Source organism: Paenibacillus sp. XP01, from assembly GCF_057364885.1.
The window spans coordinates 5,703,015-5,818,357 of record NZ_CP139481.1; the positions used below are offsets into that span (position 1 = coordinate 5,703,015).

The window sequence follows — 115,343 nt, forward strand, 5'->3', positions numbered from 1 at the left end:
CAAAGCCGCTCCTGCGCATACCTTTGTCACCAACATCGCGCAAGGCGGAAAAGTCATGAAGCTCGGAGACGTGCTGGACAGCGATTCAACCACTCTGGCCCGCGCCGAGCTCGAAGACTCGATTTGTTCCATTGCGCTCCAGGTGGCCTATACCCTTTCGGCGAACCTGCCGCATTTGGCCGACCTTGGATTGGACATGGGCGTGACTGAACAGGGAAGGATCTATTTTATCGAATGCAACGGAAGAGACCAACGATACGGCTTTCGCAAAGCCGGGATGAATGAACACTGGATGGCCAGTTATCGGGAACCGATGGCCTACGGCCGTCTGCTGCTTGAACAAAACGCCCGCATTTCCCGCCAAACCCAAACGTATCATAGGGGCCTGTATTGATTTCGCTTGCATTCTGTGTCAATATTATGCAGAATGGTTGGCCATTGCCGATCCTGATGTTTTGCATTAATTAAGGGGGATATTCATGGCAAAAACGCTGTTACGGTTAATGACCGAGCTTTCTTCTCGCAAATGGATCTCTCAAACCGTAGGGGGATTTTCCAAGAGCAGGATAAGCAAGGCCTTTATCCCTTATTTTGTTCGAACATACGACATCCCTTTGCATGAAGCCGAAATGGACTGGAAGGACTATCGTTCACTGAATGATTTCTTCACGCGGAAATTAAAGCCTGGCATGCGCCCGCTTGATCTTTCGGAGCATGCTCTGATCAGTCCGGTCGATGCCAAAATCACGGCCTCCGGACCCATCTCTTCGGGCACGCTCCTTAACGTGAAGGGACAAAATTATACACTTGCCGAGCTGTTGAACCATTCTCCCCACCAGGAGAAGTACAAACATGGTTATGCCTTTGTCCTTTACCTCAGCCCTCGCGACTATCACCGCATTCATGCACCCGTAAGCGGCCACAAAATCGAGACGGAGCACGTTAAAGGCAAGGTTTACCCCGTGAACGATTTCGGACTCACCCATATGCGAGCGGTGTTAAGCCGGAATGAACGGCTGATTACCTACATTGCTCACGATTTTGGCGAAGTGGCCGTCGTCAAGGTCGGCGCCATGAACGTAAGCAGCATCCAATACGCCGATGAAACAACAAGTGCCTGGGCACAAGGCGATGATTTGGCTTATTTCGAGTTCGGTTCAACCGTCGTCCTGTTAACGCAAAGCGGGACATTTGAACCTCGAACGGACTTGCAGCCTGGAGATACCGTCAAAATGGGAACACTTCTTGGACGGTTTAAACGGGTCAATCCATAACGACTGAACGCAGGCAAAAAAGGCACAGCCCCTGAACCAGGTACTGTGCCTTTTTTGGTTTGATCGGAAAACCCGTCCGCCGCATTTCTCCCATTACGTGGTGTTGAGATTGTAAACTGTCATTAACTTAACGGATCTCGGATGGGCTTTTGCCGGTGTATTGCTTGAATTGACGACTGAAGAAAAAAATGTCGCGATACCCGAGCGCATCGGCCACCTCGGTAACGTTCATGCCTGTATGCACGAGCAGATGCTCAGCACGCTCAATGCGCATGCGGATAATGTACGATTGCACGGAGGAACCGACAAGTTCCTTGAATTTGATGGAAAAATATCGCGGGGATAATCCCGCACGAGCTGCCAGATCCTCCACGCGATGGGTTATTCCGGGATGCTGCCGGACATAATTGGCGACTTCCTGGATCACATCGGAGAGCTGGTTGCTTACTTTCCGTTCGGCAGGCGGTTCCGTATCGGCCCGCAGCAGATGAATCATAAGCTGTTTCAGAATCAGCTTGCTCTCCTCTTCCCGTCCGTACACATCGGACAAAAACAGCCTCACATATCGGGCAAGCAGATGCTCAAACTCCACCGTTTCCTGTACCGTACGGTAGGGCTGCGGAGTTTCCGTAACATGCCCTTCCACATCAAAATGAATGTACGTGAGCACAAGCGGCTTTTGCCGATTATGAGTCGCACTGGTATGGTCGCCCGGCCGAAACAGGAAACAACTGCCCTTGCCCACCTCATACGGCTGATCATTGAGGACAACCGTACCTTCACCGCTCCATACATAAAACAAATCGTAATTCTGCATCGGTTTTTCCCGCTTCTGCCACTTCCAGCCCGGCTCGCAGACAATTTTGGCGACTGCGGGCAAAATAACAAAAGATGACGGCGATGCCTGCAGCATGTCGCCACTCCCCCTTGAATGTTGATCTCTCTTCATGCGTGCCATACTGTTCGTCCAACATAAAACGACGCACGGCACGCTCATCTATGGATGTCAGCTCCCTCCGGAGCATAAAACCATACAACCTTATCCTATTATACAGCGGAATTCACCGAAACGAAAATATGCACTTCTCCCACGCACGCCGCATGATGGCGATGCCTTCGGCCAATGCCTTCTCGTCGAGATGGGCAAATCCAAAGCAAACGGCAGAAGAGAACGGCTTCAAGTGATACCGGGCCGCATCACGAAATCGAACGCCTTCCTGCGCAGCCAACCGTTTGAACCGTTCAAAGGATTCGGAACTGCCGTTCCATGTCGCATAAACGTGCAAGCCTGCATCTCCCGGCTGCACCGTAAAAGCTTCCGGCAGCTGCCGCTCCAGCTCGTTCACGAAAAAATCATGCCGCTCCCCGTACAGGCGCGTCAACCTTCTCACATGCCGCAAATAACAGCCCCGGGCCATGAATCGGGCCAATGCACGCTGCTCCAGCAATGCGGGGGAAACGGGTTCATACAACGTTTTTGCCGCCAAAACCGGACCTACGAGGCTTTGCGGCAAAACGGCATACCCCAGCCGAACCGCCGCCGGCATCGTCTGCGAGAACGAGCCGATATAGATCACTCGCTGTTCGCGATCAAGTACTTTGAGCGGTTCAATCGGCCTGCCTCCCCACCGGAATTCGCTATCATAGTCATCCTCAATAATGACGGCATTCCGCTCCGAAGCCCAGGTCAGCAGTTTTTTCCGACGCTCCAGGCCCAGCACCGCCCCTGTAGGATATTGCCTGGTCGGCGTAACGAACAACACGCCTGCTTCCCACGCTTGGGGAATGATTCCGCCCGCATCCACGGGAGCCGGCAGGAGACGGCCGCCTCCCGCCTTTACAGCTTGGGCAATGCCCGGATAACCTGGATTTTCCAGCACAACGGAGTCTCCTTCGGAAACGAGCAGCTGGGTCAGCAGCGTTATTCCCTGCATCGACCCGCTGAACAGCACAATCTGCGAAGGCTCGGCGTGTATTCCTCTCGTCCATCTCACATGCGAGGCGATGGCCTCACGCAGTTCCAGATCCCCACCCACGCTGCTCTGCTTCCTCCAATCACTGCGCTGGGCAGCGGCAAGCGCACTTCTCCACTCGGCTTGCGGAAAATGCTCGGCAGGCATGCGCTGCATGTTGAAATCGATGACGGGCTGGCGGGCGGCGTCGATGGGCACATCCCCGTTCCCCATATGAAGGTTGGCTACCCTCTCCCCCCAAGGGGACAAGCTGATTTTGGCCTCGCGCCCAGTATACTCCTTTTCCGTCAGCGTGTCTGAAACATATGTCCCTTTCCCACGGTAGGCACGCACGTATCCGTCTGCAAGCAGCATGTCGTACACCTGGGCAACGGATCCGCGCGAAAGATTGTATTGGCGGGCCAGATCGCGCGTCGACGGCAGCCTCGTTCCGCTTGCGAGCGTTCCCGCATGGATGGCATCGCGGAGCGCGTGATACAATGCGGCATATTTGAAACGGTGCTGGCGTTCATAGCTTTCCATGGGGAGCCAAAACTCCATAACAACCATCACCTCCACGTTACCCGATTCAGATTGGCCTATAAAAATGAATGTAAATTGGATCTATTTTATTGTCAATATAGCTTATATCTTAGAAGTACGCTCTACGACGATTCAGGCCATACCAACCAAGGGGGATCTTGCAGATGAGAAGAAAAGAATTCAGCGTAAGTGAAGAACAGGAAATCGAAGCATTTTTGAACGAGGCTTCATTTGGTTTTCTGGGAACGATTGGCACGGACGGCTCGCCTCGGGTAACGCCGCTGAACTTTGTTTATATGGAGGGATGCTTCTATTTCCATGGCAGTCTGGCCGGAGAGAAGATGAAACAGATCAAACAGGATTCCTCCATCAGCTTTACGGTCGCCGAGGAGTTTTCCTTGATTCCTTCCTACTTCAGCGATCCCGAGCTCGCTTGCCCGGCAACCTCGTTTTTTAAAAGCGTCATGGCTTTCGGACAAGCCGAAGTCGTCTCCGACCTACACACCAAAGGGAAGGCGCTGCAACGATTCATGGAAAAGCTTCAACCGCAGGGCGGTTACGTTCCCATCGATGCGAATGATTCCCGTTATGCAGGCCGCCTCAAAGCGGTCGCGGTGGTCCGCATCGTTCCCGAACGCCTCAGCGCCAAATTCAAATTCGGGCAAAACCTGGCGGCAGACCGGTTCGAGCACATTAACGGCGAACTGCAGCGCCGAGACGAAGGCCGGGATGCCGAAACCGCCGAAATGATGCGAAAGTACTGTCCTTTTCACCAGAAGTGACCGTTCATTGTATGTGAAAACAGGGAGCGCTTTTTCGTCTTTCCAAGCCAATTCTCCTCCTGCAACAACGCGGTGAAGTGTAATAACTGTCATTATGCGTAATTTCCGTGACGGGTTGCATGCAAGGTGATATAATGTTAGGCAGTTGAATCCCAAAGACTTGGAAGGATGAAAATAATGAATCCACTGGCTGAACAGTTGAACGAAAGTATTCAGGCAGGCAGCAGTCACGTCTACTCCATGCTGTCGCAGCTCGGAAAGGAAATCTATTTCCCGAAAGAAGGCATTCTGAGTCAGTCTGCCGAAGCGGCAAGCCTGGCCAAAACCTATAACGCAACGATTGGTATTGCCCTTGAAGGCGGCGTACCGATGCATCTTCCTGTCATTCAGGAGAAGCTCTCCGCATATGAACCCAAGGATCTGTATCCTTACGCTCCGCCTGCGGGCAAGCCTGAGCTGCGGAAAGTTTGGAGAGAGAAGTTGCTGAAGGAAACGCCTTCCCTGGAAGGCAAAAGCTTCGGCAATCCGATTGTAACCAATGCATTGACGCACGGACTCAGCATCGTAGCCGACCTGTTTGCCGATGAAGGGGACGCTGTGATTTATCCGGATAAAAACTGGGAAAATTATGAGCTGACCTTCGGAATTCGCCGTCACAGCCAGTTGGTTCATTATCCCCTGTTTAACGAAGACTTGACGTTCAACAGCGAAGGTCTGCTGAATGCGCTTCTTGCACAGAAAGACAAGGGCAAAGCCATCGTGCTGCTTAACTTCCCGAACAATCCGACAGGTTACACGCCGGGTGCCGAAGAAGCAGACCTGATCGTGGATACGATTCGCCAGGCTGCGGAAGCAGGCGTCGATGTGGTTGCTGTTACGGATGATGCCTACTATGGCTTGTTCTTCGAAGATTCCATTCACGAGTCGTTGTTCGGTAAGCTGGCCGGCATTCACCCGCGCGTCCTTGCTGTCAAGATCGACGGCGCGACCAAGGAAGAATTTGTATGGGGCTTCCGCGTCGGTTTCATCACGTATGCCCACGAGGACGCCGGCGTTCTGAATGCGCTGGAGCAGAAGACGCTGGGCATTATCCGTGCCACGATTTCCAGCGGTCCGCATCCGTCTCAAACCTTTGTGCTGGATGCACTCAAGGCAGAAGGGTTCGAAGCCCAAAAACGGGAGAAGTTCGAAATTATGAAAGGCCGTGCCAACAAAGTAAAGGAACTGCTTGACAGCGGCAAATACGGCGATGCACTGCAATATTATCCGTTCAACTCCGGTTATTTCATGTGCCTGAAGCTTAAAGATGTCAGTGCGGAAGCACTCCGCAACCATCTGCTGCAGCAATACGGCGTAGGTACCATCGCATTGGGAGAAACGGATTTGCGCGTAGCCTTCTCCTGCATCGAGGAGTCCTCGCTTGAGGATCTGTTTGATACCATTCATCGCAGCGTTCTGGAACTGCAAGCCAATTAAATATAGGATAAAACGCCTATTCCATAAAAACGGAGACGGGGCTGCATTGCTCTCCTCATTCCGAACACCTCTCTTGAAACATGCCCGCATGCGACAAGGGAGGTGTTCTTGCGTTTACGGAAGTGCAATCCGGCGCCCAAACCTTCTTTTTCCTTTGGAAACGGGGCACTTGCCCAATCAACTTATACCCACGGCTCATAATATACGGTGTACGCAAAGGCGTGCCAACAACGAACCGAAAGGGGAATGACCATGTCTGGCGTTGAAGAAACAAGAGGCGGTTACGGATACTGTGGTGGTGGATTCACAAGTACAGGTGCTATTCTTGTACTGTTCATCCTGCTTGTGATCATTACGAAATCGTTCCTCTGTTGTTAGTACCATAACTCCGGCGCGGTATAAACGCTTCGGCCCGAACTAACGCAAAAACGGTTGACCCGGAACTTCCCCTGGATCAACCGTTTCTTCAACTCTAAGAACTGTCGCAAATGCCGTTAACCAAATAGCGAATGAGCTCTATATGTCCTCTTCTTCCTTCAACCATTTGTTTCTTTGGGATCTTCTCATCAGGTACGCAACCGCAACGCCAAGGACCAATGCTGCCCCGATGATCCCCAAACCGTCCATTCCCGCGGTGAGCATCGGCAGCCATAGCAGGAGTGCGAAACCCGCATGGAGGTGAAAAATAAAACCAAGCACCTGGGAACGACGGCTTTCTTCGGTAATCGGATAAATCATGATCCAGAACGATTCGGCATGGGCACGGCGCAACGACCCCAGCTGGACCCCGGCGATCAGCAGGAAGAACAAATACACGCCGAGGCCAAAGTAAGTGCCTGCCGTCCACCACGTCAATAACATGCCCAGCAAAATCAGACGCACCACGATCGGAAATACTTCGGTCCGAATAAACGTTTTGGTGATCAAATACCGGTAAGCCTTCTCGGGTTTCCAAGGCAAGCCGCTTCCCCACTTGCTCAACCAGCGGCGTGCGCTGACCTTCTGCCCTGAAGATGGGACATCCACAAACCATCCCAGCGTTTGCATGACTCTCGCGCTTTGGGATTGCTCCACTCGAATCAGGCGTTCCCAGGCTACCCGATGTTTATGCGGAATTCGCAATGCCACGAGGTAAAGCACGGCAAGCAGCAATTCGAACCAGATGCTTCGCTGCGGCGGATGCCACAACCAGGCGGCCACCGCCAGAATGACCACAGCCCAGCGCAGCAGCCGGTACCCTCGGGCTGCGCCGTATTGGACCATGCGGAGCTCCTGCCAAGCTCCATAGCTGGACAATCCTTTCCATGCGAGCAGCAGCAGCAAAAACCACCCGAACGGACGCGCATCCGCGTCGGCGCGCACATAGAGCGGCCATAACGTCACGTAAACGATCAGTAGTCCGATACACTTATAGATCACGCCGCGCGAGAAACTGTTTTTCAAATACTCTTGCATCCGATGCTCCTGCGGCCTGAGAAAAACGATGTCTGCCGGCTGTAAATACGTACGATATCCCGCAAAAATGGCCAGCGGGGCAAGCAAAAGCAACGCGACCCAGCGAATTGGAAAACCTGCAGGAATATGTTGTACGAAAGAGGTATACCAGGCGGAAAATGCAATGACCACAAACAGAAAGACCATGGCAACGCCGCTCTGGATCACGTAACCTATGTACGGAACGATGTTGTTCCAGAACCCTGTGCGTCTTTGCTTCCAAAGCTGTTTCAGATCCATGCCTAATCCCTGCCTTGCACGAGCGAATAGAACATTTGCTCCAGCGTGGCATCCGGCTGCCCGGACTGGTTCCGAAGCTCGCCCAGCGTGCCTTGGGCAATGACATGCCCGCGATGCAGCACCACGAAACGATCGCAGTAATTCTCGATGGTCGACAAAATGTGGGAACTCAGCAAAATGGATGATCCGGCCGCTTTCATCTCAAGCATAAAATCCAGCAGGGAACGTATCCCTAGCGGATCAAGCCCGAGGAAGGGTTCGTCAATGATATAGAGCGGCGGCCCGGCCACGAACGCACACATGATCATCACCTTCTGCCGCATGCCTTTGGACAGATGCGTGGACAAGCTGGCGCTCTTTTCGCGCATGCGGAACAAGTCCAGCAGCTTCTCCGTACGCTGCTTGAAATCGGCTTCCGATACGCCATAAGCCCGTGCCGTGAATTCCAAATGCTCCATGACGGTCATCTCATCATATAACTCCGGCGACTCGGGGACAAAAGCCATCGCAGACTGATAGATTTGCGCATCCTCTTCCCGCGTCTTGCCCATCACCCGCACATCGCCCTGCTGCGGGCTCATCAAACCCAAAATATGCTTCATGGTTGTGCTCTTGCCCGCGCCGTTCAGGCCAATCAGTCCAACCATCTCTCCGCGTCCGACCTGAAGGTCGATGCCATGCAATACAGGGCGCTTGGCACTGTAACCTCCGCTCAGGCCGCTGATTTGCAACACAGGTTCAGTGTTATTCATGCATCCATGCACCTCTTTCGTCAGCGATTATTGTTCGGAACGAGGCTTGTTCTCCTTGCTCCATTTCGGCGCTCCTTTGTTTTTTCGATCCTGTTCGCGCTCGGATCTGCCGCCGGCGGCTTTGCTGCCTCCGCGCTGGTTGGATATCGCTGCCCGCGCTCCGCTGCCACGGCTCGCCTGACCAGGTTTGCGCCCCTTGGAAAAGCCGGCAGCCCCTGCTGCTCCACGTTCGCCGCCTGAGCGTGCATCGGTATGCTTGTCGGATTCGATGACCTTGCCGCCGTATAGTGCACGTTCCTTGATGTCGATACCCAGTTCACGCGCAAATTTGCGCATGATAAACACCTGTTTCTCGTCCACGATCGACAGCACGATCCCGCTGCGTCCCATTCGCCCCGTTCGGCCCGCACGGTGGACATAATGTTCCGAATCGAAGGCCGGGTCATAGTTGATGACCATAGGCAAGCCTTCGATGTCCAGCCCTCTGGCCGCCACTTCGCTGGCGATCAGCAATTTGATTTTTCCGTTGCGGAAGCTGGACAGCACGTTGCTGCGCGTCACTTTGTCGGCATCCCCGTACAATGCGGCGGCGGACAAGCCGAGATGGTTCATTTTCGCTTCAACCTCGCCAATGTCCTCGGTTGCGTTGACAAAAACGATGGCCCGATCCGGATTATATTGTCTTACCAGACGACGCAGCAGGTCGATTTTATCCCGTTCCTCCCCGACGAAGTAATAATGCTCCAATCCTGAAGCCGTAGCTTGGTCCGGCGCAATCCCGATATGCACCGGTTCCTTCATTTCGCGTTTCGCCAGCGCCGACGTATGTTCGTCCATCGTGGCCGACAGGAAGACGAGTTGACGATCCCGCAGCGCGCTTCGCAGAATGAAATCCACGTCGCTGGCTCCGCCAAGCTGGAACACCTGATCCGCTTCATCGATCACGATCGTCGATACGTTGTGCATTTTCAGCTTTTTCATCGTAATCAATTCCTTGAGCCGTCCTGGCGTACCTACGACCAATTCCGGGTGTTCACGCAATTTCTCTACCTGACGTTTAACCGCTGCGCCTCCGATGAGTCCCAGCACGCCAATGCCGCGACCTTCTCCATACCGTTGTCCCTCCCGCACGATTTGCATGGCGAGCTCTTGAGTCGGGGCGATGACCAGCTTCTGCGTTCCTTTCACGTCGCTTTTGACCGTTTGCAGCAGCGGCAGCAAATATGCCAGCGTTTTGCCTGTTCCCGTTTGGGATTTGGCCACTACGTCGCGCCCTTCCAGCATGACCGGGATCGTCTGAGCCTGCACGGGGGAAGGCTGTGTAATGTCATGGCTGGCCAGTACCGCTTCCAGGTCCTGATCCACGCCAATTGAAGCAAATGTTTCATTCGTCATGATTGTCCATCCTTATTTAAAGTAATAGTTGCGCCAGTCTATCTTCACATTACCTTTCATTATATGCGAAAAAAGTCCACACACCAAATATCGGTTTGCAAAAAGTAGCATGTTCAAAAAAAATAAAGCCCCTCGCGGAGCTTTTTCGGATGTTCCATATGATAAAACGATGGGTGCGACCTTATTTCTGATTCATCATGCCGTGGGTCAGACGGTCGGCAAGACGTGGGAACAGCTGGTACAGGCGTATGCCCGCCGACGCCAGTCGGGGCAGATTCACTTCTTCCTTGCGTTTCTTCATCGCCCGGATCATGTGCGCGGCAACATCCTCCGGCTTCAGCATCATCCATCGCACATTGTTGACATAGTTACCGGACGGGTCGGCACGGTCGAAAAACGGCGTATCGATCGGTCCTGGATTAATCGTGGTCACCACCACGCCCGTTTTGCGCAACTCCTGGCGCAGCGCATTGCTAAAACCAAGAACGGCATGTTTCGTCGCCGTGTAGGAAGCCGACTTGGCTGTACCGATCTTTCCGGCCATAGAGGCCACATTGACGATCTGGCCCTTGCCACGTTTCAGCATTTGGGGCAGCACGGCTTTTGTACAGCGCACAATCCCCATGTAGTTGACATTCATCATCTCTTCGAACTCCTGCACCGTCATGTCTGCGATTGCCGCAAACCTGCCGTAGCCTGCATTGTTCACCAAAATGTCCACTTGGCCGTACTTCTTCATCACGCTGTCCACAGCTGCCTGAACCTGTGTATCATCGGTGACATCCAGCTCAAGCAATTCATGTCGTCCTGTTAACGAAGCTCCGATTCCTTCGAGCCTGTCCCGCGAACGGGCAGCCAAAACGGGAATGGCACCTTCTTCAATCAGCATTCGGGCACAGAGCTCGCCGATGCCGCTCGATGCGCCCGTAATGAAAACGATCTGGTCCTTCAACATATCCGAAATCCTCCCGTAATGAACGCTAATGCCCTTTCAGGCGTTTGGTTCCATTTTACGAGATCATGACTTGAATATCCATCTCACCGATACCGTCCATCATAAGCGGTATGCATAGTGCTTTCGAGGCATTGAACTCCGTCAGATGTTCCGACTTCATGACTTGTGGAGGCGTAATGTCTACAACTACGCCCTGGCTGGATAATATGGTGCTTGCATTCCCGCTGATCATGTTGCCAAGCTCCGAAATGGCGCTTTTGCTCATATCATCCATCTCCGTAATCACAAAACCGCCCATCATGGCAGAAACGATTTTGAGCGCAACCTGCTCCTGAATGCCAAATACGATGTTTCCGCTCAGCTGCCCTGTCATGCCGATCACGATCCAAACATGGTCAGCAATGTACTCCACGTTCTTCACGCCCAGATTCCCGGTGGAAGGTGAAACCTGAATGAGTTGCTCAAATACGTTTCGCGCGGATTCCAGGAAAGGATTAATCACTTCCGCTTTCACTGTTTAATGTCCCCCTTACACTGGGTTATGGGTCACACACCAAAAGTCCCATTTTCAATAATTTCATTATACTTTATCACGTCCAAGAATTCATCATGAATTCGGCAAGGCATGTGCTCTATAATTTATCGTCATTGATAGATCAAATGTTTATAGCTGTTATTGGCGAATTCTCACAGCTTTTCTCCCCTGCCGGGCAAGAATTGGCGATTCCAGGGGGTAGAACTTTGGTTTTAGGACTATTTTACCTATATTTCGATGAGCTTCGGCGGGGAAAGAGAAGAATCATGTCCAGTGATATATGTACCAACCCGTTGTACAGATTGTGCAAAAGTTGCTTCCATCTGCTTCATTGCCGTGCTGCCCCGTTTCCCATATAATTTAAAGTAACAGAACGATGACATGTTTGCGGGATTTTTTTTCTCCCCCCTATATAAGTTGAACTATATATTTACACAACAACGGAGAGGACAGAACAAATCTGGAGAAGCGAAGCGTTCGCTTAAAGCTTTCTGAAAGAAAGCTGCATCGGAAGCGTAGGCTTATCCCCGGATTTCCCTCTTTGAGACAAAATTCAAAAAAATCTGGGGATAACAGCGATCGGAAGATGGTTCTGACCGCGCAGTGGTCCCGTGTAAAATCTTTTATTCAACTTATATAGTTGACAAGTTGATCGCAAGGAGGCCAACCATGAATATCAGCCAACTGGAAACGCTGATTACGATTTCCAAAACGATGAGCTTCCGCAAGGCAGGCGAGCTTTTGAATCTGACTCAACCTGCCGTTTCCGCCCAGATCAAAAGTCTGGAGGACGAATTCAATACCGTGCTCGTGGATCGCAATCAGCCCGTTACCCTCACGGACCGGGGGAAAGTATTTTTGGAGCATGCAGAGCGCATGCTGGATATCGTGGATGAGCTGAAGCAGAAACTATCCGACCTGGATGAGACCCCTCAAGGACATATCGTATTAGGGACAACCACTTCCATTGCCATTCAGATTTTGCCGCGCGTGCTGTCCTATTTTCAGGATCAATTTCCCTTGATCAAGACGAGCATTCAATCCATGCCCTCCTCGCAAATTTATACGCTGGTGGAGAGCGGGTTAATCGATATCGGCATCGGGTATCTGACGGAGCGCAATCCAAACCTGAATACGTCCGTGTTGTATTATGATACGTTTGAACTCATTGTTTCTCCTGCCCATCCTTTGGCCAAACTAAAACATGCTTCAGTGGACGTGCTGCGCGATATCCCGCTGATCCTGCTGTCGCCGGACACGGTTGGCCGCAAGTTTACGGAAGGCATTCTCAAAAAACACGGCATCGAACCGAATGTGGTCATGGAGCTGTCCAGCAGCGAGGAAATCAAAAGGATGGTTGAAATCAACCTCGGAGCCTCGATCATTTCCAAGCAGTCGGTCGCGCATGAACTCCGGCAAGGGACGCTGAAAATGATCCCGCTCGGTGAGCTTGAAGTCAGCCATCCTGTGGGCGTCATTTACAAAGCAAGCCGTTATCTCAACTCGGCCATGCAGCAGTTTTTGAGCGACCTCAAAGGCATGCCTGAAACGCAGTTCATCAGTTCGGAATAAGAAATTTGCCCGAGAAAGGAAGAACAGTCATGAAATTCGATCTTCATACCCACCATTTTCGCTGCGGTCATGCAGACGGAAACATTCGCGATTACATCGAAGCAGGCATCCGTGCCGGACTGCAAGCGATCGGCATCTCCGATCATACGCCGTATTTCGGCAGCGAAGAAGAGCATGCATTCCCCCGAATTGCCATGGCTAAGTCGGAATTGCGTCATTACGTGGAAGAAGTGCTTGCATTGAAAACCGAATATGCAGGCAAAATCGACGTTCTGCTTGGCATCGAGTCCGACTTTTTCCCAGCCCATGCCGAGTTATACCGAAGCACGCTTGGTCAATATCCTTTTGATTATGTGATTGGTTCCGTCCACCATACCGAAGATGTCAGCATCTTCAACAAAACACGTTGGAAAGGACTAAGCGATGCAAGAAAGATCGAAGTCAAAGAAAAGTATTACGATTTGATCAGCCAATCTGCACGCAGCGGCATGTTCCAGATTCTCGGCCATATCGACGCCATGAAGGGCAACTATCCTCCTTTCTCGGAAATCAAGACGGATCAAGCGATCGATCATACGCTTAAAGTCATTGCCGAATGCAACGTGGCCATCGAAATCAACACTTCAGGCAAAACCAAACTGAGCGGCGGCTGGTATCCTTCGGATGCCATTTTGGAAAGAGCCCGTTTTTACGGGGTCAAAGTCACGTTCGGATCGGATGCCCACAAGCCTGCACGCGTAGGAGACGAACTGGAAGCGGTCCGCGACAGGCTGAAGCAGATCGGTTTTACCGACTGGGTATATTTCAAACAGAAGCAGATGCAGGTGGTGCCACTGTAACCATAACCCGTTGCCAAGAGCAGTGCTCTCTTCAGGCAATGGGTTTCTTTTTGTTCATGGAACCCTGATTCTGGAGGCAAAAAAAATGAACCCGTTCGCACGGGTCCCAACAGCATAATCTATTTATCAAAAAGGGGGTCATGAGATAAGTTTACCCCTTGTCTGTTAGAGTTCAATTGCAGCTATATTTCAATTGTGTAACAAATGATCGATGTTTGTTACATCCTGATGGCTAATATAAATTATGCGCTTCAGGTTTGCCGAATGCCACCGGTTGCAACGTATGCAGAAAATCTTGTTTTTGAGCGAATTCATGCTGTTCCTTGCAAATGCCGTAAATGTGCACGTCCAGCTCATGGCCTGGCACAGCTGCATCAGCCCGAGCCGGCCCGTATGACGCAATCGTCCGTTCCCGGCTCATCCCGAGTTTGCGCAGCACCTGAAGGGACATTTGGTTTGCTTCATAACAGCGTGCCTCCACTTTGGAGAGCTGCAATTCGCCAAAACCAAATTGCAGCAAACGGCGTACAGCTTCCGTCGCGACGCCTTTGCCCCACATCGACTTGTCCACAATGTACCCCACTTGCGCGGTTCGCCCATGTTCGTTCCAATTCTGAAAGGAAGCAAGGCCAATTACGCTTCCCGTCTCCCTCCAGCAAATGCCGTAATGAATCGAATCGAGATTGGCGCTGCTGCTGCGGATTTGATTCAGCAGTCTTCTCGCACGAATGGGCGCAGGCTGACTCCCCCTGTTCACGTACTGGATAACCTGCGGATCGGAAAGCAAATCGGCGATCATGCCGAAATCGCTCTGGCGCAATGTCCGCAAAACCAGACGCTCCGTCTGCAGCATGGGCAATCCTTCCATCAGCATGTCTCGCGTCAACATGATCATCGCTCCTTTTGCCTGTCGAATAAGGTTCCGATAAGACAAGCTTACCTCCCAAGAAATTCCGGCAGCAACCGTATGCATCGACGATCCAAATCAAAGTGTAGCTTTCCTTCAAACGCCCTTTTCTATACTGCGGCTCTATTGATCCTGCAAACCGCGATAAACGCCTGTTCGCAGCTCACGGATATAAAAATCCAGAAACGGCACATTGGCCTGCTCCGCCGCGCGCACCTCTTGTTCGATATCATAAGGGACACGCACGAATTGCAGATTAAAGGCACTTTTAACATCATTGCTGTTTTCGCCTTCGATAATGCAATAGGACGCTTGAGTCATATCCAGAGGATTGCCCACGCTTCCAACATTAAAAAGCATCTTGCCGTTCAGATGCTGCAAAAACGCATTGTGCACATCACCATACCCGACGATATCGGCTGTTCCGAATCCCGTCGCCTCTTCCGGAGCATCGAACATCGCCATTCTCTGCTCCAGCTCATCCCATGGCTGCACGCGATGATATACGCTCTTCGGCGAAGCATGCACCAGACGGATGGCACGCCCGCTAAGCCGAAGCTCATAGCTGAACGGAAGATTGGCCAAATAGGCCAGGCGGTTTGCTCCCAACCGTTCTGCCTGCCAGGTGAAATTTTCATTGTCCTTGTTCACGGCCACCAACTCGTCCCAATTGCCGCGGATCACCTGCTCGCAGGTTGTTCTCACGGAATCCACAGCCTCGGCAGGTGCCGGGCCTTTGCCCACGAGGTCGCCGAGACAAAATATGCGCGTGATTCCGCGATGACGAATATTATCCAGCACTGCATTCCACGCCGTCATGTTACCATGAATGTCCGAAACGATCGCTATTCTTTCCATCCGGCTGCCCTCCTTTGCCAAAGATCATATTTATATGTTCTCCAATGAAGCGGACGATCCTGCCGTTCTTTCAGGCATCCCTTTAAGTTGAAATACCGTTAACTCCGGCCTGCACAAAAACCGGATCGGCAGCTGTGTCATGCCAAACCCTCGGTTAACGTAGACCGGCATCCGCTGCTGCCCAACGTGATACAAGCCTTTAATATACTTGCGGGAACCCCGTGGTGTCGTCATCGCCCCAAGCAAAGGAAAACGCACCTGCCCTCCATGGCTGTGTCCGGATAGCTGCATTCCAAAGCCGAGGGGAGCGGCGAAATCTGCATAATCCGGCTCATGCATCAGCAGCAGCTTCCATATTCCGTCGTCCAAGCCCTGAACTGCCTTTTGTGGATCCGGATTGCCTGTGAGCCCATCATCCAGACCGACCAACGCAATCCGGGAATTACCGTTTTGCAGCACGGCATGACTATTGCATAACAAAATAAATCCGGCCTCCTGAAGCATGGCGGCTACTTGATTCTGCTCTTTGCCCCGATAATCATGGTTCCCCAACACTGCGAATTTACCATACTTCGCTTGCATGGAGCCCAGCACGGAAATATAGTCACGCATCGGAGCGGCTTCCCGTTCGACCATATCTCCGGTAAAACAAATCACATCCGGCTGCAGCTCCCCAATTGCGGAAGCGAGCTTCTGTACCTGCTTCAGATGGGTATGGAATCCGAGGTGCACGTCACTGAACTGGACGATGCGCAGCCCGTTCCATTCCTTGGGGAATCCCGGCAAACTCAGATCGACTTTCACCACATCGAGTAAGCGAGGCTCCCATAAGGCATACCCTCCAGAGAAAATAGCGGCTATGGCCAACATCAGCCTTTTTTTGAGCCGATCACCCCATCGGGAGGCGTCATGATTTTTCTCCTCTCCGGGGAATAACGGAGGGGCTGTGTGAAGATTCGGGATTCGAGACGACGGTTGGCTGTTTCTGTTTCCGTAGTTTCCCATTCCTGTCTCACCATCCGCTCATATTAATTCCATCAGTATATCATATTCTTTACCCATTCACGCTCCCCTTTTCTGTGTTACGGGTCGGGGGATGTATTTGTTATATTTATGCCGAATGCGTTCAAGCGAAACATGTTCAGTCGAGGAAAAAAAAGAAGCCGAATCCTCGGCTCCTTTGTTCGTGTTCGTGGTTTGTTCCTTTGGCAAAACGGAACTACATGCCCAACCAACGCTTGAACATGTGTTTCGTTGTTTGTTTGTTCATTTCTGCAATGGATGTCGTAAGCGGTATGCCTTTTGGACAGGAACGAACGCAGTTTTGCGAGTTTCCGCAACCTTCGATGCCCCCGGACTCCATGATGGCGTCCAGGCGCTCCTCCGCGTTCATTTCACCTGTCGGATGAGCATTGAACAACCGTACCTGCGACAGTGGCGCTGGTCCCATGAAGTTGGTCTTCTCATTGACGTTCGGGCAAGCTTCCAGACATACGCCGCAGGTCATGCATTTGGACAATTCGTACGCCCACTGGCGTTTTTTCTCGGGCATCCGTGGTCCTGGCCCAAGATCGTATGTGCCGTCGATCGGAATCCAGGCTTTGACCTTTTTGAGCGAGTTAAACATGCGGCTCCGGTCAATGACGAGGTCCCGTACGACCGGGAACGTTTTCATCGGCTCGATCCGGATCGGCTGTTCCAATTTGTCGATCAAAGCGGCACAAGCCTGACGCGGCTTACCGTTAATCACCATCGAACAGGCGCCGCAAACCTCTTCGAGACAGTTCGATTCCCAACATACAGGGGCAATCGACTCTCCCTTGTTATTGACGGGATTGCGCTGAATTTCCATCAGGGCGCTAATCACGTTCATGTTCGGGCGATAGGGAAGCTCGAATTCTTCATTGTACGGAGATGACTCCGGACTGTCTTGACGGGTAATGATAAACTTGACGGTTTTGCTGGCTGTTGCTGTTTCCGCCATATCGCTGTCCCCTCCTTGTGGTGACGATGATTGATCGTTGCTCGTTATTAGGATCGATAGTGTCAGCACACAGTCACTCCGCTGCAAAAGTTACTTCCGATCGCTGTTATCCCCGGATTTTCTGATTTCCTTTTTCCAAGGAAAAAATCCGGGGATAAAGGCGAACGCTTCGCTTCTTCAGTAATCTTTTGACGCTTCGTTTGATGTGCAATGCACTTAATCCTGCTAAACATCAACGTAAATAATCTTTGGGGTATATTCAGAGGAAGCTTCGCTTCTACAGGATATTGCCGCTTCCTCCGCTACGCCGTGCAGCACTGCAACGTTTTACTGAAATATTGCAATATTCATGCTGGAATATAGCATTTAAAAGCTTACTGTACGCTTCGCTTCTTCAGTAATCTTTTGACGCTTCGTTTGATGTGCAATCCATTTCATCCTGCTAAACATCAACGTAAATAATCTACTTAATCTTTAGAATAGTCCCGTACCCGCGGCGGGATCAAGGAAACGTCCACAGGCTCGTACGAGATTTGCGGGCCGTCGGCTGTCCATGTCGCGATCGTTGTTTTGAGGAACTCCTCGTCGTTGCGTTTCGCAAATTCAGGCTTGTAGTGTGCGCCGCGGCTCTCGTTTCTGAGCAGCGCGCCCAGCGTCATCGCTTCGGCCAATTCGAGCATGTTCCACAGCTGACGGGTAAATGCCGCTCCCGGGTTGTTCCAGCCGGATGTGTCGTACATGTTGATTTTCCGGTAACGCTCTTTCAGTTCCTTGATTTTGCCGATCGTTGCTTCGAGCTTGTCGTTGTAACGAACCACCGTCATGTTGGCGGTCATCCACTCGCCCAGCTCTTTATGGATCACGTAGGCATTTTCGTTGCCTTGCATTTTCAGGATGCCTTCGTATTTGTCGGTTTGGCGCTTCGTGTATCCGTCAAACACGCTGGAACTGATGTCTGCCGACGACTTTTTGAGTCCTTTGATGTATTCAACCGCTTTGGGGCCTGCGACCATGCCGCCGTAGATGGCGGACACGAGCGAGTTCGCGCCCAGACGGTTTGCGCCGTGGTATTGATATTCGCATTCTCCGGCAGCGAACAATCCCGGAATGTTGGTCATCTGATTGTAATCGACCCACATGCCGCCCATCGAGTAGTGGACCGCCGGGAAAATTTTCATCGGGATTTTGCGCGGATCGTCGCCCATGAATTTTTCGTAAATCTCGATGATGCCGCCCAGCTTGACGTCGAGTTCTTTCGGGTCTTTGTGGGACAGGTCCAGATAAACCATGTTTTCGCCGTTAACGCCCAGCCCCATGTCCACGCACACGCTGAAGATTTCGCGGGTTGCAATGTCGCGCGGGACCAGGTTACCGTAGGACGGATATTTTTCTTCAAGGAAGTACCATGGTTTTCCGTCTTTGTACGTCCAGATCCGTCCGCCTTCGCCGCGTGCCGATTCGGACATCAGGCGCAGCTTGTCATCCCCCGGGATGGCTGTCGGGTGAATCTGGATGAACTCACCGTTGGCATAGTTCACGCCTTGTTGATACACCGCGCTTGCAGCTGTGCCCGTGTTGATGACCGAGTTCGTCGTTTTGCCGAAAATGATGCCCGGCCCGCCGCTGGCGAGAATAACCGCTTCCGCAGGGAACGTCTGCACCTTCATCGTTTTCAGGTCCTGCGCTACGATGCCGCGGCAAATGCCTTCGTCGTCAATAACGGCCTGCAGGAACTCCCAGTTCTCGTATTTTGTGACGAGTCCGGCAGCTTCCCAGCGGCGCACCTGCTCATCGAGCGCATACAGCAGCTGTTGGCCTGTCGTTGCACCCGCAAATGCGGTGCGGTGATGCTTCGTTCCGCCGAAACGGCGGAAATCGAGCAATCCTTCCGGCGTGCGGTTAAACATAACGCCCATCCGGTCCATCAGGTGAATAATGCCCGGTGCTGCTTCACACATCGCTTTGACCGGAGGCTGATTGGCAAGAAAGTCGCCGCCGTACACCGTATCGTCAAAGTGTACCCACGGGGAATCGCCTTCCCCCTTGGTGTTTACCGCGCCGTTGATGCCGCCCTGGGCGCATACGGAGTGGGATCTTTTTACGGGTACCAGCGAAAATAAATGAACATGGACTCCGGCTTCAGCCGATTTGATCGTCGCCATCAAACCTGCGAGACCTCCGCCCACGATGATTACGTTAGATGATGCCATTTCTTTCACTCCCTTATATGTCGGCATTGAGCCCAATGCTTAGATGAAAACCGATTTGACTGCTTCGATCATTGAAGTGGTCGTTTGGAAATCCACGTTACGGAACGCGATCAGCGATGCGATGAACATGATCGACACGATGCCGAACAAGCTCATGCAAATGTAGGAGGATACGCGTTGAGCACGCGGCCCGACGGTAATGCCCCAGCTGACGAGGAACGACCACAGACCGTTCGCGAAGTGGTAGGAAGCCGCGATCACGCTGATCAGGTATAAAATGAACGTCACGGGATTCGTTACGACATCATGGATGATGCCTCCAAGTTCCTCATGCGTGACCTTGCCGAGCGCAACCTGTACCCGCGTCTCCCAAACGTGCCAGATGACGAATACAAAGGTAATGACGCCGCTGACCCGCTGAAGCGTATAACGCCAGTTGCGCTCATTGCCAAAGCGGCCAACGTTGGGCTTCGCCTGATAGGCTATATACAGTCCATACACGCCGTGATAGAATAGCGGCAACCAGATCAAGAGCGTTTCAAGTACGATCACGAGCGGCAGGCTGTTCAGAAAAGCAACAGCGCCGTTGAAGCCTTCTTTGCCGCCCTCTACCGCAGAGAAGTTTGTCACCAGATGCTCAATGAAAAACAAACTGAGCGGGATGACGCCAAGCAGGGAGTGCAGCTTTCTGGAGTAAAACCCTTTCATAAAATGTCGTTCCCCTTTCGAAATAACAACGTTTTCATAAATTCGTTCACACATCCGATGAGTTGATCTCCCCAATGGGGGGATTCAAACAAATTGTTCTGTTTTATTCAGGTGTGAACAACTTGTGTCACAATTCATGTTACTCTTTTTTTTCTTATAAGGGAATTGCAATATAATTATTAAAAGATATACCCTATATGCATAAGGGATAAACGCTGATGCATCTTTTCTTACCTTAAAGGAACGCCACCATCTATGACAATCATCACTCTCACTGGAAATGGGGTCTGCCGACATGTTCGAGGAATTAAACGCATTTGCCGCAGTTGTGGAGCAATCCAGCTTGAACCGCGCCTCCAAACTGTTGAATCTGTCTCAACCTGCTCTCTCGCGCAAAATTGCCAAACTGGAAGACGAGCTCGGGGTCACTCTCTTCCATCGCCGCGGCAAACGTCTGGAGCTGACCAGCGTGGGGCAGCTCGCTTACACCTTTGCCGTGGAGCAGCAGCAGCAGCAGCACAAATTTTTGACCATGCTGGCACAATATAAAGAAGAAGAACAGAGTTCAATCACGCTGGGAGCCAGTCTCACGACGCTCCAAACGACGCTTCCGCCGCTCGTAAACGCCTTCATGGAGAAACACCCCAATGCGGAAATCAAGCTGCTGACAGGCAAAACCCATGAGATCGTCTCCTTTGTCCGGGAAAGGAAGGCCGATGTCGGCATCGTTGCATCTTCCATCAATGAAGCGGGTCTGAACTGCATTCCGCTGTTCGATGACCATCTTGAGCTGGTTGTTCCGCGAACGCATTCGCTCGCAGGACAGGAGGCAGGCATGGAGCACCTGCAGGATTTGCCGATGATCATTTTTTCCAAAGGCACTTGGTACCGCAAGCTCACCGATGACCTGTTTCAGCGCTGCGGGGTCATGCCTGACATACGCATGGAGATCGACTCGTTCGAGGCCATCGTTCGGCTCCTTCCTACGGGAAAAGCGGCGGCACTGCTGCCCAAATCGTATCTTCGCCCCCAACTGCTAGCCGACAATGACTTGGTATCCGTTTATTTGCCCCAGCTTCAGCAAACCCGCCGCACCACAAGCATGATCTACGGCGGAAAGGAATTCCTGAGCGAAACGGCCAGGCAATGGGTCAAGGAGACGGCCGCTTTATTTACGACGAAAGCGCCGTTATCCTCCAGGAGGACAACGACGCCTACGTAAAATACACGGCGATGTAGATCGCCTAAGAAGCAATACATCAGCCTTCCTGACTGACGACCTGTTCTTCGAACCGTTCAATGTCGTCATTATTGCCGATGATGACCATAATGTCTCCCAATTGCAGCGTATCCAGCGCAGTCGGAGCAATGATGACCCCGGCTTCCTTCTGCAGCGCCACGATGCTGATATTGAAGCGGACGCGCGCATTCAGGGTGGACAAGGTCGTATTGTGCATGCAGGCAGGAACCTTCATCTCCACGATGCTGTAATTATTGGAAAGTTCAATGTAATCCATCAGGTTCGGAGTCACGAGCTGGTGTGCCACACGAATGCCCATGTCACGCTCGGGATAGACCACGCGATCGATGCCCAGTTTGTCCAGGGCGCGTCCGTGCAGCACGGAAATGGCCTTGGCCACAACGGTTTTCACGCCCAGTTCCTTCAACAGAATCGCCGTGAGAATGCTCGTTTGAATATCGTCACCGATCGCCACGATGCCGCAGTCGAAATTGCGGATGCCGAGGGAACGAAGCACTTCCTCATCCGTGGCATCCGCAACGACGGCATGCGTGACCAATTCGCTCATATCCTCCACAACCTCTTCGTTCTTATCGATGCCCAGCACCTCATAACCAAGCTCCATTAATTCCTGCGCCAAGCTTGAGCCGAAACGCCCGAGCCCGATGACCGCAAACTGCTGTGTTCTCATCGTTTTTCACGAACCCCTTATCCAATAATCATTTTGCCCTCAGGATACCTGTACAGTTCCTTACCCTTTTTCTGCGTAAGCGCATATGCCAGCGTGACCGGACCCAATCTTCCTACAAACATTGTCAGACAGATCATCACTTTGCCAAAGGTCGTCAGCTTCAACGTAAGCCCCATGGACAGACCTACCGTGCTGAATGCGGAAGTGGTTTCGAACAGGATCATCAGGAAGCTGCTGTCCTCCGTCGTACTGAGCACCATCGTCACGCCGATGATAAGCAGCAAGGCCAGCAGCGTGATCGTCAGCGCTTTGAAAATCCGTTCCTGCACCAGCCGGTAGCGAAAAAACACGATATCTTCCCGCCCGCGCATCATCGCGATGACGGCCCCGGCCATGATGAGAAACGTGGTTGTTTTAATGCCCCCACCCGTCGAGCCGGGGGAAGCCCCGATAAACATCAATATAATGATAAAAAATTGCGTGGCCTGCCTGAGGCCGGCAATATCCACCGTGTTGGCCCCTGCCGTACGCGGGGTAACCGATTGAAAGAACGATCCCAATATTTTGCCGCCCCAGTTCAGTCCGCCAAGCGTGCGTGGATTGTTGAATTCAAATATAAAAATGACAAGCGCGCCGAACACGATCAGCAGCCCGGTCATCATGAGCACCACTTTGGTATGAAGCGAAAGCTTGCGCGTTTTGCGATATTCCGCCAGATCGGACAACACGACGAACCCGATGCCGCCGGACACGATCAGGAACATCGCCGTAAAATTCACCATTGGATCATACACATACCCCGTCAGGCTGCGGAAATCCCCGAATAAGTCGAACCCTGCATTGTTGAACATCGAAATTGCATGCCAGTAGCCGTAATATGCCGCTTTTCCCAGCGGCATGTCGAACGCCCAACGTATGGCGAAAAGGGTCCCGCAAGCTGCTTCGAGAATAAGGGAGTATGCCACGACTTTGCGAATTAACCGGACGATGCCTTCCATCGTGCTCTGGTTCATCGCTTCCTGCAGGATCAACCGCTCGCGCAGCGAGATACGCCGTTTAAAGGCAATGGCCACAAGCGTTGACATCGTCATGAATCCCAGCCCGCCGATCTGGATCAGCACGGCAATGATCACCTGGCCGAACACCGAGAAATGCGTGCCTGTATCCACGACGACCAGTCCTGTGACACATACTGCGGAGGTTGCCGTGAACAGCGCATCGATAAACGGCAGGCTCTCCCCGTTTCTGCCGGATAGCGGTAGCATCAGAATGAACGTGCCGAGCAAGATAATGCCCGCAAAACCCAAAACGAGAATACGCGGCGGAGATTGCAGCAGCGATCGAAACATCGGTTTCACTTGGTTATCGACCCCCTTTGCCGAAATGAAAATGACTCCATCTGATGGAGTCCTGTCCGAAGTCACGCAAGGCATACCCATGGTGGATGCGCTAACAGGCGTCTATTCGGCTCATGATGAATATATCGTGTTTCTGTATCATTTCCCGTAACGCCGCATATAGTGCTTGGCGGGTTATTTTTATTCGTTCCCTTGTTTGGCCGAAGGCATGCGATTTATACGCATTGGCATCAAAAATTATAAGCGTTCCGCTTCTTGCAAACAAAACGGCTTTTCCCGGAAATAGCATCGAATTTCGCCGAATTGGGAAAAACTCTGATATGTGGATGAATGAAACCAACTGTTTCGATCGTTTTCATTCATTTTCAGGGATTTGCACCCGTTTTCGTTCCGGGATTGGCGCTCCATATCCACCCTATGATATCTTTACTGTTATAACACATGGTTAAAGGAGGAAACATATTCAATGAATCCCTTAGGGCAGCCTCTGCGGGTTAAGACCAATTTCAAGCGCTTGGGGTTGCTTGCGGCGATCGGTCTGATTTTATTTGCGGTGCTGCAGATTTTCCCTTCCACCTCAACACAAACGACGGATATCCAGTCTGCACCTATTATTACCAAGGCACAGGCGGTGCAATCTGCCCGATCCTTCGCGGCGTCCCTGCCAGACTATTCTCTTCCTGTCGACGTGGACGATGCGCTGGTCACGTACCAGACCCATTCCGATGTGTACGGGTATATGGCCAAGACCAAACAGCTGAACGATTACAACCGGAAATGGGAAGAACAATACCCTTATGACGTGTTTCGGGTCCGGCTGCCCGATGAAGTCAAAGGCGGTTATCTGCATGTTGACGTACATATGAGAACAGGTAAAGTTGTAGCTTTCAAACACGAGCTTCCTTCTTCATTATACGCATCCATCGAAGCGGAACCGGACAAGAGCAAAACCAACTCCGCCTTGCGGCTGGCTGAAGACAATATGACGTTGGAGCAAAAAGTGCAAAGCGCTGCAGGCATTGTAAAAGAGTTCGGATACGATGCTTCGCAATTGGAACTGGAAACCGGAGAAAACGACGGGGGGCTTGTATACTCCGATCCCACGAAACAAATTGGCGATTCCCGGCTTGAACTCCGCTTTACCTTCCAAAATGAAGAAGTCCGTTCGTTTGACGCCGTCTTCTCCGTACCTGACGCGCACAATGCATATGTAAACCAACAGACTCGTCAGGCCAACTGGATGACGTACGCCGGCTATGGATTTCTAACATTTGTCCTTGGCGTGCTCGCCATCATTTACAGCATCCTGACCCGGTCCCATACGTCGTTCAAACGGGGCTTTGTGCTGGCACTGGTGCACTTCGCCGCTTCCGTCATCGGCACGCTGAATATGATGCCGCTTTTCGAAGCCCAAGGATTGTCCAGCTTTATGCTTGTGTTTCTAATGGTCATTCAACTGGGCGTCAATCTGGTCATGAGCGCAACGATCTACTTGTCACTCGTGGCCGGCGACGGCATGTGGCGCAAAATCGGTTATAATCCTTGGCCTCGTGCCAAAGAACCCGGTTACGGAAAATACGTGCTGGACAGCATGGTTGTCGGTTATTTGTGGGCCTTCATTCTGCTCGGCGTGCAGTCCATTTTGTTTCTCGTTCTGGAAAACAGCATCGGGACCTGGTCAACCACCTCGGCAGACCAATCCACGTATAATATGACATACGCATGGGTTTTCCCGATCATGGCATGGATGGCAGGGATCGGCGAAGAAGCGGTATATCGCCTGTTCGGCATACGCATGATGCAAAAAATCGTGCGCAATACGTTTATCGCCTGCTTGATCCCTACGCTGATATGGGCGCTCGGACACACCCTGTATCCGATTTATCCCGTCATTACGCGTCCGATCGAACTGACGGTCATCGGTTTGTTGTTCAGTCTGATTATGCTGCGGCACGGTTTTATCGCGGTCGTATTCAGCCACGTCATTTTCGACAGCTTGTTGATGGGTCTTAGCCTGATATTCATGGGAGACGTACTGAACGTTTCTGCCGGGATATTCTGGATCGTGCTTCCAGCCATCGTAGGTTACGTGATCTATCGTTTCAATCCACGCAAAAAAGAGAAGCCGTATGTTACGACTCCTCATCACGAAGCGCTGCAATAATTTGTTTGGCGAGCTTGTCGCCGATCGAGAGAGGCCGGAAGTCTTCGACGCTGGCCTCTTTGATTTTGCGCAAAGACCCGAAATGCTTCAGCAGCAGCTTGCGCCGCTTCTCTCCAATACCCGGAATCGAATCGAGCTTGGAGGTAACCATCGATTTGCCGCGCTGCTCGCGGTGAAACGAAATGGCGAAGCGGTGAACCTCCTCCTGGATGCGCTGCAACAAGTAAAATTCCTGGCTGTCGCGCGGCAAAGCCACGACTTCCGGCGGATTGCCGATCATGAGCTGCGACGTTTTGTGCTTGGCATCCTTGACCAGGCCGCATACGGGAATGTACAGCCCGAGTTCATTTTCCAGCACGTCCACGGCTGCCGAAATTTGCCCTTTGCCGCCATCCACCACGATCAGGTCCGGCATGGTCAGGTTTTCTTTCAGCACGCGTTCATAACGCCGCCGGATAACCTCTCTCATCGTTTCGTAATCATCCGGTCCTTCGACCGAACGTATTTTGTACTTGCGGTATTCCTTTTTGTCCGGTTTGCCGTCGGTAAACACGATCATGGCCGAAACCGGGTTCGTGCCCTGAATGTTGGAGTTGTCGAACGCCTCGATCCGGCGCAGCTGGTCCAGACCGATCCAACGTCCCAAACCTTCCGACGCTTTGGATGTCCGTTCCTCGTTGCGTTCGATCAGCCTGAATTTTTCTTCAAGCGCAACCTTGGCATTGTCGACGGCCATTTTGATCATTTGCCGTTTCAGTCCGCGCTGCGGCACATAAACCTTGATGTCCAGCCATTCCTGCAATGCCGCGGCAGCCTGTGCCGGCTCTTCCAATCCCGACAACGGCTGGTCGGCCGGCTCCATTACCGATGCGGCAGACTCATCCTGCGGATGCATCGAAGGTTCGCCCGTTTCCCCGAGATCGCCGGACGACGCATAATCTTCTCTGGATTCGGCCACCAGCAGCTCTTGCCCGGCATCCGATTCACGGAAAAACGTTTCCGTTTCGACCGTTTCGGCCGTTACCGCAGCCGCCGTGTCGCTATCCGTTTCCCCGGCCTCTACATCGTTCAGTTCGAGCAATTCCTGCGGCATCTCCGGCAAAAGGATTTCTTGAGGCAATGCAGGGTTGTCGCTGTAGTACTGCGTCACGTAAGTCATGAAGTCGCTGTACGCATCGCCATAAAACGGGAACGTCGACACATGGCGTTCGATCATTTTGCCTTGGCGGACGTACAAAATTTGAACGCACATCCAGCCTTTGTCGATCGCGAAACCGAATACGTCCCGGTCCCTGGCATCCGCCATCGTGATTTTTTGCTTTTCCATAATGGCGTCGATGGCAATGATCTGGTCGCGCAGTTCCTTGGCCCGTTCGAAGTAAAGGTCTTCTGCCGCCTCCTGCATTTTGCGCTGCAGGTCTTTTTTGATTTCCTCATGTCCGCCGCCCAGAAAGGACGCCATTTCCTGGGAGATCTGCTCATACTGCTCCTTCGGCACTTCCTGCACGCAAGGCGCCAGACATTGGCCCATATGATAATACAGGCAGACTTCCTTCGGCATCACGCCGCATTTGCGCAAAGGATACATCCGGTCCAGCAGTTTCTTCGTTTGATGGGCTGCATATGAGTTAGGGTATGGGCCAAAGTACTTTGCTTTATCTTTAAGCACCCGCCGGGTGACCTCCAAACGCGGATGCTGTTCATTCGTAATTTTGAGGTAAGGAAACGTCTTGTCGTCCTTGAGCAATACGTTGAAACGCGGCATATGTTTTTTGATCAGGTTGCACTCCAAAATGAGCGCCTCCATGTTGCTGCCGGTCACAATATATTCGAAATCGCGGATTTCGGAAACGAGCCGCTGTGTTTTCCCGTTGTGGCTGCCGATAAAATAGGAGCGGACACGGTTTTTCAACACTTTTGCCTTACCGACGTAGATGATGGTTCCTTCGCCATTTTTCATTAAATAACAGCCTGGCAGATCCGGCAGCAAAGCCAGCTTGTGGCGAATCCGTTCCAGTGCTTCTTCTTGTGCTTGTACCGTATTGATAAATTGTTCCATGCTTCAGCGGGTCCTCCCTCCCGATGAATTGTGACGCAAAACGCCCCCGGCGCATAACCGGAGGCGTATGTGTGTAACCCATGAATTATTGATGTTTTTCAATGATCCCTTTGAGAGCTTCTTTGGAGTTCAGACCAACCACTTTATCCACAGGTTGACCGTCTTTGAAGAAGATCAAGGTAGGAATGCTCATTACGCCAAAGCGGGAAGCAGATTCCGGGTTTTCATCCACATTGACTTTCGCGATTTTGACGGAATCGCCAACTTCGGAAGCCAGATCCTCCAGGATTGGAGCGAGCATTTTGCAAGGACCGCACCAAGGCGCCCAAAAATCAACAAGAACCGTTCCTTCGCCTTCGACTTCGGCGTTAAAGGATTGATCGGATACGTTAACAATAGCCATGATATTTGTCCTCCTTATATATGCTTTACGGTTAATATAACCTGTAACGTCGTGAACGACACTGCCATTATAACACAGGAGCGTTAATGTTGTGAAACCAACTTGGAAATGTTCATCTCGCGAACATCAAATCTTCATTTTCCACCTTAAATGGACCAAATGCTAAATCTTTACAAACGCTTTCTTTTCCAAGTATACTAAAAGCACTTCGGGCTCAGCCACCATCGCGGCAGGCTGCTCATCCCAAAGGAGGCAATAACATGGACACCAATGTGAGAATCAGCGACCCGCGCGAACATGTCAATGAGGAGCCCCGCAACGACCTGTTTGATCTGGTTGCGGGCGTAACAGGCATGTTTGGCCTGATGACCGTCATCTTTTTCGGTATGGTGATCTTTAAGTTTTTGACCGAATAAGAGCCGTCTGCACGCAGGGACCAAAAAAGCCCGGTTTTCGCAGCTTGCGAAGACCAGGCTTTTTGGGCTTATCGCTGTATCCGGGGTCCTGTGTCCCCTATAAGCACATCGGCACCGATTCCCACCTTAAAGGTTAGTCTTGCTTGCCTCGTTGGTTTTCACCGCGAACGGCCACGACATCCACAAACGGGCGAATACGGTCCATCAATCGCTGCCCCTTGTTCGTATCCTCGCCTTCCCTGCTCGTGAAACTCAGATGCTTTTCCAACCCATCCAAGTTGTAATTGGACGTATAAAAGGTAGGCTTGCGGTTCATGCGGTAGTTCAAGATGGATCCCATTACGTGATCCCGTACCCAAGGATTCAGGTTTTCCGCGCCGATATCGTCAAAGATGAGCACATCACAATTTTTGAGGATTTCCGTCGTTTCCTTCAACTTCTGGCCCTCGGTGATCATGGATTTGAGGTCTTCCACGAAATCCGGCATATAAATGATGACCCCGGTATAACCCGCAATGGCCAGTTCATGCAGCAAGTAACACATCAAGAACGTTTTCCCCGTTCCGAAGGAACCCTCCAGGTATAAACCTCGCGTTGAAAGCCCGTTAACCTTTGCCTCATTGACATAACGCAGTACCTGGTTGACCGCAGGCGCACGCATCCGATCCCTGCCCATGATTTCCACGTCGTTGTATCCTGCATTCAACGCACGCTCGTCCACATAGAAACTGCGGATCCGTTTGCGGATACTCTGTTCGTTTTGCCAGGCCAGATGTTTGGCGCAAGGCGCCTTTTTATCTATGATTTCGGGTTTGCCGTTAAAATTCTCTACTTCCAGCTTGCAAAAGTGCCCCTGAAAATCGTTCGGACAGTTGTCCAATCCCGGGCAATTCGCGCAGTTTTTCGAATCCCTCGCAAATTGGTACAGTTTGCTCAGGTCGGTGATCAGGTGCGCGTCCTGCAATTCGGGATGCTTTGCGCGGAATTCCCGCACGTACGGGTCCTGAATCAACTGCTCCGCGATCCGCCGGGACTGCTCGCGAAAGGAAGGGTTCAGCTGCTGAAGCAGTCCTCCCAAGGATTCCATGGCTTCAAGCCCCCTTGTATATGCATTGTTGGAATTCACGATAAATGTTGCCTGCCCTTGAGACCATCCGCATTGAAACCTCGACGAGCGCATGGATCGGCACATCGGAAGGCAGCATTCGATTGAATGAAATCCTAACCTTCATTCTATAATAAGTTCGGGGAACAACTCAACCGCTTCGTTCGTCAATTTTTTGCCAGTTATTCATTCGATTCGACGTGTGGAATAGCGAAAATGCCTTCTCATGTAGAGTTTCTCGGTTGTTGATCTGGTCAAACCATCCGAAAGAAAAAGTGTTTACTCTATTTACAAACCAACGGTCTGTTTGTAAAATAAACATATTCATTAAATTATAAAAAGCTTTGCAACTATAAAACAAACCGCTTGTCGGTTTATTATATACTTTTGAACGACCCGCACAGAAACCTTAGGAGGAGAAACTCTTGAAAAATGAAGACCGCAGAAAACAGACCATCGCCCAGCTTCTGGGATCCACAAAGGAATTGCTGCAGGATAAGGGATGCCATGCCATCACTTTAAAAGAAATTATGCAAAAATCGGGACTTTCCAAAGGCGCCATCTTCCACTATGTGAAAAGCAAGGACGAAATCTTCGTCTGGATTCTGAACGAACATTTGGAAAAGATACACGCTTCCTTCCTCGCCACCGTCCATCACGCCAAAGTAAAAACATTCCAAGAACCGATGGATATCATCCGTTTGAATCTAACAGGACTCGAAGAAAAGGAAAATATCACCAACAAAATTTTATTGTATTTATTCGGGAAAGAAGAGGATGCCCCTCTGGTTTCTGAAGCACTACAGCAATTTCACGAGAAATCGGTCAGTTATTCAAGGCAATGGATCGAGCTTGGGCAAGAGCATGGTGTCATCTCTAAATCGGTTCATGCGGAACAGATGGCAGAATTGTTCGTGCTGCTCTCCTTGGGAATGCGAATAAAAAGCTCGTATGGTTCGAAAGACACATCAAGCTTGGGCTCTAACGAAGTATCCCAATTTATAGCCCGCATGCTGACGCAGCAGGATTAATCGGAAAGCGATCGTTTTTTTCGGCTGATATTATTCAAACCATGCGCGTCATTATTGAAGATAAACAACGATAAGGAGGAAATTACATGGCACCCTTATTGACCCTCTGTACCACTTTTTTGCTGCTTCGCGGACTTGGTTGGATCGGAGTACCTATGCTGGATCATTGGCATCCTGCCCTCCAAGGGGGCGTTGCCTGCATGTTTCTGCTGACCGCTTCTGCGCACTGGGGGAAACGAAGACCCGACTTGGTACTTATGGTGCCTCCGGGTTTGCCATATAAGGAAGGCATCGTGACTTGGACGGGAGTCCTTGAGATTGCGGGCGCCATCGGCATTCTTATTCCCGGCACCGCCTGGCTGGCTTCCAGCGGTTTGCTCTTAATGCTCCTGTTGATGTTCCCGGCAAATGCATATGCGGCTCGAAAAAAAATGTCCATACACGGAAAGCCCGTATGGCCGTTCTGGCCCCGTTTAATGCTCCAATTGATCTTCATCGCGGCTGTTATATTAGCTTCCCCCCTGTTCCTGGAAGGCGCTTAACAGCGCAGTACGCTCTTTAGAAGCATTCTTGCAGGTGAAGAGGAAGAGGCGAGCCGCCAGGATCCGGCGGTCCGCCATGATGTTTAATGCGCATGGTTTCGGGAAACCATAACCATGCTTCCTTCGTTTTTTATCGCCGGATCCCGATCGTTATGATTTCGCAAGGCCCCGCTGACACCAGCCAGCTTTCTCTTAACATGGACGTGCCTTCCTTCTTCTCCGGTGCGTGCGCTCCGATTGGAGCCACTGACTCGCCCGGGATCTCCAATATGTTGCTTTTGTACAGTTCTGCTCGGGGTTGGGCATCCGCCTTAGGGAGCGTCACCTTCAATGCCGTGCCTTCACCCGTCATGTTGTACCATCGCAGCATCAGGTCACCCGTCTCTTCGTTCACTTTCAATGAAGAAAAAGCCACCCCTTCTCCATGCCAATCAAACGGAGCGTGGCAAGATGCAAGCGTGCCCGGATGAACCCCGGTTTGTGCCGCCGTCCACGGAATCTGGAATTGGTATGCTGTTCTGTACGCACCGTTTGTCGCTCCATTCCCCTCATGAGGGATCAAGCATAAATGAAATTCATGCTCTCCTTGGCACTGCGCCTCCGGTGTCGGAAAGTATCCCCAGTCGCCGAGCTCGCCTACGGCACGCAGCAACGTCACGGCAATCGTATTGCGTTCATCCCGCAGCACTTCATACTCGTTCAACCCAAGGTTCGCAACGGTAAGTCCGGCCTGTTCTCCACCAACATCGACAAAACATTGCTGATGCTGGGTATTGCTCGGGTTTTGCCATTCGGAAGCCGGTATGTTGTCACGCGTTGCGATTTCGAAAATCGAATCGACACGGTGCACGTCAGCCTCAAGATCGGTCGGGAAAAGCACGCGAACCCGATGATCGCGAGCATGATTGTCCAACTTGACCGTCATTTCAACGCCTTCGCCATTCCGTTCAAGCGATACGCGGGTACGGATCGTAAGAACTGTGGTCTTGTTGGAGCGATTGGCTTTCCGATTAGGGTAATAGACCAATTCTCGCTGTTCCTCATCCAATTTGGCATCGGCAGATTCCGGTATGCTCCATTGATGAACGATCTCATAAGCGGCCCGATAAGGGGTGTCTTCCACGACATGAATATCTGCACGCAGATCCCGAGTCGTCAGCGGAGCTTCTCCATCCGGCTGGCGGAACATGTACTCGTTGCCGATATCCCCGGTATTTTCGAAAATGCCCTGATCGTTATAGACTTGGCCAGTGCGTTTATCCTGAATCGAAAATGAACCGTTGTCCGCAATGCGTACGATGAATTTGTCGTTTTCCATCCCACGGTCATGGCGCAGCAAGCTGGATTCGCCGTTCAGGCTTCGGTCTGCCGTCGCCCTGCCACGCTCATCTCGTTCTGCTCGGTCGGCTTTCACCAAAGCATACGTTTTCCATCCCAAGGCGGGAACCTGCCCGGCTTCGAACGTCAATTTGACGCGCCGGCTGCTGTACGGCTGGCGGAACCGGTCATCGGGCAGGTCATACCCGAATTGCAGCCCCATATCCTCCAGCGTGCAGTCTACTTGGCCTCCCTGATCATCTACCAATAGATATCGGGACAGATCAATGGATTTCATGCGGGACGCATTTTCTTCCAGACCAAGCCCATCCCTGAAATAAAGCCGGGCTGCGTCCATTTCCATCTGCACCACACCGCTGCGCACCCACCCCGACGTGTTGAACACGACCAGTGGACGAGCATCGTTTCCGTATTCGCCGAACCGGCGGGTGTCTACGGCTTCCGCAATAGCCCTTGAGCTGTCTTCAATCAGCGCTTCCGCCGCATGGCGGCTCTTGTCAAAACGCGTGACCATCTCGCGATGCACTTCGTCCACGCTGCAGCCGCAAATGCTGTCGTGCGGATGGTTCTGCATCAGCATTTTCCAGGCATAGTCCAACTGATCATGCGGGTAAGCATGGCCCAACGTGTAAGCAATGGATGCCAGCGGCTCGGCTACCTTTTCCAACAATGCCTGCCCCTTTTGGTTCATTTGCTTCAAATACACGCGTGCGGAAGCGGTGTTTACGAGCGTTCCCCAGCCGTCGGTGCGCTGGCTGCGCAGCTCGCCTTTGACGACGGACAGCTCGCGGGTCGAGGATGCCTTCAGCGCATCCAAATAATCCTCCAGGCTGGAATGCACGAATTCAACGTCAGGGTGCAGCTTGCGGGCTACACGCAGTGCTTCGGGCAAATCCAGCTGGATCGGTTGATGGTCACAGCCGTTCATGTATAACAGCTCGTCGGTGGACGCATACTTCACCGCATCGGCAAGCTTGGTATGCCAATACGAGCGGGCCGATGCTTCGTCTGCCGGAATCTCGTTGCCGTTGGAATACCAGTTGGCAAACAGGATGCCGAGCACCTGCGAGCCGTCCGGACCCTCCCACGTCAACTCCGAATAGCTGGACTCATACCCTTCGTCGGACACGGTATTGTTGAAGCCCGTCGGTTTGACGCCTCGCCCGAAAAAAACGTTGTCGATGCCGGATTGCTGCATCAGCTGCGGCGTCTGGCCGACCAGTCCGAACGTGTCGGGGAAATACCCGATTTTGGCCGGCATCCCGTAACGTCTCGCATCACGATGCCCGGTCTGCATATTGCGCACATGGGCTTCGCCGCTCGTCAAAAAGGCATCCTGCAAAATATACCATGGTCCGATGATGATCCGGCCGCTGCGGATATGGTGCTCCAGCCGCTCTCTCTGTCCTGGGCGTACCTGCAAATAATCCTCGATGATGATCGTCTGCCCGTCCAAATAAAAGCTGCGGAACTCCGGCTCTTCGTCCAGCCGATCCAACAGGGAATCCATCAGGCGCACGAGACGCATGTGATGTTTTTCGTAAGGCAAATACCATTCGCGGTCCCAGTGCGTGTGGGAAATGATGTGGGCTCTTTTGGATGTAGTCATGTGGTCTGTCTCACCTCGGCATCAAGTTGTGTAATTTCGACTTCTTCAGGACGGTAAACCGCCTGTAACTGACCGGATGCATCCGCGGCAAACAGGACGCTGCGATTGCTCTCCAGCACGAAGGAATACGTGGCTCCCGTGCGGGCATCCCGCACGCAAACTTCGGCATCCCGGCCATACTCGGAAACAAACACATACAGGCTTCCTTCCGCAAATGTCAGCTTACGGCCATACACCCCGGCAAGTTCGCCTCCGGTCAGCCATTCCATATCGGAAACGATCCCCGCCGAATGCATGGCATACCGATACATGGCCCCGAGCGCTTCTTCCCGTTCGTTCAGCTCCAGCGGCAGCGGGCACCAGATCAGCTTTCCTTGACCCAACGTCACCTTTGTAATGGAGTCTAGCTTTGCTTTGCTTCCATCCGTTTGATTATGACCGTTCCCGTTCACGAGGACCTCTTTGCACACTTCGGCAATACGGCGGCGACCATAGGCAAGCGCATAAGAGGTTCCGTCGATATCCAACATTTCTTCGCGCTGCACGTTACGCTGCTCACGTTCGCCGACGAGGAGGTCTGCACGATCCGTCTTCTTCCAGTAGGCATCCAAGCCGAGCGGCCCGGTAAACAGCAGCGTGGCCCCTGCCTTCTCCGTGAACGATAGCAATCGTTCCAAAGCACCGCTGTCCATATTGTGCGGACTCGGCACGATGATCAGCTTCGGCGGTTGTTCTTCCAAATGCGCCAGATGGTACTCGGACATGGCCCTGAACGGTTGTTTCAGTTGATAGGCCAACACTCTCGTAAGCTTGGTCGTGGCATCATAGGCAAGCGCGCGATTGGAAAAATCGTTGGAATAAGGGAATACCACCGCGATATCCTCCAGCTCACGTTCCCGGAAAAGATCGCGAATGCCGCCCATGAAACGGCCGAAATCATAGGATACGTCCGCCTCCGGCTTCTCTGTGCCATCCGCCCTGAGCGCACCGATATGGGATTCGTTGGCATTGTCCATGTAAAAATTCGTGTTCCAGATCCATTGCACGGCCCCCGCGCCGCCTGTGGAAAAAGCATACGCGTATTTCCGTTCCAGGATGCTGCGCAGTTCCTCCTCCGTGCGTTTGGCCCGGCCGTCCGGCGTTTCGACGTACATTATGCCCGTTTCCTGGATCAGGTTCGGTTTATGCGGCGTTTTCGCAAAAATGCCATCCCATACGAGATCGTCGTTGAGCCACCACGAATGCACGGTCGTGTAGTCCACTTCGCTTTCATAGAAAAACGGAGAGGGCCGCTGTGCGCCCAGCGCTTCATCTTGCCCCACCGTCACGAGGTGATCGGGCACCAGATCCTTGATCGTTTGCACGAGTTCCCGCGCCCAACGGTTGTGCATCTCCATCGAGAACAGGCAATAATCCAGCCAGCGGGTTCCCTTTTTGGCCTGATGCATGTCCTGCACGTCGAAATTGATCTCTTCGGCTTCGGGGATGCGAGCGGCTTCAAAGTTCGGCAGCTGCGCCGGAGACATGTTCCACGCTTCGTGCAACACCTCGATCGTGTCATGACGTTCACGCAGCCATTGCACAAACGCCTGCTGTTCGTACCGATCCCTAGATGAGCGTGGCCCGCTGGAGAAAATGCGCGCCGGATCGAACATCGAAGGTTCGTTGATCAGGTCCCAATCTACATGCGTCGCATGGGTATAACGACTGACGATGCTGCGAATGAAGCGTTTCTGGGCTTCAACGCTTTGCGGGTCCAGATACGGATTCGTCCCTTCCCATGTCTCTGGCGTAAATGAAAAGAAGGTAAACGTTACGCGCAACCGGTGGCGCTTCGCCGTGAGCAGGAAGGCGTCGATCGATCGCAGCACCTCTTCCGACATGTGGCCGTCCACCTGCATCATGTTGCGGTAAGCGGTCCAAATGCCGGTGCGAATCCAGTTGATGCCCGCTTTGGCCATCTGGGCCATGTCCCGGTCCCATACCTCGGCGTTGGGCAGGAACAGGAACTTTCGGGCCACGTCGGATGCCATGTACGTCATGCCCACTACGGGAAGCGGGCGACCGCCCTGCAGGAAGTAATCCCGGCCGCGAGTCAGCAGCTCCCCTGCTGCGAGCAATTCAGCATCCTGTCCCCAGAAGCCTTGGCGAAGCATGCGTGTTTCGCCATCCGGTCCCGAAGCCTGGCACACGATCCGATAAAGCCCGTTTTGAATCTCAAACGGGAGAGGAATTCGCGCAAAACGCTGTTCCCGCGTCAATGCCAGCTCCAACTGGTGATGCCATACTTGTTCAGCCTGACCATTTTCAGGGTCTGCCCGCTCTACTGCAAGTTTAAATGTCCATGTTTCCGCCGTATCCATGCCAACGCTGCCGCGGGCTCTATGCTGCAAAATTTGTCCTTGCAGCGTCAGGATCGCCCGTTCTCCGGGTTCATACGAAGCATAGTTCGGCTTCAGCGAAAGCTCGGTCACACCTTTGGCGCAAAACTTCGCCCACCTTACGATCTCTTCCACTCCGTCCTGCTGCCAGAATAAATCGGTTAAGGGTGCATGAACGAATAGCCAGTGCGAGCCGGCAAACGTACCGCGGGAATTTTCCCACAAGACGACAGGGGCTGACACGCTGCGGCCATCCGTGCTGATTCCTTTGAGCAGGGGATAAATCTGGGTGCTCATCGGACCGGCGGAACCCATCTGGTGGGGCAAATCGCTTGATTTTGTCGTATGCGGAACCAGATTCCACGTCGGCGCAACAGGAAACAATCCTTGTCGTCCCTCCAGCAATGGTATGCTCGTGGACGGCTGCAAGCTAGCCACATTGTCCCCCGATACGCGCAGCGTTTCATGGATATAAAGCTCCTGATGATATGCCGTCTGTTCCGACTCCGCCACCCATGCATCATGCTCGCGCCGAACCGGCCGCTTGAATGGTGCGCCGCCGACGCTGACCAGGCTTCCTCCTTGATGAAGGAAATCGCAGATCGCCTTCCAGGCTGACTTCGGAAAATAAGGCGCATGCAGATTCACCAAACAACCTTGCCCATTCATCGATTCCAAGGCAGCTGCTAATTCATCCGCACGGACGACCAAAATGCCCTCCGTTTCCGGCCAATTCTTTTGCTCTTCCGGCGCAGGCAGAGCGATCTCGGCCGGAAAGCCGGGATCGCACAACATGACGATCGGCGAGGCGGATTTACGTTTTTGCGCATCGTTCAGGCTCATAACAACCCATCCTTCATCGCTTTATAGACCAGCTGGGAGAACAAGCTGTTGGACCAGGCAAACCATTTCCGCGTAAACACCGTTGGATCATCGGCATGGAAGCCTTCATGCATATATCCCGTATCCGCATCCGTCGCTTCCAGCAATCGAATCATCTCCAGCTTCTCTTCGGCCGAGGTGGCCGTCAGTCCTTGCATGGACAATCCCATATGCCAAATATAATCCGGCGGCGTATGCGGGCTGCCGAGGCCCTTCGCCACTTTGCCTTCATAATAGAACGGATTTTCTTTACTGAGGGCAAAGCGCCGCGTATTCTGGTATACCGGATCATCCGCAGTTACGTAGCCGAGGTACGGAATGGACAGCAGGCCAGGCGTGCCGGCGTCGTCCATCAGGCAATAATTGCCGAACCCGTCGGTTTCGTAGGCATAGATCGGGCCGAATTCGGGATGGCGGTAAATGCCGTACAGCTCGATGCCATGGCGCACTTCCTGCTCCAGCTGTTTCAGCTCTTTCAGCAAAGCCATGTCACGGAACACCCACTCGGCGAATTCCTGCATCTGGCGCAGCGCTACGACGGCGAACATGTTGCCTGGAATGTTGTAGTGGAAATCGCAAGCGTCATCGCTGGAACGGAAACCGGACCAGATCATGCCCGTGTAATTGACCGGCATGCCTTGCCCGTTGTTGCGGATAGAGTCCGTCGGAATGCCATTATCCCTCGTGAAGCGATATGGAGACTGCTCCATATGCCGCTGCTCCGTTTTGAACAGGTCCACGATTACACGCACGGCTGCTTTGAAGCTGGCATCGAAAATGTCGGTCAGCTCCGTTTCTTTCCAATACAAATAGGCGAGCCGAATCACGAAGCATAACGAGTCGATCTCGAACTTGCGCTCCCACACCCAGGGGGACATTTCCGTTTCATCCGTCGTGTTCCAATGCCAGTCATTGGCCGATTCGTTGAACGCGTTGGCATACGGGTCGATCTGCACGTACCGGATGTGGCGTTTGATCAGACCGCCGATGATTCGCTGCAGCTCCGGATCTTCCTTTGCAAACGGCACGTAATGGACCACCTGTTCCACCGAATCGCGCAGCCAGCAGGCAGGAATATCACCCGTGATGACAAAGGTCGTGCCATCGTTCATCAGTTTAGTCGTCGTTTCCAGCGTATTCGGGAAGCAGTTTTTGAACAGCTGGAGCAGCTTCGGTCTGTGAGCCAGCTTGTCGTCCGCCTCGGCGAGTACCGCTTGAACCGATTGCGGCAAGGCAACCGGAGGCATCGGTATTTTGGGTAATCTGAATTGTTCCATGGTCGCTTCTCCTTTAATCTTTTTCCGTTATTTAAGCCGGACTAATGAATCGCACCAGGACACTTCGAGTGCAGTACCATCTTCCGATCACCGTTATCCCCGAATTTTTTGAACCCCCTTGTCAAGGGGAAAATCCGGTGATAAGACTACGCTTCCGATGGAGCTTTCTTTCAGAAAGCTTTTAGGACCGCTCCGCTTCTCCAGATTGGTTCTGCCTCTCCGTTGATGTGCTTATCTCAGTTCCTCTTATATATCGCGCAAAAGTACGGTTTTGATTTCGTACGGTGCGAAATGCAGTTCAATCTGCCGGTCGTTGGCTTCAAGCGGCTCTCCAACCTCTTCCAACGCATTGGAGAGATAAGCCTGCCCGAAGGCATGAGGCCATCTCAGGACGATCCGCTCGCGCGAGCCCGCCGATTCATAAAACCGGAGCACCGTGCCGTTGCCATCCTCAGCCGTTTTGACTGTATCCAGAATGACGTGTTTGCTGTCCAGCCGAATCCAAGCATCCCTGTCAGATGATGGACTTAACGCTGTATTTACCGCGCCATCCTTGTCTTCTCCTTCGATCCGCATTACGGCTGCTTCACTGTTTAGTTCGGATGCCCGGCGCACCGTATGCGCGCTTCGCCAATCCCCTTCATGTGGATACAACGCATACGTAAAGTAATGCTCGCCCAGGTCTGCCGTTCGGTCGGGCCATCTTGGCGCGCGCAGCAATGAAAGCCGGATGGTGCTTCCCTGCACGTCGTATCCGTATTTGCAATCATTCAGCAAACTGACGCCGTACCCGTACTCGGACACGTCCACAAAACGGTGCCCGCATACCTCATACTGGGCTTGTTCCCAGCTCGTATTGCGATGCGTCGGCCGCTCCAGCGCGCCGAACGGGATTTCGTACGTCGCCTTGGACGTCACCACGTCGATGGGAAAGCCCACTTTGAGCAGCTTGTGCTCTTCCTTCCAGTTCACCTTTGTTTTGAAATCGATGCGGCGGTCATGATGGTAGAACACGATGTCCTGCGTAATGAACGAATCATGCAGCCGCCAGCGGAAACGCAGCACGTCCTTCGTCCGGCCAGCGAGTACCCACTTTTGCTCCAGCAGCTCGGCTTCGCCAGCAACTTGATGTTCATAACGGCTGTCGATATCCCAAGCATCCCAGAGCAACGGACGGTCATGGAAAAAATAAAACCGATTGCCTCCCTCCCCGGGCTTGAGGACGTTGCGCTTCGCCGTTTTGTCCCATAAGCGGATGATTTCGCCATTGGCATTGAAGCGTACCTGATAGAACGGGGTTTCCCAGGTATCCACGAATTCGCTGCATCCTGGGCTCGGGTCAATCACTTGCTGTGAATTGTCTTCTCTCGGTTCAGCATGTGTTTCCATCGACGCGGCCAACTCCGCCATAGGTTGTTGCCGGGAATCACTTTCCGCCAACGCATCTTGATTCATGCCGTTAACCGTTCCAGCATCCCGCTGGCCATCTGTGCCGTAATGGGCTTGCACATCGCAGGCCGTTAGCCAGATGACGCGATATCCGAAGGCCGGAATATCCTCGACGCGTACAGAAATGCCATCTTCTCCAACATCCATAGGCAATTCCTGTCCGGCACCGTCTGTGACGACATAGACTTTTGTTTTTGCCTGTACATCTATATCGTGGCTGTCCGTTCCCGGCAGCTTCACCACCGGGCTGCGTTTCCAGCCGAAGCCGTTGAACACCGCGTATGGCACGCCGTCCCCCGGCCTGTTCACATCCATGCCTGCGGCCAGGCAATGCAGTCCTTGTGCAAGCCCCTGTTCTCCCAGCTCCATAACGCGCACATACTCCTGCTCGGAAGTCACGTAAGACTCGGTAATAGCCGAACCTGGGATGATGTCGTGGAATTGGTTAAGCAGGATCAACTTCCAGCCATCATGCAAACTCGAACGGAGCGAGGTATCGCTTTGCTCATCCAGTTCCGGCCGAGCCAATACATGCCACAGCTCCGCTTCCCGGTACAGATTCTCAGCCCGGCGATTATGGCGTTTGTTGCGAGCATGCGTCGTGTACGTGCCCCTGTGCAGCTCCAGATACAGGTCGCCATGCCACGCCGGAAGCTCCGGCCCCCGCTGTTCGATCCCTGCGAAAAAGGCTGCTGCCGTGCTGTAACGCTGGCTCGGCTGGCCGACCATCAGCTCGGTGCGCTGCACGTACTCCAGCATTTCCCGGGTTACGCCGCCCCCGCCGTCTCCATGCCCGTACAGCAGCATCTGCTCGGGATGTTCGGCTTTTTGGCGGTACGACTGCCAATGGTCGTGAATGTCCTTGGGCAGCGTGTGCTCATTGACGCCATGATTGAGGTAGGACAAAATAGCCGTGCCGTCAATCCCTACCCAATGGAACAGATCATGCGGAAACACATTGGTATCGTTCCAGCCCAGCTTGGTCGTCATGAAGTAATCCACGCCGCCATGCTTCAGGATTTGAGGCAATGAAGCGCAATACCCGAACGTATCCGGCAGCCATTCGATCCGCGACGTCTTGCCGAATTCCTCCTGATAGAAACGCTGGCCGTACAGCATTTGGCGCATCAGCGATTCGCCGCTCGGAATGTTCAGGTCAGGCTCCACCCACATGCCGCCAACGAGCTCCCAGCGCCCTTCGGCAATCCGGACCTTGACCCGTTCGTACAATTCGGGATCGTTCTCCTTCAGGAAGGCATACAGCAAAGGCTGGCTTTGCGTATACATATAATCGGGATATTCGTTCATCAGAGCATCGACGGTGGAAAAGGTGCGGCTGGTCTTGCGCACCGTTTCCCGCACGGGCCATAACCAGGCAATGTCGATATGGGATTGGCCGATCATATGCTCCAGCCCCTCCGCATTGCCGCCGATGCCGCGCACGTTCGTACGCAATTGCTGCTCAATCGCTCGGATGCCTTCACCCTGCTCAATCTCCTGTTTCGTCATGCCCACGAAAGCATCCATGCCCTGGTGCAATGCTTCCAGCAAACGCACCCGGCGCAGCTCAGCTTCCGGCATTAGCGCCGCCGAATCACGCACGATGGTGACCGTGTACATCAGACTGCGCACCGCCTCGTTCGGTCGGACCAGCAAACTTGTCACGGACGTAATCGGCGGTTGGATCACCGCTTGATGGTTGAGCGGATCGACGGGCTCCGGCACAGGATCGAACAGTTCGATTTCCAGCTCGGGACGATCCCCGATCCGGGAGGCATCCAGCGTCACGTAAGTATGATTGCGATCCAATCCTTGATAAGAGCCCCCATTAACCCTTAACAGCCCTTCTCCTCCAGACTCGAATACAAGCCCGAAGGGAGCATCCCTCCATGATTCCGGAATTTCCAGTCGTGTCCGAAAAAAATACGTCGTGCCCTGCACGCTGGGGAAAACATCCAAGCCTTCGCCCTCGGTATACGCCGTCTCTTCCTCGTATTGTCCCGGCAAAACATAATTGGCGCGGCGGATCTCCCAGCTGCGCAATTCCCGCTGTTCCAGCCATTGATGCCGGGACAGCTCGGCGATCCATCGTTTGATACGTTCCATTTTCCTATCCCTCCCTTACGTGCAGTTCCGCATATTGCGTATCGTTCACGTTTCTGCCGATATGGACGCGAAACAGCCCTGGCTCGACAACAGGCTGCAGATGCCGCCCGATGTATTGCAGCTGCTCCGCCCCGACGCAAAAGCTAACCGTCTTCGTTTCGCCGGGCTCCAGCATGACCTTTGCGAATCCCTTCAGCTCCTTCGCCGGACGGGTCATCTCGCTGGTGACGTCGGTGACGTACATCTGCACCACCTCGGCACCGCTTCGCGGCCCCACGTTGGTTACCTCTATCGATACCGTAACCGTTTCGTGCAACGTAATGGATGCGGCATCGAGCTTTGGCACGCCATACTCGAAGGTGGTATAGCTAAGCCCGTATCCGAACGGATACCGCGGCTCCAGGTCTTCCTCCAGATACCGTTTGCCGCGCGAACGTTTGCCGTTGTAATAGACCGGCAGCTGGCCGACATGCTTCGGAATGGAGATCGTCAGCCTGCCGGACGGATTCACGTCGCCGAACAGCACGTCGGCGACGGCATGGCCGCCTTCCTGACCGGGATACCAGGCCTCCACGATGGCATCGGCGTGTTCATCCACCCATGGCTCCGCGATGGGACGGCCGTTGATATACACCACGATCAGGTTTTTGCCCAGCTTGCCGATCTCCTGCATTAACTGCAGCTGCACGCCGGCCAGTCCCAGCGTCATCCGGTCGATGCCTTCCCCGCAGTCCATGTCGTTCCACGAATGGCCTGATACGACAGAAGCTCCCGTTCGAAGGTCGATCGTGCCCTCGCCGAAATCGCGCGAGCTGGAGCCGCCCATCACCATGATGACCGTATCTGCGGCTTCCGCCGTGGCAATCGCATGCTCGAAGCCTTCCGCAGCATCCCCTTTGATGCGGCAGCCTGGCGCATACAGGACCCCATCGTCCTGTTTCGCCCGCTCATCTTTCAGCGCCTCGTGCGAGGCGGCCACTTTGGCGCGAATGCCGTCCAGTACGGTGACGACTCGCGATCTTGGCTGGGGCGATGTATAGTCCCCAAGCTGGTTGTAAGGCTGATCGGCGTTCGGCCCGATCACTGCGATGCGTCCTGCCGAAGCCGTGGACAACGGCAGCATCTTATGCTCGTTTTTGAGCAAAACGATGCCCTCTGCTGCCAGCTGGCGAGCCAGCCGCACATGTTCTTCGCTGCCGATCACGTCAGCGGCCCGGTCCGCATCCACATAAGGATGTTCGAACAGGCCCAGCCTGAATTTCAGCGTCAGCACCCGGCTTACGGCCTGGTCCAGCTCATGAGGCTCGAGCTTGCCTTCCTGGACGGCCTGCACCAGATATTGCCCGAACATCGTGCCGGACATCTCCATGTCGATCCCGGCCCGCAAAGCCTGCACCGCTGCATCCATGCCGTCCGCCGCCACGTCATGACCGCTGGCAAGCATGTCGATGGCGCCGCAGTCCGTAATGACCAGACCGTCGAAGCCCCATTGCTCGCGAAGAACGCCATCCAACAGTTCCCGGTTTACCGTGCAAGGCGTACCATCAATTTCGTTGTAAGCCGGCATCACCGATTGCGCGCCAGCCTGCACCGCTTTCCGGAACGGGTACAAATCAACCTCCAGCAGCTCGCGCCACCCCATATGCACCGGTCCGGCATTGCACCCGCCTTCCGAGCTGCCATAACCCACGAAATGCTTAAGCGTGGCTGCGAGTGCATCTTCCGCGTCGAGCCGTTCGCCTTGCAGCCCCTCCACGGAAGCGACCGCCATTTCCCCGATCAGGAACGGATCTTCGCCAAAACATTCCTCCGTGCGTCCCCAGCGCGGGTCGCGAACCACGTCCAGCACCGGGGAATACGTTACGGCTCCCCCCTGTGCCCGGGTCTCCCTCGCAACGGCACGGCACATCTTCCGGTAAAGATCGACGTTCCATGTGCTGCCGAGCAGCAGCGGGACCGGAAATACGGTACCGCCAATCGCCATGTGGCCGTGCGAGCATTCTTCCCCGATGAGCAGCGGAATGCCGAGCCGGGAATGCTCCACGGCGTATTTCTGGATCAGGTTGATCGCTTCGGCTCCTTCCCGTGCGGACAATCCGGTGTCTAACGTCACTCCTGTCCACGGGTCGGCGCGCAGGGTGCCGTACAGCGAGCCGACGCCTCCGCTTGCGATCTGATCCTTGAATGCTTCGGTCAGCGTGATCCGCCCTGCCTCATGGCTGTACACTTGCCAGCCGAAAGGCTGGACAAGCTGGCCTACCTTTTCTTCCGTCGTCATCAGGCTCAGCAGGTGGTTCACCCGCTCTTCAACCGGTTTGCTGGGATCCTTGTAGATCATCATTGTGTGAACCGCTCCTTCCATCGATTATCCCGATTAGCTCTTATGCTTTCTCTCTCGACCCTATTCTTTGACGGCTCCGACCGTAAGTCCCTGCACGAAATAACGCTGGAAGAACGGATACGCGAAAATGATCGGCAGCGTCGCCAGCACAACCATGGCCATCCGCGACGTGTCTTGCGGAATCGACTGCATTGCCGCCAGGCTCATCGAGCTGTTGGCCGAATTTTGCTGGATGAACTGAATGCTGGATTCGATTCGCATCAGCATCGACTGCAGCGGCACCAGGTTGGGGTTATCGATATACAGCAGCGCGTTGAACCAGTCGTTCCAGTAACCGAGCGTGCTGAACAGCCCGATCGTGGCCAGTCCCGGCAGGGACAACGGAAGCACGATTTTCAGGAACACGTAAAATTCGCCCGCACCGTCGATTTTCCCGGATTCGATCAACGCGTCGGGAACGCTGGTGGAATAAAACGTACGCAAAATCATGATATAAAAGGCATTCATCGCCAGCGGCAAAATCAGCGCCCATATCGTATCCTTCAATCCGAGCAATTGGGACACGACCATGTACGTCGGGATCATGCCTCCGTTGAACAGCATGGTCAAAATGGCGAGCACGGAAAAAAATCGGCGGTATCGGAAGCTTTTGCGGGAAACGGCGTAGGCGTACAGCGACATCAGAATCAAGCTGATGATCGTGCCCAGCACCGTCACCAGAATGGTGACGCCATACGCGCGCAGCAATGTGTCCCCGCTCTGCCAGATAAATCGGTATGCAGCAAAGCTCCATTCGGACGGAATGATCCGGTACCCTTCGCTCGCCAGCACCTTCTCGTCGGTAAGCGAGATGATGACCACGAACACGAACGGAAACACGCAGATCAAAGCGAACAAGCCGGCCACAATATTCAAAATGACGTTCCAGCCGCGGGATACGTGGTGGAAGTCGCGTTTTTTAACGAGTTGTGCCAAGGTGAATCTCCCCTTTCCTTTGCGTCAGAACAGGCTGCTGTCCTTGTCGATTCTGCGGACGACGTAGTTGGAAATGATGACAAGCACGAAACCGACGACGGATTGATACAAGCCTGCCGCAGTGCTCATGCCGATCTCTCCGCTGACCTTCAGACCACGGTACACGTATGTGTCGATCACGTTGGTCACGGCGTATAACGTTCCCGAGTCGCGCGGCACCTGGTAGAACAGCCCGAAGTCCGCATAAAAAATACGTCCGACCGCAAGCAGGGTCATGATAATAATGATGGGAGACAGCATCGGGATCGTAATGTTCCGAATCTGCTGCCATTTGCTCGCGCCGTCGATCATCGCGGCTTCATAGAGCGAACGGTCGATACCCAGAATCGAGGCCAGGTAGACGATGCTGTTGTAACCCACCGTTTTCCATAAAGCGACGAGAATCAGGATGTATGGCCAATATTTCGTTTCCGAATACCACTGAACCGGTTCGGCTCCAAACCAGCCCAAAATCTGGTTCAGCATGCCGCGGTCCATGCTCAGAAAGCTGAACACGAAATAACCGACGATGACCCAGGACAGGAAGTATGGCAGGAACATGGCCGTTTGGTACGTTTTCGCCAGCCGTTTGTTCACAAGCTCGGATAACAGAACGGCAAGCCCGACCGCAAATACGAGGCCCAGAAAAATGATGGCAACGTTGTACAGCAGCGTGTTGCGCGTGATCAGCCAGGCATCGTTGGTGCTGAACAAAAATTTGAAATTGTCCCAGCCTACCCATTTGCTCTTGATCAGGCTTGCCCAAAAGCCTTCGCGGCTGAATCGGTACTCCTTGAACGCGGCGATGGTGCCTACGAGCGGCAAATACGAGAAAAATAGAAACCAGATGGCGCCTGGCAGCACCATGAACAGCAAAACCCGGTTTTTGAACAGGTTTTTCAAAAATGCAGTCATCAAAATCCTCCCCCTTCAGGCATGAATGGAAAAGGACCGGACGCAAGCATGCAGCCGCCCGATCCTTTCTCCGTTAATCCTATTGATTCGCCGCTCTCCACGCGTCCAGCTGCGTTTGCGCTTCGGCCATCACCTTCTCCAGCCCAGCCTGATTGAACTTCTCGATCACTTGGTCCAGGTTGGTTTCCGGGTCGAGCGTGCCGGTCATCAGTGCCGCCCAGTATTGTTCCTTCACGTTTTGCACGGCCGTCAGTTCGGCGGACACGTTGCTTGCATCGAAGTTGAAGCTCAGAATCGGAGAGTTGACCCCTTCTTCGTTGAATTTTTTGAATTGATCCCACTTGTCGTCCGGATCGTTGCTGTTCAGGTTGAGCAGCATGTTGTTGCCGAGCGAGTAGGAAGGCATGTCGTAATTTTTGGACTCAGGCAGATTTTCCATATGCAGGTCATCCACCATTTTGTAATGGACGCCTTCGATGCCGGAATCCACCATGTTGCGCAGAACAGGGTCCGTATTCAGCAGGTTGAGGAATTCCATCGCTTTCTCCGGATATTCGGAATTCGCGGAGATGGCCATGATCGAACCTTGAACGGATGTGTTCGTAATGATCGCGTCACTTGCCGGCGTCGAAACAACCGGGTAACCGTAGCTTGCGGACCACAGGTTGTCGGCAAGCGGCTGCGTCTGCGCCCGATCCAGGAACCATTTGCCCGACGTTGTCAGGTCATTGGTTGAACCGGTGGTTGCCGCTTCCGGCGATACGTAACCAGCCTTGTAGTATTTGCGCATCGTCGTGAGCGCTTCCTTCATTTCCGGCGTCTCCAGAATATTCACGATTTTGTAATCCGTCGTATCCAATTTGACGGCCATCGGCAGGTTTTGAATGACGTAGTCATACGGAACATATGGCACGTAGTTTTTGTCCATGGCAAACGGTGTGATGCTCGGTTCCTTTTCCTTGATGACTTTCAGCAGCGGCTCCAAACTCTCCAGGCTGCGAACGCCGGAAATGTCCAGGTTATATTTGTCCAGCAGCGTTTGGTTGAATCTCCATACTTCCTGCTGCGGAAGCTCTTTGTTCGCCGGAATGCCGTAGTTGTGCCCGTCCACCTTCGACCCTTCCAGGAAAGCAGGGTTGATCGTTGCCGTCAGGTCCTTGCCGTACTCGGTAAGCAGATCGTCCAGCTCCAAGAAGGCGCCTTTTCTGGCGTTTTGCACGTAATCGAATCCGCCCGAAGCGGTAAACAGAATGTCCATCGGTTCACCCGAGGCGACGTTAACCTGCATTTTTTGCGGGTAATCGCCCCAGTCCACCATTTTCATCTTTACCGTGGCATTGATTTTTTCTTTGGTATATTTGCTGACTTCCTCCATGACCTTGTCGACGTCTTTTTGCGGCGTGCCGATGGTGTACCAGATCAGCTCTACCGGCTTGTCATCCGCATTGTCCGAATCTCCCGGTTCTGCGGCGTTGTTGCTCACCCCGCACGCTGTCAGAACAAGCGTAAAGGCCATGAATAATGCAAGGATGTGAGAAAAACGTCTTCTTTGTTTACTCATTTCTAATCCTCCCTTTTTGAGTCGTTGTAAGATGCCCGCAATTGGTGCTGCGTTGTTCGACCTGCTTTAACCTTAACGAATGAAAGCACTTTCAAATAGAAGATAAACTTAATATTTCGAGGTACAAATTAAATGGATGTATCCGATTGCCCCTAATCCGGCATGCCTTTTAGCCCAAAATCCTTACAGCAAAAAGACATGCAGCGTCACATGAAGCTTCCTTTCCGGAAGACCTTTGTTCATCTGCATGCCTGTGCCGACGTCACCTGCCCATCTGTAGCTACCCCATCACTTTGAAATCGGTTGGCGATATGCCCACGTATTTGCGGAACTGTTTATAAAAATATCCTGTCTCCCAATACCCTACGTTTCTGGCGATTTCATGCACTTTCCGGTTGGAGCTTCTCAGCTGCTCCTTGGCGCGTTCGATCCGGTATTTGTTGATGTATTCGGCAAACGTTTCGCCCGTCTCTTTCTGAAACAGCTGTCCCAAATATACCGGATGAAGATGATATTTGGCACCCAGAAGCTTCAACGACAGCTCCTCTGCATAATGTTCGTCGATATGCTGCAGCACTTGCGCAACGATCGGGTTTTTCATGTCCTGCTGCAGGCAGCGGATCGCCTCCGTTCCGACCTGCTGCAAGGCACTTACCAAGTCGTCGAACGTCTCACTCTCCGTAATGCGGCGGAGGGCCTGTTCGAAGAGGGGCAGTTCTTCCGCATGCCGGATGCTCTCCAGTTCCATTTTGAAACGAATGACCAGCTCCAAAGCGGTGCTGCGCAGAACGGCAGGCGTCGCCCTCTCCCTGTAATGTTCGAAATCGGCGCGTATCGTATCTGCCAGCTGCATCGTATTCCGGGCCAGCATCAGTTTGGCGTATTCCTTCCAATCGAGCGAAAAAGAAGAGCGTCCGCCTTCGGCGGACACGTGTGCGGCTGCCAATTGCGCGTGGTCAATCACCCGCAGTTCGGGATAGATCATGACATATTGGAGCGCCCTTTTCGCCTCCTGATAGCTGGTAGATGCCTGATCCAACCCGGCAACAAGACTTCCCGCTCCGATCAACAGCGAGGGATGTGTGCGAATCAGGCGTTCCGACAGCTCCGTCATACGATTCACAAAAGCCTGCTGCGCAGCCTGCGTCTCGTTCAGGTTTGCAATGACAACGACATCCCCATCCTGATCGCGAAACGTGTGAAGATGTTCTTCATTCGCCAGCTGCTCGACCGTTCGAGCGAACAAGCCGGATTCTTCTCCCTTCGCACGAAGAATGGCCACGGCAAAATGCGATGCCGGCAAAGAGAGATTCATCGTTCGGGTCCGTTCCTCGAACTCCCGTATGGCGATCTGCCCGTTCAGCCAGCGATGAAAAATGTTGTCCTTCAAAATTTGCATGCCGTACGCATCGTAAGGCGTATCCGCCGCCGAAACGTGATGAAGCTTGGAGACGGCATTCCGCAGCGTCGATTCGAGTTCTTCCACATTGATCGGCTTGAGCAAGTAATTTTCGATGCCAAGCTTCATGCCTTCTTTTAAATATTCGAATTCGTTGAATCCGCTAAGGATGATGACCTTTAACTCCGGCTGCACCCGTCTTGCCTCCCGGATCAGCTCAAGCCCGCCCATGACCGGCATCGAAATGTCCGTGACCAGAATATCCACCCGCTGCTCCGCAAGCACGTCCAGCGCGGCCTTTCCATGACTTGCATGCCCCACGATTTGAAGACCGAATGCGGGCCAATCCACCAGATCGTATAACCCCTCAATGATAAACGGCTCGTCATCCACAATGCACACGTTGTACATATCATGCACCTTTCCCTTCTGTATAAGGATATCGCACCTGAATGAATGTCCCTTCCCCAACGATGCTCTGCACCCGAATCCCGAATCTCGGACCGTACAGGAATCGCAGTCGGCTGTGCACGCTGCGCAGTCCGAACATCTGGCCCGACTCCTCCGGCCGCTCCAATTCCTCCGCAATTTCCGTCAACCGCTCGGGCGTGATGCCTTTGCCATTGTCCCTAATGTCCACCTGAATGACGTCATTGTCCCGTTTGACCACGATCGACAGCTTGTTGTCCGAGCATTCGGTCCGCATGCCGTGCACCACATAATTTTCGACGATGGGCTGCAGGGAAAGCTTGACCGCAGGAAGTGCGTACAGTTCGGGGTCCAATTGGATCGTATAGATGAAATTGTCTTTGTACCGGATGCGAAACAGCTCCAGATACAATCGGCAGGCTTCCATCTCGTCCCTGAGCGTATAGTTTTTTTTCTGCTGCACCAGGCTTTTGAACAGTACGGACAGGCTGTAAATCATTTCGCCGACGTCTCTCGCCCCCTGCGACACGGCTCTCATACGGATGACCTCCAGCGTGTTATACAGGAAATGCGGATTGATTCGCGCCTGCAATGCCACCAGCTCCGTTTCCTTCTGCCTGATCTCGGCTTTATAAACGCGTTCAATATACAAGTTCAGCTCATCCAGCATGTCGTTGAAGCTGTGCGAGATTTGACCCAGTTCGTCGTCGCGCGGATCGTCGATTCTCGCCTTCAGGTTGCCGTATTTCACCATTTGCGTGAACCTGATGATTTTGCGCGCACGCTTCGCGAAGTTGATGATGAAAAAAGCCGGAACCAGCACCGCGAACAAGATACAGACCGTGCTGATCATCAGGATGGTGTTGCGAATGCCTTGGTAAGCCTCGGCCATCTCCGCCGCGGGAATGCTGCCAACGACGACATATCCCTGGTCGGCGGAAACGAACTTGTTGATATACCTGTTGCGTTCTTTCTTCATCGAGTCCAGATCGGTCTGCTCGAAGAGGGATTCAACGACATTCAGGTAGGGGTAGGATTTTCCGTAAAATTCGCTCTTCGAGTCAAACAATACGTTGCCCTTGGCCGACAACACGACGATTTCGCCCTTAAGGTTGTCTTCGTAGCTTGCCAGTGAGCTGGCAATGTCCGCCGAGTCGAGAAACACGAGAAATTGTCCCATATTTCTTAACGTTTGCGGGTCGTTCAGCGGTACGCGGATCGAATACAGCGCAGGATCAAGCTCGTTTACCGCTTTGCGGATCCACGGATTCGGCGCTCCGATGCTGGGCGACTCCATTGCCATCACGTCGGGAATGTACGAATGTGCCGAATTGGCGTCCAACTTGCGGAACGGCCTGCCGTTGCCAAAGGTGGACATGTCCTGACGCTCCGCGCTGTAAAGGATCACCTGCTTCATATCCGGATTGCGGTCCATCGTGTTCTGAAAATGCTTCAGCACGTCAGCCGAATAATCATCCTGGTTCGCGTAATACCCGTTCGTCAGATGCTGCACGTAATCGGCATAATCATGGTTCATCAAGTAAACGACATTGGACAGCAGCGCTTCATTCTGATGGATGTCCCTGACCATGTTTTGCACCGATTCGGCCTTGAGGCGAAGATAACGGTCCACGCTTTCCATCGCCGCTTTCTGGATATCCAATTCCCGGCGGATGATGGAATCCGATACGGAAAGGTAGATGATGTAGGACAGCGTGATCACCGTGACAATGGAGATGACCGAAAAAATCAGCAGCATTTTCATGAACATGTTGTTGTGGAAGAATTTTTTGTAAACGCTAACAATTTTCAAGTCGCAGACTTCCTCTCCTTGCCGTTTTGCTGTCTCGATTATAGCATTAGCACTTTGACATGAACGTGCCGCACCAACATTTTCTTTAGTTTGTACCTGCCAATCTTTAATTTGGCCCTATTTGAAAACGATTTCATATATTATGTTAGCCATACGTTTATAAAGGAGGTGGACGCCGGCTTTGTCGTGCTTGCTTGTACCGCACGAATCAATCACACAAGGCCACTGCGAGTGCAGTACCATCTTCCGATCGCTGTTATCCCCAGATTTTTTTGGATTCCCCTTATTAAGGGGAAAATTTGGTGATAAGCCTATGCTTCCGATGCAGCTTTCTTTCAGAATGCTTTCCGGCGAACGCTTCGCTTCTCCAGATTGGTTCTGCCTCTTCGTTAACGTGTGTATGTTGTTTGCGGTTTATATATTTTCGATTTTACGATGTAATTGCGTGTTCATAGCATGACAAAGGCGAGCCCCTTCACTAGGGAAGCTCGCCTTTGATTTATATAAGCTGGTTGCATTCGCATAAGGTCACTTTGTGCAAGACGCGATCGATGCGACGAACGGTACTCGGCGGAACATTCATATACTGTGCTCGGCACGTTGCCTTTGGCAGCCCTCATTCCCCTTGCGGCGCTAACGAACCTCACACACCTTATTCCGGGTTATGGTACCGTCTTGGGATTCTAACGAACCTCAGGCACGTTATTCGGGGAACCGACGCTACTTTGAGGCCAAATACAGCCAATTAGCGGCGCTCATGTTCGTTAGAAATTTCAGCGCAACTACAACCTGCAAATAAGACGTCTCATGTTCGTTAAACGTTATGCGGTTAAACGTTAGCGTTGAGCGCTAAGCGTTGTGCGCTAAGCGTTTAGCGTTAAGTGTTGACGTTCTGCGTTAGCGTTAGCTGTTAGCGTTAAGCGTTTTTGCGTTAGCCCTCCGCGTAAGCTTTCTGCGTTAAGCTTCAGCGCTTAGCATTCGCATCCAGGCACTGTCCTTTGCGTTAATCTTAGCCCGCTATGTCCCCTTTGCACAACGCCCTCGCCTAACCATTTCCCAATCTATGATGTCCCTTGCTGTTTGCTGGCCTGCATCTGCTGCGCGAACCGCATCATTTCCTCGAACTCTTCCTCGGATATGGCGTCGCTGTCCGCCACGGCATCCTGTACGATCGGAATTTCCGGTTTAGGTTTGGTGCCCTTGCCGTATGTACGCGTGCGTGTTCCGGCTGCACCGGCAGCCTGCTTGCCTTTGACCTTGGATTGGTCACGTATATACTGAACGGCCTTCTCGTACGTGTTGACTTGTTTGAGCAGCATGTTGGACGCGATCGCTTCGACGAAATTGCGGTTGATCCGCTGCTCGCTGCCGGAAACCATCAATGCCATCAAATAATGAATGAGCACGTTAATGACTTCGCCCGGCAATTTGTAGCTGAGATCGATTTTCTCGAAGATGTCGATCAGGTTGTCCGGCACAGCCCCGGGGAAAAAGGTCTGCAGCAGCCGGGTATACGGCTCGTTGCGCAGCATCATGTTGTACTGATGAATGTCGCATTTGCTCGCAAACTGCGGAGGCACCTCGACGTAATACTCCATCTGCACCACATGCTCCACGGGCGGTTCCGCATCCGCCTGCTGCGCCGATTCATCCATAGTCTGCCTTAGCGCAACCACTTTCGCCGCCTGCACGGTCTGTTGGTCCCGGCGCCGTTTCGTTTGCCGCGACAACAGACTTGCATTGCGCTGCAGCTCGTCCAGCAGCAGTTCGCCCTGCGGCGTAAAGATATCGTCTTCGTCCAGCAAACGGCATACGTCCTGCACGCTGAGATTGAATTTGTTCACCACGTAGTTGACGCTGCCCAGCTGCTCATGGTCAAAACGAAGCTTTTCCACATGGCGGCGATTCGCCGACTCGCGCGGAAAACGCAAAATGATGTCGGCATAATTCAATGTCGGTTCTTCCATGCCAATCTTCGCGACCCCGCGCTGAGCCGACGTCGACACCTCGGACAGCGCCTGCTCCAGCTCATAATCGATCACATGGGTGTTCAGCTCGAAAATCTCGTAAAACGGAACCGAAATGTTTTCCTTGTTCGCCGCTGCCGGATATGGCGCCTCGCCGCTCTCCAGGGCAGAAAAACCGGCACGAAGGGACAGAACGGCGAATTTGCCGATTTTGTCGCGAAGCAGCAGCGTCAGATGCTGGGTCCTGAAAAATTCAGCCGGAGACAGCGGTGCCTGCAGCTCGTATTCGTAGATGTAATCGTCGTTTTCCGGAATATACAAGCGCGAAGTCTGAAGGAGCCCTACTGCTTCCAGTTTGGACGCTTGCTCCGCCAAATATTTACGCCCTTTTTCGCTAGGCTCAAGCCCCAACGTCATAAACAGCCTGCGCTGCTGCTCCAGTGGTGAATATCCGACCTGTTCTCCGGGGAGATGCTGGAATAGCAGCCGATAAAGACCAATCGCAAATGCACCCACCATAGGCTGGTAAGCCCCTGTCAGCATACGGTCGTCCAGGGCGCTAAGCCCAAACTCCCTGTATACGCAATAGCGGTGATGTTCGGTAAAATGCAGCAAATTGTTCATGCGCATGGCCAGTATCTCCTTCTCCCCAAAAGTTTGTTTATCTATTCTATCACAAATGCCCGATCCTCAAATGCCCAAAAACAGGCGAAAAAAAGGTCCGTTCTCGCTCCGTTTCGTCCTAGGTCGACAGCATTCACGTTTTCGCAAAGTTGCTAGAATACTATAAAAGCTGCGGCACCGAAATACAAGTGAAACTATTGAGAAATAGAGGATCTTTATGGAAAATACGCTTGTTTCCCTATGCTATGCAGCCTAATTGCAGCAACATTCCTTTTTTGGACATAAAAAAAGAAACCCTGTTCTCGCCCCATTCCGCAAAAAGCGGAAAAGAAGGCACAAGGCTCCCCTTATTTAACGGCTGTTGCATCAAACCAACTGCTGTCTGTTTCAAAACATTTTGTAACCGCCAAGCCTGAGTTTCCGAATAGCCCAGCCGCTGATGACGGCTCCGGCCAGGCCGGCCACACCCGTGAGATAGTCAACGATCTGGAATGAAGCCAGATGAGACATGAGGGTGCTCGCATGATCCCATAGCGAATAAACCACGACAGGCAAAATCACGATCACGAATAGATAGGAAGGAAACCATGTCGTTTTCATTAACATATTCAAAATGAAACCGATACCAAACATCATTACAAAAAACAAAACCATCAGCACCAGCACAGGGATAAACTGCATCGGGCGACGTTCACCTCTTCCTTCCGCTCTTGGGCATCTCTTCCGGTTCGTAGTTAGTTTACCGTAAAAAATGTGGCGAAGCAACGAACTTTCTGGATAAAATCCCCTTTTGTTTGCCGCGAATCATTTGCCCTTCCGCTTCCGATTGGGATACAATGAAAACGGTATTGTCACTAACCCGTCCCGTTCGCGGGATTCGGAAAATATAAACCTCAGGAGGAACAAGTCAATGAACGAAGCAGCATCAACGCTGGAGGGCTGGTATGCCCTGCACGATTTTCGGTCGATTAACTGGGCAGCCTGGAAAGCAGCCGACGATGAGGAACGCGCCGTAGCGCTGGACGAGCTGCAGGAATTTTGGAAAGAGTGGAAGGACGTTGAGGAATCCTCCAAAGGAAGCACCGCGGTATACACCATCGTCGGGCAAAAAGCCGATTTCGTCATGATGCATCTGCGCGAGACGCTGGAAGATCTGAAAGCCGTCGAGAACGCGTTCAACAAAACGATGTTTGCCCAATATACAACCAAAGCCTACTCCTATGTAAGCGTGGTCGAGCTCAGCAACTACCTGGGCAAAGACGGTGGTGACCCGATGCAAAATCCGGAAATCGTCGCTCGCCTCAAACCGGTATTGCCTCAAAAACAATACATTTGCTTCTATCCAATGAACAAAAAACGGGACCTGGCCGACAACTGGTACATGCTGTCCATGGACGAGCGCCGTTCATTGATGCGCAGCCACGGCCTGATCGGCCGCAGTTATGCCGGCAAAGTAAAACAGATCATCACGGGTTCCGTCGGTTTCGACGACTGGGAATGGGGCGTTACGCTCTTCGCGGACGATGCGCTCCAATTCAAGAAGCTCGTGTACGAAATGCGTTTCGACGAAGTCAGCGCCCGCTACGGCGAGTTTGGTTCCTTTTATGTGGGAAGCTTGCTGAACGAAAGCTCGATGGAAGACATGCTGAAGCTGTAGCAGCGCTCGTCCAATCCAAGGCACAAAGCAAGACCAAAAAGCACCGAGCAACATCCATCCCCGGATGCCTGATCGGTGCTTTCTTTCTATGCTATTCATCTTCGGCGTCTACCGCTTTCAACGATTCCAAAAATTCGGCTGTAGCACGGTCCCTGTCCCGGCTCTTCTCCTTCAATCGCTCGATGGCAGGCAAAATAAGAATGTCGACCTCTTTTTGCACGATGTAGGCGAGGTCGTACTGATTTTGGTCCTCCAGATAGCCGCCGACCTTCATCAGATCGTTGTACCGGTCAAGCTCATCACGCGTCAGCAATCCCCGAACCTGAACACTGCAATGTCTCATCCAAAAAACCGTCCTTTCTTCAGCACGAGAGGAATGCCTCCAATAATGAACAGATAACGAAGATCCACCAGCTTTTTCAACTGAGCCGCCTTCCAGCCCTTGTATTTCTTGCCGTTGACCACGGCGATGGCTTCTCCTTTTCCAAGCGAAGCTACCGTACCTTTGCTGGCAAATGCAAAAGACTGCGGCGCTTTGCCGCGAATGTCGGCCACGATGTTTTTGGCACAGTTGACGCCTTGCTGCATTGCGATCTGGGCCGTAGGCGGATACGGTCTGCCTTCAGGGTTAAATACGATCGAATTGTCGCCGATGACATAAACGTGCTCATGTCCGGGCGCACGCAAAAATTCGTCCACCTTCACGCGGCCCCGCATCACTTCCAGTCCGGCCTGCTCCAACAATCCATTGCCACGAATGCCGCCGGTCCATACCACGGTTGCAGCTTCGATTTTTTCCCCTTCGCCCACAATGACGCCATCCGGCAAACATTGTTTGATCGGAACGCCGATTTTGAAAGTGACGCCTTTTTTCTTCAGCACGCCCATGGCATGTTCAACCAGTTCGGGATCAAAGCCCGGCAGCGCCGACGGGGCAGCCTCCACATTGTAGATGCGCACTTTTTTGGGATTCACGTCGAACTCCTTGCATAATTTCGGAATGCGATCGGCAAGCTCTGCTACAAATTCGACGCCGCTGAATCCTGCCCCGCCGACGACAAATTGGATCCGGCTAGCTTTATTGTCGCTTTTATATAATGCAAACTGATATTCGATATGCTCCCGAATCAATCTGACCGAATTGATGCTGCGAATGGTCATCGCATGTTCCTGCATGCCCGGAATGCCAAACGTCTCGGGTTCCCCGCCAAGCGCGATAATCAAATAATCATAGGAAAGTGTGCCGTCTTCCAGAATGACCTTGCGATCTTGAAGTCTGATTTCCTTGACGGAAGATTTGACCAAGTCGATTTTGAACTCGTCAATCAGCTTCGAAATCGACACCCGCGAATTTTCGATCGTATCCGTGCCTGCTGCCGGCATATGTAGGTGAGTCGTAATATAATGATAATCATGCCGATTCACCAAAGTGACGTCGGCTTCATTATAGTTCAGTTCTTTCTGCAGCCTCTGGGCCGTCAATACTCCGCCATACCCTGCCCCGAGGATGACGATCTTGGGAATGCTGCTCATGTCTTTACCCCTTCCGGTTTCGCTTGCATCCACCATATGTCTGAATGGCTGCAACTTGCATTTACTTACAACTATTGAACAGGTCTTATCCATTATGACAACAAATGTAAAGTCGAAAAAGTTTGATGGTTTTTAGGAAATCGTTTTACGTTTTACGTTCTACATTCATCCAAACTCCGCTTGCGGAATGCATCCGTGTTAAACGTTCGGTGGAATCGCATGCATAATATGAAAGAATCGTTTCGAATCTATATTTGTCCCGTTGGAGGGCCGCACGCTCATTGCAACGCAATTCAACTGTGAAATTGGACACATGTATGCCTAAAGTATGGATGCTGTCCTCCTCCGCCAAAAAGGAAAGGATTCTGACAAAAAAACACATAGTACAGGACAAGAATAGCTGTAATCCTAGTAAATATCAAGGCTTTTTTGCCACTTTTCATAACCTTTCATTTCCAATTTCATCCTTTTCTCACCGGATCTTCATCAATTATTCCCATATTCAGCGAATACGCAACTTTGCAACCCCGTTTTCAACGTTTATAATTGAGAAGGATATTCAGTTACGCGTACGGATACGGTTCGATCCGTCCATTTTTTTTCGGTAACTACCTATATAAACTAGAAAGGTGTTGTTGATTGTTGACTGCACAAACGAACGGTCATGAGATGACCGATTTGCTTATTATCGGCGGTGGACCTGCGGGATTGTTCGCTGCGTTCTATGGCGGAATGCGCCAAGCGTCCGTTACGCTGGTAGAGAGCATGCCGCAATTGGGCGGACAGCTGGCCGCACTCTATCCGGAGAAATACATCTATGATGTTGCCGGATTCCCGAAAGTGACTGCACAGGAACTGGTAAATAATCTGATCGAGCAGATGAGCCACTTCAACCCGAATATTCGTCTGGAGGAAAAAGTCGTTTCGGTCGAGAAAAAGGACGAGCGCCACTTCATCGTCAAAACCGATGCAAACGAATACCATGCCCAAGCCGTCATTATTACTGCGGGCGTCGGCGCATTCGAACCTCGCCGTCTGGAACTCGAAGGCGCGGACAAGTTCGAAAAAACGAACCTTCATTATTTCATTAGCGATCTGAACGCGTTTGCCGGCAAAAAAGTGCTGATCAGCGGCGGCGGCGACTCTGCGGTAGACTGGGCGCTGATGCTTGAGCCGATTGCCGAGCAAGTGACGCTCGTTCATCGGCGGGATAAATTCCGTGCGCATGAGCATAGTGTCGAAAACCTGATGAATTCGAAAGTCAATGTCGTGACGCCGACCGAAATTTCGGAAATTCACGGTGACGACCGCATTACCAAAGTCACGCTGTCCCATGTCAAAACCAAAGAAACACAAGAGATTGAAGTCGATGACGTCATTGTCAACTTTGGATTCGTTTCCTCGCTTGGACCGATCTCCGAATGGGGAATCACCATCGAAAACAATTCCATCGTCGTGGATTCCCGGATGGAAACGTCCATTCCTGGCATTTTCGCTGCCGGCGACATTACGACCTACCCGGGCAAGCTGAAGCTGATCGCCGTAGGTTTCGGAGAAGCGCCTACCGCCGTCAACAATGCCAAAGTATACTTTGATCCGGATGCGAAATTGTCTCCGGGACACAGCAGCAACATGAAGCGTTAATCGGCTGTCAAGCCCCTTCATAAAAGACACAAAAAAGGGTATCTTACTCCTGAACAACGATCTTATCCTTCAGGAGGGATACCCTTGTCTTATATATGCCCGCTTTGTAATGGCCTTATTGTTCCGGCGCAGGCTTGTCCCCACTGCCTTCAGGGGCTGTCGGAATGCGGCAAATTGGACGATTACACCGGTCCTTACAGCCCCTATACTTCCGGCATCACTTCTACCGGCGATGCGGAGGAGGCAGGAAGCGGTTGCATACATGTGCTGTACTGCGACCATTGCCAGACCCGTACGTTATGGTCCGAACCTCTATGGGACATATCCGGAAACCTGTAGCCTTGCCTGCAGTGAGGAGTTCTTTAGTGAAGAATGGCAGAAGCATTGGTATCCAGTTTGCGCTTATGGATTTCAGCCAAGAGCAGGGCGATGAAATCTCTCTCGAGATTGAGCTCAATCGCTTGATGGTAAGAATCCAATAACATCTCATCGGATAACATAGCCATTTCCACCCACAACCTTTCCTTTTTTTTCCTCGAAACTATCATATCAGAGATCCATAAAGAGAACAAGCGTTCTGTTATCCACAACAATTTGTGGAAATCCTGTGCATAGTTTGTTGATAAATGGCAAGAATGTTGACTATCCAACGTGGATAATGTGGACAGAATTTATGCACAGGATTTGTGGATATAACGATAGGCGATATATTAAAAAATATTTTTTGCATGATTCATAGTTTTACAGGCCGATACGTCTTATTACCCTATGCACCGCGGATTAAACCTGACCTGATCCTGACCTGCTTTCTTTTATTATCGGCTGGCATTCGGATTTGTTTAAGCTTTTCATGCGTTTTATTGGGGTCTGGTGTTCACTTCCAAAATCCATATTTTCCCTGAATAATCCAGGCCGTAGTCAAATCCAAGCTCTCCTATTCCTGGAAAGCGGCTCTCCATGATTTGGGTACAGGTCAGTGTAAGCAAGCGCATTTCCCGCCGTTTTCGTGCAGTGGACACATGCGGCAAGGAGTGCTTCAAAGCCGTTCTTCCATTTAGCATAGTTCCACCCCTGCTCAGATTGGTCACGCACAGGCCGCGCCGGGCCCATCGGCCCACCATGGAACGAAACGTCCATCCACGCTCGGTTTTGACGACCTTCACCCTGTAGTCCACGGCTCTTCCATGAATGGTAGCGAGGTGAATACCCTGTTGAATCAAATATTTTCGTTTAGCCTTTACCCGCAAAAGCGAACGGTACATCCTTTTGTAGCTTGAATAAGAACGTGTCGTTCTCTTATATTTATAACGGTATACGCCCCCGTGTGCGGACACCCGAATGACGCCGTAGCCCCCTGCCCCCACGATCGGTTTCACATATACCATTCCATACGTTCGGAGCATCTGTCGCAAATTCGGGGCATTGAACGCTACGGTCCGGGGGATGTGCGCAGCAGCAGCCGGATACTTCAACAGCGTTTCTGTTTTCAACCATTTGCTTGCAAGTTGTCTCGACATGATTGATCTCCTTTCGTGAACAATGGTCCTTCCTTATACATACTCAGCAGAAACCTCCCATTCTTGGATGTTTGTCCAAGGCCAGGACCCATTTCCTTGGGGGCCGTTCCCTTATGGGCTTGTTTGTCCGAAGGTCAAGTGCAGTTTGTTCGCCGCCTGCGTCACGTTGCTTTTCAAACGCTTTAATCTGTAATATGCTACTTAAGAATATATGGGTAATAGGATCAATAAGAGGACCGAAGGAGCGTTCATTATGGAATCGTTTTTCAAGTCATTGTACGGCATCGCCTATGTCGCCATGTTTATTGTGCTCTTGGCTGTCACCGTGCTGCTTTTTGTTACGGGAGTACGGCTGTTCATCCAAAAGCGGAATCGCGGATTCGCCGTAAGCTGTATTTTGTTCGCTTGTTTTATCACGTTCATCGTTGTTGTCATGCTGACAACACCCTTCTCCCCGCTTCCGGATTCGTCCGGAGCGATGGCCGCACTGTTGCAGTTTGGATAGATCACCCTGCGTAGAAGGAGATAAGTATGAATCAAAAAGGAACTCTCGGCATTATCGACATCGGCTCCAATTCCATTCGCCTCGTCATCTATGAGATGGATGCAGAAGGCGCTTATCGAATCATTCATGAGGATAAATATGCGGCAAGATTAAGCAGCGTGGTTGAAAAAGATGGACGGATTTTGCGTTCTTCATTGGACACCGCCATGACTGTACTGCAGCAATTCAAGGCAACGTGTGACGCATTTCGCACGAGCAGAATTCACGCAGCCGCTACGGCAGCCATTCGGAATGCAGCTAACGCCGATCAGATCATCGGGTGGCTGGAGGAGGGAACCGGGCTTGAAATCGAATGCGTATCCGGAGACCGTGAAGCTTATTACGGTTTTCTCGGAGTGATCCAGTCGATTGGCCTGAACGACGGGTACGTCGTCGATATCGGCGGAGGCAGCACGGAAATTTCTGTTTTCCGCAATCGGGAACGGCTGCATAGCATCTCTTTGCCCATCGGTGCCGTGAACTCCCATGCCCGCTACGGGAATGAAGACCGCTGGACGGAAAGCCATATCGAAAGCCTGCGCAGCGAAATCGTCCAGGCCCTCAGCGGGCAGGAATGGATAAGCCAATACGCCGGACTTCCCCTGATCGGCCTGGGAGGTACCATGCGTACACTTGCCAAAATGGAGCAGAAGCGGACGCAATATTCGTTGCCGGTCACGCATCATTACGAGATTAGCGCTGCGGCGATGGATGCCATGTACGAGTCCATGCCGCAGCTGACCTCGGCACAGCGTAAAAAGATCCCGGGATTGGCCAAAGACCGGGCCGATATCATCGTGCCTGGCATCATCATTTTGCGCACGGTATTCGAACTGATTCAAGGAGACCGTTACGTCGTCAGCGGAGCGGGCTTGCGCGACGGAATTTTACGCGATTTGCTGGCTCCATTCTATCCCTTGGCGCCGACGGCACTGGAAGATAGTGTCCGCAATTTCCTTCATTTCGGTCCAGCTATGCCAACCGATCGGCTGAAACGCGTATACGAGGACTCTCTTACCCTGTACCGTGCTTTATACGGCAAGGAGCCGTCGCCCGAAGATGACCGCATTTTGTACGTGGCCTCGATGCTGCATGGCGCCGGCAAACAGATCAATTACTTCCGATACAGCCAGCACTCTGCATATTGGATCATGAATGCCGGCATTTACGGACTTTCACACCGGGAAACCGTGTTATCCGCATTGGTCGCCGACTATCATCCGAAGAAAAGAACGAATCAACTGCTGCAAAAACACAAGGACATCTTGCTTGCATCGGACGATCACCATGCGCACCATCTTGGCTCCATCGTGCAAGCAGCCCAAGTCATTCATCGCGCCGGGCGTATATCGTCCATGACGGCAACGCAAAAAAACGGCTCGCTGCAGATGAATTTCACCTGTACAGCCGAGCCGTTACTCGAATTGAAAGGTTTGGAAGATGCCATGAAGGATCTGGAAGACGCATGGAAAATCACGTCAGCATATTCGATTCTTCCGGCTTCCAAGGAATGATGCCCATCGCCTCCGTCTGACTTCTCAGCGGGGGTTCTTCGTTTTGCACAAACACGTAATTGCCGCTAGGCAAGAGCTTTCTCGCCTTCACGTTGTCTCTGAGCGACAAATTCAAAATTTCCACAAGCATCCGCTTCAAATCCGGATCGAATACGGGACACATCAGCTCGATCCGGCGCTGCAGGTTGCGCGTCATCCAGTCGGCGCTGGATATATACACATCCGGATTCCGGTTATTTTCAAAGTAGAACAATCTGGAGTGTTCCAGGAACCGATCCACAATGCTGATGACGCGAATGTTTTCGCTCAATCCCTCGACGCCGGGACGCAGACAGCATACGCCTCGGACGATCAGATCAATCTGCACGCCGGCCTGGGAGGCCAAATAGAGCTCGTCGATCATATCCTGGTGCGACAGCGAGTTGATCTTGGCGATGATCCGTGCCGGACGCCCTTTTAGAGCATGCTCCTTCTCCCTGCGGATCAAAGCAAACAATTCATCTTTCATGCCGTCAGGTGCCACGCGGAAAGCTTTCATCGATTTGGGCCCGGAATATCCGGTAATCTCGTTGAACAACTCGGAGGCATCTTCCCCGATGACCGGGTTGGAGGTGAACAGCCCTACGTCCGTATATACTTTCGCCGTACTCTCGTTGTAATTCCCCGTCCCCACGTGCACGTAACGACGCAAGCCGTTTTGCTCCCTGCGCACGACCAGAATGATCTTGGCATGGGTTTTCAAACCGACAAGCCCGTACACGACGTGGCAGCCTGCCTTCTCCAACTTGCGGGCCCAGGCAATGTTCCGCTCCTCATCGAAGCGTGCCTTCAGTTCAACCACGACCGTCACCTGTTTGCCGCTCTCTGCAGCATGGGCCAAGGCCGGAATCAGGCGAGAATCGCCGTTTACCCGGTACAGCGTCATCTTGATCGCCATCACTCTTGGATCTTCCGATGCTTCAACGACGAAGTCGGTGACCGGTTCAAACGACTCGTACGGGTGATAGACCAGCACATCCCGCTTGCGCAGCAACTCGAAATGGCTCTCCCGCGGCAAAAATTCCGGCGGATAGATCGGCTGCACGGGACTATACTTCAGATGGCTAAAGCCCTCAATGCTGTCCACGAACCCCGAGAGGAAGCTGAGATCGAGCGGTCCATCGATTTCGAATACCGGGTCCTCGATCTCAAACTCCTCCTGCAGCTCGGCCAATGCGTCTGGCCGGAAATCCGTGCAGATTTCGAGTCGGACGGGTGCCCCCCGGCGTCTGCGCCGCAATTCTTTCTCAATCGCTTCGAGCAGATCCTCAGCTTCTTCTTCATTAATGGAAAGATCCGCGTTGCGGGTGACCCGGAACTCCTGCACTGCCAGCGGAATGAACCCGCTGAACAGCGTCGTCATATGATGCTTGATCAGATCTTCGATCAGAATGAACGTTTTCTTTTTGCTGTTTGCACGCAGCGGCACTTGAATGACCCTCGGCAGATTGGAAGGAACCTGAATAATCGCGAATAAGGGCTCGCCCTCACTCTCCTCTTCCTTCTGAAGAAGCACCGACAAATACACCGATTTATGATGCACCAGCGGGAAAGGACGGCTTTGGTCCACTGCCATTGGGGTTAACACTGGAAAAATGATGTCATGATAATATTGATCCATGGCGCGCTGCTGCGTCACATTCAAGTCATCATATTCCTGAAGAACGACGCCTTTTTTGGCGAGCAGACGAATCAATTCACGATAGGTTTTGTATTGTTCGGATACCATTCCACCAATGCGCTTGATCAATCGCCGATACAGACCGGAAGGCGTATACCCCGTAAAATCCTTTTGCGTAAACCCGGCCTTGATCTTTTCCTTCGTTTCCGCTACCCTGACACTCATGAACTCGTCCAGGTTGCTGGCGACGATTCCCAAAAACCTCAATCGTTCCAGTAAAGGCGTTTCAGGATCCTGTGCCTCCTGCAGCACGCGCCGATTAAACTCGACCCAGCTTAAATCGCGGTTTACATAATTGCCTGTTTTGATATCTCTTTGCATGTCTGGCCTCCGAATGTGTTGCATATCCATCAATGTTACATGTACTTGTTATAATTGTACTATTCGTGATTGGCAGCAAGCGTCATCGCAGTGTAAAATCAGTGTAAAATTTACGTAAATCATACCGCATCTCGGTGACTTTTTCCATCCCTTTACAAAGGGAGGCAGACAAGGTAAAGTGATGTACAGAATCGCTTGAGCCGGCATTTTTTTGTTCGGAAATCCTCCGAATTCATATCGCATCTATATATAAGAAGGAGTTTAACATGAAATCCAACAAACCCAGAACATTGCATAAAAATATAGAATTTTTTGCGGCTGCGCTTTCCCAGTGTACGGTAACGGCATGGCAGGAAGATCCCGCAGGCGTATATTGCGAGGTGGGCCGCGGCATCGTGGAACGCATCAGCGACGAAAGCGTACGAATTCGCAACGACAACGGCACGAAGAGTCATTTTGCACGAGACATGACGATGTTCCAGACCGAGAAATAAAATTTTGCGCAATTGTAAAAAAAAGCAAAAAAGTGCTGGCATTTTAAGCGCCCGTGATGTATACTCGTCTCACAAGGAAAGGAGGTGCGTCAACATTAGTTATTCCATGTTGAACGTGTCCCTTACCCGATTCAGCCGTTCAAATTAAGTTGAATGGTTGAAGGCGCGGGATACGGATCAAGGCTTCACATAGCGCCACGGGTAGAAAGACCGTCTTCGGACGGTCTTTTTTCATGTCCGAGAACGCGTGCCAGCGCAAGCTTGTTGCAAAAACAACCAAAATATTGGAAATGGACCCTGTAGGCAGATGCCCCTAGGCAACTATAATGAGGGTGCAACTCATCCTAATATTCAGGGAGGAATATTTGAATGCCGAGATTTGTAAGGGGTTACAAAATATCCATCGTATTGGTCTTTGCTTTGCTGTTCACCTCGATCGGGCTGCCTGCCAGCCAGCATGCCGATGCAGCGCCAAGCTTTGCCAAAGGGGCCGACATCAGTTGGGTTCCGGGGATGGAAGCACAAGGGTATAAGTGGAAAGATAAAAACGGCGTGCAGCGCGACATTATCGATATCCTCAAAAACGACTATCAAATCAACTCGGTTCGTATCCGCGTTTTCGTGAATCCTTCAAATGATTACGGAAACGGGTACCTGAACAAAGATCGCGCCGCAGCGCTGGCCCAACGTGCCAAAAACGCAGGCATGAGCGTGATGCTCACCCTGCACTATAGCGATTCATGGGCCGATCCGGGCCAGCAAACCAAACCTGCCGCGTGGAAAAACTACACGTTCCAGCAATTGATGGATGCCGTATGGAATTATACGCGCGAGGTCATGACGGCCATGCAGAGCAAAGGCGTGACACCCGACTGGGTGCAGATCGGAAACGAAACGAGCAATGGCATGTTGTGGGAAGACGGCAAAGCGTCGGTGAACATGAAAAACTACGCCTGGCTTGTCAATACCGGCCATAATGCCGTCAAATCCATGAGCGCCAACACCAAAACGATCGTTCACCTCGCCGGCGGGGATGACAACGCCTTGTACGTCTGGAACATCGGCGGGCTGATCAGCAATGGCGCCAACTTCGATATGATCGCCATGTCCCTGTACCCATCCGCTTCCGGCTGGAATACTGCAGTAACCAATGCCGTGAACAACGCCAAAGACCTGATCAACCGTTACGGCAAAGAAATCATCGTTTCCGAAATCGGCATGGACAACAATCAGCCTGCCGCAGGCAAAAGCTTCGTTGCCGCCATGAAAAACCAATTCCGCAACCTTCCTAACGGCAAAGGCAAAGGGGTGTTTTATTGGGAGCCGCAAGCCACTCCGGGCTACAATGGCGGATACGGCAAGGGAGCATGGCAATCCAACATGATGCCGACCATCATGCTGGAAGGCTTCATTGACTAAACAGCAGATGCCCCATATTGTGTGATCTCACGATGAATCAAACAGCCTTGGCTCGAATATCCGAACCAAGGCTGTTTGATTATATATAGCTGGAAGTACTTTACTTTACTTTACTTTACTTTACTTTACTTTACTTTACTTTACTTTACTTCGCCGACTACGGTGAAGCGCTCGTTAACATGTTTCGCATTCTCGATCTCATCCACCAGAGCGATTGCATAGTCAGCATAGCTGATATAGCTGTTGCCTTCGCTATTAACCATGATAACGTCATGGCCTGCCTGGTATTTGCCAGTGCGAGCGCCTTTCGGATTAAAGAAGCCTGCCGGGCTCAGAAACGTCCATTGGATACCTGTGGAAGCTTGCAGATCCTGGAGGTTTTGCGTTTGGTTCGACGCGGTCGCTTTATATGCTTCCGGGAATCCCGGGGAATCGACAAGACGCTGCGTCTTGGACTCGTCCGTGAACAGGCTGCCCGCACCGCCGACAACGATCAACCGGGTGTTTGGCGCGCCTTTCAAAATTTGAATCAAGGCTTGTCCCACTTCTACATGCATATGCTCTTTGCCAGCAGGCGCACCAAACGCGTTGACGATCACGTCAAAACGTTGGGCATCTTCGGAAGTCAGGCTGAACACATCCTTCTCCAATGCGTTCACGCTTTTGTCCTGCAGCTTGGATGCATCACGCACGATTGCGGTGACTTCATGCCCTCTTGCTCTGGCTTCCTCCAAAATGAAGTTGCCGGCTTTGCCCGTTGCTCCGATAATTCCGATGTTCATCATGATCTCTCCTTTAACGTTTGGGATGGAATATACTAATCATATTATGTTCAAACTTCATAATGTAACTATATCGGTTACAACAATATTTGTCAACCGACAGGCACAAAGAACCTCTGCTCACCCTGACGATGAGCAAAGGTTCTTACTTGATATAGCGTCTTGAAACCACAAGCGGCTCGTTTATTCAAAACGCTGCTTCTTTACCGCTCCTTTATAGCTGCTATGCGCTCTTCCGGCTGTGCAAACGCCATACCTCTGTTTGATCTGCCAAAGCCAAGGGTTCCTCGAACGGGATCGTCCCGTAAGCCGTCTGTGCTCCGGACGGCACACCCGGAGTAATGTTCCCCGAATGGTAGGTACTATTGCCAAGCGGGAACATATAGTTTTTCCCACCATTGTTGTCCCATGTGCCGCTGCCGTTGTTGAACACGGCCTCCAATCCCGATGCGGCTCCTACGTCAATCGTGATCTTATAGTAACCGGGAACCTCCGCCGCCGTCATGGCTACACCGGGAGGTGTCGTCCACGTCCCTCCTGCAGGGCGATAATGAATATTTGGATTCGCGTATCCTTGCTTATAATAGATGGTTACGCTATTGCCCTGCGGAGCTTCATCCGTCGTAACGCCCTGTTCTTCGCTGGCTTCCGAATGATTGGAGGCAGCATCATAGGCAATCACCTTATATCGGTACGTCGTTGAAGGTTGCAGCCCTTGATCGGTGTAACTGGTCGCTTCGCTGCTCCCTACCTTCGTTCCGTCACGAAAAATCTCATAACCGACCACGCCGACATTGTCCGTCGACGCATTCCATGACAGCGTCACGGAATGGGGCGTGGTAGAGGCAGCTGCGAGCCCTGTCGGCACGCTTGGCGCTGTCGCGTCCACCTGAGGGGCACCGGGCGTTATTTTGCCATTGCTGTATGTGCTTGTGCCTAAGGGGAACATGTAGTTTTTCCCGCCATTGTTGTCCCATGTGCCGCTGCCATTGTTAAATACGGCCTCCAGTCCGTCCGCCGAGCCTACATCGATGGTCATTTTGTTATAGCCGGTGATTTCGGCCGCAGGCATTTGCACGCCGGGAGGAGACGTCCATGTTCCGCCAGCAGGGCGATAATGAATGTATGGAGTAGCATATCCCTGCTTGTAATAAACCGTAACCACGTTTCCATCCTCCGTCTGGGCCGTTACCGGTAAACTGACGGGAGACTTGTTGCCGGCAGCATCGACGGCCTGAATCGTATAGGTGTAACTGGTTGCCGGCGAAAGCGCAGCATCCATAAACGAAGTGCTTGCGCTATCTCCCACTTTAATCCATCACGGTAAATGTCGTAACGGGCCACGCCGTAATTGTCGCTGCTGGCGTCCCATTCCAGCGCTACGGACGATGCGGTAACAGCCTTCACCGTCACGTTGGCAGGAGCGGTTGGCGGCTGCGTGTCGGCTTCCAACGTTCTCACTTTTAACGGTTTGCTGAATTCCGAGCTGTTATTGGCCTTGTCTATGGCCTTCACGGTGTACTCATAATCCGTTTCGGACGTGAGACCGGTGTCGGTAAAGCTCGCAGTTCCGGAACTGCCGGCCTTGATCCCGTCACGGAAAATATCGTATGACTCCACGCCGACGTCATCTTCGGGCACTTCCCACTCCAGAGTAATGCTGCGATCCGTAACCCGGGACGCGTGAATCCCTGTTGGTGCAGCCGGCGGCGTCGTGTCCACGACAAGGAAAGGATGTGTGCCCTCGATATTTCCTGCGGCATCCTCCACGATTTTCCCGGCAGCGTTCTTGCTGTACTTGCCTGTGCCGACGTAAACGGTCTGAATCTCGCTGCGCGTCACGTTTCCGTTCTCATCCACGGCTTCGACGTAATAGTCCACCAGTTGATCCCGGAACTCGTTAAAATACGTGTAGTACAGGTCGCCGATTTCTTGTGCAGGCACTCGCTTGAACATATCGGTGCTGCTCGGCTGCCAGGCAACGCCGTTGATATCCGGTTGTAGATCCCGCTTGTTCATCGGGTATTCCGTCCACCCGCTGACTTTGTCCGGATCGATGTTCGGCACGCCTTCGGCTTGAAGTCCCGCCGGATCGTATACGCGGAACGTATTATCCCGGGCATCCGCCTCTTTGTCCCGATGCGTGCGTACCTTTACCTTGATATCCTGGATTCCGCTGACATCATAAGCGTACGTATAGATGCCGAACGTATTGTCAAAATAGTGCAGCGTCCATCCTTCGGCTTTGCTGACGTTTGCGCTGCCCGGGTTATACGGATAACGCTGCGGCCACCAGACCGAAGGGCCGGTTCGATCCTCCGCCAGCTGGCTGTTCACATAGGGCTTGGAAAAAAACAGCGACTGGTTGAAGGAGAGCGTCGGTTTCACGCCGTCATCGACATTTTCGTCGTAATATCCGAAACCGGAATCCAGCGCGGGCAGCAGAAAATACCAGCTCAGTTCGGCAGGATTGGCACCGCCGCTGTAATCGTTGGCCGGGTCTCCTTTGACCGGATATGCCATCATCCATGGATTCAACTGATTGCCCTCATACGTAATTTCGTGATCAAGCGCCGTCGTTGGCTGCCAATGGTTGGGGTGGCTGTCAAGCCATATCTGTTCCGCGGTTTTGGCGTAATTGAGGGCAGCCTGCTCCAGAGCGAAGTTACGCTCCAGATAGTGGTATCCATATTCGAACGACACCGTCATGCCTTCTTCCACGCCGTCCAGATTCTTTTTAGGCTTCAGATCAAGGCCTGTGGCTTGATTAAAAGCATCAAACTGACCCTTCCAAATACCAAACGGTAGACGCCAGTGATACCAGGTCGGATCGGAAGACGAGTCTCGCGTATCAATCCATGAGCCGTCCTGAACATGGACTACGTCTTCCTCGTCAGGCGTATTTGTGCGCAAATACTCGTTAATGCTCTCTCCCTTCACGCCAGACTGCGCATAGGTCACGTTAGCCGCGTTTCTCCATGTTTCCTCGGAGCCTGCGCGTCCCGAAGAGTTGTCTCCGTCATGGGCGATGACAAAGAACTGCTTCTGGTCGACCAAACCTTCGAACGGTTTAAGCGCATCCGCCTTGGCCGATCCTTGATATCCTTCTTCCCACGACTCGGCCTGGGCAACGGGAATGCCTACGACTCGGCTCTCCTCACCCGTCTCCGGATTGACATGCCGAACCCAATGCGGCGTGGAAGCAAACGGATATTTGTTGTAGACCACCTGCTTTTCGTTAAACATAGGCGAGGATACCCAAGACCCAACGTCACTGGTGTTCTGCAGGTCGGCCCGGTTCGGTGGCGAGATCATCGTATCTTTGCCGGGATCGTTCAACAGCGGGTAATCCTTCAATGTACGGGAGAAATGGTTGTTGCCGATGACCGACCACTCGATGCCGAGTTTGTCGAGCACCGGGATGATCCGTTCCGAGAAGCCAAGCTCGGTCGGGAAAAATCCTTTCGAGGATTTAAACGAATCCCCCAGAAAGAAAGGCTGTGCCATCACTGCATTCTGGTAAATCAAATCCTTGAGCAAATATTCGTTGCCCGCCAGCGGTCCCATCGAATGGTGCCCGGAGAAATGAACGAGGTCCATCGTTCGCTCCCCGTTGGTTGTTTTGAGATTGTTGTATGCATTTTTCCAGGGAGCGCCCCAATTCACATTGTTGTAACCGTTTACATTATTGGTGTACATAAAACTGTTCACGTTATTGAGCAGCGACCCTGACATGGTAACCTGCATGCCCGCGGCAGGATAAAGGTTTTTCAAGTCGCTTGCCACCTGCCAGGGCCAGGACAAGTAAGCTCCCGTTTTGGCATGGTGCGTGTAATAAGCCACCAGATCATCATGCGGCATGGGTGCTCCACTGGGCAAATGATACGGATAATTGGCTGGAGGATTGTTTTTCAAGTCGACGACCTGCCCGTCATACGTATAACGGATGGGAGAACCCACCGGGGCCGAATGGTATGTGGACGTGTCATAGTAAGCCCAGAAATTCGGCATATGATTGTGATATACGTGGGTTGCGGATATTTCAGCGAAAACAGCCGATGTCTGTATTGTAAATACAAGCGGTAATGTCATAAGAATGGCACCAAGCTTGCGTACAAACTTCATGTTTTACCTCCCTTGATCTGATCCTTTGCAAAATTCACCCTAAACAGTCCTACAGTCGGCATATGCATGATATGCCTTTGCGGTCAGGTCATTATCCCCTTGCTCCATAACCGTTCTGTTCCATCTTCCCTCCTTTCTGTCGATCCCCGCAATCCGTGCTAATGGAGCTAGGTCGCCTTTTGCAATCACGGTTCATCCTTCATAAGAAATGCGATGATCTTTTTCCTTTTTTTGTTATTGCGCAAACGTTTGTTCAAATTTCAATGAATTTTCGTGCCATTAACCTGCTTGAACCAAGGAATTCTAAAGCAATCTCACATTTCAAACTCCTTATTATTGCAAACGTTTGCACAAACAATATACCTTTAAATGGAACGAAATGTCAATCATTCATTTTCTGCGTCGTCCTCTATTTGATGATGCAGTTAGGGGATGAGACAAGCCAAAACAAACGTTAGCAAAAAGGACCAGCCAATAATCTGGCTGATCCCATATGCACCATCCCGCTTAACCTTTTTCCGAGCTCAATTTCTTCGCCAATTCGCTCATATCGCGGCCCTGTAACGCTCCTGCCACCAGTTCAGGAAGCATGCCGGGCGTACAAGCAAAACACGGTGTGCCGTCACGGGAGAGCTGCTTCGCCAGCCGTTCGTCATAGAATGGCCGTCCGCGATCCGACAGTGCCAGCAGGCACAACGTCCGCACGCCGGATTCCCGCATTTCACGCATGCGGCGCACCAAAGCGGATTGGTTGCCGCCCTCATACAAGTCGGTGACCAGAATGAACAGCGTTTTTTTCGGGTCCTCAATAAAGGGCTCGCAATACGCGACCGATTTGTTAATATCGGTTCCTCCGCCGAGCTGAATACCGAACAACATATCTACAGGATCATTGGCGCACTGTTCCGTCAGATCGACCACTTCCGTATCAAATACAACGACCCGGGTATCCAGCGCGGGCATGCTTGCAAAAACCGCTCCCGTCACCGAGGCCCAGATGACCGATTCGGCCATCGAACCGCTCTGGTCAATGTCGAGGATGACGGTCCATTCCTTATTTCGTCGTGCCCGGTCGAAATAATAAAACTTTTCGGGAACGAGAATGCTGCGTTCACGGTCATAATGCTTCAGGTTGCGCTGGATCGTCCTTTTCCAGTCCAGTCCGCTGAGCGAAGGGAGAGGGGTATGCTGACGCTTGTTCAGTGCGCCTGTCACGGCCCGCCGCATGTCTTCCTTCATGCGTGCCATCAGGTCTTCGACTACGGCCTGTACGAGCAGGCGTGCCGTTTCCTTCGTCTTTTCCGGTATTTTTCCCTTAAGCGCCATCAATGTGCCCACCATCTGAATGTCCGGTTTGACCGTTGCAAGCAGTTCGGGCTCAAACAACAGCTGCTTCCAGCCGCGGCGCTCAATCGCGTCATTCTGGATGATCGAGACAACGTCTTCCGAGAAGAGGCTGCGCACGTCGCCTAGCCAACGGGACAGATTAACCGCCCCCCTGCCGCCGCCTGCCCCGCGGCCCGATGCTCCGCTTCCCCCGGCACCTCGGCCCGAGCTGTTGCCAGGTGAACTGCCATCGGTATCATCGTAAATGGCGGCCAGGGCGGCATCCATGATCGCTTCTTCTTCGGTCAGCTGCAACGCTTCTTCCCCGGTCAACCCCTCCAGCTTTTCCTGAGCCGCCTCGCCCAGAATCAACCGCCAGCGGGAAACGGAGTGTTCTTGTCTTTTTTCCGCCTGATCCGTCATGTCAAAAGTCCCCAAAATCAAATTCGTTCAATTCGTCCAGCATCTTGTCCTCTTCCTCCTTCAGATCCCCGGTTAAAACCTCTGCCGCTTGTTCCGCGTTCACGCCCCACAACTCGCCCAGTGTTTCGGCAATCATCGTTTTTTCGTGCGGCGAAAAGGAGCTGAATGCCCGGCGCAAAAAGACTAGCGCCCGTTTGAACTCATCGTTGTTTAACGAGTTGATGTAATCGTTCAGCTGCTCCCATAGGCTCATGCGTGACAGCAGCGCATATCGGTTCCGCATGGACAAGCCCTCGAACCAGCCTGCGCCAAGATCGGACGGAATGCCCGGAGAAAGCCGCCGCGAAACTTCGGCCGCGCACTGCTCCGCATCCATCTCGCCTCTTTCGAGCAGCAGGGCGCAGGCGAAGCCCGATAACTTGGGATTGCGGTCATCCCGTTCGGAGAGCTCGTTCAATTCGGCCGACCACATAGGCACGTCAACGACTTCGTCGTGTTCTTGGGCAATCCGGTTCAAATCACTCATAGCGGCGACCATGGCGTATGCTGCTTCGTCGTTGCAGTTTGCCGCATCCGACAAATACAGGCAGCCGCGGTAGAACAACTGTTCAAGCAGCGGCACAAGCGGTGCCGTTTCCGTACGCCGGATATCGCCATACGCGATGATACGCGACAGCTCTGCCGCAGCGGACGCGATCTGAGCCACGTCACGGCTGTCCGCAGCCAGCGCCTGCAGGACGCGGCGTCCGTCTTCCATTTGCGCGGTCATGCCGCAGCGGACAGATACGCCAATCAGCCGGGATGCTTCGGCAATAGACGTACAGGCCTCCAGCTTTTCGCGCAGCCGATGCGCACATGCAATCTCGACGGTTTCGCCGAGCAGCGTGGATTCCACGACCCTGATTTCGGCCTCAGGCGTCCATTGGATGACCCAGTCCTCGGCCCATACCGCGCGATCGCCACCATTGGTATTGTTTCTTGCGAATGGAATCTCCAACAGTTCCAAGCGGTGGAACAGAACGGAGCGATTCAGATCAAGAAACGCCGATTCGTGCGAGGAAACCCGGCGATTCTCGCGAAGGTCAAGCGATAAATCCGCGGCCACCGCGCTCTTGTATTTGGTGAGCTTAAGCCGCTTGAGCTCACGGTTCAAGTCATCCTGAAGCGGCGTTTGGCTAACGCCTTCGGCCAAGCTGCCGATATCCGTGCCGATGTCGAGGCGGGCCAGCGCCTCGGCTACCACCGACAGCTCGCCTCGACCGAGAAGCGTCTGTGCCGCATCGCGCAGCTCAAGGAGCGTGGGCATGCTGCCGCCGTGAAGCGAAGCCAGTCCTTCGGCCAACCGCACAGCCTCAATCACTTCGGCGGTGGACCTGTGCGTGCCTGATGACCGAAGCAAACGGGCAGCCGTCGACAGGTACAACCTCGGCAACTCTTCCGGCGATCCCGCCTCCATGGCCTCCCACATCATTTGAAAATAATGCGGAGCATGATTTCCCGCGCCATACCCCGACAGACTGGAAAGCCGATAATATGAATAAGGCATCAGGGTCAGTTTGGAGCTGCGCGAAGGCATTGCCGCCAGCTCTTCATCACTCATCGCGCCTCCGGCAGGATGCTCCAAAACCGATGCATGGTACGCTCCGCAGACCACTACGATCTTCTCGGGATCATGTCCTGCTTCGATCGTTTTTAGAATTTGCCTCCGCATGTATGCTTCGCGCACATGATTATACGCGTGCTCTTCCGCCTGCTCGGCCCGCTCCCGCTCTTCGCCAAGACTGCGCATTTCAGCCGAAAAAGCGAGGATCGAATCCCGATATGCTTCCGGGTTGGCATTATGTTCGTAATGGCGTTCCCAGTACGTTTCGTAATCATGCTCGCCTGCCAGATCAGCAATCCGGTCGTATATGGATCCAGCCTGTTTGTCATTCCGAGTACCGCCGTCTATTATTTCTCCCTCGCCGTTATCGGTCGCTTCGTTTGCCTTCGTTTCGTATGCTGCCGTTTCATCCTGCTCTGTCGTGCCATTCCTGCCACGGGACAAGAGCGATTTCTGTTTCAGCTCTTCCAGCGCCAGTGCTGCGCCGGATGGCAGGTCGATCAACTCACAATGCACCTCATTTTTGGCAGCCCAACGCATCGCCTGCAGTTCCGGAGAGTATACGGCGAATGGCCATAACGCTGTTCGAACGGGCATTTCATCCGTAAACGCCAGCAGGGCTACCGGAGGCACGGTCGATGGATGCACCAGGTCGGCGATCCTGTCCGTCGCATCCGAAGGACCTTCAATCAATACCGCCGTCGGACGGACCCGATCCAGATATTCCAGCAGATGGCGAGCACCTCCGGGGGACAGGTGCCGGACGCCGAAGACGGAGACGCGTGCGTCTTCCATCGTCTTCACTCGTTCAACTCCCTGCACGCCTGGTACAGTCCGCGCCACTCCGATCCCCGCTTCTTCATGACGTTGTCGAGGTATTCCTTCCACACCAGCTTGTCCTTGTCATCGTCTTTGACGATGGCCCCCTGCAAACCCGCAGCCAGATCTTCGTCCGACAGCTCGCCATTGCCGAAACTGGCGGACAGCGCCATGCTGTTGGTAAGCAGCGAGATCGCTTCGGCAGTGGAAATAACGCCGCCCGGAGACTTTAATTTCTCCTTCCGGTCGAGCGTCATGCCGCTGCGAAGCTCGCGGAATATGGTTACGACTTTCAACAAGGCTTCGTCCGCCGGCGGAGCTGCGTGCAGTTGGTACGAAGCAGCGATTTCGCTTACCCGTTTTTTGACGATGGAAAGCTCGGTTTCAAGATCGGAAGGCGCAGGCAGCACGATGATGTTGAATCGGCGCTTGAGGGCCGCGGACATTTCGTTGACGCCGCGGTCGCGCGTATTCGCCGTTGCGATAATCGAAAACCCTTTACGCGCACTCGTCTCGCTGCCAAGCTCCGGCACCGAGACGGTCTTTTCGGACAGAATGGAGATCAAAGCGTCCTGCACTTCGGAAGCGCAGCGCGAGATTTCCTCGAAGCGGGCAATGCTGCCGTCTTCCATGGCCCGCATGATTGGGCTGCGTACCAGCGCCTCCGGTGTCGGCCCGTTGGCGAGCAGCATCGCGTAGTTCCACGAATAGCGCACTTGTTCCTCCGTCGTGCCCGCCGTCCCTTGAACGACGAGTCCCGAATTGCCGCAAACCGCGGCAGACAGGTTCTCCGACAGCCATGACTTGGCTGTTCCCGGCTCGCCGATCAACAGCAGCGCACGGTCGGTAACCAGCGTTGCGATAGCCATTTCGACCAGTCTTCGGTTCCCTATGTACTTGGGCGTAATATCCACTTTGCCGGCTTTGCCACCGGTAATGTAGGTCAGTACGGCACGCGGGGACATCTGCCACCCTGGCGGAACCGCTCCCTTGTCTTCCTTTTTAAGCGCCTCAATCTCTTCGCGATACAGCAGTTCAGCCGGAAGGCGCATGACATCCTGTGCTTGTTTTTTCGTTGCGGCCATTTCGATATTCCCCTCTCCATGATGGACCTATTTCTTTCACCAATCTTGTTCCAAAATCCAAATCACCCTTCGCCCGGTGCTGCCGGGCGGCCTGAAATCGAAAGGATATTCTCTGTTTATGGAAAACCGGTTTACACCGATGCTGCCCGGCGCCGAAGCGTATGAACGATCTCTTCGAGCCGCTCCTTAAGGCCTTCATAGCGCACTTCCGGGAGTAACGCCTCTACCCTGTCCGCCACTTCTGCAGCCAGATGATCGGGGACGCGAAGCAAACGTTCGCTCTCTTCGGAGTACATGCTATATGTGCGTTTCCAATCTTTTCGCTCCATCCATTGCACCAGAAGTTCGGCTTTTATATCCTCCGCAGCACCGCTGGCATCCAGGGCGGAGAAAATGTAATGCGAGTCATGATTGTTGGCTTTTTCTATGGCTTTTTCGATATAAGGAAGCAACCTGTCATTTCCGGGGGCTGCCAGCGCGGACACCAGTTGCAGCTCATCGCGATCCATCAGCCAGTCGAGCCAGCGGTAATCCCATTCTGCTTCGATCCGTTCCTGGGGCAACCGGCTTCTGATATACCCATGATAAACGTACAATTCATCGCGAAGTGCATCCAGCAGCGCCTTCTGCGCCAGTTGAGACTTTCTGGAGACCACGGTTTTGAGGCGTCCCCACCCGGAAGCAACATACCTGTCGTAAAGCTCGGCTGGCGCAAGCTGGCGTCTGGCAGCACGGAATGCATATGGCAGATACCCCGGGTCTTGATCTTCCAATTGTTGGAGCACGGCAAGTGCCTCTGGCGAATCCGTTTGCGCCAAATAACCCGCGACCTGTCTCATTATTTGCACATGATCGCCATAGTCGAGCCTGCCCAAGGAAGGGAAAGCAGATTCGTTTCCCGCCACGTCCAGATACAGGCGCTCCAGCTCGGGATGACGCACGTCTCTGAGCGCAATGGCCAACGGCTCAAGTTCTTTCCATAGCTTTCCCTTGCTTTTTTTGTCATCTTCGCCTACATGCTCCTTGCGAAGCCGTTCCTCGAAAAGAGGCAGCAGCATGTCGACCATTTCCTCGGCAGGTGCATAACTGATCGCTTCGGCCACGAGCAATGCGTCTTTTCCCTGGATTGCTTGATATAACCGTTCACGCGCTCCTTCCGAATTACGGACCGCCAATGCACCATAGGCCCCTTCGCGTACCGGTTTCTTTTTGTCCTGCGACCACTCAAGCAATCGGTCTTCGAACTTTGGATGAGGCCCGAGGCAGGCAATCGCCGCGGAGCGGATTTTGTCTCCCCCTTCTTCCGCGGCCTTGACCAAACGTTCCAGCGACCGTTCATCCTCCGGATCGACACCGAGCGACCTTACCACCTGCAGGCGCCGTTCCTCTTGACGTCCTCCATTGATGTCCATTCCCTCAAGCAAGTAAGGTACAATCGCCGGTCCATATGCCGGTAGGATGTTCCGCGCCGCAAAATCCGCAATTTCCGAATATGAATCGCCCAAGGCCCTCACCGCAAACGGGAATAACCTTAAGTCACGGAACAGTCCCTGTTCAAAGGCAGAAGTCACAATCTCGTACCGTCCGCCTCCCGAATCCGACAATGCATTCTGCACCTCGGCCAGCTGTCGGTACGAGTGGCTGGTCGTTAACCCTGACAATTCGACCTCCTTCCTATGCTCCGCGCATACGTCTCCTTCTGCAGCCACGATCCCCTGTGTCGACAACACCGAATTCAGCAGCAGCGCCACGTCCTGCAGCCGGGCCGCTCTTGCTTCCGCCTCTAAAGGACCTGTCAGTGCGGCGACTCCCTCGGCAAGTTTGCCGAATACCGGGGCCCGATCCCCAAGCTGGGCCAACTTCGGCTCCAGGCGTTTCAGGCGGAAATCGTCTCCCGCCAAGTCGCTGCCTGCAATATATAAACGGCGAAGTTCGCCCTGTAATTCTTGCAATAAAGTGGTGCTCATTCGCTTCTCCTCCCGATTCCCCGTTTTGATTCCAGCTTCGATAACAGCGATCAGTACAGCAGCCGGGCAATCCGGTCTCCCTGAATCACCGTTAACGGCTGTGCAGCCAGCCGCCCTGTATCCATCTGATGCTCGAACATCGCCAATACGCAGCAGTCGCTGAGCAGCGAAGCATCGACGAGCGACAACAGCGGCGTCGATTGCCCGGGCAGGCGGTAAATATCGCTGAGCTCCAATGTATTTCCTGCCTCATCGACCAGGGCGAAACCTCCCATTTCCGTGCGTGCGATGCGGGAGGCCTTCAGTAACGCAACCGGGGCCCGATCGCCCAGCGGATCTTTCAGTTGGTTTTTAACCGCCTTGACCGCCTCCGGTATCGATGACCAAGCCGATTCGCAGGCAGCCTCAAGATCGACGGCTTTCGTCTCGCGCGGGATCATGCCTTCAAAACGCACCCTGGCGTTCATGCCGCCCGGATAAAGGTACAATTCGGAAATCTGCGCCACATTGAAGAAACTGTCTTCTTCCTTCATGAATTTCAAAGCCTTAAACGGTCGATAATGTACGGTTCGATGAATGCGTTTGCTGCCAAGCTCCAGCCAATAACCGGTGTCTATGTATTCTCGGCGTGCGTCATCCTTGTGGCAATAGAAAGCAAGTTGAAGCAGCTCCACATTCTCGCTTACCCGTCCGGCTTCCTTAAGTTCGGACAGCTGCCAAGCATGACCAAGCCATTCTTCAATCGTTGATTCGCTATCCGGTTTGAGTTCCGGATCTTCCTGTTTGGCTTGTAAATATGTCCTGCCTCTTTTAATAAAAGCATGCAGCAAAGTCAGCTGCTCCATCGCATATGTATAGCCGCTCTCTCGGTCTTCCTCTTCCAACAGCAGTGCAAGCCGACGTAATTCGTTCTCCGCTCCGGTAAGGTAACTGCTTCCGAGCCGCTTGGCATGCTCGTTCAGGCTTTTCACCGTTCGTGCATCCGCCGTGCCCAACCCACCACGAACCAGTGAAAGCACAAGCTTCTCCAATTCGTCCAGCGCTTCAAGCTGCTTGGCGATTTTCTTCTTGAGCGCGCTTTTATTGACCTTTTTCGGCTTGTCAGGCAGCTCACCGCTTTCACGCTTGGCTTTGTTCTCTTCGCGTTTCTCTGCCTTCTCCCGCTTGGACGCAATATCTTCAGGCACAGAAGCGTTCTCAAACGGCAATCCTTCCGCATAGGCATACATCAGTCCAAGCGCATGTTTGCATGGAAACTGACGGCTTGGGCAGCTGCATCGCGAGACCGGATTGTCCGGCATGACAAAATCGACGGAACAAACATAATTGGATTTCCCGCTGCCGGCACATTCACCAAACAACAGGTTCCCTTCCTCCGATATGTTAAGTTTGACGAATTTGTTTTTCTGGACCAGTCCCCGTCCGTTCTTGGCCGCAGCCGCGTTCGGGGCCAGTGAATCAATATAGGTTGAAGCCAGTTGAAGCATTTCACGCGCCTCCTCGCTGGAAAATTGAACTTGTGAAAATTATACTGTAATCTAACGCAAATCTCACTCGTGCGCATGGCATGGGCCGTTTGGCATTTATGATGCAGATTTGCGAAATAAGAACATTAGTTCCCTTTTCATTTGAATATATCATGATCTTCCGTTATTTTCAAATCCGACCATCCAAAACCTTGCATGCCGAAATCACACTCGATCCCTTTCCAATACAAAAAAAAGCCCCCATATCGCAATTAGAGAAAAACTAATGCGCTACGGAGACCTTTATTGCACCGGTAATACATATACCAGGAACATCTATTTCCGAATCAGCAATCTTTATCCGGCACGCCTGCTTCTTCGCGTGTGCGGAAGGAAGATCCGCAACCACATGTCGCTACCGCGTTCGGGTTATGAATAGTGAAGCCGCCCGTCATGCCGGATTCTTCAAAATCAATTTCCAGGCCATTCAGGTATTTCAGGTTTTCCTTCTCCACAACAACCTTCATGTCGTGAATGTTCATATAAATATCGTCTTCGGATTCTTTATCGTCAAAGCCCATGGCGTACGAAAATCCGGTACAACCGCCCGGTGCTACGCCAAGACGCAGGAACATGTCCGGCGTCTCTTGCTGAGCCAGCATATCCTTCAGCCGCTCGGCAGCCGTTTCGCTGATGCTGATCATGCCAGGTCACTCTCCTTTAATTTGAACTCTTTCTAAATTATACTCCACCGCGTCAAGGGGCTCAAGTCATGTTTGCCCGTGTTTTCTTGCCTCCGCTCCTCCTTTTTCTTTCCAGCATATTGAACCCCCGGGACACGAGGTTTATAATGGATAGGTGATCGATTTGAAATGTCGATATTTTGTCATGACTTCTTCAAGCGATGGTCATATTTAGAGTTGTAATTTTTTTCACATTTCGAGACTGTGCTGCAGTCCCCAATGCATATAAAGCCGGAGGGCTCATTTCACGAAAAAAAACAGCTACGCAATGCAGCATGCGCTGCAACCGGGTCAATACGAGTTGGTTATACGGAAGGCGGCAAACGACCGCATCTTTGTTATGTAGTTCTGCCAGCCAGTACTGCGCGCAACTCCAATCCGGTCAAGAACAGGAGGAAACAACATGTCTACATTGGTAACACCGTTCACGGACAAGAGAATGGCTGAAATCGTCGAGAAAGTACAGAACGGAGTAAGGCTTAGCGTAGAGGACGGCGTTTATCTGTACCAGACGGATGACCTGCTAACTCTGGGCCAGCTGGCCAATGAGGCCAACCTGAAGAAAAACGGCAAAAAAGTATATTTCATCGAAAACATGAGCCTGTATTTCACCAACGTGTGTGAAGCCCACTGCGCCTTTTGCAACTTCCGCAAGGATCAGGGTGAAGAAGGCTCTTATACCTTGTCGGGACAGGAAATGATCGATTACGTAGAACAGCATATTCATCCCGGCGTACGCGAGTTCCATATTGTAGGCGGACATAACAACCATGTTCCTTTTCAATATTATGTCGATTCCTTGCGTGCATTAAACGAAAAATATCCGAACGTTACGCTGAAGGCATACACGGCAGCAGAGATCGATTTCTTCACACGCATCAGCGGACTAAGCATTAAGGAAGTGCTTGAGGAGCTGCAAAAAGCCGGACTTAAATCGCTCACTGGGGGCGGAGCCGAAATTCTCTCCGATGAGTACCGCAAAAAAATGCGCGTGGACAAAGCGAACGTCGATCGTTATCTGGAAGTTCACCGCACGGCTCACCTGCTCGGCATGCGGACGCACACCACCATGCTGTATGGTTCGATCGAATCCTATGAGGACCGCGTGAACCATATGGCCCAAATCCGGGAACTTCAAGACGAAACAAACGGATTCATGGTATTCATTCCGCTGTCCATGCAGCCAAAGAGCAAAAATGCAAGCATCATGCGCCGCAACTCGGCGTACGAAGACCTCAAAACGATCGCGATCAGCCGCCTGATGCTGGACAACATCGACCACATCAAAGCCTACTTCATTAATATTGGTCCACAGCTGACCCAAGTCGCGCTCGGCTTCGGAGCATCGGATGCGCACGGTACGATCGTACGTGAACGAATCAGTCACGCCGCTGGTGCCCTGACACCCGAAGGGCTGACCCGCAAAGAGCTCATCTGGCTGATCAAAGGTGCCGGACGAATCCCGGTGGAACGCGATACCTTCTACAACGAAATCCAAGTATACGAGTAAACCCGAGCATCGGGCTCGAGATCCGCTTGACCGAAAAGGGAGCGGATCCCGAACCGATGCTTTCCATTGGAATAATGCCCCTAATTTGAAAGACCTGAATTTTCGATATACTAATTTAGATATACTAATTCAAACCTAAAACAACACATGAGGCAGATCGCCATTATGGCCCTGTGCCTCACGGGTACAGCCCCGCTTCCTGCGGGACTGGTGCAGAAAGGAAGCCAATCATGAAAAATTTCGTCATTCTTGGGGGCGGCTACGGCGGCCTCACGATTGCTAAAGAACTTCTGGAAGGCAAAATTCCGGCAGACACTCAAATCGTTTTGGTGGATCGAAATCCATTCCAAGGGCTGAAGACCGAATATTATGCGCTCGCAGCCGGAACGGTATCGGATTACGACCTCCGCATTCATTTTCCCGTGCATGAAAAGCTTACCCATCGGTATGGAGAAGTGACGTCGATCAACCTGGAAGCCCGTCAGATCGAATTCGAAGGACAGGACCCGCTTCCTTACGACAGACTTGTCATCGGGCTTGGTTGTACGGATCGGTTCCACAATACGCCCGGAGCCGAGGAATTCAGCTGTACCATTCAAAGCTTCGGCAAAACAAGGGAAACTTACCTGCGCTTGAATGAGGTTAAACCTTACGGCCACGTGCACATCGTCGGCGGCGGGCTTAGCGGTGTTGAAGTAGCGGCTGAACTGCGCGAAAGCAGACCCGACCTGAATATTACGATCCTCGATCGGGGTGAGCGCGTGTTGTCCGCATTCCCGCAACGCTTGTCCGCTTACGTACATGAATGGTTCAAAGAACATCAAGTCGAATCGCAGCGCCATGTGGCCATCTCCAGACTGGAGCAAGGCGCCATTTACAATCGCGACGAAGAGATCATGACCGATGCCGTTGTCTGGACAGCAGGGATTCAGCCGGTCAAAGTCGTGCAGGATCTGAATGTCGCCAAAGACCCGCAGGGCCGTGTCGTCCTGAATGAGTATTATCAAATTCCGGAATATACGGATGTATATGTGGTGGGAGACTGTGCCAGCGTGCCATTTGCACCTAGCGGTCAGGCTGCCGAGGTTCAGGGTGAACAGATCGCTCATATTCAGCATGCTCTTTGGAAAGGCGAAGAGCCCAAACTTCACCCCCTCAAGCTTCGCGGCACACTCGGCGCACTCGGCAAGAAGGCTGGGTTTGGGCTGATGGGCAAAACGTCCATGATGGGACGCGTGCCGCGTATTTTGAAAAGCGGTGTGCTCTGGATGTCTAAACGGCATCTCGGTTAGTCAAGATCCAGCTCGTCCCAGGCGTCCGCTTCGGCAATTTTGGCCAATATGGCGTTATACAGATCTTCCACTTTGTCCGTGATGACAAGCTCGCCATTCACCAAAGCAAAAGGAGTCATGTAACATTGGCCGCAATTGCTGAGGCACCCGTACTCGATGACGTCAAAGTCAGGATTTTCTTCCAGCATGTCCATCACTTCATCGGTACCGAAATGCATATTATTGGCACAAAATTCAATAATCGGTCTCATTTGTTGTTCACCTGCTTGCTTTGACCATTTGAATTTATGGCCATTTGTAATATAATATATGAAGGAAAGGAGTTGAAAATATGAGCGAAAACGCACAAAGCACCATGTACGATGAGGTATCCGACGTGCTTGACAAACTTCGTCCGTTCCTGCAGCGCGATGGCGGTGACGTGGAACTGGTCGACGTGGAGGACGGCATCGTGAAGCTGAAACTGGTCGGTGCCTGCGGCAGCTGCCCAAGCTCCACCATTACATTGAAAGCCGGGATTGAACGCGCCCTTCTTGAAGAAGTTGACGGTGTGGAAGAAGTTGTCCAAGTATTCTAATCAATCCTTCACGAAATAAACCTCAAGAGCCTTTCGCTTCTTATGAAGCGGAGGCTCTTTTTTCGCCTTGCGTCACGGAACTGTACTCCTGACCAGCCAAGCGGAAACATTTATTACAACGCCTGCGCTCGCATCACTCGCTTTTCCCGGCCTCATGCTGCTCTGCATCTTCGCGCCAAATATTAGGGCGGATCGGATCCAGGCCGCCGGATACATCCATAATGTTTCCGGTAATGAAATCGGAGTGATCCTCGCACAGATACGTGATTACGCGTGCGATATCCTCCCCGCTTCCCGGGCGCCCTCTCGGTGTTTCTTCATCCTTGATTTCCCGGATTTCATCGATCGTCTTTTCTTTGTTCGCGCCGCGAATGTCGCCAGGGCATACCATATTCACCGTGATCCCATATGGCGCTTCTTCCACGGCAAGCGTCTTCGTAAACGAAACCAGGCCTACCTTGGCCGCTGCATAAACCGCGCGATGGGGCCATGATCTGGCCTCTCCTGCATGGCTAAAGCCGAAATGAATGATCCTTCCCCACTTCTTGCGCCGCATCTCCGGGAGCACGAGCTGGTCCAGCAGCATGGGCCCGAGCAAATTGCCTTGCACAAGCATCTGGATTTCGGCTGCGGAGTAATCGGCAAACCATCTGCGTTCCCGGACAAACGGTCCCGCATTGTTTATAAGTATATCAATATCGCCCAGCTGATTTTGCACACGTGCGATCAGCCTGGTAATGTCTGTCGGTTGTGAAATATCGGCCTGCACCGCGATACAGCGCACGCCTGTGGACATAATCTGGGATTGAAGGCTTTCGGCCTCGCTTTGGCTGTGCACATAATTCAGAGCAATGTGGCATCCCTGTTCCGCCAGGCGCAGTGCCGTCATTTTGCCAAGACCTTTGGCACTTCCCGTTATGAGGGCCACTTTACCTTTCACGTCCATCCCCCTCTTCCAAGAACACAGTCACTCATTCAGTATAAAAGATTTGACGTTCCCTCACAACTTCCCCATCTCCAAATGCTCTTGCATATATTTGCAAAAAATCATTGGAGCGGGGACGATTCTCATATGTTGTCCATTCACAAAATAAAACCGTGTAGGACTTTAGAAGGAAATATAACCCCAATTTTCCAATTATCCCTTGATTAATGTATGAGGTATATGTTAATTTCGATAAGTCATTATTTTCTATACAGAAAAAGACATAATACATACGCTCATGCTAGGCTTGAATCAGCACTTTCCTGCGCAGGCATGGGGCCCTCGAAAGGAATCCGAAATGAAAAACAACAAAAGATGGTTGACCTCCCTTGTCGCCCTTATGCTGGTGACCGCTTTGCAATTTCCGCTCGCTCTCACCGCGTCTGCCGAAAGTGCTGCCGACAGCACCGCAGATGACTATGAATGGATTGACGGTCCTGCCACCGTATCGCTGGATGACAAAGCCACCCTCCAAATCGCACCCGGCCTGACTTATTTGGACGCAACCAATACGAAGCGTTTTATGGAAGATACGGAATCATTTCCGAACGGCACTGAAATCGGAAGCCTATACGGCGAAGGCGAGCAGTCCAGCTGGTATGTCATTTTCGAATACAACGACACGGGACATATCGATGATAGCGACAAAGACAATCTGGATGCCGAAGAGCTTCTCGACAGCTACAAACGCGGTACCGAGGAGCAGAACGAAAAGTCTTCTCCGGAAAATCGGCTCTACATCACCGGTTGGGAAATCGAGCCTGCTTACGAGAGTGCGAAACATCAGTTGATTTACTCTCTTGGCGCGAAGGACGCAGCGCAACAACCGATTGTCAACTATAACGTAAACGTACTGACACGCGAAGGATATATCGGCGTGATTCTCATTACGGATACCGCCCATTTCGAACAAAATCGCAAGCAGTTCGAGGAAAGCGTGCTTGGGCAGCTTCATGTTAACGCTGGCGAGAAATACGAGGAATTCGACGAGTCGGTCGACAAATCTTCCGAGCTGGGGTTAACCGGCCTGATTCTAGGGGGCGCCGGGGTTGCCGTAGCCAAGAAATTAGGATTGCTGCTATTGCTGAAAAAAGGATGGTTCGTCATCGTGGCCGCCATCGTCGGTATATTCGGATGGCTTCGCCGCAAATTGACGGGAAGAAAAAATCCAACGGATGCACATGGACAACAGGATGAACTTACGCCGGCTGACGAAGCCTATCAACAAGTTGCGGCCGGACAACAGTCTACCAATCCGGATGATTCATCACCGAACGATCGTTCCAAACCGGATTTGGAAAAAAGATAAATTGCATCAATGCATCTCTATGACCATGCACAAAAACAAGCCGACGTCGCTTGAACAGCGATGAACGGCTTGTTTGATTGGCGCATCTATTTAGAATGCAGGTTCCACTGCGCCTTTGTAACGTTCTTTGATGAATGTTTTGACGGTTTCGGAGTTCAGTGCGGCTGCCAATTTTTTGATGGCATCTGCATCCTTGTTATCTTCACGCGCAACCAAAATGTTGGCATACGGATTGCCTTGCAAATCTTCGATCAACAGGGAATCCTTCTCCGGATTCAGGTTGGCTTCCAACGCATAGTTGGCATTAATGAAGACCAGATCGGCTTCATCCAGTTGACGAGGCATCATGGCCGCATCAAGCGTGATGAATTCCAGGTTTTTCGGATTAGCCGTAATATCCTGCACTGTAGACGAGATGTTGTTGTTGTCCTTCAACGTGATCAAGCCTTTTTTGGCCAGCAGCAGCAATGCACGTCCGCCGTTGGACGGATCATTCGGAATCGCTACTTTCGCTCCGTCCTGAAGCTCATCCAGCGATTTGATTTTTTTGGAGTATCCCGCAAACGGCTCAACGTGCACCGGAGTTACGGAAACAAGATTGAATCCGCGTGCTTTGTTCTCCTCATCCAGGTACGGCTGATGCTGGAAGAAGTTCGCATCCAGTTGTTTGTCGGCGAGCTGTTGGTTCGGCAGAACGTAATCGTTGAACGTTACGATTTGCAAACGGATGCCTTCGGCCTCCAATTCGGGTTTGATGGCTTCCAGAATTTCGGCATGCGGCGTAGGCGAAGCTCCGACTTTCAATTCGACGGTACGTGGAGCGCCTCCTGCGTTATCTGCGCCGCTGTCGGCATCCTTGTTGTTGCCGCATGCCGCAAGGACCGCGATCATCATCAGGCTCAGCAAAGCGATGGACCATTTTTTCATGTGTAAAACCCCTTCTCCTTAAAATTTGATCTATGTGTTATTTCCGGGTGAACTTTTTGACGAGACGATCGCCGCCCATTTGCAGCAATTGCACAAGAATAATCATCAAAATGACGGCCACGATCATAATTTCTGTTTGATATCGGTAGTATCCGTAGTTGATCGCCAGCGTACCCAACCCGCCGCCGCCAACCATGCCCGCCATTGCCGTGTACGATACCAGGGTCACGATCGTAATCGTAACGCCTGCCAGCAAACCTGGCAGTGCCTCGGGCAGCAATACCCGACGGACGATTTGGCCTGTAGAAGCACCCATGGACTGAGCGGCTTCAATGACGCCGCGATCCACTTCGCGCAGCGTCGTTTCCACCAATCGCGCAAAATACGGGGCAGCCGCAATAACCAACGGAGGAATGGTGCCCAGCACGCCGGTTGCCGTTCCAACCAAAGCTCGGGTGAACGGAATAAGAGCAACAATCAAAATAATGAACGGAACCGACCGAAGAATGTTAACGATAATAGAGAGAATGGTATATAAAATCTTGACTTGCGACGAAGCCGAGCGTGCTGTCATGAACAGCAAAACGCCAAGCGGCAAACCGATAATAACCGTGAACAGGCCGGACGCCCCTAGAATCTGCAACGTTTCAACGGTAGCCTGGCTGATCTCTTCCCATCGAATGCTTGAAAAATCCATTATTGTAGCACCTCCACATCAAGCCCCTGCTCAACCAGTTCGTTCATCGTCTGCCTGATGGAAGCAGGCTCGCCCTCAAACCTTACCGTCAATTGTCCGTAAGGAACTTGTTTGATGGTCGAAATCGTGCCTTGCAAAATGGCAAAATCGACGCCTGTTTTGCGGACCGTTCTGGACAGAATGGCTTCATATGTCTTTTCTCCCAGAAAAGAGATTCTCACCAGTTGGGAAGCTCCGTTAGCCAATGCGTCACCTTTGACCGGTGCGCTGACTGCCAACAGCTCCGCCGAGGCATCGTCCCGCTGGATGAAATCGCGGGTGACCTCATGCTGCGGCTTGAGAAATACTTCCGTTACCGGCCCTTGCTCCACGATGCCTCCCTGGTGAATGACCGCCACACGATCGCATATGCTCTGGATGACATGCATTTCATGCGTAATCAGTACGATCGTAAGATTGTACTTCTCGTTAATGTCCAGCAGCAGCTTCAAAATGGAGGCCGTCGTCTGCGGATCAAGCGCCGAGGTCGCTTCATCGCAAAGCAGGACCGCCGGATCGCTGGCCAGCGCGCGGGCAATGCCTACCCTTTGCTTCTGTCCGCCTGAGAGTTGGGCAGGATACTTGCCGCTGTGGTCTTCCAACCCGACCAGAGAAAGCATCTCTTTGACCTTGCGGTCGATCTCCGCCTTGGGTGCATTGGCCAACTTGAGCGGAAATGCCACATTGTCGTACACCGTCGCGGATGACAGGAGGTTGAAATGCTGAAAGATCATGCCGATTTTGCGGCGTTGCTTCTGAAGCCCCTGTTTCCCAAGCTCCGTTAAATTGACGCCGTCGACCCACACTTCGCCGCTCGTCGGCCGTTCCAGCAAGTTCATGCAGCGAATCAACGTGCTTTTTCCCGCCCCGGAGTGGCCGATAATGCCGAAAATCTCGCCTTTTTGAATGGTCAGGTCGAGTTCGGCTAACGCTGTCGTTGCTTTGGCGCCTTTGCCGTATGTTTTAGTTAATGCCTTTAATTCAATCAAAATAGCTTCTCCTTCCCGCCATTACATGTATCTTTACCCGAAAGGCTGGAAAAACTCCTTCGGAGCCGAGAAAAACGACTTTAGTCATATCTCCCGAGCAAACCGATCATCGTTTGGCGAGTAATCATAAACCTGTATTGCAAGCAGATCCTTCCGATCTGCATTCTCCCCGAACCAAAAAAGAGCCCCTCTGCAGAAAAAAGGGCTCTTTGCGTGAAAGATTATGCCTTCTCATCTGCCAAAATCGTGCTCTGCACCATTTTGTAGGAATTAGCACCTAACATCTATAAAGAATGACATCGTGTCACACCCCATAAATCGGTTGCCGGGCTTCATCGGGCCTGTCCCTCCGCCGCTCTCGATAAGAATATATGATTTTTAATCAGTATTGAATATAGGAACTCAGTATAATCCAAGTATTCCGGTTTGTCAAAGGTAAATATTACACCCTAATGGGTGCTGTTTTTGCGATTCAAGCCGTGCTCACGCCACAAGGCATTAATGTAGCCATAAGCCGTCTTGATGGTTTCGCACACCATGTCCGTTCCTTGCCTGAGCTCATGAAGATGCTGGTCCAGATCCTCCAGCTGCACTTTGCCCTGCAGCGTTTGATGCAGCTGCCACAGGTCATCTTGCATCTCCCAGTTCATGTAATGAATCTCCATGTTGCGTCGCTTGCGCAATCGGCTCATCGGTTCGCGGTATTTTTCTTTGATCCGGATCAGCGCTTCGGCCAAATCGGCATGAACTTTAGCATAGCCGAACTGCCTGAGTACTGTAAAGTAGGAAAAGTGGGCTTTGACCTTTGAGGTATTCAGGTCGAAAATTTCGTTGATGACCGTTCCGGTTTTGTCCAAAATGGCGAAACAGCGAATGAAGCCGTCCTTATAGAAATATACGTAGCGGGCATATTCCGCCTTTTCGGCAGCGGTCATGTCTTCCGTAGAACCGGCTTTCACCTTTTTCCGAAAATGGGAAGCCGCAAAACAGCTTTGCTCCAATTCATCCAGCGAGGATATCAAACCTTGGGTCCAAACATACAGTTTGCGGTAATCATGCGTCGGGTCCTGATTCAGGTCCAACTGTCGCTGCAGGAGCTCCAGCGTTTCCACCATCGCTTCGATCGCTTCTTCCAGAACGCCTTCATTCCGGCGCGGGGGTTCACCCAGTAGTGTTCGCAGCATGAGCATGCCTCCTCTTGTCCAATCTGTCTCAACCACCCAACTTAAGCATAACCCCAACCGGAGACCGAGTAAACGCACAGCGCTATTGCACCATAGCGTACCCGAATCCGGTGCGGATCAAACAAAATCCACCCGCATCCGTGACGATGCATCACGAGGGCAGGTGGACTTGGGAAAGCAGATCAGAACCGATTAACCGGTTTGTGCAGTTTGTATACCAGAAAACTCATGTACGTCAATATGCCGAACAGGATGGCAATATCAAGCATGTGCGACAAGGCAACAAACATGTACACTTCCGGACGATTCATCGTAAGCATCATCAGGAAACCGATAAACACTTGCAGCAACACCAGCACAACCGACACCACTCCCAGCGTTCTAAGCTCCTTATTATCCGGATGTTTGCGGTATGCATAGTGCCCCAGAATCGCAATCACAACGACGAGCGACACCGCTGCTAAACGGTGGATGAAGGCTACGGCAACGCCGCCGGACAGTTCAGGAACGATTTGCCCGTTACATAGAGGGAATCCAGAACAGCCGCCAGCCGAATCCGTATGGCTTACAAAAGCCCCCGTGTACACAACCAGGTACGTGTAAATGGTGGAGAACCACACGAGATTCCGGAAATTTTTGCTCACTCGCGGATATTTGTTCAAACGTTCCAGTCCGCCATGCTTGGCCTCTTGGCGAATGCCCAAAGCCATCATAAGCGAGCTGGCAAAGGCGATCAGCGCAAACCCGAAATGCAGCGCCATGACCGCCGATGACTGGGAAAAGACGACGGCGAATGCGCCCATGATCCCCTGTATGATGACAAATAACAATGTCAGCAATGAGAACAATTGCAGATCTCGGCGGGACTTGCCGAACCGTAAAAACGCAACGAACGAGGCAATGGACAACAGCCCTGCCAACGCACTGACGGCACGGTGGGAAAATTCGATCAAGGAGGCAACGGTATGGGCCGGAACCAGTTTGCCGTTGCATAGAGGCCATTCGGCGCCACAGCCGAGTCCGGACTCGGTCCGCGTAACGACGCCGCCACCAAACGTGGCCATGAACATGACAAGACAGGTTAATACGGTCAACCATTTAAACAAGGTTAAATGCTTCAATTTTTCTCACCTGCAGTTAAATTTTTAAATTGCGAAGGAATGACTCCCTTCATGAGGTTCGTTACTTTGACATTTATTTCACAACTAAATCCATTATAACGGATAAAAGAGTCATTGACGGCGCGGTTTGTGACAAAATGTTAACGTCTGGGTGAGATTTGGACAAGCGGATCACGTGCAAGCGGCCTTCTTTCAGCATTCCCTAAAAATGACAAAACAAAAGCGCCTCCCTCAGTTGGGAATGGCGCTTTCGACCAAAAGCTTATTTATGAATCGTGTTATACACTTCAACCGCACGTTGCAAAAACTGCTCGATCTCTTCTCTGGATTTGCGCAGTTTGTTCACGAAACGAACGAGTTCCCGGCCATCCGTGTAAGCGACGAAGCTCGGAATGCCCAAAATGTTCTGCTCTTCGCTTACCGTTCCGACCTGATCCACGTCTACCTCGACCAGAGTCAGTTCGTTTGCATATTTTTCCTCGACTTCCGGCATGAACGGGTCAATGAATTTGCAATCCCCGCACCAATCGGCCTTGAATACGGCAACGGTAAGCCGCGAAGACTGAATAGCTACGTCGAATTCCGGTTTGGACGTTATTTGTTGCATCACAGCATCTTCCTTTCTTTTTTAGCAGCATGTCTCTTCTTTATACACATAAGCATGTTGACGAGTGGAAGTCAACTCTTCGGCACATACTTAAGATAACCATCAGTAGAAAGGATAGTACGCCATGATGTTCCTTGGCACCGATTCTGCCCCGTTCGGAGCCATGCTTCAGTTCATGCGCTCCCTTCCGGAAGCGGCCCGCGAAGCATGGCGCGGCAAACAGGCCGCGTGGCATGCCTCCGCACGGCTCAGGCACCCTGCGCGTGACCTCGATTGGAACGAGGATACCGCGGCAGCGCTGCGTTCCGAGATTCGGCGTTTGCTGCCTGGCAAAACCGGGACAGACCATGCCGCAGCCCGCCTTGCCAGAAACGCTCCCCTATGCGAGGAGGATTGCATCATTCTCGAAGACGTCTCCCGTCAAACCCGGGAACACAACCGGAGCAACATTACGCGAACCGCCGCTTATCTCGCCTGCTACGAGGAATGCCCCGAATTGCACTGGGCGCTGCTTGCCCATATGGTGTCCCGAAATGGCGGCTACCACATGACCGACCTGCAAAGCGGACTCATGCGCAATTTGCAAGACGAAACCTCCCGGCAGCAGACGTACCGTTTGCTGGAGCGGTGCAATGCTCTTATTTTCCAGGACGCTTATCCGCAACTGTTGTTATATCAGCATAGCCGCCGCCTTGGACGAAGCTGCTTTCATTTATTGTCCCATTTTCACGTATCGGCGTTCATGACGCCTTTCTGGGAGCGCTTCTGGCTGGAGAAGTGCAGCTCGCTGCTCAGCACGGCATTAATTATTAATGAGCAAAACTATATTGAAGGCCGGGTCGTGCAGCACCCGTATTTCCACAAAAACGTAATCTCCAGCCCCTCCTTCCGATTGCACGACCTGGCAGGGCTGAACCAGATCGTATTTCCTCTCGGAAAGGGCTTGGGCATCGCTGGGCGAGTACTGGAGCGGTTCGACAAGCTGGATGAACGCATTGCATTTGGCAAAAGCCTGTATGCCATGCTATTTGGCATGGACCAGGTGCTGGACGGGGTATTGAAATTTGCACGAGCCGTGCCCCATCAAGGCTCTCGCGCCGAATATTGGCCAGGACTGTTCACCGCAGTTCAGCATGAATCGGGGAATAGCACCTCCCAACCATTCAGCGCTGAGCTGATGGACGAAGAGTGGCTTCCGGAAGGACAGCGCTTGTACAGCCCGAAACTGCTTGACGTCTGGCATGAGACGCCTTATGAACCCCTTCCGAGATACGATTGGCTGCAGAACGCCGACTGCCTCTCTCACATCAGCACGCCCAAGCGTCCTTGGATCTTCGAGATCAGTCACGAGCATCGATTCGGCATCCTGAAAACCGCGCTGGCCCACGATGCCCGGACAGTCCTGCACTAGGTTGGATGATCCTGGAGAATCCAGTGATCAACGCGAAGCGTATGCTTTCGATGGAGCTTTCTTACAGAAAGCTTTTAGCTCCGCTTTCCAGATTCTTTCTGACCCTTGCGTTTTTGAGCAAATTTCCAATTCGGCCTATATAGCCCAACGTTTCATCACAAATATTGAAAAAAGGTCCTGCCAGCTCTAGAGCGGACAGGACCTTCTTTTATTTTTATCTGAGAACGCCCATTCGCGTTCCAATCAACGATTCTCCCTTGCTTACCCACGTTGTGCCTGTCCCCGCTGGAACCGCATCAACGGACGCAATACTTTTTGCAAAATTCGCGGATAGCTGCCCAGTTCGTCCTTGCGTAGCACATTCATCACGACCAGCAGCAGCAGGTAAACCGCAACGACCAGAACGCCTACTACCATACACGTCAGCAGGAAGGAAATTCTCGCCGGCAGGAAAGCACCGAATACCTGATTGCCCGCCCAGTTCGCGCCGAATCCTACCGCCGCTGCGACCAAGACGGTAACGGCAAGGCCTGTCCAACGGTTGCCCATGATGGAGAAGGAAACGATTTTGCGCAGCACCCTGAGATTGAGGTACGTAATGACCAGGAAACAGAGTGCCGTGGCCATAATGATGCCGTAAATCCCCATCAGCGGGGCCAAAATCAAACTCGCCACAAACTTGACGATAATGCCTGCCGCCACGCTGATCATCGTAATGCGCGGCTTTCCTACGCCCAGCAGAATGGCATTCGTCGTCATCATCGTGATCTGGAAAATGGTCCCGATCGTCAATACCGCAATGATCGACGTGCCGCCCAGATCGCTGAACAGCAAACCGTTGATCGAATGCGCTGCTGCGCTCAGCGCAATGACGATCGGCAGGCCTGTCAGAATCGAAATGCGCAGGGCCAGCGTGATCTGGCTTTGCAGATGAACTTCATCCTTGCGGGCAAATGCCGCCGAAATGACCGGCACCAGCGACGTGCTGAGCGCAATGGCCAAAATCGGAGGAATTCCGGCAATGCTCTGGGCTTTCATACCAAGCACCGCCAGAACGGCCGTCGCTTCTTCCAGACCGATCCTTCCGCTCAGCAGCGGAACGACAAGAGAAGTGTCAATGAAGTTGATGGCTGGAACCGCCAAGGAAGAGAGCACGATCGGAATCGACAATTTGAATATGTCCCCATAGATTCCGCCCAGCGGCAGCTTTTCTGAACGCTCCTCGATGAGTGCTGCGGCGCTGTCCACGCGCCGCTGCTTGATGGTGAAGTACAGCATCACCGCAAACGCCCCGATGCTGCCGAATACGCCCCCGAACGATGCCCCGGCGGCCACCGTCTGGTCATCGTAATTCCATTGCAGCAGCACAAAGGCCACCAGTATCGCGGTACCCACGCGGGCGAACTGCTCCACAATTTGGGATATGCCTCCGGCCGTCATATTGCCACGGCCCTGGAAGTAACCGCGCATCATCGCGATGGCCGGGAAGAGCAGCAATGCAGGGGCCAGCGCGCGGATGGCGCTGACCGATCCCGGCACCTTGGAGATGTGCGTCGCGTAGAATGGCGCCGCAAACCACAGCAGGGTCGACATGATGACACCGGCTGCGGCCGCAAAGATCAGCGCCGCCCGGTAAATCTGCCGGGCCTCTCCGCCGCGGCCCAAGGCGTAACGTTCAGATACCATTTTGCTCAGTGTACTCGGTATGCCCGCCGTCGCCACCGTTAACAGCATTAAATAAACCGTATTGGAAATCGTGAACGATGCATTCCCGATATCGCCGAGAATGTGATCCAGCGGCACGCGCTGAGCCAATCCAAGCACCCTTGCAACGAGCGCCGCGGCCGCCAGGATGAGCGTTCCTTTGATAAAGCTTTCTTTCTTAGACAACCTGTTTCCCTTCTTTCCCCACATGGGCCGCACCCGCCTGGATCACCAAGCCCGAACGTCTATGCGAATCTCGCCACCCAAATAATGAACAGAACAATCATAACGATCTGCAAAATGATTTTCATCACCGTACTGGTGAACAGGCCAACGACCGAGCCGAAGCCGACCTTGGTCGCCTTGGAAGGCGAAGATCCGCCGATCAGCTCACCCAGAAACGCTCCGATAAACGGACCGAGCACCAGACCAAATGCCGGAATCACAAACGGGCCGATAATGACGCCGATTGTGCTGAGCGTGGTGGATAGCTTGGAGCCCCCGAACTTTTTGACCCCCCAGGCACTGACCACGTAATCCGCGACGAACAGCACCACGACGATCAGAATCTGGAAGATCCAGAACCATACCCCGAACGGATCAAAGCTGAAGAACCAGCCATAGACCAGAAACGCGAACAAAATGGCGATAGCTCCCGGAAGAACGGGGTAGACCGTTCCTGCCATTCCCACCGCGAACAGAAGCACGATCAAAATCCAGCCAACGGTTGCGAGCAAGGTTTATTCCCCCTTCAAAATATGATCGCGAATGACCTCAACGATGCCATCCTCATTGTTGCTCGCGACGATCAGATCCGCCGCTTCCTTCACCTGATCCTGGGCGTTGCCCATCGCTACGCCGAGCCCTGCCGCTTCGATCACGGCCAGATCGTTCAAGCTGTCGCCCACCGCTACGGCCTGGGACATGTCGAGTCCAAGCAGTTTGCATACTTCGGCCACGCCGCTTGCCTTTGTAATGCCGGCCGGGTTGACTTCAATATTGACGGGCGAGGAGTTGGTCATCTGCAAACCGCCCAGCTGCTGCAGTTCCATCATAATTTGATGGCGAATCTCGTCGACCTCGGTGTTAAACCCGAATTTCAGCCACTGGGTTCCTTCGATATCCTGGGTCCAGCGGTCGCGGTTGAAAAGCTCTTCCACGGAGTATGCCCAATACCAAGTATTGTACTTCTCTCCGATCTCCCACATCTTGCGAATCAGCACAGGGTCCATCAGATGGCGAATATGCAGGTCATGCGGCGCTTTCCATACTTCGCTGCCGTTTACCGTGATCATCGGGGTTTCCAATCCGAGCTGCACGGCATAAGGCATAGCGTGAAAGACGGCTCTTCCCGTGGACAGGCAGACGTGTACGCCGCGGCGGATGGCAATCTGGATCCATTTGGCTGTTTCTTGTGAAATTTCATGGTTGTCGTTCAGCAGCGTTCCGTCCATGTCGAGCGCAAGCAATTTGTATTTCGGTTCTCCCATGTTGTACTCCTCCTTGGTTCTCTCTCTGATGTTTTTATGATGCGAAATCGGATCTCACAAAAAGACCGTCCGGCTGCCGCAAATGCGCGGGCGCTTCGGACGTCATGGCTAACGACATTTTACCACAGATGATCAACCTGCAACAAAGGAAGCTGCATCCTTTATTGCTCATGAAAAAAGACCGCCTGCAATGCAGGCGGCCTTATGCGCTTATTGTGCTGCGGACTTGCGGCGAGCATAGCGAAAAACGATGCCGTGCCTCGGCGACAGCAGGAAAGCCAGCACAAACAATATGCCTGCGGCAGCCACCATGCATCCGGCAATGGAAGCATCCCATACGAACGCCATCACATATCCTCCGATGGAGGCAGCGGCCCCGATGACGACGCTGTACGCGATCATTCGACCCAGTCGGTCTGTCAGCAGATAAGCCGTGGCTGCAGGCACGATGAGCATACCGACGACGAGAATGGAACCGACGCTGTCAAAGGAGGCCACCGACGCCATGGACACAAGTCCCATGAGTACGTAATGGAACAGGGCTACCGGAATGCCGCAGGCGGCGGCAAGGGCCGGATCGAACGCGCACAGCTTGAACTGTTTGTAGAACAGGCCCAGCACGGCCAGAATGACCAGCAGCGTAATGCCGAGCATCCACACCGCCCGTGGTCCGACATTCATGCCCCAGAGCGTCAGTGTATCCCACTGAACATAAGCAATCTCCCCGAATAGTACATGATCGAGATCAAAATCGATGTTTTGCGCATTTTGACTGATTAGAATCACACCTACCGCGAACAGGGCCGTGAACACAATCCCTATGGATGCATCCGAGGAGAGTCCTCCGGATTGCAGCGTCTGGATGAGAAACACCGTAATCAAGCCAAATGCCGTCGCCCCCAGCAGCATCCAGAGCGAATCCCGTGAGCCGCTCCACAGATAGGCAACCGCGATGCCGGGCAATACCGCATGGCTGATGGCATCGCCCACCATCGTCATCTTCCGCAGAATCAGAAAACATCCGAGAATGGCACAAGCGGAGGAGACGAGCATGGCCGTTAAAATAATCCAAAACGTGGACATTACAATTCACCTCGTTCCTGCTGCGCGCGCTGCACGGGCAGCCCGGATAAGGCCATGCGTTCCTCCCGCAAATAGGCCGATCTCGCCTGCGCGCTCCGCAGTCGTCTGGCCAGCAGCCCGCGCCGCGGAGCCAGTAATGCAGATCCGGCAAAAATGACCGTTGCCGCGAGCACCGTCACAGGCCCTGTCGGCAGATTCGGCACCATCGTGCTGAACAACGTTCCCGCCGCGCCGCTCAGAGCGCCGAACAGACCCGCCAGCAGCACCATCAGTGCCAGTGAATCGGTCCAGCAGCGTGCAGCCGCAGCCGGCGTGACCAGCAAAGCCGCAACCAGCACCACGCCGACGGCCTGAATCCCTGCTACGACAGCAATAACGGTAAGCAGCAGAATCAGGTGCTCCAGCATGCCTACGGGCAAACCCATCCCCCGTGCAAATCCCGGATCAAAGCTCACCAGCTTGAATTCCTTGAACCAAGCCACACTGGCAAGGAGCAGGATCAGGCATACGCCGCCCATGACGTATACATCGGTCTGCACCATGGATGCCGCCTGCCCGAACAAATATTTGTCGAGTCCGCTCTGGCTGCCGCTTGCTCCATGCTGGATTCGCGTCAACATGACGATGCCGATGCCGAAAAAGACCGACAGCACGATGCCCATCGCCGTTTCCTGCTTAATGCGTGAATAGCGCGTAATGCACGTGATGCCAAAGGTAGCCATAATGCCCGCAACGAGGGCACCGACGAGAAACAGGCCAACCGACTTCGTTTCCGCAAGCATGAACGCTATGCATATGCCGGGCAGTGCCGCATGGGCCAGCGTATCGCCCATCAAACTTTGACGACGCAAAAACGTAAACGAACCGATAATGCCGCTGCTGAATCCAAGCAGCATACACCCGAGCAGGATCCATCTCGTGTTGGGATCGGTCAGAATCGTCATGATCCAGTTTCCCATCATTTACACCTGACCCTTCTCCGAGCGGCTGCCAATCATGGCAATCCGGCCGCCGTAGGTTTCCTGCAGCATATCCGGCACAAATACCTCGCTGGTAGGGCCTCCTGCCACCAACCGGCCATTCAGCAGCAGCACATGATCGAAATATTCCTCCACCGTGGCCAGGTCATGATGAACGACAAGCACCGTTTTCCCTTGCCGCTTCAGCTGTTCCAGCAATGAAATAATCGCTTTCTCGGTCGTGGCGTCCACGCCGGCAAACGGCTCATCCATGAAGTACAGGTCAGCGTCCTGCACCAGGGCGCGAGCCAGAAATACTCTCTGCTGCTGCCCCCCGGACAACTGGCTGATCTGACGGTGCATGAAATCGCCCATGCCTACCTGTTCCAGACAATGTGCGGCGAGATCGCGCTCTTTTTTACCGGGACGGCGGAACCAGCCCAGATGGCCGTATCTTCCCATCATAACCACATCCAGCGCATGGGTCGGAAAATCCCAATCCACGGATTCGCGCTGGGGCACGTATCCGATGCGACGGCGCTGCTCCCGGTATGACTGGCCGAATATTCGCACCTCTCCGTTCATTTTCGGGATCAGCCCAAGCACGGCTTTGATCAAGGTCGACTTGCCCGCCCCGTTCGGACCGAGAATGCCGATGAGCTGACCTTCCGGAATATCGAAGGATACGCCGCTGAGCACAGGCTTTTTATGGTAAGCCACCGCCAAATCGCGAACGCTCAGGGGTGACGCCGCTTCCAAACTGCCAAGACCTTGGCCCGGATGATCTTCTTTGCCTGCATAGGTTAATGACGTTGAATCTCTCATGCTGCCCACTCCTCTCATTGTTTTCCTTCATGTGGTTAACGGCTATTTCAACGCCTCGGAAATCGTATCGGCATTATGGCGAATCATTCCGATGTATGTTCCTTCCTCCGTGCCCTCGGCGCCCATGGCGTCGGAGAACAGTTCTCCGCCGATGTTTACCGTATGTCCTTTTTCTGCCGCTCCCGCAATGATGGCTTCCATCGCTTTCGCCGGAACACTCGACTCCACAAAGACGGCTTTGATGTTATTTTCCACCAGGTAGTCCCTCAATTCGCTGACGTCCTTGGCCCCGTACTCGGCCGCCGTGCTGATGCCCTGCAATCCCATCACCTTCATGCCATAGGCTTGGCCGAAGTATCCGAAAGCATCATGTGCCGTAACAAGCACGCGGCTTGGCTCAGGTATTTCCGCGATTTTCTCCCTCACCTCGTTATCAAGCTTCTCCAACTCCGCCAAATATGCCGCCGTCTGTTCCTTGTACTGTTCTGCATGATCCGGATCTGCTTCGGTCAGCGTATCCCGCACGGCTTCCACCACCACCATCCAGTGTTTGACGTTGAACCAGACATGCGGATCATACTCCGTATCCATCTCTTCGCCCGAACGCAGCTCCTTCGGAGGAATGCTCTCCGCGACGGCGGCGACTTTTTTGCCGGCAGACATTTTTTCAAAAATTTCGGACATTTTGCCTTCCAGATGAAGCCCGTTGTATAGAATAACGTCAGCCTCTTCCAGCTTGCGGATATCTCCCTGCGAGGCTTTGTATAAATGGGGGTCGACTCCCGGTCCCATCAGTCCGGTGACTTCCACATACGATCCGCCGACTTCACGGGCGATATCCGCGATCATGCCGGTCGTTGCCGTCACTTTCATTTTCCCCTCGCCGCCTGCCTCCGTGCCATTCGAACATGCCGTCAATACGACAACCAGCAGCAATGCTGCCGTCATAACCCCTCTGTGAATACTCCTCATCTTGACCATTAACAACGTGAACTCTCCTTTCCCTCTCCTAAAATAATTGTGACGAGTTAATTTTGTTGTACAAGGTATTAAAATTTAAACATAACTAAAAAAGTTTCCCTTGTGCAAATTTTAAGCGATGCCAAACAAAAAGGCAAGGGATATTTTCCCTTGCCTTTCCTATACAAACTTATGTTTGCCCGAGCATTCCCGGCGCTTTCCTTTGTATTATCGATATATCTGTGTCCGTGTCTGAAACCGTTCATGCAAAAGGAATCCGAAGCGATGGGTGATCCGGCAAAATGGCTGAAATCAACGCTTTCACCGCTGGATGATCGCTAAGAAACACGGATTCCGGTTCGTCGCTGTAATGCACGATCCTGCCTTGCTCCATAACGGCAATCCGGTCACAGATCGACATGGCCGCCTGGATATCGTGCGTTATGAACAAATACGATAATCCATGCTTCGCCTTTAACTCGGCCAGCAAATCCAAAATGTGCACCTGATGCACCCGATCCAAGCTGCTAACGCATTCATCAAGCACTATCAGTTTGGGCTTAAGGGCAATCGCCCGCGCAATATTGACGCGCTGCAGCTGCCCGCCGCTGAATTGTTCCGGCCGCTTGGCTCCATCTTCCGCGCGAAGACCCACTTGTTCGAGCAATTCCCCGATGCGGTGCTCCATCTCCGCCGGAGATAGACGCTCATAATTCCGAAGCGGCTCGCCGATGATCTGCGCCGCCGTCATCATCGGGTTTACAGCCGAGTAACAATCCTGGAACACAACCTGCAGATCGCGCCTTACGCTTTTGGGCATGCCTCCGTTTGCCTCATAAAGATGGCATCCTTCAAACCGTACCTGTCCTTTGCTGGGCCTTTGCAGTCCAAGGATGATTTTTCCAAGCGTACTCTTTCCTGCCCCGCTCCCCCCCAGCAATCCCAGACAACAACCCTTCTCAAGCTCGATCGAGATGTCTTCAAGAACGGGAGGGCGCGTATCTGTACGATTCCACCAGCTTTTTTTCCCATAACTATGGCTTACGCCGAGCACCTGAAGCACATTAAGCATCCTTTCTTGCACGGAGACGAGCTTGAAGCAGCATCCGAGTATACTCGTGCTGCGGCCGATCGAACAATTCATGCACGCCGGCCTGCTCTACGACCTCTCCCTTTTTCATAACGGCGACCTCATCCGCGAGTTGGCAGATCACGCCCAAATCGTGAGAAATCAACAAAATGGACGTCCCCTTCTCCCTGCGAAGCCGTTCCAATTCCCGGAGCACTTGAAGCTGATTGACGACATCGAGCGCCGTGGTCGGCTCGTCCGCAATGAGCAAGGAAGGCTGCAAACACATGGAAATGGCGATCATGACCCGCTGCAGCATGCCTCCGCTCAATTGATGAGGATAACATTGCATGATTCTGCCCGGGTCAGGAAGGTTCATGTCTGCAAGGGCAGCCACTGCCTGTTCTTTGGCTTGAGATTTCGATATCTTCGAGTGGGTGCGCAGCGTTTCAATAAATTGGGACCCGATCGTATATACGGGCGTAAAAGCATTCATCGGATTTTGCATGATAAACCCGATGTCCTTGCCTCGAATACGCCGCATATCTTCGGCTCGCAGTGCAGACAACTCACGACCGTTTAACCGCACGCTTCCCTCTACCCGCATGTTTTGCGGGTTCAACAACCGGAGGATGGCGTGGCACGTCATCGATTTTCCGCTGCCGCTCTCCCCGACGAGTCCCAACACTTGCCCTTTCCCAAGCGTCAAATCCAGCGGCTTTAACAGCGGAACGGTTTCTTTTCCAATATGCAGTTCGACTTGCAGCCCCCGGACCTCAAGCACGTTGGGATGATGCACTGTATCGTTCCCCCTGTCCAAATCTGTGTAGAACAACTAACGTTTCGCAATGCCGTAACGCTCCGACAGAGCCTCCCCCAGCACGTTAAACGTGATTACAACCACCAGGATCAGCACACCCGGGTAAATCATCAGCTCCGGATGGCTGCGGATGTAACTGGTTCCCTCATGAATCATGGCTCCCCATTCCGCATTCGGCGGCTGTATGCCCAAGCCCAGAAACGAAAGCGCGGAGATGTCCATGATCGCCCAGCCCATTTCCAGGGTGCCCATAACGACGATGGGACGCTGCACGTTGGGAATGATATGTCTGCGAATAATGCTCCATGAGGACGAGCCGCTGATGCGTGCCGCCGCAATAAAATTTCGCTCTTTCAGCGTAACGACCATGTTCCTGCAGATTCGTGCATAATATACCCACTGCACCATCATGAGCGCCAGCAGCACCTGCATCAAACCTGGCCCGAAAATGCCCACAATGCCAAGCACAAGCACCAGATTCGGGAAGGCCATGATGCCTTCGCAGAAGCGCATGAGCACACTGTCCAGCCAACCGCCGACATAACCGGAGATGGAACCGATGATCACGCCCAGAAACAACGACGACAAAAAGATGAGGATGGCAAATCCAAGCGATACTCTGGCTCCATAGATCAGACGGGACAGATTGTCGCGCCCCAAATGGTCGGTTCCCAGCCAATGCTCTGCCGACGGCCCTTTCAGTTTGTCCAGCAGATCCACCTTTACAGGATCATGCGGGGCAATCCAAGGAGCCAGCAGCGTAACGATAAAGAAAATCATAAGCACCAGAGAACACATCATGATTGTTCTTCGGCCTTTTAACGCCGCACGCCATTTATTCATCAATGCTCTGCCCGTCCTTTCGCCGAAATCCGCGGGTCCATATACATCTGTATCAGATCGACGAGCAGATTGCATACGATGAACAAACAAGCCGCCAAAAATACATAACATTGGATCACAGGAATATCGCGGTTAAAAATGGCCTCCACGAAGTAGCGCCCGAACCCGGGCCATGAAAAGACCTGCTCCACAATGATCGTGCCTGTAAGCAATTTCCCCAGGTTCATGCCCATCCCTGTAATCAATGGCGCTATCGCGATTTTAAGCACATGCTTCATCATGATGGCACTTTCCCGAATTCCCCTTGTTCGCGCATATCGCACATAGGTTTCCTGCAATTGTTCCAGTACGCTGGAACGAAGCAGCCGCGTATACACGGCGATCAGGACCAGCGACAGCGTTATCGTCGGGAGCACCAGGTTCTCCCAGGTCCCCCGACCTTCCACAGGAAGCAAATCAAGCTTGACCGAGAAAAAGAAGATTAACAGATATCCCAGCCAAAACTGGGGAATGGATGCCCCGAAATAGGAGATGGCCCTGCTCAACATGTCAACCCAGCTGTTTTTGTATACTGCGGCGAAAACCCCGAGCGGAATGCTGACCAGCGCGGAAAACAACATGCTCCAACATGCAAGCTCCGCAGTCGCCGGAAGCCTCGTTTTAACCTCATTCCATACGGGTTGATTCGTGAGGTAGGAGGTACCGAAGTCCAGCCGGGCCATTCGCTTTAACGTATTCAGATATTGGTTGAACAGCGGTTGGTCCAAGCCAAATTCATGCCGCTTCTGTTCCAGCAGCTCGGGCGTCGGATAGATGTGTGCCGCGGTCAAATAGGCCTCTGCCGGATCAACCGGCGAAATATGAATCAATGCAAAGGTTACGAGCGTTGCCATGAATACGATCGGAATGATCGCAAGCATTCGTTTACCGACATAGCCGATCACTCTTTTTTCCTCCTTGGATCAAACTGCCTCATGCCATAGTTCGGCTGAATTATGGAGTGACGGTTTCCATCCCGGCAAACGGGTTTTCGTCACGATTCGCCGGAAATACGAAACGGGTAATTTTTTTCTGGTAAACGGCCGTCTTCTTGATATACGAAATTGGTACGATCGCGGACTGCTCCTGCAATGTTTGCAGAATGGAGCCGTACAGCTCCTGGCGCTTCGTCTCGTCGGTCGAAGACAATACCTCCCGGATCATGCCGTCCAATTCTTTTTTCATCGGGATTGCGCTTAACGTTTCCGAAATGCCGAAGCCGGGATTCGCGACAACGTTAACGAACGAATGCGGGTCATATGGAGCGCCGTAGTTGTACCAGAAATACAGATCGAAATCGTTCGCTTTCAGGCGCTTGATTTGTACCGTCAGCTCCAGGCCTGTGAGGTTGACCTTTACGCCAAGCTGGCTCCATTCGGCCTGAATCGTTTCGGCCATCGCCTTCTGGATCGGGTCCGTCTTGTCAAAGATCATCTCGAATTCGAGCGGCTGACCGTCTTTTTCCCGCACTGTGCCGCCTGACGGCAATGTCCAGCCCGCTTCGTCCAGCAATGCCATCGATTTATGCACATTGTATTGAATCGGCTCCAGATCGACGTTGGTATACGGATAGTTTTTGGACAACACCGAGTCGGCCGGTTCTTCCAGCCCTGACGTAATGCCTTCTACCATCGCCTGTTTGTTAAAACCCTGTTGTAACGCCATGCGTACCCGAACGTCGGCCAGCTTTGGATTGGAGGAATTCAGGAGCAAACTCCGCGTTCCCACCGGATCGGATAATTGAGTCGTGTACGCTTCGTTCTCGCGAAGCTGTTTGAACGCATCGAGACTGATGACGCCTTCACCGTAAATCAGGTCCAAATCTCCCTTTTCAAAGGCAGCCACGCGCGTTTCTGCATCGGGGATAATTTTCACGGTAACTTCATCGATGGCCGGCGCGGTTCCCCAATAATTCGGGTTGCGTTTGAACACGGCATACTCGTCCTGTTTATATTCAGCCAGCATCCATGGACCTGTTCCGACAGGCTCCTTTATGCCCTCCGACGTGTCTCCGTTATCGGGAAAGCCTGCCTCGCCAAGGAAGCGAAACGGACGGACGACAGACAAATCCTGAAGTACCGGATAATACGGCTCGGTGAGCGTCAGGCGAAACGTGTGGTCATCCACCGCTTCCGTCTTGGCGATGACATTAACCACGCCCAGCCAGCTGTGGGTGTCTTTATGTTTCATCACCGCATCAAAATTCTTTTTGACGATCCCAGCGTTAAAATCCGTTCCATCCGAGAACTTTACGCCTTGGCGAAGCTTGAACGTGTATGTTTTCCCATCATCCGAGATGGTCCATGATTCGGCCAAAGCCGGCTCCAGCTTTCCGTTCTCTTGGTAACTCACCAGCGGCTCGTACAGCATGGATTGGGCAAACAATTGCGAAGGGTTATACGTGTGAGGATTCATCGTGCCGATATCGCGAGGCCAGGACATCGTGATCGATTTGGCCTGGGATGATCCGTTTGAGGATGTGTTCGAAGAATCCGCGCCGTTCTCTGTATTGCTGCAGCCAACGACAACAAAGAGAAGCAAGAGCGTGGTCGCCAGCAGCAGGGCCGCGGTTTTACGATGATGTGTGAACATGGATGCAGTACCCCTTTTCAGTATTATGCAAAATATGATAATGATTATCATAATCATGGATTAAGAATAGGGACGAGCGCCGATTTTGTCAATATAAATTAAATGAAATGCACCTCCGGAACATATAGACAAAAAAAATATGCCCGTACAGAGCCGCTTGCACTCAGCAAGCTCTCTTACAGGCATATCCATTAACTCATGCTATTGGTCGCTGTTATTCTCCTTTTTTTTGTTCTTCGGCGTACCGTCGAGGCCATAGACCTCGTCATAAGCTTCAAAAATTTTACGGGCAATCGGAGATGCGCTAACCGATCCGAACCCGCCTTCAGGAACGACTACAGCTACGGCCAGTTTCGGGTTTTGCCTTGGTGCAAAAGCAATAAATACGCCGTTTTCTTTCTTGTTTGGCCCGCTGCCCTGCTGTGATGTGCCTGTCTTACGCGCAAAATCGTAAGGAAATCCGTCAAACGTGCTGAGCTTGGTCGCCATGCCGCGATGAATCTCGTCCCAATAGGCATCGGGGAACTCGACTTCGTTGAGCACCTTCGGTTTGATCTTGCGAACCACGTTGCCGTCGGCATCGCGAATTTCCTTCACCAGATGCGGCTCCATCCGTTTGCCCTTGGTCGCAATGGTAGTCACGTATTGGGCTAATTGCAGCGTCGTATATTTCGCCTGTTGGCCGAAGGAAGCAAACGCCAATTTGGTCAAGCCGGATTCAGAGGACTCATTGTATTCCAGTCGGCCCAAAAACTCACCAGGCAGATCCACTCCCGTAGATACGCCCAGCCCGAATTGCTTCATATATTCGTCCCATTTGTCGACGCCTTTGTCACCTCCATACTTCGCATACAAGCGTTTACCCACCATATCGATCATGAAGGCGTTGGAAGATTTCTGAATGGCCTGTCTGGCGTTGATGTGGCCGTTGTAAGCGGCGCCTGCGTTCTGGATGCGTCTTCCATCCTTGCCCAAGGTGGTGTACCCTAGATCGGGATACGTCTCTCCCGCTGTAAAAAGCCCTTCCTTCAGACCAATCAGCACGCTGAGCGGCTTGATGACCGACCCCAACAACACAACAGATTCGGCTCGCTTGCGCGAATCGTCGGGCGGGAAGGAAGCAATCGTCCCGTTCCGGTACACGTATTTGATTTTGTCGTAATCCCATTCGGCATTTGGATCGTAATCCGGCATGCTGGCCATCGCCACCACGTTGCCAGTATCGATTTCCATGGCCACCGCATAACCGGTTACGGCATTAGGCAGCTTGCGCAGTTCATCCGTAATAGCCTGCTGCGCCGCCATTTGAATGTCTTTGTGGATGGTGGAAATAAGGCTGTATCCCTTTTCGGGAGGCGTCTGCACGATGTTACCCTCCGGCAAGTTGCGCGAGTTAATGTCGATGGACTGGTATCCACTGCGCCCGCGCAGTTCTTCCTGGTATTGATATTCCAGCCCGTCCGCACCGACCATTTCTTCCTGGGCGTAACGTAGGCCCGGATCACGCTGGTCGACTCCGCTGCTGGCGATTTCCTGATACTTTTTGAGAGATCCCAGCCCCTTGTACTCCCGCGTATACCCGATGACTTGAACGGCCACTCCATCCGGGTCGTATCTGCGCACATTTTCCTCAAGCACCATCACGCCGGGATGCTGGGCCTTGTTTTCCATGAAATATGCGATTTCCTTGGTGTTCAGATCAGATTTGACCAAACGCGGCGTGTACCCGTGCGTCTTCTGGTAATCCAGATCAAGGCGTTTGATGATTTCTTCCGCGTCCGGCTGCTCTTTATCCCCTGGATTAAACTGCTTGAATATGCCGGCGAGATCTTCTGCGAGCTTCTGTGCCTCTTCCTGTCTCGCCCCATTGCTGTAATCTTCGTAAAGCATCACGTATAACGACTGCACGGGCTCGGAATAAGCAAGCGCGATCTTGCCCGTTGCGTCATAAATGGGGCCGCGTACAGGCGCCAGCGGAACGTCTTTCGTATTTCGGCTGGTCTCCATGTACGTCAGCTCCGGCCCTTCGACAAATTGAATGTAAGCCAGCCTGAATATGAGAACGCTGAAGATGACAAAGGCCACGAAAAAAAATGTATTCATCCTTAAGCTTGAAGGCCTATTGATCTGTCCATCCTCTTGAGATGTCTTTTTCTTTCCCCAAAGCTTGAACATGCTGTGTACCTCACCCATTCCCTGTCCAAAATAGTCTATACTTCATAAAACTCCCCCAGTGAAAGCACAACTCTGGATATTAACAGTCTACCAAAGCCACACTCCCATGTCGCCCAAATTTTGGTTACACTTTCGTCATCTGGAGGTTGGCATGGTATACATAAATAACGTGAAAAGGCCATTGCACGTTACCGGCATTTTTCCTCAAATACTAAAAAGGCCTTCTTCTTCGGATCTCTTCCCAATCCATACTCCGTACGACCTAAAAAAGACGACCTCCCTCCAGATCCATCCGAAGGGAAATCGCCTTGGTACTTATTCATTCAGTTGACTCATTGTTGCGTGTCAGCATTTTCCGTTTTGTCTTTTTTGGGAACGCCATCCAAACCATACTCTTCGTCATACGCGTCGAAAATCGCGCGCGCAACCGGCGCGGCACTCGTCGAACCGAATCCCCCTTCCGGGATGACTACAGCTACCGCCAGTTTCGGGTTGTTGCGCGGAGCATATGCGATAAATACCCCGTTATCGACATTTTTTCCCCCAACAACTTGTGTCGAGGTCCCCGTCTTCCTAGCAAAGTCATATGGGAAACCACTAAATGAAGAAACCTCGGTGGCCATCCCGCGCTGCACTTCGTCCCAATACGAGGAGTCGAAATCAACCTTGTCCAACACCTTCGGTTTGATCTTTTCTACAACGTTCCCCTCGGAATCGCGAATTTCGCTGACCAGATGCGGCTCCATCCGTTTTCCGCGGTTTGCCAGCATCGTTACGTATTGCGCAAGCTGCATCGTCGTATATTTCCCCTGTTGTCCAAAGGAACCATACACCAGCTTCGTCAATGAACTTTCCGTCTTGCTCGTGTATTCGCGATAGCCTAAATATTCATTTGGAAGATCGACGCCGGTAGAAACGCCCAGACCAAACTGTTTCATATATTTATCCCAAACATCGATTCCTTTTGCTCCGTAACTGTCATACAATTTTTTCCCGATTTCATCAATCATGAACGGATTTGAGGAATGACGAATGGCGTCGCGTGGACGGAGCGGTCCGTATACGTGTCCGCCCGCATTCTGTACCCTGCGATTGTCTCCGCCAAACGTGGTGTATCCTTTATCGCTATAAACGGTATTGGCCGTAAAAAATCCTTCTTTGAACCCGATCAGCACACTGAGCGGTTTGATGGTTGAACCGAGCAACACGACGGATTCGGCACGCTTGCCGCTGTCATCCGGCGGAAACCCTCGAATCGTGCCGTTCTGATAAATATACTTGATATCATCATACTGTTGATTGGTGATGCTTCCCGTTCTCCAAATGTTGGTATCGTAGTCCGGCATGCTCGCCATGGCAACCACTTTGCCCGTGTCGACTTCCATCGCAACGGCAAAGCCGGTTTTGGCATTTTGGTGATACTTGCCGGACACCAGATTGGTATGCAGCCATCTCAACTGATCCGTGATCGCCTGCTCTGTTTTGACCTGAATGTTTTTGTTGATGGTGGTGATCAGGTCATATCCTTTCTCGGGAGGGGTCGAACCAGCTACGCCTTCCGGAAGGTTGCGCAGGTCTACGTCCACCGAGTTATACCCGCTTTTGCCGCGCAGAATGTCCTGATACTGGAGCTCAAGTCCGTCAAAACCAACGAACTCGTTCTCGGTATACACGAGTCCAGGGTCGGTTTGCGTTTTATTTTTCGCATCGATCTCTTTGTACTTGTCCAGCGTTTTGGAACTTTTGAACTTCTTGAGATACCCGATCGTCTGTACGGCGACCGTGTCCGGATCGTAGTAACGAACGCTTTCCTCCACGATCTGGATACCTTTGAACTCATCCTTGTGCTGGAGGAAATACGCTACTTCCTCGTCCGAAAGATCGCTCTTGATCAAACGCGGCATGAACCCGTTTGCTTTGCGCGAATTCAGGTCCATCTCTTCGATGATTTCGTCGACGGACAATGAGGGCGATTCCTTTTTCTTATACTGCTCGAATACGTCATGCAGCCGCGTCGCCATGTCCTGAATTTCGGCGATATATGGACTCGGCTCGCCGTTCACGTCTCCATAATTTTTGTACAAGGTCAGGTAAAGTGATTGAATCGGCTTGGAGTATGCCAATTTCACTTCGCCCGTCGCATCGTAAATCGTGCCCCTGACCGGAGCCAGCGGAACATCCTTCGTTATGTTGCTCGCTTCCTCCTGGCTTAATTCGGGGCCTTCCACGAACTGCAAATAGGCCAATCGTACGATGATTACGCTAAAAATAATAAAGGAAGCAAAGAAAAACACGTTCATCCGGTAACTGAAACGCCGTTTGTCCGTAAGCTCTTCCTTCTCTTTGGAACGATTGTTCATCCGTTTTACCTCTTTCATGACTTGATGCTTTCCGCTCTGGCTTTGAGGTGATTATGAGTATAGGCAATGTCCTACAACATCCGTCCTACGCCCATTTGATTTCATATCCTTTTTATGCTGTCTCATCCTTCAGATGGGTATCTGAGAAATTCGGCGGATTGAACCAGTCCCCACTGACTGCCCATGTCGAATCAAGCGGAATCCAGCTCTTCGAATCGCTCAAATAGATTTCATTCCAAGCATGAGGCCCATAACCGCCCTGTCCGTTATATCCCAAGCCGGTTACCACCTTGACGTCCAGTCCTTGGGACCGTGCCATGACCGCATATAACCTCGCATAATCGATACACACGCCTTTCCGCGTGTCGAATGTGTCCTGCGGCGTCTGCTCATGCCAAATGCCTCGCTGTTCGTAATCTTCAACCTTGCCATAGTCATATTGAATGCGTGATCCAACCCAGTCATAAAGCGCCCTTGCTTTCGCTTCTTCGGTGGATTTGCCCTTCACGATCTCGGCTGCGGCCGCTTCGATATCCGTTGGGATGTTATGATCAATGACCTCATATTTGCGCTGCAGAATGCCGCTAAGCTCCTTCTGTACCGCTTGGGTAAACACCGGAAGCTGATCCTTGATCAGGTTGCCCGACAAAGGTTCAATGACCGACTTGGCGCCTTGCATGTAGATCGGCGACGCCTCAACGTACCTGCTGAACAGGCTTCCCGGATACAAACTCACGATCATGAACAGCACAGCAATAACGATCATGCCGCGTGCCGAACCGATGACCGTGCCGATCAGCGCGCCGGTAAATCGGCTGACGATCCCTTTCGGCCTGTTCCCGGGCTCGGCGTGATGATGCCTTACGTTAAAGAACATCATCGAGAACCATCCCAACAACATTCGAATGATCCCGTAACTCAATACGAACAGGACGGCAAACCTCATTAGCGGAAAATCCGCCACTGCCGTGACAAGGGTATAATACACCTGCTCCATGCGGCTTAACTCACGGCCCGGCATCGCCTGTGCATGATCGGACAGCCATTGCTGCACATAGGGTGCAAGCCATACCGTCAAACCTATGGATAACAAAATGCCTACCACGGTCATAATCCCATCCAGCAGAAAGGAAAACAGCCTCCCTGCCGAACGAGAAGCTCCCCTGGACCACCCTTGCAGCAAAGACGCCGCAACAATCAACAACAACAGAATCGTGATGCCGTTGAATTCCTTCAGGCTGTCCAGCCAACTTTGAAACACGTTGTCCATTCCTCCTTTTGCCTAAGAAGCCGGGGCTCCCACGTTCCCTTCCGCCTGTTTGATGAACGTCCGGATCGTGTCATTGTCCAGCTTCCATTCGCCGAGCGAAATGCCGCGAAACGTGACGTCCACTTTGTCCGAGCCAGCGGTTCCCTGAATCTCCACATTAGGACTCTTGATCGTAAACGCCCCGCCTTCGCCACGGCTGTAGGTTGCCTTGGAAGCCTCCTTAAGCATGATGCTCGTCGCTTCCTTCTTCAACGTATCCATTGTGCTGCTCTGCACGTCAGATACCGTCTGCTTGATCTGATCGAGGGAGATGCCGCTGTATATCACCAGAGCCGCAACGATGATAATGGCAATCGCCCATTTCAAAACCGTTCGGAGCACATTCATAACAAAAACCAGAATGATCAGCGCAATGACGATCACAAGCCAGTTCTGCATAACAAACTCTTTCCAAACTTCTATGTTCATGATTACACCTTCCGAATTAGAGTCGAGAAATGAATCTTCCCGAATATTATACATGATTTCCGGAGCCGCTGTCAGCTAAGCCCCATTCCCGTAAAAATAAGCGGTATAAGTTCGTCCCAATGCACGTACAAGTAGTACTACGGTTTTGCATGATCGGCATGGCCCGTCTGCAATCTTCCACATTTCAACGGCATCGCTTAACAAGGAGGGGCTTTTGTGAAAACGGCCATTTGGCTCTATCTGTTTTTGTTTCTCGCTGTCTTTGACCTGCACGCTCAATATCCCATACTGACGCCGTTCGCCATCTCGCTCGGTGCCGCCCCTACCTTCATTGGATGGATGATGGGCATTTACTCCCTGACGCATCTGCCTGGCAACCTGATTGCCGGTACGCAGATCGACAAACACGGCAGCCGCCGCTACATCGTATTCAGCCTGCTTGGCGCCGGGATCATTTTGCTGTTACAGGCATACGTCCAAACACCATGGCAGCTCTTGGCCCTGCGAGCCATCAGCGGCTTTGTGCTTGCCTTCTTGTCTCCGGCTTGCCTTGCTCTTCTGGCCCAGCTCTCCCGCGATCCCGTTACTCAAGGCAAATATATGTCCGGACACGGGGTTGTGCATACATTGGCTTCGGTCGTCTCTCCCGCGGCAGGCGCACTGATTGTGGCAAGCATCGGATTCTCGGCCACCTTCTCCAGCCTGGGTTACCTGCTCATTCTGACAGGCGTCATCGCTTTTTTGTCCATGCCCAAGGGATTGGTAGATGCAGCCAACGAAACAGAAAAAATTAAAGAAACCGTCCCGCCGAGCCCGTCCTCCGTCACTAAAGGGAGCAGCTCCGAAAAAGCGGCATTCATGCCTGTCTCATGGCGTTATTTCGCCCTTCCGCTGTTCATTGCTTGTGCCCAAGGCATCTTATTTTTTGAATTGCCGCTGCGCAATGGCGGCACAACATCCATCATGTCCACAGGGCTTATGTTTTCCATCATCAGTCTGGGCGCGCTCCTTACGCTGAGCATGCTGTTTCTCAACCGGTATTCCCCGAAGCTCCGCTTGACGTTGGGCGTGCTGCTGATGTCCCTGTGCTTCTTTGCTATGGCTGCATTTCCGGCGTGGCCTCTGCCCGGCATTCTGTTCGTGCTCGGATTGGCCAAAGGAATTACTTTTCCAGCCATGGCAACGCTGTTCATTCGTTTAAGCGGGGGCAGCAAGCTGGGCCGCATCTTCTCGTTACAATCCATCTTCACCTCAATCGGTTCGTTTATCGGACCCATCGCGGCCGGACAGCTTCGGATCGGGGTCTCTCCTTATTTCATTGCATTTCTATTGTTGATGTTAGGCATACTGCTGCTTCCCTATTTCAGATCGCGACATGAAGCGTCATCATCCCGTTCAGACCCGCATAGCATATTAAGCTGATTTCCCCGGTTTTCTGCCAACGAATCGGCTTCTTTTTTCCTTTTGACAGCACCCGAGCCGGTTCCGAGGTTTTCTTTGCATTATTCACCCGTTTACAGCTACACTATAGGTATTCCCGGTCGATTTCCGCTGTAACATTTCCCGGGTAATGTCGATACAAGCACTCGTTCAAGGGGTGAATAGGATGCCAATTCATGTCATTGTGGAAGGAAAGAATGACCGCAGTAAACTGAAACGCCTCGTTTCTCCCGAAATCAACATCTTATGCACGTTCGGAACATTGAATACCGTCAAACTTGAGGCCCTTCGCAAACAGGTCGGATATGACGAAGTGTACCTGTTTGTGGATAACGACAGCTCCGGCAAAAAAATCCGGGGTGTGCTGCGGGACGCTTTTCCCGACGCCGTCCAAATCTATACCCGGCGCGGCTATGCGGGCGTCGAAGGCACTCCGGACGAATACATCATCGCCCAACTCGAAAAGGCAGGTTTGGAGGAATATATCCAATATCCCGAACTGCCTTCGCTTTAATGGTTCTATATTTACCTCACAATCAATCACACAAGGCCACTGCGAGTGCAGTACCATCTTCCGATCGCTGTTATCCCCAGATTTTTTTCATTCCCTTTTTCTAAGGGGAAAATCCGGTGATAAGCCTATGCTTCCGATGCAGCTATCCTTCAGAAAGCTTTTAGAACGCTTCGCTTCTCCAGATTGGTTCTGCCTCTCCGTTTATGTGTGTATGTTTTTTTCGGTTTATATAGCCCCGAAAATAAAAAGGCTGCAAACAGGTTATCCCTGATTGCAGCCTTTTATTGTGCAGTGTCGTCTGTTCCTTATTACTCTTTAATCAAAGCGCGAATGTCCGCGGCAATCGCTTCCGGTTGGACGTCCTCCGTATTGAAGGCGTTGTACACTTTGCGCAGGTTGTTGTTTTTGTCAACCAAACCGATCATGTTCATGTGGGCAAAGTCGTCCTTGCTCTCGCCTTCAATCAGGATCTGAAACGAATCCCTGGCAAGCTGCTTCGTTTGATCCATATCGCCGCGCAGGAAATACCAACCCGCATAGTCCGCATGGAAGCGGTCGGCGAACGTTTTGATCTTTTCCCTCGTATCCACTTTCGGGTCAAACGAGATCGATACGAATGAAGCATCGTTGCCGAACGTATCATCTTCTTTTAGCAGGTCCTGCACCTGCGAAAGGGTAAATGTCGTAATCGGGCAAACATCCGGACAGCTCGTGAAGTAGAAATAAAATAACCGAACCTTGCCTGCCGTATCATCCAGCGAGATCGTTCGCCCGTCCACATTTTCCATGGAG

Annotated in this window: 95 protein-coding genes and 1 riboswitch (2 of these 96 cut by a window edge); of the genes, 26 read left to right on the top strand and 69 right to left on the bottom strand. The window is 52.4% G+C overall.

Annotated elements, in window-relative coordinates; translation table 11 throughout:
• Positions 1–394, top strand: the 3' portion of a protein-coding gene (locus SNR34_RS25645) for a YheC/YheD family endospore coat-associated protein (RefSeq protein ID WP_486180494.1). 737 nt of this gene lie to the left of the window's left edge; 394 of the gene's 1,131 nt are visible here — the last part of the coding sequence; its start codon lies off the left edge, out of view; its stop codon occupies positions 392–394.
• Positions 395–479: 85 nt separating this feature from the next.
• Positions 480–1,274 carry an archaetidylserine decarboxylase gene (gene asd, locus SNR34_RS25650; protein WP_236414578.1) on the top strand — a complete coding sequence of 265 codons (795 nt, stop codon included), beginning with the start codon at positions 480–482 and terminating at the stop codon, positions 1,272–1,274.
• A gap of 127 nt (positions 1,275–1,401) precedes the next feature.
• Here asd and SNR34_RS25655 read toward each other — a convergent pair whose 3' ends face one another.
• Both SNR34_RS25655 and pdxR read right to left on the bottom strand, forming a co-directional pair.
• The gene (locus SNR34_RS25655; RefSeq protein WP_236414579.1) at positions 1,402–2,187 is read right to left on the bottom strand and encodes a helix-turn-helix domain-containing protein; all 786 of its coding nucleotides are present in this window, start codon (positions 2,185–2,187) and stop codon (positions 1,402–1,404) included.
• Between the two features lie 148 nt (positions 2,188–2,335).
• Positions 2,336–3,787, bottom strand: coding sequence for a MocR-like pyridoxine biosynthesis transcription factor PdxR (pdxR, locus tag SNR34_RS25660; protein ID WP_486180495.1), 1,452 nt, complete (start codon positions 3,785–3,787; stop codon positions 2,336–2,338).
• 146 nt (positions 3,788–3,933) lie between these two features.
• On the opposite strand from pdxR, the gene SNR34_RS25665 reads away from it, so the two are divergent.
• The 3 genes from SNR34_RS25665 to SNR34_RS25675 all read left to right on the top strand — a co-directional run bounded on the left by SNR34_RS25665 (position 3,934) and on the right by SNR34_RS25675 (position 6,405).
• A complete protein-coding gene (locus SNR34_RS25665) occupies positions 3,934–4,551 on the top strand; it encodes a pyridoxamine 5'-phosphate oxidase family protein (protein ID WP_486180496.1) in 618 nt (205 codons plus the stop codon).
• A gap of 177 nt (positions 4,552–4,728) precedes the next feature.
• Positions 4,729–6,027 (top strand): aminotransferase class I/II-fold pyridoxal phosphate-dependent enzyme, encoded by a 1,299-nt coding sequence (locus SNR34_RS25670; protein ID WP_236414582.1) that lies wholly within the window; start codon positions 4,729–4,731, stop codon positions 6,025–6,027.
• Between the two features lie 252 nt (positions 6,028–6,279).
• The gene (locus SNR34_RS25675) at positions 6,280–6,405 is read left to right on the top strand and encodes a YjcZ family sporulation protein (RefSeq protein WP_236414583.1); all 126 of its coding nucleotides are present in this window, start codon (positions 6,280–6,282) and stop codon (positions 6,403–6,405) included.
• A 138-nt stretch (positions 6,406–6,543) separates the two neighbouring features.
• Here SNR34_RS25675 and SNR34_RS25680 read toward each other — a convergent pair whose 3' ends face one another.
• The 5 genes from SNR34_RS25680 to SNR34_RS25700 form a co-directional block, all read right to left on the bottom strand.
• A complete protein-coding gene (locus tag SNR34_RS25680) occupies positions 6,544–7,761 on the bottom strand; it encodes an ABC transporter permease (protein ID WP_343261657.1) in 1,218 nt (405 codons plus the stop codon).
• A gap of 2 nt (positions 7,762–7,763) precedes the next feature.
• Positions 7,764–8,513, bottom strand: a complete 750-nt coding sequence (locus tag SNR34_RS25685; protein ID WP_236414585.1) for an ABC transporter ATP-binding protein — start codon at positions 8,511–8,513, stop codon at positions 7,764–7,766.
• 27 nt (positions 8,514–8,540) lie between these two features.
• Positions 8,541–9,908, bottom strand: a complete 1,368-nt coding sequence (locus SNR34_RS25690) for a DEAD/DEAH box helicase (RefSeq protein ID WP_486180497.1) — start codon at positions 9,906–9,908, stop codon at positions 8,541–8,543.
• Positions 9,909–10,089: 181 nt separating this feature from the next.
• A complete protein-coding gene (locus tag SNR34_RS25695) occupies positions 10,090–10,863 on the bottom strand; it encodes an SDR family NAD(P)-dependent oxidoreductase (RefSeq protein ID WP_236414587.1) in 774 nt (257 codons plus the stop codon).
• 55 nt (positions 10,864–10,918) lie between these two features.
• Positions 10,919–11,377 carry a chemotaxis protein CheX gene (locus SNR34_RS25700; RefSeq protein ID WP_236414588.1) on the bottom strand — a complete coding sequence of 153 codons (459 nt, stop codon included), beginning with the start codon at positions 11,375–11,377 and terminating at the stop codon, positions 10,919–10,921.
• 690 nt (positions 11,378–12,067) lie between these two features.
• Between SNR34_RS25700 and SNR34_RS25705 the strand changes: the two genes are divergently transcribed.
• Both SNR34_RS25705 and SNR34_RS25710 read left to right on the top strand, forming a co-directional pair.
• Positions 12,068–12,970 (top strand): LysR family transcriptional regulator, encoded by a 903-nt coding sequence (locus tag SNR34_RS25705; protein ID WP_236414590.1) that lies wholly within the window; start codon positions 12,068–12,070, stop codon positions 12,968–12,970.
• Positions 12,971–12,999: 29 nt separating this feature from the next.
• A complete protein-coding gene (locus SNR34_RS25710; RefSeq protein ID WP_486180498.1) occupies positions 13,000–13,809 on the top strand; it encodes a histidinol-phosphatase in 810 nt (269 codons plus the stop codon).
• Between the two features lie 232 nt (positions 13,810–14,041).
• On the opposite strand, the gene SNR34_RS25715 is transcribed toward SNR34_RS25710, so the two are convergent.
• The 6 genes from SNR34_RS25715 to SNR34_RS25740 form a co-directional block, all read right to left on the bottom strand.
• The gene (locus SNR34_RS25715) at positions 14,042–14,698 is read right to left on the bottom strand and encodes a GNAT family N-acetyltransferase (protein ID WP_486180499.1); all 657 of its coding nucleotides are present in this window, start codon (positions 14,696–14,698) and stop codon (positions 14,042–14,044) included.
• Between the two features lie 141 nt (positions 14,699–14,839).
• Positions 14,840–15,574 (bottom strand): metallophosphoesterase family protein, encoded by a 735-nt coding sequence (locus SNR34_RS25720; protein WP_339274430.1) that lies wholly within the window; start codon positions 15,572–15,574, stop codon positions 14,840–14,842.
• Positions 15,575–15,604: 30 nt separating this feature from the next.
• Positions 15,605–16,378, bottom strand: a complete 774-nt coding sequence (locus tag SNR34_RS25725) for a metallophosphoesterase (RefSeq protein ID WP_486180500.1) — start codon at positions 16,376–16,378, stop codon at positions 15,605–15,607.
• A gap of 415 nt (positions 16,379–16,793) precedes the next feature.
• A complete protein-coding gene (gene sdhB, locus SNR34_RS25730; protein ID WP_236414600.1) occupies positions 16,794–17,558 on the bottom strand; it encodes a succinate dehydrogenase iron-sulfur subunit in 765 nt (254 codons plus the stop codon).
• 467 nt (positions 17,559–18,025) lie between these two features.
• Positions 18,026–19,768, bottom strand: coding sequence for a succinate dehydrogenase flavoprotein subunit (sdhA, locus tag SNR34_RS25735; RefSeq protein ID WP_236414602.1), 1,743 nt, complete (start codon positions 19,766–19,768; stop codon positions 18,026–18,028).
• 39 nt (positions 19,769–19,807) lie between these two features.
• Positions 19,808–20,476, bottom strand: a complete 669-nt coding sequence (locus SNR34_RS25740; protein ID WP_236414604.1) for a succinate dehydrogenase cytochrome b558 subunit — start codon at positions 20,474–20,476, stop codon at positions 19,808–19,810.
• A gap of 295 nt (positions 20,477–20,771) precedes the next feature.
• On the opposite strand from SNR34_RS25740, the gene SNR34_RS25745 reads away from it, so the two are divergent.
• Entirely contained in the window at positions 20,772–21,698 is a 927-nt protein-coding gene (locus SNR34_RS25745; RefSeq protein WP_486180501.1) for a LysR family transcriptional regulator, read from the top strand.
• A gap of 37 nt (positions 21,699–21,735) precedes the next feature.
• Here the strand turns inward: SNR34_RS25745 and SNR34_RS25750 are convergent, their stop codons facing one another.
• Together SNR34_RS25750 and SNR34_RS25755 are read right to left on the bottom strand one after the other, a co-directional pair.
• Positions 21,736–22,407: a potassium channel family protein gene (locus tag SNR34_RS25750; RefSeq protein WP_236414608.1), complete on the bottom strand. Its 672-nt coding sequence runs from the start codon at positions 22,405–22,407 to the stop codon at positions 21,736–21,738.
• A 17-nt stretch (positions 22,408–22,424) separates the two neighbouring features.
• Complete coding sequence (locus tag SNR34_RS25755) at positions 22,425–23,756, bottom strand: TrkH family potassium uptake protein (RefSeq protein WP_236414857.1); 1,332 nt, start codon at positions 23,754–23,756, stop codon at positions 22,425–22,427.
• Positions 23,757–24,231: 475 nt separating this feature from the next.
• Between SNR34_RS25755 and SNR34_RS25760 the strand changes: the two genes are divergently transcribed.
• Complete coding sequence (locus tag SNR34_RS25760; protein ID WP_486180502.1) at positions 24,232–25,929, top strand: CPBP family glutamic-type intramembrane protease; 1,698 nt, start codon at positions 24,232–24,234, stop codon at positions 25,927–25,929.
• On the opposite strand, the gene uvrC is transcribed toward SNR34_RS25760, so the two are convergent.
• Together uvrC and trxA are read right to left on the bottom strand one after the other, a co-directional pair.
• A complete protein-coding gene (uvrC, locus tag SNR34_RS25765; RefSeq protein WP_486180503.1) occupies positions 25,898–27,988 on the bottom strand; it encodes an excinuclease ABC subunit UvrC in 2,091 nt (696 codons plus the stop codon). The two genes, SNR34_RS25760 and uvrC, sit on opposite strands and share 32 nt — an antisense overlap.
• 85 nt (positions 27,989–28,073) lie before the next feature.
• Positions 28,074–28,391 carry a thioredoxin gene (trxA, locus tag SNR34_RS25770; protein WP_236414614.1) on the bottom strand — a complete coding sequence of 106 codons (318 nt, stop codon included), beginning with the start codon at positions 28,389–28,391 and terminating at the stop codon, positions 28,074–28,076.
• Positions 28,392–28,651: 260 nt separating this feature from the next.
• On the opposite strand from trxA, the gene SNR34_RS25775 reads away from it, so the two are divergent.
• The gene (locus SNR34_RS25775) at positions 28,652–28,807 is read left to right on the top strand and encodes a YqzM family protein (protein WP_236414616.1); all 156 of its coding nucleotides are present in this window, start codon (positions 28,652–28,654) and stop codon (positions 28,805–28,807) included.
• A gap of 133 nt (positions 28,808–28,940) precedes the next feature.
• On the opposite strand, the gene dnaI is transcribed toward SNR34_RS25775, so the two are convergent.
• Entirely contained in the window at positions 28,941–29,894 is a 954-nt protein-coding gene (dnaI, locus tag SNR34_RS25780) for a primosomal protein DnaI (RefSeq protein ID WP_236414618.1), read from the bottom strand.
• A 443-nt stretch (positions 29,895–30,337) separates the two neighbouring features.
• On the opposite strand from dnaI, the gene SNR34_RS25785 reads away from it, so the two are divergent.
• Both SNR34_RS25785 and SNR34_RS25790 read left to right on the top strand, forming a co-directional pair.
• Entirely contained in the window at positions 30,338–30,943 is a 606-nt protein-coding gene (locus SNR34_RS25785; RefSeq protein ID WP_236414620.1) for a TetR/AcrR family transcriptional regulator, read from the top strand.
• 86 nt (positions 30,944–31,029) lie between these two features.
• Complete coding sequence (locus tag SNR34_RS25790) at positions 31,030–31,485, top strand: DoxX family protein (RefSeq protein WP_236414622.1); 456 nt, start codon at positions 31,030–31,032, stop codon at positions 31,483–31,485.
• 130 nt (positions 31,486–31,615) lie between these two features.
• On the opposite strand, the gene SNR34_RS25795 is transcribed toward SNR34_RS25790, so the two are convergent.
• From SNR34_RS25795 to SNR34_RS25850, 12 genes are all read right to left on the bottom strand, one after another.
• The gene (locus tag SNR34_RS25795) at positions 31,616–34,432 is read right to left on the bottom strand and encodes an alpha-mannosidase (protein WP_486180504.1); all 2,817 of its coding nucleotides are present in this window, start codon (positions 34,430–34,432) and stop codon (positions 31,616–31,618) included.
• Positions 34,429–37,656, bottom strand: coding sequence for a beta-galactosidase (locus SNR34_RS25800; protein ID WP_486180505.1), 3,228 nt, complete (start codon positions 37,654–37,656; stop codon positions 34,429–34,431). Before SNR34_RS25800 ends, SNR34_RS25795 begins: the two co-directional genes overlap by 4 nt.
• Positions 37,653–38,972: a glycoside hydrolase family 125 protein gene (locus SNR34_RS25805; RefSeq protein ID WP_236414627.1), complete on the bottom strand. Its 1,320-nt coding sequence runs from the start codon at positions 38,970–38,972 to the stop codon at positions 37,653–37,655. The genes SNR34_RS25800 and SNR34_RS25805 overlap by 4 nt, the downstream gene beginning before the upstream one ends.
• Positions 38,973–39,218: 246 nt before the next feature.
• A complete protein-coding gene (locus SNR34_RS25810) occupies positions 39,219–42,527 on the bottom strand; it encodes an alpha-mannosidase (RefSeq protein WP_486180506.1) in 3,309 nt (1,102 codons plus the stop codon).
• Positions 42,528–42,531: 4 nt separating this feature from the next.
• Entirely contained in the window at positions 42,532–44,868 is a 2,337-nt protein-coding gene (locus SNR34_RS25815; protein ID WP_486180507.1) for a glycoside hydrolase family 3 N-terminal domain-containing protein, read from the bottom strand.
• A gap of 60 nt (positions 44,869–44,928) precedes the next feature.
• Positions 44,929–45,843: a carbohydrate ABC transporter permease gene (locus SNR34_RS25820; protein ID WP_486180508.1), complete on the bottom strand. Its 915-nt coding sequence runs from the start codon at positions 45,841–45,843 to the stop codon at positions 44,929–44,931.
• A gap of 24 nt (positions 45,844–45,867) precedes the next feature.
• A complete protein-coding gene (locus SNR34_RS25825; RefSeq protein WP_486180509.1) occupies positions 45,868–46,797 on the bottom strand; it encodes an ABC transporter permease in 930 nt (309 codons plus the stop codon).
• 79 nt (positions 46,798–46,876) lie between these two features.
• Complete coding sequence (locus tag SNR34_RS25830; RefSeq protein WP_486180510.1) at positions 46,877–48,358, bottom strand: ABC transporter substrate-binding protein; 1,482 nt, start codon at positions 48,356–48,358, stop codon at positions 46,877–46,879.
• Between the two features lie 280 nt (positions 48,359–48,638).
• Positions 48,639–50,168 (bottom strand): response regulator, encoded by a 1,530-nt coding sequence (locus SNR34_RS25835; protein WP_486180511.1) that lies wholly within the window; start codon positions 50,166–50,168, stop codon positions 48,639–48,641.
• A 1-nt stretch (position 50,169) separates the two neighbouring features.
• Positions 50,170–51,999 (bottom strand): sensor histidine kinase, encoded by a 1,830-nt coding sequence (locus SNR34_RS25840; RefSeq protein WP_438286867.1) that lies wholly within the window; start codon positions 51,997–51,999, stop codon positions 50,170–50,172.
• A gap of 1,061 nt (positions 52,000–53,060) precedes the next feature.
• Entirely contained in the window at positions 53,061–54,596 is a 1,536-nt protein-coding gene (locus SNR34_RS25845; RefSeq protein WP_236414636.1) for a replication initiation and membrane attachment family protein, read from the bottom strand.
• A 381-nt stretch (positions 54,597–54,977) separates the two neighbouring features.
• Positions 54,978–55,271, bottom strand: a complete 294-nt coding sequence (locus SNR34_RS25850) for a YuiB family protein (protein ID WP_236414637.1) — start codon at positions 55,269–55,271, stop codon at positions 54,978–54,980.
• A 229-nt stretch (positions 55,272–55,500) separates the two neighbouring features.
• Here SNR34_RS25850 and hemQ point away from each other — a divergent pair, with 229 nt between their 5' ends.
• Positions 55,501–56,247: a hydrogen peroxide-dependent heme synthase gene (hemQ, locus tag SNR34_RS25855; RefSeq protein WP_236414638.1), complete on the top strand. Its 747-nt coding sequence runs from the start codon at positions 55,501–55,503 to the stop codon at positions 56,245–56,247.
• Positions 56,248–56,338: 91 nt separating this feature from the next.
• Here hemQ and SNR34_RS25860 read toward each other — a convergent pair whose 3' ends face one another.
• Together SNR34_RS25860 and SNR34_RS25865 are read right to left on the bottom strand one after the other, a co-directional pair.
• Positions 56,339–56,590, bottom strand: coding sequence for a hypothetical protein (locus tag SNR34_RS25860; RefSeq protein ID WP_236414639.1), 252 nt, complete (start codon positions 56,588–56,590; stop codon positions 56,339–56,341).
• Positions 56,587–57,780 carry an NAD(P)/FAD-dependent oxidoreductase gene (locus SNR34_RS25865; RefSeq protein ID WP_339274451.1) on the bottom strand — a complete coding sequence of 398 codons (1,194 nt, stop codon included), beginning with the start codon at positions 57,778–57,780 and terminating at the stop codon, positions 56,587–56,589. The genes SNR34_RS25860 and SNR34_RS25865 overlap by 4 nt, the downstream gene beginning before the upstream one ends.
• 642 nt (positions 57,781–58,422) lie before the next feature.
• Here SNR34_RS25865 and SNR34_RS25870 point away from each other — a divergent pair.
• On the top strand, positions 58,423–59,424 hold the full coding sequence (locus tag SNR34_RS25870) for an NAD(P)/FAD-dependent oxidoreductase (protein ID WP_486180512.1): 1,002 nt from the start codon (positions 58,423–58,425) through the stop codon (positions 59,422–59,424).
• A gap of 84 nt (positions 59,425–59,508) precedes the next feature.
• Positions 59,509–59,763 carry a hypothetical protein gene (locus SNR34_RS25875; protein ID WP_236414642.1) on the top strand — a complete coding sequence of 85 codons (255 nt, stop codon included), beginning with the start codon at positions 59,509–59,511 and terminating at the stop codon, positions 59,761–59,763.
• Between the two features lie 23 nt (positions 59,764–59,786).
• Here the strand turns inward: SNR34_RS25875 and sda are convergent, their stop codons facing one another.
• Together sda and SNR34_RS25885 are read right to left on the bottom strand one after the other, a co-directional pair.
• Positions 59,787–59,930 (bottom strand): sporulation histidine kinase inhibitor Sda, encoded by a 144-nt coding sequence (gene sda / locus SNR34_RS25880; protein ID WP_236414644.1) that lies wholly within the window; start codon positions 59,928–59,930, stop codon positions 59,787–59,789.
• Positions 59,931–60,281: 351 nt separating this feature from the next.
• Positions 60,282–60,944: a YheC/YheD family protein gene (locus SNR34_RS25885; protein ID WP_339278478.1), complete on the bottom strand. Its 663-nt coding sequence runs from the start codon at positions 60,942–60,944 to the stop codon at positions 60,282–60,284.
• A gap of 250 nt (positions 60,945–61,194) precedes the next feature.
• On the opposite strand from SNR34_RS25885, the gene SNR34_RS25890 reads away from it, so the two are divergent.
• Positions 61,195–61,446 carry a hypothetical protein gene (locus SNR34_RS25890; RefSeq protein WP_236414646.1) on the top strand — a complete coding sequence of 84 codons (252 nt, stop codon included), beginning with the start codon at positions 61,195–61,197 and terminating at the stop codon, positions 61,444–61,446.
• 26 nt (positions 61,447–61,472) lie between these two features.
• Positions 61,473–62,999 (top strand): Ppx/GppA phosphatase family protein, encoded by a 1,527-nt coding sequence (locus SNR34_RS25895; RefSeq protein WP_486180513.1) that lies wholly within the window; start codon positions 61,473–61,475, stop codon positions 62,997–62,999.
• Here SNR34_RS25895 and ppk1 read toward each other — a convergent pair.
• The gene (ppk1, locus tag SNR34_RS25900) at positions 62,959–65,040 is read right to left on the bottom strand and encodes a polyphosphate kinase 1 (protein WP_236414651.1); all 2,082 of its coding nucleotides are present in this window, start codon (positions 65,038–65,040) and stop codon (positions 62,959–62,961) included. The genes SNR34_RS25895 and ppk1 overlap by 41 nt on opposite strands.
• 266 nt (positions 65,041–65,306) lie before the next feature.
• Here ppk1 and SNR34_RS25905 point away from each other — a divergent pair, with 266 nt between their 5' ends.
• Positions 65,307–65,534 carry a hypothetical protein gene (locus tag SNR34_RS25905; protein ID WP_236414653.1) on the top strand — a complete coding sequence of 76 codons (228 nt, stop codon included), beginning with the start codon at positions 65,307–65,309 and terminating at the stop codon, positions 65,532–65,534.
• 369 nt (positions 65,535–65,903) lie between these two features.
• The gene (locus tag SNR34_RS25910) at positions 65,904–66,953 is read left to right on the top strand and encodes a glycoside hydrolase family 53 protein (RefSeq protein ID WP_486180514.1); all 1,050 of its coding nucleotides are present in this window, start codon (positions 65,904–65,906) and stop codon (positions 66,951–66,953) included.
• Positions 66,954–67,093: 140 nt separating this feature from the next.
• On the opposite strand, the gene SNR34_RS25915 is transcribed toward SNR34_RS25910, so the two are convergent.
• From SNR34_RS25915 to SNR34_RS25955, 9 genes are all read right to left on the bottom strand, one after another.
• Complete coding sequence (locus tag SNR34_RS25915; RefSeq protein WP_486180515.1) at positions 67,094–67,735, bottom strand: NAD(P)-dependent oxidoreductase; 642 nt, start codon at positions 67,733–67,735, stop codon at positions 67,094–67,096.
• 223 nt (positions 67,736–67,958) lie between these two features.
• Positions 67,959–69,017 carry a carbohydrate binding domain-containing protein gene (locus SNR34_RS25920; RefSeq protein ID WP_486180516.1) on the bottom strand — a complete coding sequence of 353 codons (1,059 nt, stop codon included), beginning with the start codon at positions 69,015–69,017 and terminating at the stop codon, positions 67,959–67,961.
• A complete protein-coding gene (locus SNR34_RS25925; protein ID WP_486180517.1) occupies positions 68,924–71,860 on the bottom strand; it encodes a fibronectin type III domain-containing protein in 2,937 nt (978 codons plus the stop codon). Before SNR34_RS25925 ends, SNR34_RS25920 begins: the two co-directional genes overlap by 94 nt.
• A 507-nt stretch (positions 71,861–72,367) precedes the next feature.
• Entirely contained in the window at positions 72,368–73,609 is a 1,242-nt protein-coding gene (locus tag SNR34_RS25930) for a VWA domain-containing protein (protein ID WP_236414660.1), read from the bottom strand.
• Between the two features lies 1 nt (position 73,610).
• On the bottom strand, positions 73,611–76,007 hold the full coding sequence (locus SNR34_RS25935) for a DUF5682 family protein (protein ID WP_486182515.1): 2,397 nt from the start codon (positions 76,005–76,007) through the stop codon (positions 73,611–73,613).
• A gap of 5 nt (positions 76,008–76,012) precedes the next feature.
• A complete protein-coding gene (locus SNR34_RS25940) occupies positions 76,013–77,116 on the bottom strand; it encodes an AAA family ATPase (RefSeq protein ID WP_236414662.1) in 1,104 nt (367 codons plus the stop codon).
• A 131-nt stretch (positions 77,117–77,247) separates the two neighbouring features.
• On the bottom strand, positions 77,248–79,083 hold the full coding sequence (locus tag SNR34_RS25945; RefSeq protein WP_486180518.1) for a HEAT repeat domain-containing protein: 1,836 nt from the start codon (positions 79,081–79,083) through the stop codon (positions 77,248–77,250).
• A 50-nt stretch (positions 79,084–79,133) separates the two neighbouring features.
• Positions 79,134–80,570: an SWIM zinc finger family protein gene (locus tag SNR34_RS25950; protein ID WP_339274468.1), complete on the bottom strand. Its 1,437-nt coding sequence runs from the start codon at positions 80,568–80,570 to the stop codon at positions 79,134–79,136.
• Between the two features lie 326 nt (positions 80,571–80,896).
• A complete protein-coding gene (locus SNR34_RS25955; RefSeq protein WP_236414666.1) occupies positions 80,897–81,253 on the bottom strand; it encodes a HesB/IscA family protein in 357 nt (118 codons plus the stop codon).
• A gap of 442 nt (positions 81,254–81,695) precedes the next feature.
• On the opposite strand from SNR34_RS25955, the gene mqnE reads away from it, so the two are divergent.
• Together mqnE and SNR34_RS25965 are read left to right on the top strand one after the other, a co-directional pair.
• Positions 81,696–82,802: an aminofutalosine synthase MqnE gene (gene mqnE / locus SNR34_RS25960; protein WP_236414667.1), complete on the top strand. Its 1,107-nt coding sequence runs from the start codon at positions 81,696–81,698 to the stop codon at positions 82,800–82,802.
• Between the two features lie 230 nt (positions 82,803–83,032).
• Entirely contained in the window at positions 83,033–84,094 is a 1,062-nt protein-coding gene (locus SNR34_RS25965; RefSeq protein ID WP_236414668.1) for an NAD(P)/FAD-dependent oxidoreductase, read from the top strand.
• Here the strand turns inward: SNR34_RS25965 and SNR34_RS25970 are convergent.
• Positions 84,091–84,345 carry a YuzB family protein gene (locus tag SNR34_RS25970; protein WP_236414669.1) on the bottom strand — a complete coding sequence of 85 codons (255 nt, stop codon included), beginning with the start codon at positions 84,343–84,345 and terminating at the stop codon, positions 84,091–84,093. The two genes, SNR34_RS25965 and SNR34_RS25970, sit on opposite strands and share 4 nt — an antisense overlap.
• Positions 84,346–84,425: 80 nt before the next feature.
• On the opposite strand from SNR34_RS25970, the gene SNR34_RS25975 reads away from it, so the two are divergent.
• On the top strand, positions 84,426–84,671 hold the full coding sequence (locus tag SNR34_RS25975) for a NifU family protein (protein ID WP_062324083.1): 246 nt from the start codon (positions 84,426–84,428) through the stop codon (positions 84,669–84,671).
• A 133-nt stretch (positions 84,672–84,804) separates the two neighbouring features.
• Here the strand turns inward: SNR34_RS25975 and SNR34_RS25980 are convergent, their stop codons facing one another.
• Positions 84,805–85,611 carry an SDR family oxidoreductase gene (locus SNR34_RS25980; RefSeq protein ID WP_236414670.1) on the bottom strand — a complete coding sequence of 269 codons (807 nt, stop codon included), beginning with the start codon at positions 85,609–85,611 and terminating at the stop codon, positions 84,805–84,807.
• Positions 85,612–85,954: 343 nt separating this feature from the next.
• Between SNR34_RS25980 and SNR34_RS25985 the strand changes: the two genes are divergently transcribed.
• Positions 85,955–86,965: a DUF2167 domain-containing protein gene (locus SNR34_RS25985; protein WP_486180519.1), complete on the top strand. Its 1,011-nt coding sequence runs from the start codon at positions 85,955–85,957 to the stop codon at positions 86,963–86,965.
• Positions 86,966–87,055: 90 nt separating this feature from the next.
• On the opposite strand, the gene SNR34_RS25990 is transcribed toward SNR34_RS25985, so the two are convergent.
• The 6 genes from SNR34_RS25990 to SNR34_RS26015 form a co-directional block, all read right to left on the bottom strand.
• Complete coding sequence (locus SNR34_RS25990) at positions 87,056–87,892, bottom strand: MetQ/NlpA family ABC transporter substrate-binding protein (protein ID WP_236414672.1); 837 nt, start codon at positions 87,890–87,892, stop codon at positions 87,056–87,058.
• Positions 87,893–87,929: 37 nt separating this feature from the next.
• Entirely contained in the window at positions 87,930–88,589 is a 660-nt protein-coding gene (locus SNR34_RS25995) for a methionine ABC transporter permease (RefSeq protein WP_236414673.1), read from the bottom strand.
• A complete protein-coding gene (locus tag SNR34_RS26000; protein ID WP_236414674.1) occupies positions 88,589–89,617 on the bottom strand; it encodes a methionine ABC transporter ATP-binding protein in 1,029 nt (342 codons plus the stop codon). Before SNR34_RS26000 ends, SNR34_RS25995 begins: the two co-directional genes overlap by 1 nt.
• Positions 89,618–89,845: 228 nt before the next feature.
• A riboswitch (SAM riboswitch) is annotated at positions 89,846–89,985 on the bottom strand.
• Between the two features lie 81 nt (positions 89,986–90,066).
• Positions 90,067–90,801, bottom strand: coding sequence for a Cthe_2314 family HEPN domain-containing protein (locus tag SNR34_RS26005; RefSeq protein WP_236414675.1), 735 nt, complete (start codon positions 90,799–90,801; stop codon positions 90,067–90,069).
• Between the two features lie 182 nt (positions 90,802–90,983).
• Positions 90,984–91,907: a COX15/CtaA family protein gene (locus tag SNR34_RS26010; RefSeq protein ID WP_486180520.1), complete on the bottom strand. Its 924-nt coding sequence runs from the start codon at positions 91,905–91,907 to the stop codon at positions 90,984–90,986.
• 277 nt (positions 91,908–92,184) lie between these two features.
• Positions 92,185–92,529 (bottom strand): thioredoxin family protein, encoded by a 345-nt coding sequence (locus tag SNR34_RS26015; protein ID WP_236414676.1) that lies wholly within the window; start codon positions 92,527–92,529, stop codon positions 92,185–92,187.
• A 124-nt stretch (positions 92,530–92,653) separates the two neighbouring features.
• Between SNR34_RS26015 and SNR34_RS26020 the strand changes: the two genes are divergently transcribed.
• Positions 92,654–93,940, top strand: a complete 1,287-nt coding sequence (locus SNR34_RS26020) for a DUF2515 family protein (protein WP_486180521.1) — start codon at positions 92,654–92,656, stop codon at positions 93,938–93,940.
• 261 nt (positions 93,941–94,201) lie between these two features.
• Here SNR34_RS26020 and SNR34_RS26025 read toward each other — a convergent pair whose 3' ends face one another.
• The 16 genes from SNR34_RS26025 to SNR34_RS26100 form a co-directional block, all read right to left on the bottom strand.
• Positions 94,202–95,830 (bottom strand): putative polysaccharide biosynthesis protein, encoded by a 1,629-nt coding sequence (locus tag SNR34_RS26025; RefSeq protein ID WP_236414678.1) that lies wholly within the window; start codon positions 95,828–95,830, stop codon positions 94,202–94,204.
• A gap of 59 nt (positions 95,831–95,889) precedes the next feature.
• Complete coding sequence (locus SNR34_RS26030; protein WP_236414870.1) at positions 95,890–96,330, bottom strand: DUF456 domain-containing protein; 441 nt, start codon at positions 96,328–96,330, stop codon at positions 95,890–95,892.
• Between the two features lie 54 nt (positions 96,331–96,384).
• Positions 96,385–97,134: a Cof-type HAD-IIB family hydrolase gene (locus tag SNR34_RS26035; protein WP_236414679.1), complete on the bottom strand. Its 750-nt coding sequence runs from the start codon at positions 97,132–97,134 to the stop codon at positions 96,385–96,387.
• A gap of 210 nt (positions 97,135–97,344) precedes the next feature.
• A complete protein-coding gene (locus SNR34_RS26040; protein WP_339274527.1) occupies positions 97,345–98,217 on the bottom strand; it encodes a metal ABC transporter permease in 873 nt (290 codons plus the stop codon).
• Positions 98,217–99,176 (bottom strand): metal ABC transporter permease, encoded by a 960-nt coding sequence (locus SNR34_RS26045; protein ID WP_236414872.1) that lies wholly within the window; start codon positions 99,174–99,176, stop codon positions 98,217–98,219. The genes SNR34_RS26040 and SNR34_RS26045 overlap by 1 nt, the downstream gene beginning before the upstream one ends.
• A 3-nt stretch (positions 99,177–99,179) precedes the next feature.
• Entirely contained in the window at positions 99,180–100,001 is an 822-nt protein-coding gene (locus SNR34_RS26050; protein ID WP_486180522.1) for a metal ABC transporter ATP-binding protein, read from the bottom strand.
• Between the two features lie 42 nt (positions 100,002–100,043).
• Positions 100,044–100,982, bottom strand: coding sequence for a metal ABC transporter solute-binding protein, Zn/Mn family (locus SNR34_RS26055; protein WP_486182516.1), 939 nt, complete (start codon positions 100,980–100,982; stop codon positions 100,044–100,046).
• 241 nt (positions 100,983–101,223) lie between these two features.
• Positions 101,224–102,024, bottom strand: a complete 801-nt coding sequence (gene nikE, locus SNR34_RS26060; protein ID WP_486182517.1) for a nickel import ATP-binding protein NikE — start codon at positions 102,022–102,024, stop codon at positions 101,224–101,226.
• Between the two features lies 1 nt (position 102,025).
• Entirely contained in the window at positions 102,026–102,829 is an 804-nt protein-coding gene (gene nikD, locus SNR34_RS26065; RefSeq protein ID WP_486180523.1) for a nickel import ATP-binding protein NikD, read from the bottom strand.
• Between the two features lie 36 nt (positions 102,830–102,865).
• Positions 102,866–103,696, bottom strand: coding sequence for a nickel ABC transporter permease subunit NikC (gene nikC / locus SNR34_RS26070; RefSeq protein ID WP_486180524.1), 831 nt, complete (start codon positions 103,694–103,696; stop codon positions 102,866–102,868).
• Positions 103,693–104,637, bottom strand: coding sequence for a nickel ABC transporter permease subunit NikB (gene nikB, locus SNR34_RS26075; RefSeq protein WP_236414687.1), 945 nt, complete (start codon positions 104,635–104,637; stop codon positions 103,693–103,695). Before nikB ends, nikC begins: the two co-directional genes overlap by 4 nt.
• Before the next feature lie 49 nt (positions 104,638–104,686).
• Positions 104,687–106,324: a nickel ABC transporter substrate-binding protein gene (nikA, locus tag SNR34_RS26080; protein WP_486180525.1), complete on the bottom strand. Its 1,638-nt coding sequence runs from the start codon at positions 106,322–106,324 to the stop codon at positions 104,687–104,689.
• A 201-nt stretch (positions 106,325–106,525) separates the two neighbouring features.
• On the bottom strand, positions 106,526–108,427 hold the full coding sequence (locus SNR34_RS26085; protein ID WP_486180526.1) for a peptidoglycan D,D-transpeptidase FtsI family protein: 1,902 nt from the start codon (positions 108,425–108,427) through the stop codon (positions 106,526–106,528).
• A gap of 404 nt (positions 108,428–108,831) precedes the next feature.
• Complete coding sequence (locus SNR34_RS26090; RefSeq protein WP_486180527.1) at positions 108,832–110,877, bottom strand: peptidoglycan D,D-transpeptidase FtsI family protein; 2,046 nt, start codon at positions 110,875–110,877, stop codon at positions 108,832–108,834.
• A 94-nt stretch (positions 110,878–110,971) separates the two neighbouring features.
• Positions 110,972–112,129, bottom strand: a complete 1,158-nt coding sequence (locus tag SNR34_RS26095; RefSeq protein WP_438286869.1) for a transglutaminase domain-containing protein — start codon at positions 112,127–112,129, stop codon at positions 110,972–110,974.
• Positions 112,130–112,141: 12 nt separating this feature from the next.
• Positions 112,142–112,597: an ATPase gene (locus SNR34_RS26100; protein ID WP_339274539.1), complete on the bottom strand. Its 456-nt coding sequence runs from the start codon at positions 112,595–112,597 to the stop codon at positions 112,142–112,144.
• A gap of 216 nt (positions 112,598–112,813) precedes the next feature.
• Here SNR34_RS26100 and SNR34_RS26105 point away from each other — a divergent pair, with 216 nt between their 5' ends.
• Entirely contained in the window at positions 112,814–114,019 is a 1,206-nt protein-coding gene (locus SNR34_RS26105; RefSeq protein ID WP_236414703.1) for an MFS transporter, read from the top strand.
• Positions 114,020–114,203: 184 nt separating this feature from the next.
• The gene (locus SNR34_RS26110; RefSeq protein WP_236414705.1) at positions 114,204–114,551 is read left to right on the top strand and encodes a toprim domain-containing protein; all 348 of its coding nucleotides are present in this window, start codon (positions 114,204–114,206) and stop codon (positions 114,549–114,551) included.
• 308 nt (positions 114,552–114,859) lie between these two features.
• On the opposite strand, the gene SNR34_RS26115 is transcribed toward SNR34_RS26110, so the two are convergent.
• Positions 114,860–115,343: the 3' portion of an SCO family protein gene (locus SNR34_RS26115; RefSeq protein ID WP_339274540.1), read on the bottom strand. It continues 128 nt past the right edge of the window; 484 of the gene's 612 nt are visible here — the last part of the coding sequence; its start codon lies beyond the right edge, outside the window; the stop codon is at positions 114,860–114,862.

What these genes read in the sequence shown, in the direction of transcription:
- pdxR (WP_486180495.1), bottom strand. Translation starts at nt 3,787, where the DNA reads ATGGAGTTTTGGCTCCCCATGGAAAGCTATGAACGCCAGCACCGTTTC.
- SNR34_RS25810 (WP_486180506.1), bottom strand. Translation starts at nt 42,527, where the DNA reads ATGGAACGTATCAAACGATGGATCGCCGAGCTGTCCCGGCATCAATGG.
- SNR34_RS25750 (WP_236414608.1), bottom strand. Translation starts at nt 22,407, where the DNA reads ATGAGAACACAGCAGTTTGCGGTCATCGGGCTCGGGCGTTTCGGCTCA.
- SNR34_RS26020 (WP_486180521.1), top strand. Translation starts at nt 92,654, where the DNA reads ATGATGTTCCTTGGCACCGATTCTGCCCCGTTCGGAGCCATGCTTCAG.
- SNR34_RS25760 (WP_486180502.1), top strand. Translation starts at nt 24,232, where the DNA reads ATGAATCCCTTAGGGCAGCCTCTGCGGGTTAAGACCAATTTCAAGCGC.
- SNR34_RS25740 (WP_236414604.1), bottom strand. Translation starts at nt 20,476, where the DNA reads ATGAAAGGGTTTTACTCCAGAAAGCTGCACTCCCTGCTTGGCGTCATC.
- SNR34_RS25990 (WP_236414672.1), bottom strand. Translation starts at nt 87,892, where the DNA reads ATGAAAAAATGGTCCATCGCTTTGCTGAGCCTGATGATGATCGCGGTC.
- nikA (WP_486180525.1), bottom strand. Translation starts at nt 106,324, where the DNA reads ATGTTCACACATCATCGTAAAACCGCGGCCCTGCTGCTGGCGACCACG.
- dnaI (WP_236414618.1), bottom strand. Translation starts at nt 29,894, where the DNA reads ATGGAATCCTTGGGAGGACTGCTTCAGCAGCTGAACCCTTCCTTTCGC.
- SNR34_RS25975 (WP_062324083.1), top strand. Translation starts at nt 84,426, where the DNA reads ATGAGCGAAAACGCACAAAGCACCATGTACGATGAGGTATCCGACGTG.
- SNR34_RS25715 (WP_486180499.1), bottom strand. Translation starts at nt 14,698, where the DNA reads ATGTTGACGCGAGACATGCTGATGGAAGGATTGCCCATGCTGCAGACG.
- SNR34_RS25690 (WP_486180497.1), bottom strand. Translation starts at nt 9,908, where the DNA reads ATGACGAATGAAACATTTGCTTCAATTGGCGTGGATCAGGACCTGGAA.
- SNR34_RS25795 (WP_486180504.1), bottom strand. Translation starts at nt 34,432, where the DNA reads ATGACTACATCCAAAAGAGCCCACATCATTTCCCACACGCACTGGGAC.
- SNR34_RS25705 (WP_236414590.1), top strand. Translation starts at nt 12,068, where the DNA reads ATGAATATCAGCCAACTGGAAACGCTGATTACGATTTCCAAAACGATG.
- SNR34_RS26005 (WP_236414675.1), bottom strand. Translation starts at nt 90,801, where the DNA reads ATGCTGCGAACACTACTGGGTGAACCCCCGCGCCGGAATGAAGGCGTT.
- SNR34_RS26030 (WP_236414870.1), bottom strand. Translation starts at nt 96,330, where the DNA reads ATGGCAGGAACGGTCTACCCCGTTCTTCCGGGAGCTATCGCCATTTTG.
- SNR34_RS25920 (WP_486180516.1), bottom strand. Translation starts at nt 69,017, where the DNA reads ATGGATGCTGCGCTTTCGCCGGCAACCAGTTACACCTATACGATTCAG.
- SNR34_RS25905 (WP_236414653.1), top strand. Translation starts at nt 65,307, where the DNA reads ATGAAATCCAACAAACCCAGAACATTGCATAAAAATATAGAATTTTTT.
- SNR34_RS25675 (WP_236414583.1), top strand. Translation starts at nt 6,280, where the DNA reads ATGTCTGGCGTTGAAGAAACAAGAGGCGGTTACGGATACTGTGGTGGT.
- SNR34_RS25890 (WP_236414646.1), top strand. Translation starts at nt 61,195, where the DNA reads ATGGAATCGTTTTTCAAGTCATTGTACGGCATCGCCTATGTCGCCATG.
- SNR34_RS26050 (WP_486180522.1), bottom strand. Translation starts at nt 100,001, where the DNA reads ATGAGAGATTCAACGTCATTAACCTATGCAGGCAAAGAAGATCATCCG.
- SNR34_RS25670 (WP_236414582.1), top strand. Translation starts at nt 4,729, where the DNA reads ATGAATCCACTGGCTGAACAGTTGAACGAAAGTATTCAGGCAGGCAGC.
- SNR34_RS26095 (WP_438286869.1), bottom strand. Translation starts at nt 112,129, where the DNA reads ATGGACAACGTGTTTCAAAGTTGGCTGGACAGCCTGAAGGAATTCAAC.
- SNR34_RS25665 (WP_486180496.1), top strand. Translation starts at nt 3,934, where the DNA reads ATGAGAAGAAAAGAATTCAGCGTAAGTGAAGAACAGGAAATCGAAGCA.
- SNR34_RS26100 (WP_339274539.1), bottom strand. Translation starts at nt 112,597, where the DNA reads ATGAACATAGAAGTTTGGAAAGAGTTTGTTATGCAGAACTGGCTTGTG.
- SNR34_RS25950 (WP_339274468.1), bottom strand. Translation starts at nt 80,570, where the DNA reads ATGCTTCAACTGGCTTCAACCTATATTGATTCACTGGCCCCGAACGCG.
- SNR34_RS25825 (WP_486180509.1), bottom strand. Translation starts at nt 46,797, where the DNA reads ATGACTGCATTTTTGAAAAACCTGTTCAAAAACCGGGTTTTGCTGTTC.
- uvrC (WP_486180503.1), bottom strand. Translation starts at nt 27,988, where the DNA reads ATGGAACAATTTATCAATACGGTACAAGCACAAGAAGAAGCACTGGAA.
- SNR34_RS25910 (WP_486180514.1), top strand. Translation starts at nt 65,904, where the DNA reads ATGCCGAGATTTGTAAGGGGTTACAAAATATCCATCGTATTGGTCTTT.
- SNR34_RS25945 (WP_486180518.1), bottom strand. Translation starts at nt 79,083, where the DNA reads ATGAGCACCACTTTATTGCAAGAATTACAGGGCGAACTTCGCCGTTTA.
- SNR34_RS25970 (WP_236414669.1), bottom strand. Translation starts at nt 84,345, where the DNA reads ATGAGACCGATTATTGAATTTTGTGCCAATAATATGCATTTCGGTACC.
- SNR34_RS26015 (WP_236414676.1), bottom strand. Translation starts at nt 92,529, where the DNA reads ATGCAACAAATAACGTCCAAACCGGAATTCGACGTAGCTATTCAGTCT.
- SNR34_RS25865 (WP_339274451.1), bottom strand. Translation starts at nt 57,780, where the DNA reads ATGAGCAGCATTCCCAAGATCGTCATCCTCGGGGCAGGGTATGGCGGA.
- SNR34_RS25815 (WP_486180507.1), bottom strand. Translation starts at nt 44,868, where the DNA reads ATGATGATCTACAAGGATCCCAGCAAACCGGTTGAAGAGCGGGTGAAC.
- SNR34_RS25845 (WP_236414636.1), bottom strand. Translation starts at nt 54,596, where the DNA reads ATGCGCATGAACAATTTGCTGCATTTTACCGAACATCACCGCTATTGC.
- SNR34_RS26055 (WP_486182516.1), bottom strand. Translation starts at nt 100,982, where the DNA reads ATGGTCAAGATGAGGAGTATTCACAGAGGGGTTATGACGGCAGCATTG.
- SNR34_RS25830 (WP_486180510.1), bottom strand. Translation starts at nt 48,358, where the DNA reads ATGAGTAAACAAAGAAGACGTTTTTCTCACATCCTTGCATTATTCATG.
- SNR34_RS25775 (WP_236414616.1), top strand. Translation starts at nt 28,652, where the DNA reads ATGGACACCAATGTGAGAATCAGCGACCCGCGCGAACATGTCAATGAG.
- sdhB (WP_236414600.1), bottom strand. Translation starts at nt 17,558, where the DNA reads ATGGCGGAAACAGCAACAGCCAGCAAAACCGTCAAGTTTATCATTACC.
- hemQ (WP_236414638.1), top strand. Translation starts at nt 55,501, where the DNA reads ATGAACGAAGCAGCATCAACGCTGGAGGGCTGGTATGCCCTGCACGAT.
- SNR34_RS25985 (WP_486180519.1), top strand. Translation starts at nt 85,955, where the DNA reads ATGAAAAACAACAAAAGATGGTTGACCTCCCTTGTCGCCCTTATGCTG.
- sdhA (WP_236414602.1), bottom strand. Translation starts at nt 19,768, where the DNA reads ATGGCATCATCTAACGTAATCATCGTGGGCGGAGGTCTCGCAGGTTTG.
- SNR34_RS25790 (WP_236414622.1), top strand. Translation starts at nt 31,030, where the DNA reads ATGGCACCCTTATTGACCCTCTGTACCACTTTTTTGCTGCTTCGCGGA.
- SNR34_RS25745 (WP_486180501.1), top strand. Translation starts at nt 20,772, where the DNA reads ATGTTCGAGGAATTAAACGCATTTGCCGCAGTTGTGGAGCAATCCAGC.
- SNR34_RS26090 (WP_486180527.1), bottom strand. Translation starts at nt 110,877, where the DNA reads ATGAAAGAGGTAAAACGGATGAACAATCGTTCCAAAGAGAAGGAAGAG.
- SNR34_RS26045 (WP_236414872.1), bottom strand. Translation starts at nt 99,176, where the DNA reads ATGGGAAACTGGATCATGACGATTCTGACCGATCCCAACACGAGATGG.
- SNR34_RS25930 (WP_236414660.1), bottom strand. Translation starts at nt 73,609, where the DNA reads ATGACGGATCAGGCGGAAAAAAGACAAGAACACTCCGTTTCCCGCTGG.
- SNR34_RS25955 (WP_236414666.1), bottom strand. Translation starts at nt 81,253, where the DNA reads ATGATCAGCATCAGCGAAACGGCTGCCGAGCGGCTGAAGGATATGCTG.
- sda (WP_236414644.1), bottom strand. Translation starts at nt 59,930, where the DNA reads ATGGCTATGTTATCCGATGAGATGTTATTGGATTCTTACCATCAAGCG.
- ppk1 (WP_236414651.1), bottom strand. Translation starts at nt 65,040, where the DNA reads ATGCAAAGAGATATCAAAACAGGCAATTATGTAAACCGCGATTTAAGC.
- SNR34_RS25915 (WP_486180515.1), bottom strand. Translation starts at nt 67,735, where the DNA reads ATGAACATCGGAATTATCGGAGCAACGGGCAAAGCCGGCAACTTCATT.
- SNR34_RS25695 (WP_236414587.1), bottom strand. Translation starts at nt 10,863, where the DNA reads ATGTTGAAGGACCAGATCGTTTTCATTACGGGCGCATCGAGCGGCATC.
- SNR34_RS25935 (WP_486182515.1), bottom strand. Translation starts at nt 76,007, where the DNA reads ATGGAAGACGCACGCGTCTCCGTCTTCGGCGTCCGGCACCTGTCCCCC.
- SNR34_RS25685 (WP_236414585.1), bottom strand. Translation starts at nt 8,513, where the DNA reads ATGAATAACACTGAACCTGTGTTGCAAATCAGCGGCCTGAGCGGAGGT.
- SNR34_RS25835 (WP_486180511.1), bottom strand. Translation starts at nt 50,168, where the DNA reads ATGTACAACGTGTGCATTGTGGATGACGAGCCGTTTATCATTGAGGGG.
- SNR34_RS25710 (WP_486180498.1), top strand. Translation starts at nt 13,000, where the DNA reads ATGAAATTCGATCTTCATACCCACCATTTTCGCTGCGGTCATGCAGAC.
- SNR34_RS25805 (WP_236414627.1), bottom strand. Translation starts at nt 38,972, where the DNA reads ATGGAACAATTCAGATTACCCAAAATACCGATGCCTCCGGTTGCCTTG.
- trxA (WP_236414614.1), bottom strand. Translation starts at nt 28,391, where the DNA reads ATGGCTATTGTTAACGTATCCGATCAATCCTTTAACGCCGAAGTCGAA.
- SNR34_RS25965 (WP_236414668.1), top strand. Translation starts at nt 83,033, where the DNA reads ATGAAAAATTTCGTCATTCTTGGGGGCGGCTACGGCGGCCTCACGATT.
- SNR34_RS25800 (WP_486180505.1), bottom strand. Translation starts at nt 37,656, where the DNA reads ATGAGCCTGAACGATGCGCAAAAACGTAAATCCGCCTCGCCGATCGTC.
- SNR34_RS26110 (WP_236414705.1), top strand. Translation starts at nt 114,204, where the DNA reads ATGCCAATTCATGTCATTGTGGAAGGAAAGAATGACCGCAGTAAACTG.
- SNR34_RS25720 (WP_339274430.1), bottom strand. Translation starts at nt 15,574, where the DNA reads ATGGAAAGAATAGCGATCGTTTCGGACATTCATGGTAACATGACGGCG.
- SNR34_RS26040 (WP_339274527.1), bottom strand. Translation starts at nt 98,217, where the DNA reads ATGTCCACGTTTTGGATTATTTTAACGGCCATGCTCGTCTCCTCCGCT.
- SNR34_RS25995 (WP_236414673.1), bottom strand. Translation starts at nt 88,589, where the DNA reads ATGGATTTTTCAAGCATTCGATGGGAAGAGATCAGCCAGGCTACCGTT.
- SNR34_RS25940 (WP_236414662.1), bottom strand. Translation starts at nt 77,116, where the DNA reads ATGGCCGCAACGAAAAAACAAGCACAGGATGTCATGCGCCTTCCGGCT.
- SNR34_RS25860 (WP_236414639.1), bottom strand. Translation starts at nt 56,590, where the DNA reads ATGAGACATTGCAGTGTTCAGGTTCGGGGATTGCTGACGCGTGATGAG.
- SNR34_RS26035 (WP_236414679.1), bottom strand. Translation starts at nt 97,134, where the DNA reads ATGGGAGAACCGAAATACAAATTGCTTGCGCTCGACATGGACGGAACG.
- SNR34_RS25755 (WP_236414857.1), bottom strand. Translation starts at nt 23,756, where the DNA reads ATGTTTCGATCGCTGCTGCAATCTCCGCCGCGTATTCTCGTTTTGGGT.
- SNR34_RS25680 (WP_343261657.1), bottom strand. Translation starts at nt 7,761, where the DNA reads ATGGATCTGAAACAGCTTTGGAAGCAAAGACGCACAGGGTTCTGGAAC.
- SNR34_RS25925 (WP_486180517.1), bottom strand. Translation starts at nt 71,860, where the DNA reads ATGAAGTTTGTACGCAAGCTTGGTGCCATTCTTATGACATTACCGCTT.
- SNR34_RS25895 (WP_486180513.1), top strand. Translation starts at nt 61,473, where the DNA reads ATGAATCAAAAAGGAACTCTCGGCATTATCGACATCGGCTCCAATTCC.
- SNR34_RS25655 (WP_236414579.1), bottom strand. Translation starts at nt 2,187, where the DNA reads ATGCTGCAGGCATCGCCGTCATCTTTTGTTATTTTGCCCGCAGTCGCC.
- SNR34_RS25850 (WP_236414637.1), bottom strand. Translation starts at nt 55,271, where the DNA reads ATGCAGTTTATCCCTGTGCTGGTGCTGATGGTTTTGTTTTTTGTAATG.
- SNR34_RS26085 (WP_486180526.1), bottom strand. Translation starts at nt 108,427, where the DNA reads ATGAATACATTTTTTTTCGTGGCCTTTGTCATCTTCAGCGTTCTCATA.
- asd (WP_236414578.1), top strand. Translation starts at nt 480, where the DNA reads ATGGCAAAAACGCTGTTACGGTTAATGACCGAGCTTTCTTCTCGCAAA.
- mqnE (WP_236414667.1), top strand. Translation starts at nt 81,696, where the DNA reads ATGTCTACATTGGTAACACCGTTCACGGACAAGAGAATGGCTGAAATC.